The 115343-nt window shown below is 70.5% G+C and carries 92 protein-coding genes and 2 tRNA genes (1 of these 94 cut by a window edge); 51 read left to right on the top strand and 43 right to left on the bottom strand.

Going from position 1 to position 115343, the window contains the following annotated elements:
* The first annotated feature begins 53 nt into the window (after positions 1–53).
* The gene (locus EOE66_RS06030) at positions 54–431 is read left to right on the top strand and encodes an ArsR/SmtB family transcription factor (RefSeq protein WP_128227769.1); all 378 of its coding nucleotides are present in this window, start codon (positions 54–56) and stop codon (positions 429–431) included.
* A 24-nt stretch (positions 432–455) separates the two neighbouring features.
* Here the strand turns inward: EOE66_RS06030 and EOE66_RS06025 are convergent, their stop codons facing one another.
* From EOE66_RS06025 to EOE66_RS06015, 3 genes are read right to left on the bottom strand one after another with little or no spacing between them, the layout of a single operon-like run.
* On the bottom strand, positions 456–2960 hold the full coding sequence (locus EOE66_RS06025) for an ATP-binding protein (RefSeq protein WP_128227768.1): 2505 nt from the start codon (positions 2958–2960) through the stop codon (positions 456–458).
* 44 nt (positions 2961–3004) lie between these two features.
* On the bottom strand, positions 3005–3829 hold the full coding sequence (locus EOE66_RS06020; protein WP_128227767.1) for an ABC transporter substrate-binding protein: 825 nt from the start codon (positions 3827–3829) through the stop codon (positions 3005–3007).
* 56 nt (positions 3830–3885) lie between these two features.
* On the bottom strand, positions 3886–4260 hold the full coding sequence (locus EOE66_RS06015) for a response regulator transcription factor (RefSeq protein ID WP_128227766.1): 375 nt from the start codon (positions 4258–4260) through the stop codon (positions 3886–3888).
* Positions 4261–4422: 162 nt separating this feature from the next.
* On the opposite strand from EOE66_RS06015, the gene EOE66_RS06010 reads away from it, so the two are divergent.
* Together EOE66_RS06010 and EOE66_RS06005 are read left to right on the top strand one after the other, a co-directional pair.
* Positions 4423–5100, top strand: coding sequence for a helix-turn-helix domain-containing protein (locus tag EOE66_RS06010; protein ID WP_128227765.1), 678 nt, complete (start codon positions 4423–4425; stop codon positions 5098–5100).
* Positions 5090–5959: a response regulator gene (locus EOE66_RS06005; RefSeq protein ID WP_128227764.1), complete on the top strand. Its 870-nt coding sequence runs from the start codon at positions 5090–5092 to the stop codon at positions 5957–5959. The genes EOE66_RS06010 and EOE66_RS06005 overlap by 11 nt, the downstream gene beginning before the upstream one ends.
* A 22-nt stretch (positions 5960–5981) precedes the next feature.
* On the opposite strand, the gene EOE66_RS06000 is transcribed toward EOE66_RS06005, so the two are convergent.
* Positions 5982–6494 carry an outer membrane lipoprotein gene (locus EOE66_RS06000; protein WP_128227763.1) on the bottom strand — a complete coding sequence of 171 codons (513 nt, stop codon included), beginning with the start codon at positions 6492–6494 and terminating at the stop codon, positions 5982–5984.
* A 187-nt stretch (positions 6495–6681) separates the two neighbouring features.
* The gene (locus EOE66_RS05995; RefSeq protein ID WP_128227762.1) at positions 6682–7239 is read right to left on the bottom strand and encodes an HNH endonuclease; all 558 of its coding nucleotides are present in this window, start codon (positions 7237–7239) and stop codon (positions 6682–6684) included.
* A 194-nt stretch (positions 7240–7433) separates the two neighbouring features.
* Here EOE66_RS05995 and EOE66_RS05990 point away from each other — a divergent pair, with 194 nt between their 5' ends.
* Genes EOE66_RS05990 through EOE66_RS05960 form a run of 7 tightly spaced genes read left to right on the top strand, consistent with a single transcriptional unit; the run spans position 7434 to position 15680 of the window.
* A complete protein-coding gene (locus EOE66_RS05990) occupies positions 7434–8147 on the top strand; it encodes a TetR/AcrR family transcriptional regulator (RefSeq protein ID WP_128227761.1) in 714 nt (237 codons plus the stop codon).
* A 56-nt stretch (positions 8148–8203) separates the two neighbouring features.
* Positions 8204–10003: an acyl-CoA dehydrogenase C-terminal domain-containing protein gene (locus tag EOE66_RS05985; RefSeq protein WP_128227760.1), complete on the top strand. Its 1800-nt coding sequence runs from the start codon at positions 8204–8206 to the stop codon at positions 10001–10003.
* Between the two features lie 40 nt (positions 10004–10043).
* Positions 10044–10484: a DUF2147 domain-containing protein gene (locus EOE66_RS05980; RefSeq protein WP_128227759.1), complete on the top strand. Its 441-nt coding sequence runs from the start codon at positions 10044–10046 to the stop codon at positions 10482–10484.
* 24 nt (positions 10485–10508) lie between these two features.
* Positions 10509–12893, top strand: coding sequence for a 3-hydroxyacyl-CoA dehydrogenase/enoyl-CoA hydratase family protein (locus EOE66_RS05975; protein WP_128227758.1), 2385 nt, complete (start codon positions 10509–10511; stop codon positions 12891–12893).
* Between the two features lie 17 nt (positions 12894–12910).
* A complete protein-coding gene (locus EOE66_RS05970) occupies positions 12911–14113 on the top strand; it encodes an acetyl-CoA C-acyltransferase (protein ID WP_128227757.1) in 1203 nt (400 codons plus the stop codon).
* Positions 14114–14142: 29 nt separating this feature from the next.
* The gene (locus EOE66_RS05965; RefSeq protein WP_128227756.1) at positions 14143–14925 is read left to right on the top strand and encodes an enoyl-CoA hydratase; all 783 of its coding nucleotides are present in this window, start codon (positions 14143–14145) and stop codon (positions 14923–14925) included.
* 11 nt (positions 14926–14936) lie between these two features.
* Complete coding sequence (locus EOE66_RS05960) at positions 14937–15680, top strand: SGNH/GDSL hydrolase family protein (RefSeq protein WP_128227755.1); 744 nt, start codon at positions 14937–14939, stop codon at positions 15678–15680.
* On the opposite strand, the gene EOE66_RS05955 is transcribed toward EOE66_RS05960, so the two are convergent.
* Entirely contained in the window at positions 15677–16069 is a 393-nt protein-coding gene (locus EOE66_RS05955; RefSeq protein WP_375137467.1) for an acyl-CoA thioesterase, read from the bottom strand. The two genes, EOE66_RS05960 and EOE66_RS05955, sit on opposite strands and share 4 nt — an antisense overlap.
* Positions 16070–16155: 86 nt before the next feature.
* On the opposite strand from EOE66_RS05955, the gene EOE66_RS05950 reads away from it, so the two are divergent.
* From EOE66_RS05950 to EOE66_RS05925, 6 genes are all read left to right on the top strand, one after another.
* Positions 16156–17976: an ABCB family ABC transporter ATP-binding protein/permease gene (locus EOE66_RS05950; protein ID WP_128227753.1), complete on the top strand. Its 1821-nt coding sequence runs from the start codon at positions 16156–16158 to the stop codon at positions 17974–17976.
* Between the two features lie 48 nt (positions 17977–18024).
* Positions 18025–18963 (top strand): LysR family transcriptional regulator, encoded by a 939-nt coding sequence (locus tag EOE66_RS05945; RefSeq protein ID WP_128227752.1) that lies wholly within the window; start codon positions 18025–18027, stop codon positions 18961–18963.
* Positions 18964–19102: 139 nt separating this feature from the next.
* Positions 19103–19999 (top strand): amino acid ABC transporter substrate-binding protein, encoded by an 897-nt coding sequence (locus EOE66_RS05940; RefSeq protein ID WP_128227751.1) that lies wholly within the window; start codon positions 19103–19105, stop codon positions 19997–19999.
* Positions 20000–20053: 54 nt separating this feature from the next.
* Entirely contained in the window at positions 20054–20791 is a 738-nt protein-coding gene (locus EOE66_RS05935) for an amino acid ABC transporter permease (RefSeq protein WP_128228271.1), read from the top strand.
* A 10-nt stretch (positions 20792–20801) separates the two neighbouring features.
* Positions 20802–21467, top strand: coding sequence for an amino acid ABC transporter permease (locus tag EOE66_RS05930; RefSeq protein ID WP_128227750.1), 666 nt, complete (start codon positions 20802–20804; stop codon positions 21465–21467).
* Between the two features lie 14 nt (positions 21468–21481).
* Positions 21482–22216 carry an amino acid ABC transporter ATP-binding protein gene (locus EOE66_RS05925; protein ID WP_128227749.1) on the top strand — a complete coding sequence of 245 codons (735 nt, stop codon included), beginning with the start codon at positions 21482–21484 and terminating at the stop codon, positions 22214–22216.
* Positions 22217–22235: 19 nt separating this feature from the next.
* Here the strand turns inward: EOE66_RS05925 and EOE66_RS05920 are convergent, their stop codons facing one another.
* A complete protein-coding gene (locus EOE66_RS05920; protein ID WP_128227748.1) occupies positions 22236–23126 on the bottom strand; it encodes a DUF4394 domain-containing protein in 891 nt (296 codons plus the stop codon).
* Between the two features lie 106 nt (positions 23127–23232).
* Between EOE66_RS05920 and pyrC the strand changes: the two genes are divergently transcribed.
* The 3 genes from pyrC (at position 23233) to htpX (ending at position 26277) form a co-directional block, all read left to right on the top strand.
* Entirely contained in the window at positions 23233–24264 is a 1032-nt protein-coding gene (gene pyrC, locus EOE66_RS05915; RefSeq protein ID WP_128227747.1) for a dihydroorotase, read from the top strand.
* Positions 24265–24274: 10 nt separating this feature from the next.
* On the top strand, positions 24275–25294 hold the full coding sequence (locus tag EOE66_RS05910; protein ID WP_128227746.1) for an NYN domain-containing protein: 1020 nt from the start codon (positions 24275–24277) through the stop codon (positions 25292–25294).
* Positions 25295–25401: 107 nt separating this feature from the next.
* A complete protein-coding gene (htpX, locus tag EOE66_RS05905) occupies positions 25402–26277 on the top strand; it encodes a protease HtpX (protein WP_128227745.1) in 876 nt (291 codons plus the stop codon).
* Positions 26278–26338: 61 nt separating this feature from the next.
* Here the strand turns inward: htpX and EOE66_RS05900 are convergent, their stop codons facing one another.
* On the bottom strand, positions 26339–26929 hold the full coding sequence (locus EOE66_RS05900) for a peroxidase-related enzyme (protein WP_128227744.1): 591 nt from the start codon (positions 26927–26929) through the stop codon (positions 26339–26341).
* A gap of 15 nt (positions 26930–26944) precedes the next feature.
* Entirely contained in the window at positions 26945–28669 is a 1725-nt protein-coding gene (msbA, locus tag EOE66_RS05895; RefSeq protein WP_245478932.1) for a lipid A export permease/ATP-binding protein MsbA, read from the bottom strand.
* 142 nt (positions 28670–28811) lie between these two features.
* Between msbA and tolB the strand changes: the two genes are divergently transcribed.
* The 6 genes from tolB (at position 28812) to EOE66_RS05865 (ending at position 32629) form a co-directional block, all read left to right on the top strand.
* Positions 28812–30098, top strand: coding sequence for a Tol-Pal system beta propeller repeat protein TolB (gene tolB / locus EOE66_RS05890; RefSeq protein WP_128227743.1), 1287 nt, complete (start codon positions 28812–28814; stop codon positions 30096–30098).
* Between the two features lie 63 nt (positions 30099–30161).
* Positions 30162–30800 (top strand): peptidoglycan-associated lipoprotein Pal, encoded by a 639-nt coding sequence (pal, locus tag EOE66_RS05885; protein WP_128227742.1) that lies wholly within the window; start codon positions 30162–30164, stop codon positions 30798–30800.
* A 1-nt stretch (position 30801) separates the two neighbouring features.
* Positions 30802–31596, top strand: coding sequence for a tol-pal system protein YbgF (gene ybgF / locus EOE66_RS05880; RefSeq protein ID WP_245478931.1), 795 nt, complete (start codon positions 30802–30804; stop codon positions 31594–31596).
* Between the two features lie 29 nt (positions 31597–31625).
* Positions 31626–32396: a tRNA threonylcarbamoyladenosine dehydratase gene (locus tag EOE66_RS05875; protein ID WP_375137457.1), complete on the top strand. Its 771-nt coding sequence runs from the start codon at positions 31626–31628 to the stop codon at positions 32394–32396.
* A 32-nt stretch (positions 32397–32428) separates the two neighbouring features.
* A tRNA-Lys gene (locus EOE66_RS05870) sits at positions 32429–32504 on the top strand.
* A gap of 49 nt (positions 32505–32553) precedes the next feature.
* Positions 32554–32629 (top strand) — tRNA-Lys (locus EOE66_RS05865).
* A gap of 107 nt (positions 32630–32736) precedes the next feature.
* On the opposite strand, the gene EOE66_RS05860 is transcribed toward EOE66_RS05865, so the two are convergent.
* The gene (locus EOE66_RS05860) at positions 32737–36045 is read right to left on the bottom strand and encodes an ATP-binding protein (protein ID WP_164885009.1); all 3309 of its coding nucleotides are present in this window, start codon (positions 36043–36045) and stop codon (positions 32737–32739) included.
* Positions 36046–36228: 183 nt separating this feature from the next.
* On the opposite strand from EOE66_RS05860, the gene EOE66_RS05855 reads away from it, so the two are divergent.
* Together EOE66_RS05855 and EOE66_RS05850 are read left to right on the top strand one after the other, a co-directional pair.
* A complete protein-coding gene (locus EOE66_RS05855; RefSeq protein WP_128227740.1) occupies positions 36229–36807 on the top strand; it encodes an MOSC domain-containing protein in 579 nt (192 codons plus the stop codon).
* A 51-nt stretch (positions 36808–36858) separates the two neighbouring features.
* On the top strand, positions 36859–37839 hold the full coding sequence (locus EOE66_RS05850) for an aldo/keto reductase (protein WP_128227739.1): 981 nt from the start codon (positions 36859–36861) through the stop codon (positions 37837–37839).
* A 25-nt stretch (positions 37840–37864) separates the two neighbouring features.
* On the opposite strand, the gene EOE66_RS05845 is transcribed toward EOE66_RS05850, so the two are convergent.
* The 7 genes from EOE66_RS05845 to EOE66_RS05815 form a co-directional block, all read right to left on the bottom strand.
* Positions 37865–39955, bottom strand: coding sequence for a GAF domain-containing protein (locus tag EOE66_RS05845; protein ID WP_164885008.1), 2091 nt, complete (start codon positions 39953–39955; stop codon positions 37865–37867).
* A 4-nt stretch (positions 39956–39959) separates the two neighbouring features.
* Positions 39960–41369, bottom strand: coding sequence for a PAS domain-containing protein (locus EOE66_RS05840; RefSeq protein ID WP_128227737.1), 1410 nt, complete (start codon positions 41367–41369; stop codon positions 39960–39962).
* 124 nt (positions 41370–41493) lie between these two features.
* A complete protein-coding gene (locus EOE66_RS05835; protein ID WP_128227736.1) occupies positions 41494–42711 on the bottom strand; it encodes a geranylgeranyl diphosphate reductase in 1218 nt (405 codons plus the stop codon).
* Positions 42711–44090 carry a BCD family MFS transporter gene (locus tag EOE66_RS05830; protein ID WP_245478930.1) on the bottom strand — a complete coding sequence of 460 codons (1380 nt, stop codon included), beginning with the start codon at positions 44088–44090 and terminating at the stop codon, positions 42711–42713. Before EOE66_RS05830 ends, EOE66_RS05835 begins: the two co-directional genes overlap by 1 nt.
* Positions 44087–45001: a chlorophyll synthase ChlG gene (gene chlG / locus EOE66_RS05825; RefSeq protein ID WP_128227735.1), complete on the bottom strand. Its 915-nt coding sequence runs from the start codon at positions 44999–45001 to the stop codon at positions 44087–44089. Before chlG ends, EOE66_RS05830 begins: the two co-directional genes overlap by 4 nt.
* Before the next feature lie 112 nt (positions 45002–45113).
* Positions 45114–46580: a transcriptional regulator PpsR gene (gene ppsR / locus EOE66_RS05820; RefSeq protein ID WP_128227734.1), complete on the bottom strand. Its 1467-nt coding sequence runs from the start codon at positions 46578–46580 to the stop codon at positions 45114–45116.
* Positions 46581–46648: 68 nt separating this feature from the next.
* On the bottom strand, positions 46649–47452 hold the full coding sequence (locus tag EOE66_RS05815; protein WP_245478929.1) for a cobalamin B12-binding domain-containing protein: 804 nt from the start codon (positions 47450–47452) through the stop codon (positions 46649–46651).
* A 490-nt stretch (positions 47453–47942) separates the two neighbouring features.
* Between EOE66_RS05815 and bchF the strand changes: the two genes are divergently transcribed.
* From bchF to EOE66_RS05735, 16 genes are all read left to right on the top strand, one after another.
* Positions 47943–48506: a 2-vinyl bacteriochlorophyllide hydratase gene (bchF, locus tag EOE66_RS05810; protein ID WP_128227732.1), complete on the top strand. Its 564-nt coding sequence runs from the start codon at positions 47943–47945 to the stop codon at positions 48504–48506.
* Positions 48503–49804 (top strand): ferredoxin:protochlorophyllide reductase (ATP-dependent) subunit N, encoded by a 1302-nt coding sequence (locus EOE66_RS05805; protein ID WP_128227731.1) that lies wholly within the window; start codon positions 48503–48505, stop codon positions 49802–49804. Before bchF ends, EOE66_RS05805 begins: the two co-directional genes overlap by 4 nt.
* 16 nt (positions 49805–49820) lie before the next feature.
* The gene (gene bchB, locus EOE66_RS05800; protein WP_128227730.1) at positions 49821–51434 is read left to right on the top strand and encodes a ferredoxin:protochlorophyllide reductase (ATP-dependent) subunit B; all 1614 of its coding nucleotides are present in this window, start codon (positions 49821–49823) and stop codon (positions 51432–51434) included.
* A complete protein-coding gene (locus EOE66_RS05795; protein WP_245478928.1) occupies positions 51409–55353 on the top strand; it encodes a magnesium chelatase subunit H in 3945 nt (1314 codons plus the stop codon). Before bchB ends, EOE66_RS05795 begins: the two co-directional genes overlap by 26 nt.
* A gap of 32 nt (positions 55354–55385) precedes the next feature.
* Positions 55386–56267 (top strand): ferredoxin:protochlorophyllide reductase (ATP-dependent) iron-sulfur ATP-binding protein, encoded by an 882-nt coding sequence (gene bchL / locus EOE66_RS05790; RefSeq protein WP_375137466.1) that lies wholly within the window; start codon positions 55386–55388, stop codon positions 56265–56267.
* A gap of 11 nt (positions 56268–56278) precedes the next feature.
* A complete protein-coding gene (bchM, locus tag EOE66_RS05785; RefSeq protein ID WP_128227728.1) occupies positions 56279–56983 on the top strand; it encodes a magnesium protoporphyrin IX methyltransferase in 705 nt (234 codons plus the stop codon).
* A complete protein-coding gene (locus EOE66_RS05780; RefSeq protein ID WP_128227727.1) occupies positions 56983–58437 on the top strand; it encodes a BCD family MFS transporter in 1455 nt (484 codons plus the stop codon). Before bchM ends, EOE66_RS05780 begins: the two co-directional genes overlap by 1 nt.
* Positions 58438–58459: 22 nt before the next feature.
* The gene (gene puhA, locus EOE66_RS05775; RefSeq protein ID WP_128227726.1) at positions 58460–59218 is read left to right on the top strand and encodes a photosynthetic reaction center subunit H; all 759 of its coding nucleotides are present in this window, start codon (positions 58460–58462) and stop codon (positions 59216–59218) included.
* Positions 59215–59937 (top strand): photosynthetic complex putative assembly protein PuhB, encoded by a 723-nt coding sequence (gene puhB, locus EOE66_RS05770; RefSeq protein WP_245478927.1) that lies wholly within the window; start codon positions 59215–59217, stop codon positions 59935–59937. Before puhA ends, puhB begins: the two co-directional genes overlap by 4 nt.
* Before the next feature lie 10 nt (positions 59938–59947).
* On the top strand, positions 59948–60421 hold the full coding sequence (puhC, locus tag EOE66_RS05765) for a photosynthetic complex assembly protein PuhC (RefSeq protein ID WP_128227725.1): 474 nt from the start codon (positions 59948–59950) through the stop codon (positions 60419–60421).
* Positions 60418–61500 carry a magnesium-protoporphyrin IX monomethyl ester (oxidative) cyclase gene (gene acsF / locus EOE66_RS05760; RefSeq protein WP_128227724.1) on the top strand — a complete coding sequence of 361 codons (1083 nt, stop codon included), beginning with the start codon at positions 60418–60420 and terminating at the stop codon, positions 61498–61500. The genes puhC and acsF overlap by 4 nt, the downstream gene beginning before the upstream one ends.
* Before the next feature lie 5 nt (positions 61501–61505).
* Positions 61506–62351 carry a putative photosynthetic complex assembly protein PuhE gene (gene puhE / locus EOE66_RS05755; RefSeq protein ID WP_128227723.1) on the top strand — a complete coding sequence of 282 codons (846 nt, stop codon included), beginning with the start codon at positions 61506–61508 and terminating at the stop codon, positions 62349–62351.
* Entirely contained in the window at positions 62326–63918 is a 1593-nt protein-coding gene (gene crtI / locus EOE66_RS05750; protein WP_128227722.1) for a phytoene desaturase family protein, read from the top strand. Before puhE ends, crtI begins: the two co-directional genes overlap by 26 nt.
* Entirely contained in the window at positions 63899–64945 is a 1047-nt protein-coding gene (locus tag EOE66_RS05745) for a phytoene/squalene synthase family protein (RefSeq protein WP_128227721.1), read from the top strand. The genes crtI and EOE66_RS05745 overlap by 20 nt, the downstream gene beginning before the upstream one ends.
* Positions 64946–65149: 204 nt before the next feature.
* Positions 65150–65305 (top strand): light-harvesting protein, encoded by a 156-nt coding sequence (locus EOE66_RS05740; RefSeq protein ID WP_054138974.1) that lies wholly within the window; start codon positions 65150–65152, stop codon positions 65303–65305.
* Positions 65306–65314: 9 nt separating this feature from the next.
* Positions 65315–65551 carry a light-harvesting protein gene (locus tag EOE66_RS05735; protein ID WP_128227720.1) on the top strand — a complete coding sequence of 79 codons (237 nt, stop codon included), beginning with the start codon at positions 65315–65317 and terminating at the stop codon, positions 65549–65551.
* Positions 65552–65738: 187 nt separating this feature from the next.
* Here EOE66_RS05735 and EOE66_RS05730 read toward each other — a convergent pair whose 3' ends face one another.
* The 17 genes from EOE66_RS05730 to EOE66_RS05650 all read right to left on the bottom strand — a co-directional run bounded on the left by EOE66_RS05730 (position 65739) and on the right by EOE66_RS05650 (position 82046).
* Positions 65739–66266: a hypothetical protein gene (locus tag EOE66_RS05730; RefSeq protein ID WP_128227719.1), complete on the bottom strand. Its 528-nt coding sequence runs from the start codon at positions 66264–66266 to the stop codon at positions 65739–65741.
* Entirely contained in the window at positions 66266–67702 is a 1437-nt protein-coding gene (locus tag EOE66_RS05725; protein ID WP_310733095.1) for a PucC family protein, read from the bottom strand. Before EOE66_RS05725 ends, EOE66_RS05730 begins: the two co-directional genes overlap by 1 nt.
* Positions 67703–67724: 22 nt before the next feature.
* Positions 67725–68573: a carotenoid 1,2-hydratase family protein gene (locus tag EOE66_RS05720; RefSeq protein WP_245478926.1), complete on the bottom strand. Its 849-nt coding sequence runs from the start codon at positions 68571–68573 to the stop codon at positions 67725–67727.
* Entirely contained in the window at positions 68570–70135 is a 1566-nt protein-coding gene (gene crtD, locus EOE66_RS05715; RefSeq protein ID WP_128227718.1) for a 1-hydroxycarotenoid 3,4-desaturase CrtD, read from the bottom strand. The genes EOE66_RS05720 and crtD overlap by 4 nt, the downstream gene beginning before the upstream one ends.
* Positions 70128–70904, bottom strand: a complete 777-nt coding sequence (locus tag EOE66_RS05710) for a spheroidene monooxygenase (RefSeq protein WP_128227717.1) — start codon at positions 70902–70904, stop codon at positions 70128–70130. Before EOE66_RS05710 ends, crtD begins: the two co-directional genes overlap by 8 nt.
* Before the next feature lie 33 nt (positions 70905–70937).
* On the bottom strand, positions 70938–71990 hold the full coding sequence (pufC, locus tag EOE66_RS05705; RefSeq protein ID WP_128227716.1) for a photosynthetic reaction center cytochrome PufC: 1053 nt from the start codon (positions 71988–71990) through the stop codon (positions 70938–70940).
* Complete coding sequence (pufM, locus tag EOE66_RS05700) at positions 71987–72973, bottom strand: photosynthetic reaction center subunit M (protein ID WP_128227715.1); 987 nt, start codon at positions 72971–72973, stop codon at positions 71987–71989. The genes pufC and pufM overlap by 4 nt, the downstream gene beginning before the upstream one ends.
* 13 nt (positions 72974–72986) lie before the next feature.
* Entirely contained in the window at positions 72987–73826 is an 840-nt protein-coding gene (pufL, locus tag EOE66_RS05695) for a photosynthetic reaction center subunit L (protein ID WP_128227714.1), read from the bottom strand.
* A 109-nt stretch (positions 73827–73935) separates the two neighbouring features.
* A complete protein-coding gene (gene pufA, locus EOE66_RS22285; protein ID WP_128227713.1) occupies positions 73936–74148 on the bottom strand; it encodes a light-harvesting antenna LH1, alpha subunit in 213 nt (70 codons plus the stop codon).
* A 17-nt stretch (positions 74149–74165) separates the two neighbouring features.
* Positions 74166–74387 carry a hypothetical protein gene (locus EOE66_RS05685; protein WP_082354319.1) on the bottom strand — a complete coding sequence of 74 codons (222 nt, stop codon included), beginning with the start codon at positions 74385–74387 and terminating at the stop codon, positions 74166–74168.
* A 40-nt stretch (positions 74388–74427) separates the two neighbouring features.
* Positions 74428–74574 (bottom strand): light-harvesting antenna LH1, beta subunit, encoded by a 147-nt coding sequence (pufB, locus tag EOE66_RS05680; protein WP_054138983.1) that lies wholly within the window; start codon positions 74572–74574, stop codon positions 74428–74430.
* Positions 74575–74713: 139 nt separating this feature from the next.
* Entirely contained in the window at positions 74714–76225 is a 1512-nt protein-coding gene (gene bchZ / locus EOE66_RS05675; RefSeq protein WP_128227712.1) for a chlorophyllide a reductase subunit Z, read from the bottom strand.
* Positions 76225–77754, bottom strand: coding sequence for a chlorophyllide a reductase subunit Y (gene bchY / locus EOE66_RS05670; RefSeq protein WP_128227711.1), 1530 nt, complete (start codon positions 77752–77754; stop codon positions 76225–76227). Before bchY ends, bchZ begins: the two co-directional genes overlap by 1 nt.
* Positions 77755–77763: 9 nt before the next feature.
* Complete coding sequence (locus EOE66_RS05665; protein ID WP_128227710.1) at positions 77764–78780, bottom strand: chlorophyllide a reductase iron protein subunit X; 1017 nt, start codon at positions 78778–78780, stop codon at positions 77764–77766.
* Positions 78777–79730 (bottom strand): chlorophyll synthesis pathway protein BchC, encoded by a 954-nt coding sequence (gene bchC / locus EOE66_RS05660; protein WP_128227709.1) that lies wholly within the window; start codon positions 79728–79730, stop codon positions 78777–78779. Before bchC ends, EOE66_RS05665 begins: the two co-directional genes overlap by 4 nt.
* Before the next feature lie 245 nt (positions 79731–79975).
* Positions 79976–81145, bottom strand: coding sequence for a methyltransferase (locus EOE66_RS05655; RefSeq protein ID WP_128227708.1), 1170 nt, complete (start codon positions 81143–81145; stop codon positions 79976–79978).
* 22 nt (positions 81146–81167) lie between these two features.
* Positions 81168–82046, bottom strand: a complete 879-nt coding sequence (locus EOE66_RS05650; RefSeq protein ID WP_128227707.1) for a polyprenyl synthetase family protein — start codon at positions 82044–82046, stop codon at positions 81168–81170.
* A 183-nt stretch (positions 82047–82229) separates the two neighbouring features.
* Between EOE66_RS05650 and hemA the strand changes: the two genes are divergently transcribed.
* On the top strand, positions 82230–83528 hold the full coding sequence (gene hemA, locus EOE66_RS05645) for a glutamyl-tRNA reductase (protein WP_128227706.1): 1299 nt from the start codon (positions 82230–82232) through the stop codon (positions 83526–83528).
* Here hemA and EOE66_RS05640 read toward each other — a convergent pair.
* From EOE66_RS05640 to EOE66_RS05610, 7 genes are all read right to left on the bottom strand, one after another.
* Positions 83525–85414 (bottom strand): putative bifunctional diguanylate cyclase/phosphodiesterase, encoded by a 1890-nt coding sequence (locus EOE66_RS05640; RefSeq protein ID WP_128227705.1) that lies wholly within the window; start codon positions 85412–85414, stop codon positions 83525–83527. The genes hemA and EOE66_RS05640 overlap by 4 nt on opposite strands.
* A 169-nt stretch (positions 85415–85583) precedes the next feature.
* A complete protein-coding gene (gene bchO, locus EOE66_RS05635) occupies positions 85584–86525 on the bottom strand; it encodes an alpha/beta fold hydrolase BchO (RefSeq protein WP_128227704.1) in 942 nt (313 codons plus the stop codon).
* Positions 86526–86551: 26 nt separating this feature from the next.
* Entirely contained in the window at positions 86552–88366 is a 1815-nt protein-coding gene (locus EOE66_RS05630; RefSeq protein ID WP_128228262.1) for a magnesium chelatase subunit D, read from the bottom strand.
* Positions 88367–88368: 2 nt separating this feature from the next.
* A complete protein-coding gene (gene bchI / locus EOE66_RS05625) occupies positions 88369–89397 on the bottom strand; it encodes a magnesium chelatase ATPase subunit I (RefSeq protein WP_128227703.1) in 1029 nt (342 codons plus the stop codon).
* 72 nt (positions 89398–89469) lie between these two features.
* Positions 89470–90768, bottom strand: coding sequence for a DUF3422 family protein (locus EOE66_RS05620; protein ID WP_128227702.1), 1299 nt, complete (start codon positions 90766–90768; stop codon positions 89470–89472).
* 111 nt (positions 90769–90879) lie between these two features.
* Positions 90880–92016 carry a DNA alkylation repair protein gene (locus EOE66_RS05615; RefSeq protein WP_128227701.1) on the bottom strand — a complete coding sequence of 379 codons (1137 nt, stop codon included), beginning with the start codon at positions 92014–92016 and terminating at the stop codon, positions 90880–90882.
* Positions 92017–92018: 2 nt separating this feature from the next.
* Positions 92019–93230 carry a cytochrome P450 gene (locus EOE66_RS05610; protein ID WP_128227700.1) on the bottom strand — a complete coding sequence of 404 codons (1212 nt, stop codon included), beginning with the start codon at positions 93228–93230 and terminating at the stop codon, positions 92019–92021.
* A 39-nt stretch (positions 93231–93269) separates the two neighbouring features.
* Between EOE66_RS05610 and EOE66_RS05605 the strand changes: the two genes are divergently transcribed.
* Positions 93270–93983, top strand: a complete 714-nt coding sequence (locus EOE66_RS05605; protein ID WP_128227699.1) for a riboflavin synthase subunit alpha — start codon at positions 93270–93272, stop codon at positions 93981–93983.
* 2 nt (positions 93984–93985) lie between these two features.
* Positions 93986–95527: an alkaline phosphatase D family protein gene (locus tag EOE66_RS05600; protein WP_128227698.1), complete on the top strand. Its 1542-nt coding sequence runs from the start codon at positions 93986–93988 to the stop codon at positions 95525–95527.
* Between the two features lie 31 nt (positions 95528–95558).
* Here the strand turns inward: EOE66_RS05600 and EOE66_RS05595 are convergent, their stop codons facing one another.
* Positions 95559–97463, bottom strand: coding sequence for a serine hydrolase domain-containing protein (locus EOE66_RS05595; RefSeq protein WP_128227697.1), 1905 nt, complete (start codon positions 97461–97463; stop codon positions 95559–95561).
* A gap of 239 nt (positions 97464–97702) precedes the next feature.
* Here EOE66_RS05595 and EOE66_RS05590 point away from each other — a divergent pair, with 239 nt between their 5' ends.
* The 3 genes from EOE66_RS05590 to EOE66_RS05580 are packed head-to-tail and all read left to right on the top strand — an operon-like array spanning position 97703 to position 111322.
* Positions 97703–106864, top strand: a complete 9162-nt coding sequence (locus tag EOE66_RS05590) for an SdrD B-like domain-containing protein (protein ID WP_128227696.1) — start codon at positions 97703–97705, stop codon at positions 106862–106864.
* Positions 106865–106871: 7 nt separating this feature from the next.
* On the top strand, positions 106872–110207 hold the full coding sequence (locus tag EOE66_RS05585; RefSeq protein WP_128227695.1) for a hypothetical protein: 3336 nt from the start codon (positions 106872–106874) through the stop codon (positions 110205–110207).
* Positions 110204–111322 carry an OmpA family protein gene (locus EOE66_RS05580; RefSeq protein ID WP_128227694.1) on the top strand — a complete coding sequence of 373 codons (1119 nt, stop codon included), beginning with the start codon at positions 110204–110206 and terminating at the stop codon, positions 111320–111322. The genes EOE66_RS05585 and EOE66_RS05580 overlap by 4 nt, the downstream gene beginning before the upstream one ends.
* A gap of 68 nt (positions 111323–111390) precedes the next feature.
* Here the strand turns inward: EOE66_RS05580 and sppA are convergent, their stop codons facing one another.
* A complete protein-coding gene (sppA, locus tag EOE66_RS05575) occupies positions 111391–113307 on the bottom strand; it encodes a signal peptide peptidase SppA (RefSeq protein ID WP_128227693.1) in 1917 nt (638 codons plus the stop codon).
* 156 nt (positions 113308–113463) lie between these two features.
* On the opposite strand from sppA, the gene EOE66_RS05570 reads away from it, so the two are divergent.
* Both EOE66_RS05570 and EOE66_RS05565 read left to right on the top strand, forming a co-directional pair.
* Positions 113464–114456: an AEC family transporter gene (locus EOE66_RS05570; RefSeq protein ID WP_128227692.1), complete on the top strand. Its 993-nt coding sequence runs from the start codon at positions 113464–113466 to the stop codon at positions 114454–114456.
* Between the two features lie 129 nt (positions 114457–114585).
* Positions 114586–115343, top strand: partial view of a TolC family protein gene (locus EOE66_RS05565; protein ID WP_128227691.1) — the 5' portion only. The gene runs 643 nt beyond the window's last position; the window shows 758 of its 1401 coding nt (coding positions 1–758); the start codon lies at positions 114586–114588; its stop codon lies off the right edge, out of view.

Genomic DNA, 115343 nt, shown 5'->3' with positions numbered 1-115343 from the left:
CGCCAGACGGAGGTGCTCAGCCCATCGGCGCGTGCTGATACAGTGATGCGCGGATGTATACCTCAGAGGGCGCCGTGAGCAGTGAACGCGAAGAGGACGTGGTCTTCGAATCGGCCGCAGAGCTGTTCGGCCTGCTGTCGACGCCGGTGCGGCTGAAGATCGTCAGCGCCCTCGGCAACGGCGAGCGCAACGTGTCCGACCTGCTGGCGCAGATCGACACCACGCAGCCCAACATGTCGCAGCACCTCGCCACGCTCTACCGCGCCGGGGTGCTGGGCCGCCGCCGCGAGGGCACGCAGATCTACTACCGGCTGCAGAGCGAGCGCGTGGCCATGCTGTGCCGCGCGGTCTGCACCCAGGTGGCGCTGGAGCTCGACAGCCCGTCCAGCGTGCCCCCCGAAGACCGCCTGCTGCGCGCCGGCCCGCGCTGAGTCGCGGCGCGGCAGGGGCCGCGCTCACAGCTGTGCGGGCTGGGTCTCGTTGCTGCTGCGATTGGGCAGCACGATGATGAAGACCGCGCCACCCTCGGGGCGGTTCTGTGCGCTGATGGTGCCGCCGTGCGCCTCGACGATCTTGCGCGAGATGGCCAGGCCCAGGCCGGTGCCCCCTGAGCCGTCCTTGGTCTTGCTGCTCTGCACGAAGGCCTGGAAGATGACCTCCAGCTCGGCCGGCGGGATGCCCGGGCCCTCGTCGGCCACGCGCAGTTCCAGCTCGCCCATGTCGGTGTGGCCACCCTGCACGAGGATGCGGCTGCCCGGCGGCGAGAACTTGATCGCGTTGGCCACCACGTTGCGCAGCACCTGCTGGAAGCGCAGCGGGTCGACCTTGCCCCGCAAGGGCTGCGTGCCCAACTGCAGCAGCACTTGCAGCTGCTTGCCCTCGAGCAGCGGCGCCAGCTCCTTCAGCACGTGGCCCACCAGCCCGCGCAGGTCGGTGCGTTCCAGGTGGATGGTGCCCACGGTGCTTTCGATCTTGGCCACGTCGAGCAGGTCGTTGACGAGCGCCAGCATGCGTTGCCCGGCGTTGTGGATGTCGTCGAACATGCCGGCGAGCCGGGGATGGTCCTGGCCCCGACGCAGGCCCAGCTCGGAAAAGCCGATGATGGATTGCAGCGGCGTGCGCAGTTCGTGGCTGATGTTGGCGATGAACTCGCTCTTCGCGCGAGAGGCTTCCTCGGCGATGTCGCGGGCCTCGCGCGTGCTGCGTTCGGCGTTGCGGAACTCGGTGACGTCCACCATCACCGCCAGCACGCAGGCGGGCTGCTCCTCGTCGCCGGGCACGAGCAGCTTGTTGACCATGAGGTCGCGCATGCTGCCGTCACGGTGGCGGGCCTGGGCCTCGTAGCGGCGGGGCTGGCCGTCGGCCAGCAGCGCGCGGTCCTGCGCCTCGTGCTGGGCGCGCTCGGATTGCGGCAGCGCACCGCCGACGATCTGGCCCACCGTCTCGGCCCGGGTGCGGCCGGTGAAGTCTTCCCAGGCCTTGTTCACCATCACGTAGCGCCGCTTCATGTCGAACAGCGACATCGGGAACGGGCTCACGTTCATCAGCTGTTCGGTGAAGGCCAGCTGCATCTGGAGGCGGCGTTGCGCCACGATGCGGCCGGTCACGTCTGCCGCGCTGCCGGCAAAGCCGGTGAGCCGGCCGTTTTCGTGCAGCGGCATCACCGAGATGTCGAAGCTGCGCTGCCGGCCCCCCTGTTCGGCCATCACGGCCTGCAGGTGGCGCACGTCGGTGTCGCTGGCCCGTGCGAACAGGGCGCGTGCGGCGTTGCGCTGTTCGCTGGCCACCAGCTCCCACATCGGCCGGCCCGCGCCGGCGGCCATGGCCCAAGACTGGTTGGCATAGGTGAGCAGGCCCTGCGCGTCGGTGCGGAAGATCAGCTCCTGCAGGCTCTGGATGGTGACGCTGAGTTCGCGTTCGCGGCGCAGGGCCTGGGCCTGCGCGGCGTCGCGCTCGACACGCGCGATCTCGCGGGCCCGCACGCTGCGCCAGGCCACGAAGGTGACGCTCACCACCATGGTGAATATGGCCGCACCGGCCAGGGCGAGGTTGCGTACCAGCGCCCACCAGGGCTCCAGCACGGAGGCGCGTTCCACTTCCACCAGCACCGCCAGCGGGCGGGTGGCCGAGACCCTGAACGCGGCCAGCTGCGTGCCCTGGCGCAGGCCTTCGCCGACCCAGGCGCCGTGTTCGCGCGCAGGCAGGAACTGGCTGAAGGGCGGCAGGCTCTTCAGGCTGGCGCCAGCCGGCCGCAGCACGGTGTCGGTGCCGGCGACGAGGCGGCCGTCGTAGGTGGTGAGGGCCGCCGCGGCGCCCGGCCCGTCCAGCAGCAGCTGCTGGAAGTTGACGAAGGCGCTCGGGTTGAGCAGGGCCACCACCAGCAGCGTCTCGCCATTGGAACGCCGCACCGTGCGCAGCAGCGGCAGGAAGCTCACGCCGGCGGGGATGGCGGTGGCCTGGCCGCGCGCCAGATCGGCCAGGCTGCGGCCTGGGGCCTGCTCGGCAAGCCGGTCGACGCCGGGCGGGGGCAGCGGGCCCAGCGCAGCCAGGTCGATCAGGCGGCCGACCTCGCTGGGCTGCGGGCTGGCACGCACGTGGCCGGCGCCGTCCAGCACCGCAATGCTGCGCAGGAAGGGCAGGTTCACCAGCGATTGCTGCATCGCGGCCGCGGTCTGCGCGCTTTCGGGCGCCTGGTCGCGCTGCAGCAGGTCGGCCAGCGTGGCAACGGCCAGGGCCGCAGCTTCGATATTGCGCGTGGTCTGCTCGGTGAGCACCCGCGCCAGCAGCTCGTTGCGCTCGGTCACGATCTCCTGCACCTGCCGGTGTTCGTGCCACGCCATGCCCGACAAGGTCAGCGCCACCAGGCTCACCAGCACCGCGCCGGCACCGAACACCCAGCGTCGCTTGCCGGCCAACTGCGGCGGCGGTACCGCCATGTCGGTACCGCCGAGCGCGGGCACGCCCGCGGCAGGCGGACGAGCCCTGGGGGTGCTCCCGGCCGTGCTCACCGCAAGCGCACGATGGGGCTCAGGCCGTGCTTGCGCGCTGCGGCTTCCAGCCGTCCGTCACGCTGGATGCGCGCGACGAACCCGTCCACCGCTTCGGCCCACGCGCTGTCGCCCTTCTTCATGGCGTAGGCATAGGGCAGCACGCTGAAGGGCGCGGGCGGCGAGATCAGCGTGGCCCAGTCGGCGTTGTCGAGCAGGCGCCGGCTGTAGGGGTAGTCGGTCATGAAGACGTCCACGCGGCCCGCTTCGAGCTCTCGCTCGCGCGTTGCGGGGGGGGCCACGCGCACGAGGCGGGCGTTCTTCAGCGCCGCGGCCATCACAGGCTCCATGAAGGTGCCGGCCTGCACAGCCACGGCGACGCCGGGCTTGTCGATGTCTTCCCAGCCCTTGACGACCTGGTTGCCCTTGGTGGTGACCCCGTAGATGTCGCTCTGCATGTAGGGGCGGGTGAAAGCCAGTTGCTCCATGCGCTGCGGCAGCATGCCCACGGCGAACATGGCCACGTCGCAGCGGTCGCTCTTGAGGTCGGCCACCAGCGTGGCGAACGACGAATCGACGTACTCGACCTTCACCTTCAGGTCGCGCCCCAGTTCGGCCGAGAGGTCGATGTCGATGCCCGTGAGCTGTTGCGTGCGGGGGTTGCGCAAGCTGACGCCGTAGTAGTCAGGCCAGATGCACACCTTGACGGTGCCACTGGCCTTCACCCGCGCCTGCACCTCACCGGCCTGCGCGCTGCCCGCGCCGAAGGTGGCGGCCAGCAAGGCCAGGCCCATCAGCAAGAGCGGGCTGCGGGAGATGCGGGGGGCAGGCAGGCGGTTCATGGTGTGCTTACTTCTGGCAGAGGGCTGTTGAGAAGAAGGGATGGCAGGGCTCTGCTTCATGCAGAGATCACGTTCAACTGCACCAGCAGTTCCAGCAGCTGCATGGGGCTGAAGGGTTTGACGATGTAGGCGTCGGCACCGGCCAGCAGGCCGGCTTCGCGGTCGGCGCTGCCGCCGCGGGCCGTGAGCATCAGCACCGGCACCTTGCGCAGGCGGGCATCGGCCTTGATGGCGCGGCACAGGTCCAGGCCATTCAGCGCGCCGGGCATCATCACGTCGAGCAGCACGGCGTCGGGCTGCAGTTCACGCGCCATGTCCCAGCCCGTCGGGGCGTCAGGCGCTTCGTGGATCTCGCAGTGCTCGAACTCCAGCGTCATGCGGATCAGACGGCGGATGTCGGCATGGTCCTCGACGATCAGGATCTTCTTCATTCGGGCTGGCGTGGGTGCGGTTCGGTGGGCGGCAGCGGAGCTTGGCGGGTGTTTCAGCAGCTCGGCTTCCGGACGTGATTGTGCGCAATTCGGCATTTATCATTTTTTGCAAATATCACGGGCGCTGGCTTTTTACGGTCTCAAACCGGCAAAATCGCGGGAATGGACATTCCAAGCTTTCCGGCCACCACTCCCGATCTGACCGACGAATGCAGCACCCGCGACGTGGCGCAGATGCTCGGCATGGCCGTGCGGTCGGTGCAGCTGATGGTCGACCGTGGCGAACTGCAGGCCTGGAAGACGCCGGGCGGCCATCGGCGCATCTCTCGCCGCTCGGTCGAGGCCTGGCTGGCGCAGCGGCAGGGCAGCCCGCGACCGCAGGGCGTGCGCGGGCCTGGCCGTGCCAAGCCCGGGGCGGGCCCTTCGGGCTGGGCCGCTGCGGCGCGGCCTGGCGTGCTCTTGATCGAAGACTCGCGCCATTTCCAGAACCTGGTGTCCTTGCTCGTGCGCCAGCATTTCCCCGAGGTCGAACTGCACCTGGCCGATGACGGTATCACCGGGCTGGCCATGGCGGGGCGCCTGCAACCCCGTGTGCTGCTCGTGGACATCCTGCTGCCCGGCATCGACGGCGCCACGCTGATTAACGGGCTGCGATCCAGCCCGGCTTTCGAAGGCAGCCGGCTGATCGTGGTCACCTCGCTCAGCGGCGACGAGTTGCAGCCCTACGCCTTTGCGCTCGAAGGCCTGCCGGTGATCCACAAGCCCCGGCTCGCCCTGGAGCTGCCGGGCCTGCTCGGCGCGGCCCTGGGCCTGGCGGTCGAGGCGGCCGATGCCGCCTGAACTCCAGCCCGCTGCGGCCGCTGCAGTGCCGCGCGCGCTGCCGCGTGTGCTGTTGGTGGAAGACGACCCCTCGGTGCGGCGGCTGGTGGCGCTGGCCCTCGATGGTCAGCCCATTGAACTGCTCAGCTGCGCCGATGGCGAGGAGGCCCTGGCCTTGCTGCGGGCCGGCCCCGTGCAGGTGCTGGTGACCGACCTGATGATGCCCGGCATCTCCGGGCTCGACTTGCTCCGCCGCCTTGCCCGCGAGCCGGCCCTGCGACAGGGCGCCGAACTCGTGGCCTTCAGCGCCGGCATCGACGCCGGCATGCGCCAGCAGCTGCAGGCGCTGGGGGTGCGGCGCATGCTGTCCAAACCGGTGTCGCTGCAATCGCTGGAAGACGTGGTGATGGAGGCGGTGGCCAGCTTCGCCGGCCACGCACCTGCCGGCGTCGAAGTGGCCGACTCGAGAGCTGCTGCAGCGCCAGCCCTGCTGTTGGCACCAGGGGGCGAACCGGACATCGAGCCGGGGCCCGAGCCCGAGCCCGGCCATGCCGCGCCGGCCGATGAAGCCCGGGCCATCGCCACCCACTTTGGCGGCGACGCCGCGCTGTTCCACGATTTCCGCCGCAGCTGCCTGCCGCAGTTCGTGGTCGACCTGGCCGATGGCGAGGCGGCTTTCGCACGGGCCGATGCCGCGGCTGTGCGGCGCCTCGGGCACAGCCTGAAGAGCGTGCTGGCCACGCTCGGCCATGCCGAGGCCTCGGCCTTGGCGCGGGCGATGGAAACGGCGGCCGCTGGCGGACACCTGGCCGCCGCGCGGGCGCCATGGGGCGCGCTGCGCGCCCGGCTGCAGGGGCTGGCCGCCGCGGCGATGGACTGAGCCGCCGCGGGCTGTGCAGCGCTCAGCGCTGCGGTTCGGTGGCCTTGGCGGGCTCGGCCACTGGCGGCGCTATCGCGGGTGCACGCGTCACGCGCACACGGCCGCCAGTGCTCACCAGGATGACAGGGTCGCCCGGATTGAAGGTCTCGGCCGCCTTGGCCTGCACCACCGAGCGACGGTCGCCGTTCTTGAGCTGCACGAGGATCTCGACAGCTTCTTCGCGTGTGGTGCTGCGTTCCACCGCATTGCCGATCACGCCGCCCACCACCGCGCCGATCACGCCCACCACCATGGCTTCACGGCGGCCGCCCACACCCGAGCCGGCCACGCCGCCCGCCACGCTGCCTGCAGCTGCGCCGATGCCGCTCTGCTGGCCTTCCACCACCACCGGGCGTGAGTTCAGCACCACGGCATCCACGACGGTGGACAGGCGCTGCGCTTCGCTGCGGCTGACGACGTCGGGGCTGGTGGTCGAGCAGGCTCCCAGCGCCACCGCAGCGACGATCAAGGTGGAGCGGATGACGAGGTGCTTCATGAGGGGTCTCCTGGGGGCGCGCAGGGCGGGTGCCGGCGGCGTGATGCGAGCATCTTGCCGGTGTGGACGGGGCGCGGGCAAGTGAAGTTCCGCGTCACGGCGTAAAGAAGCGACGGAACGCGACCGGCCGCGACGAAGTGCCACCGCCGGCCCAAGACCCGCCGCGCCGGCGGGGATTCAAGCGGGGTCAGCCGTGCAGCCGTGAACTGCGCGGCACGCTGGCCAGCAGGAACTCCATCTGGTCGGCCACGATGCGCCGGCCGCGCAGGATCATGTCTTCGTGCAGGCTGGGCACGTAGGGCAGATAGAGCAGCGTCATGCGCGCCTCTTCCGGCAGGCGGCTGCCCTTGTGGCCGTTGCAGGCGCGGCAGGCGGTGATGCAGTTCATCCAGGTGTCGCCGCCGCCGCGCGACACCGGCACGATGTGCTCGCGCGTGAGCTCGTCGAAGTGGAAGTGCCCGCCGCAGTAGGCGCAGATGCCGCGGTCGCGCACGAAGAGCTTCTGGTTCGTGAGCGCCGGCGTGTGGCGCCAGGCCCGGCTGGGGATGGCGCCGCGCACGGCCACGATGGGGTGCACTTCGATGCGGCTTTGCAGGCCCGTGGCCCGCTGCGTGCCGCCCCGCAGCACCTGGAAGGCATCGCCCAGCGTCCACGCGACGGCGTCGCTGGCGTACAGCACCGCCGCTTCGCGGGATGTGATCCACGCTTGGGGGCGGCCCGAGATATCGAGCTGCAGCACGTCCATGGGGCCTGAGCGTAAACCAATTGCGTGTCAGCCCGCAGGCCCCGGGCCACGGGGCCGGCAGCTGCGGCTGGCTTGCGGGCTGCCCCAGGCGCCTGGGTTCTAGGAGAGCGCCCCTAAAAAAGTCACGGCATCGTGTCCGCACGGTCACACGAAGTCTGCAAAATAGAACGGTCGTTCGATTTCTTGCCGATGACGTGAACCCACCTGCCGACACTGCTGCCAGCGCCACCGCGGAAGCCCCCCGCAGCGCCCCGCGCGCCCTGCACAAGGGGCAGCAGACGCGCGCCGCGATTCTCGACGCCGCGCTCGGCCTGGCCTCGCACATGGGACTGGAGGGGCTGTCCATCGGCGCGCTGGCCGAGGTCACGCAGATGAGCAAGAGCGGCGTCTTCGCGCACTTCGGTTCGCGCGAAGAGCTGCAGATCAGCGTCATCCGCGAGTACCACGCACGCTTCGAAGACGAAGTCTTCTTCCCCGCCATCAAGGAAGAGCGCGGCCTGCCGCGCCTGCGCGCCCTGTTCGAGCGCTGGATCCGCCGCGTGTCGGTGGAACTGGACTCGGGCTGCATCTACATCAGCGGTGCGGTCGAGTTCGACGACCGGCCCGGCCCCGTGCGCGACGCGCTGGCCAGCATGGTGCGCGCCTGGCACGCGGCGCTGGCGCGGGCCATCCGCCTGGCCGTGCAGGCCGGGCAACTGCGCGCCGACACCGACCCCGAGCAGATGCTCTTCGAGCTGCACGGCCTGATCCTGGCCCTGCACCACGACGCGCGCTTCCTGCGGAGCCCCGGCGCCCTGGACCGCGCCCGCGCCGGCTTCGAGCGCACGCTGGGCCACTACGCCATGCCCGTCCTGGATGCGGGCACAACCACCGCCCCCCCACCGGCCCGGCCGCGCAGCAAGCGCTGAGCACCGGCACGCCGCCCCTGTCACCGTTTTCCTTTCCCTTCTTCAGGAGTTCTGCCATGGCCGTCTACACCCCGCCGCTGCGCGACATGCAATTCGTGCTGCACGAGCTGCTGAACGTCACCGACGAACTGAAGATGCTGCCGGCGCATGCCGAGATCGACGCCGACACCATCAACGCGGTGCTGGAAGAAGGTGGCAAGTTCGCCGCCGAGGTGATCTTTCCGCTGAACCAGAGCGGCGACCGCGAAGGCTGCACCTACGACAAGGCCACCAAGAGCGTCACCGCGCCCACGGGCTTCAAAGAGGCCTACGCCAAGTACGTGGAAGGCGGCTGGCCCGCGCTGGCCATCGAGCCGGCCTACGGCGGCCAGGGCCTGCCCATCGTGGTGAACCAGTGCTTCTACGAGATGCTCAACAGCGCCAACCAGGCCTGGACCATGTACCCCGGCCTGAGCCACGGCGCGCTGGAATGCCTGCACGCGCACGGCACCGAAGCGCAGAAGCAGCTCTACCTGCCCAAGCTGACCAGCGGCGAGTGGACCGGCACCATGTGCCTGACCGAGCCCCATTGCGGCACCGACCTCGGCCTGCTGCGCACCAAGGCCGAGCCCGTGGCCGGCGCGCCCGAGGGCACCTACAAGCTGACCGGCCAGAAGATCTTCATCAGCGCCGGTGAACACGACCTCGCCCCGAACATCGTGCACCTGGTGCTGGCCCGCCTGCCTGATGCGCCGGCCGGCAGCAAGGGCATCAGCCTCTTCGTGGTGCCCAAGTTCAAGATCAATGCCGATGGCAGCCTGGGCGAGCGCAACCCCATCTTCTGCAGCGCCATCGAGCACAAGATGGGCATCAACGGAAGTGCCACCTGCCAGATGATGCTGGACGGTGCCGAAGGCACGCTGGTGGGCGCGCCGCACAAGGGCCTGGCCGCGATGTTCGTGATGATGAACGCCGCCCGCCTGGGCGTGGGCAACCAGGGCCTGGGCCTGACCGAGGTGGCCTACCAGAATGCCGTGGCCTACGCCAAAGACCGCCGCCAGATGCGTTCGCTCAGCGGCCCCAAGCAGCCCGACCAGCCGGCCGACACCATCATCGTGCATCCCGACGTGCGCAAGATGCTGCTGACGGCGCGCGCCTATGCCGAAGGCGGCCGCGCGCTGGCGATCTACATCGCGCTCTTGATCGACCGCGAACTCAACACCGACGACGAAGACGAGCGCAAGGACTGCGCCGACCAGGTGGCCCTGCTCACGCCCATCGTCAAGGCCTTCCTCACCGACAACGCCTGGCTGGCCACCAGCCACTGCATGCAGGTGTATGGCGGCCACGGCTACATCAAGGAATGGGGCATGGAGCAGTACGTGCGCGATGCCCGCATCAACATGATCTACGAGGGCACCAACACCATCCAGAGCCTGGACCTGCTGGGCCGAAAGGTGCTGGGCGACAACGGCGCCAAGCTGAAGAAGTTCGGCAAGCTGATCGCCGAGTTCGTGGAAGAGGAAGGCACCAACGAGGCGCTGCAGGAGTTCGTGAACCCGCTGGCCGAGCTGGGCGACAAGGTCACCAAGCTCACCACCGAGCTGGGCATGAAGGCCTTCGGCAACGCCGACGAAGTGGGCGCCGCCGCGGTGGACTACCTGCGCGTGGTGGGCCACCTGGTGTTCGCCTACTTCTTCGCGCGCAGTGCCAAGATCGCGCTGGCCAAGCAAGGCAGTGGCGACCCCTTTTACACCGCCAAGCTGCACACGGCGCGCTTCTACTTCGCCAAGCTGCTGCCCGAGACGGCCGGCCTGATGCGCAGCGCCCGCACGGGCGTGGCGCCGCTGATGGCCATGGACGAAGCGCTGTTCTGACCGTTCCCGTTCACCACCCCCTCAAACCGGAGACAAGACGATGAAGAAGCTGCTGAGCACCGCCCTGCTGACCGCCGCCTGCGCCCTGGCCGGCAGCGCCTTCGCCCAGGCCACGCCCGTGGGCCTGTGGAAGACCATCGACGACGACACCAAGCAGGAGAAATCGCTGGTGCGCATCACCGAAAGCGGTGGCGTGGTCACCGGCAAGATCGAGAAGCTGCTGGATCCGTCCAAGGCCGACGCCAAGTGCGACAAGTGCACCGACGCGCGCAAGGACCAGCCCGTGGTGGGCATGACCATCATCAACGGCGTGAAGAAGCACAGCGACGAGGCCTACTGGGAAGGCGGCCAGATCCTCGACCCCAACAACGGCAAGACCTACAAGGTGCGCCTGACGCCCAAGGACGGCGGCAAGACGCTGGAGGTGCGCGGCTTCATCGGCTTTCTCTACCGCAACCAGACCTGGCAACGGGTCGAGTGAACCCCATTCAGTGAAGGAAACAACGTGAACCGATTCCAAGTCCGCAAGGTCGCCGTGCTCGGCGCCGGCGTGATGGGCGCGCAGATCGCCGCCCATCTGGTGAACTGCAAGGTGCCTGTCGTCCTGTTCGACCTGCCGGCGAAAGAGGGGCCCAAGAACGGCATCGTCACCAAGGCCATCGAAGGCCTGAAGAAGCTCAAGCCCGCGCCGCTGGGCGTGCCTGAAGATGCCGCGCGCATCCAGGCTGCCAACTACGAAGAGCACCTGGCGCTGTTGGGCGAGTGCGACCTCGTCATCGAGGCCATCGCCGAGCGCATGGACTGGAAGCTGGACCTGTACCAGAAGATCGCCGGCAGCCTGGCCCCGCACGCCATCGTGGCCAGCAACACCTCGGGCCTGAGCATCACCAAGCTCAGCGAGGTGCTGCCCGAGAGCATCCAGCCGCGTTTCTGCGGCATCCACTTCTTCAACCCTCCGCGCTACATGGCGCTGGTGGAGCTGATCAACACCCCGGCCACGATGCCCGAGGTGCTGGACCAGCTGGAAGCCTTCGTCACCAGCGCTCTGGGCAAGAGCGTGGTGCGCGCGAAGGACACGCCGAACTTCATCGCCAACCGCGTGGGCATCGCCGGCATGCTGGCGACGATCAAGGAAGCCGAGAACTACGGCCTCTCGTACGACGTGGTCGACGACCTCACCGGCAAGAAGCTGGGCCGCGCCAGCAGCGGCACCTTCCGCACCGCTGACGTGGTGGGCCTGGACACCATGGCCCACGTCATCAAGACGCTGCAGGACAACCTGGCTGACGACCCGTTCTTCCCCAGCTACAGCACGCCCGCCGTGCTGAAGGCGCTCATCGAGAAGGGCGCGCTGGGCCAGAAGGCCGGCGCCGGTTTCTACAAGAAGGTGGGCAAGGACATCCTGCGCCTGGACCCGGCCAAGGCCGATTACGTCCCCGCCGGCGGCAAGGCCGAGCCCATCGTCGAGCGCATGCTGAAGAAGCCCGCGGCCGAACGCCTGAAGCTGCTGCGCGAAAGCAGCAACCCGCAGGCGCAGTTCCTGTGGGCCATCCACCGCAACGCCTTCCACTACGCCGCCGTGCACCTGGGCAGCATCGCCGACACCGCGCGCGACGTGGATTTCGCGATGCGCTGGGGCTTCGGCATGAAGCAGGGCCCCTTCGAGCTGTGGCAAGACGCCGGCTGGCAGCAGGTGGCCGGCTGGGTGAAGGAAGACATCGAAGCCGGCAAGGCGCTGAGCAGCGCGCCGCTGCCGGCCTGGGTGTTCGATGGCCGCACGGGCGTGCACACGCCGGAAGGCAGTTGGAGCCCGACGAAGGGCGCCTACGTGCCTGGCAGCAGCCTGCCCGTCTACCAGCGCCAGCACTTCCCCGAGACCGTGCTGGGCGCCGGCGCTGCCGCGCCCTTGAGCAGCGGCACCGAAGTCTTCAAGAACGACGAAGTGCGCGTGTGGACGCTGGACGGCGAGGTGCTCATCCTCAGCATCACCAGCAAGCTGCACCTCATCGGCACCGGCGTGGTGGAAGGTCTGCACAAGGCCGTGGAGCTGGCCGAAGCGGGCTACAAGGGCCTGGTGATCTGGTCGCCCGATGACGTGTTCAGTGCCGGCGCGAACCTGGAGCAGACGCTGCCCGTCTTCATGAAGGAAGGCGCCAAGGGCATCGCCCCGGTCATCCTGCAGCTGCAGACGGCGCTGCTGCGCATGCGTTACGCGCAGGTGCCGGTGGTGGCCGCGATGCGTGGCATCGCCCTGGGCGGTGGTTGCGAGATCGCGCTGCACTGCGCGCGCCGCGTGGCCGCGATGGAAACCTACGTGGGCCTGGTGGAAGTGGGCGTGGGCCTGATCCCGGGCGGTGGTGGCCTGACCTACATCGCGCGCCGCGCGGCCGAAATGGCTGCCGCGGGTAACGCGAATGCCGACATCATGAAGTTCGCCACCGACGGCTTCACCAACGCCGCGATGGCCAAGGTGGGCACGAGCGCCATCGAATCGCGCAAGCTGGGCTACCTGCTGGACACCGACATCGTCGTGCCGCACAAGGACGAGCTGCTGTTCGTGGCCAGCACGCAGGCCAAGGCCATGTTCGACAGCGGTTACCGCCCGCCGCACAAGGCGCTGTTCCCGGTGGCGGGCCGCAGCGCCATCGCCACCATCATGGGCCAGCTGGCCAACATGCGCGACGGCGGCTTCATCAGCGCGCACGACTTCCACATCAGCACGCTGATCGCCCAGGTGGTGTGCGGCGGCGATGTCGACGCCGGCAGCCTGGTGAGCGAGGAGTACCTGATGGCCATGGAGCGCAGCCGCTTCTGCAGCCTGCTGGAACACCCCAAGTCGCAAGAGCGGATCATGGGCATGCTGCAAACGGGCAAGCCCGTGCGCAACTGAGCGAAGGACTTCACATCATGAGCAGCAAACAAGTTCAAGACGCCTACATCGTCGCCGCCACGCGCACGCCCATCGGCAAGAGCGGCCGCGGCTACTTCCGCAACACGCGGCCCGACGACCTGCTGGTGGCCGCCGTGCGCAGCGCGCTGGCCCAGGTGCCGACGCTGGACCCGAAGGCCATCGAAGACGCCATCATCGGCTGCAGCTTCCCCGAGGGCGAGCAGGGCATGAACATGGCGCGTGCCGCGATGGTGCTGGCCGGCCTGCCGCACAGCGTGGGCGGTGTCACCGTCAACCGCTTCTGCGCCAGCGGCCTGACCGCATTGCAGATGGCAGCCGATCGCATCCGCGTCGGCGAAGCCGACGTGATGATCGCCGGCGGCGCCGAGAGCATGAGCATGGTGCCCATGGGCGGCAACAAGCCCAGCTTCAACCCCGAGGTGTTTGCCCGCGACGAAAACGTCGGCATCGCCTACGGCATGGGCCTGACGGCCGAGAAGGTGGCGGCGCAGTGGAAGGTCTCGCGCGAAGACCAGGACGCGTTCGCGCTGGCCTCGCACCAGAAGGCGCTGAAGGCGCAGGCCGCCGGCGAGTTCACGGCCGAGATGACGCCCATCGACATCGTCGAGCGTTTCCCGAACCTGGCCACCGGCGAAGTGGGCACCAAGACGCGCACCGTGAACCTGGACGAAGGCGCGCGCCCCGACACCAGCCTGGAAGGCCTGGCCAAGCTCAAGCCCGTGTTCGCCGCCAAAGGCAGCGTGACGGCCGGCAACAGCAGCCAGACCAGCGACGGCGCGGGCGCGCTGATCCTGGCCAGTGAAGCGGCTTGTCGGCGCTACGACCTCAAGCCCCTGGCGCGCTTCGTCAGCTATGCCGCGCGCGGCGTGGCGCCCGAGATCATGGGCATCGGCCCCATCGAGGCCATCCCTGCCGCGCTGAAGTACGCCGGCCTGAGCCTGTCGGACATCGGCTGGATCGAACTGAACGAAGCTTTCGCCGCGCAGGCCCTGGCCGTCATCAACACCGTGGGCCTGGACCCGTCCAAGGTCAACCCGATGGGCGGTGCCATTGCACTCGGCCACCCGCTGGGCGCCACCGGCGCCATCCGCGCCGCCACCGTGGTGCACGCGCTGCGCCGCCACCAGCTGAAGTACGGCATGGTGACGATGTGCGTGGGCATGGGGCAGGGCGCCGCCGGTATTCTGGAAGCCGTCTGACCCCGAAGCGGTCACAGGAGACAAACACGATGAGCATCAAGACCGCGACGCTGAACGGCGTCACCACCATCGAGATCGCGCGCCCCGAGAAGAAGAACGCGCTCACGGTGGCCATGTACCAGGCGATGAGCGACGCGCTGAACGCGGCCCGGGCCGATGGCACCGTTCGCGCGGTGCTGATCACCGGGCAGCCGGGCATCTTCACCAGCGGCAACGACATCGAAGACTTCATGTCGCGCGGCACCGGCGGCGGTGGCGCAGGCAGCGAAGACAACGAGTCGCCGGTGTTCAAGTTCATGCGCGCGCTGCTCGATTGCGACAAGCCCGTGGTGGCCGCCGTCACGGGTGCTGCCATCGGCATCGGCACCACGCTGCTGCTGCACTGCGACTTCGTCTACGTCAGCGACGAAGCGCGCCTGGCCATGCCCTTCGTGAGCCTGGGTCTGGTGCCCGAGTTCGCCAGCAGCCTGGTGGTGCCGCAGCTGATGGGCAACCGCCGCGCTGCCGAGAAACTGCTGCTGGGTGAACCCTTCACGCCCGAGCAGGCCGTGGAGTGCGGCATCGCCAACGCCGTGTTGCCTGCCACCGAGGTGGTGAACCACGCGCGCCGCGTGGCCGAGCGCTTCAACGCGCTGCCGCCCGGCGCCGTGCGCGAGGCCAAGCAGCTGATGCGCGCGCCGCAGCGTGAACTGGTGCTGCAGACCATCCGCACCGAAGGCGAGCTCTTCGCCAAGCGCCTGCGCAGCCCCGAGGCCATGGAAGCCTTCCAGGCCTTCTTCCAGAAGCGGCAGCCCGACTTCTCGAAGTTCTGACCCTCCGCACGATGTCCCTGGCCCTCAAGCTCGCGCTGAGCCCGCTGCTGGTGGCGCAGGCGGTGCTGGCACGCCGGCGCCTGCCGGTGCTGCCAGAGCCGGCCGGGGCGCGGCAGGGTGTGGCTGGGGCGGCGAGCGCCGCGCCGCTGCGTTTGCTGATCACGGGCGATTCGTCGGCCGCCGGCGTGGGTGTGGTGCACCAGCGCCAGGCGCTGGCCGTGCAACTGGCCCAACAGGCGGCACGCCTGTGCGCGGCGCGCGTGAGCTGGCAGTTGCTGGCGAAATCAGGGCTGAACACGGCGCAGACGCGGCTGCTGCTGCAGCGCGAGGGCGCCGGGCTGCAGGCCGACGTGGCCGTGGTGGTGACGGGCGTGAACGACGTGGTGGAACAGGTGCCTTCCCACCACGCAGTCAGCGCCCGCGAGGCGCTGGCCAACGCGCTGCGCAATGCGCACGGCGTGCAGCATGTGGTGTTCGCGCCGCTGCCGCCCATCCACCACTTCCCGGGCCTGCCGCAGCCGCTGCGCTGGGTGGCCGGCAGCGATGCGCGCCGCCACAACAAGGCCTTGCAGCAGTGGGTGCAGCAGCGTGGTGGTGACGTCAGCCTGGTGGACATGGAAACGCCGCTGAACGCCGGCGTGATGGCGGCCGATGGCTTCCACCCGGGCGAGCCGGTGTACCGCTACTGCGCGGCGGCGATCGCCGAGCACATCGCGGCCGAAGTGTGGCCGCGGCTGAGCGTTCAGGCTTCCTAGCGCGGCACCGGCCGCGGCTGGCCTTGCAGGTCGATGGCCACGTAGGTGAGGTCGGCCTCCGTCACCTTCACCACCTGCAGGTTGGCCGGGTTGCGCTCGGCATAGACCTCCACGTGCACGCTGACGCTGGTGTTGCCGATGCGCGTGACGCGCGCATAGAAACTCAGCAGGTCGCCGATGGAGACCGGCTGCTTGAAGACGAACTGGTTCACCGCCACCGTGGCGATGCGCCCCTTGGCGATGCGCGCCGGCAGCACGGCGCCGGCCAGGTCGACCTGGGCCATGATCCAGCCGCCGAAGACATCGCCGTTGGCGTTGGCATCGGCCGGCATGGGCATCACGCGCAGCACCAGTTCGGCGCCGTTGGGCAGGCTGTGCGGCGCCATCATGGGTGCGGCAGGGGCGGGGGTGGTGCTGGGCTCGGTCATGGCGGGCGGGCAAGCGGCTGAACGGGGGCGCGGTGACAATCCACCGCATGCGTCCCACTGTAGCCGCTGGCGCGCCTGAAGCCAGCACGGGCACCCCGCCCGCCGCCCCGCGTTCCGATTGGTCCACCCTGGGCAAGCTGCTGCCCTACCTGTGGCAGTACCGCTGGCGCGTGGGCATCGCGCTGGCGTTCATCGTGGCGGCCAAGGTGGCCAACGTCAGCGTGCCGCTGCTGCTGAAGAACCTGGTCGATGCGCTCTCCTACAAGCCCACCGACCCGGCCGCGGTGCTGGTGGTGCCCATCGGCCTGCTGGTGGCCTACGGCGCGCTGCGCCTGAGCACCAGCCTCTTCACCGAGCTGCGCGAGCTCATCTTCGCCAAGGCCACCGAAGGCGCGGCGCGCAGCATCAGCCTGAAGGTCTTCCGCCACCTGCACGCCCTGAGCCTGCGCTTCCACCTGGAGCGCCAGACCGGCGGCATGACGCGCGACATCGAACGCGGCACGCGTGCCGTGCACTCGCTGATCTCGTACTCGCTCTACAGCATCGGCCCCACGCTCATCGAGGTGGCGATGGTGCTCACGCTGCTGGCGGTGAAGTTCGACGCCTGGTTCGCGTGGATCACCATCGCCGCGCTGGTGGTCTACGTGGTCTTCACCATCACGGTGACGGAGTGGCGCACGCAGTTCCGCAAGCAGATGAACGAGCTCGACAGCTCGGCGCACAGCCGCGCCATCGATGCGCTGCTGAACTACGAGACGGTGAAGTACTTCAACAACGAAGACTTCGAGGCCAGGCGCTACGACGAGAACCTGGAACGCCTGCGCCAGGCCAGCCTGAAGAGCCAGAGCACGCTGAGCCTGCTCAACACCGGGCAGCAGCTCATCATCGCCACCGCGCTGGTGGCCATGCTCTGGCGCGCCACGCAGGGCGTGGTGGATGGGCGCATGACGCTGGGCGATCTGGTGATGGTCAACGCCTTCATGATCCAGCTCTACATCCCGCTGAACTTCCTGGGCGTGATGTACCGCGAGATCAAGCAGAGCCTGACCGATCTCGACAAGATGTTCACGCTGCTGGAGAAGAACCGCGAGGTGGACGACGCGCCCGGAGCGCCCGCGCTTCAGGTGCGCGAAGGCCACGTGCGCTTCGAGAACGTGAGCTTCGCCTACGACCCGAGCCGGCCCATCCTGCACGGCGTGAGCTTCGAGATCCCGCCGGGCAAGACGGTGGCCGTGGTGGGCCCCAGCGGTGCGGGCAAGAGCACGCTGGCGCGGCTGCTCTACCGCTTCTACGACATCGACAGCGGGCACATCAGCATCGACGGGCAGGAGCTGCGCTCGGTCACGCAGGCCAGCCTGCGCAGCGCCATCGGCATCGTGCCGCAGGACACCGTGCTCTTCAACGACACCGTGGAATACAACATCGCCTACGGTCGCCCCGGCGCCACGCGTGCCGAGGTGGAAGCCGCGGCCCAGGCCGCGCACATCCACGGTTTCATCAGCGCCACGCCCAAGGGCTACGACACCATGGTGGGCGAGCGGGGCCTGAAGCTCAGCGGTGGCGAGAAGCAGCGCGTGGCCATCGCGCGCACGCTGCTGAAAAACCCGCCCATCCTCATCTTCGACGAGGCCACTTCGGCGCTGGACAGCGCCAACGAGCGCGCCATCCAGGCCGAACTGCGCGCGGTGTCACAGGGCAAGACGGCGCTCGTGATTGCGCACCGCCTGAGCACGGTGGTGGACGCGCACGAGATCGTGGTGATGGAGGCCGGCCGCGTGGTGGAACGCGGCCCGCATGCCGAACTGCTGGCGCGCGGCGGGCGCTACGCGCAGATGTGGCGCCTGCAGCAGAGCGGGCAGGAGGCCTGAACCCACGGCGGCAGCGCCTGCGATGGCGCGCTCGATACACTCGCCGGCGTGGAAACCAAGTGGCTCGAAGACTTCGTGAGCCTGGCCGAGACGCGCAGCTTCTCGCGCTCGGCGCAATTGCGGCACGTCACCCAGCCGGCCTTCAGCCGCCGCATCCAGGCCCTGGAGGCCTGGGCCGGTGTCGATCTCGTGGACCGCTCTTCCTTCCCTACGCGGCTCACGCCGGCTGGTGAAACCTTCCATGCCCAGGCGCTGGAGGTGCTGGACGCGCTGCAGGCCACGCGCAACCTCATGCGCAGCCACCAGGCCGCCGGGCAGGACATGGTGGAGTTCGCGGTGCCGCACACACTGGCCTTCACCTTCTTCCCGCACTGGCTCACGCAGATCAACAGCGACCTGAAGCTCGAATCGGGGACGCTGAAGACACGCCTGACGGCCCTGAACGTGCACGACGCCGTGCTGCGCCTGACCGAAGGCGGCTGCGACCTGCTCATCGCCTACCACCACGCCAGCCAGCCGCTGCAGCTGAGCGCCGAGCGCTACGAGATGCTGAGCCTGGGCCACGAGACCCTGGCGCCCTACGCCAAGGCCGGCCCCGACGGCGCGCCGCTCTTCAGCCTGCCCGGCCGGGCGGGCGCGCCCGTGCCCTTTCTGGGTTATGCCTCGGGCGCCTACATGGCGCGGCTGGTGGACGTGATCCTCAAGCAGGCCGGGCAGGCGCTGCACCTCGATCCGATCTACGAAACCGACATGGCCGAAGGCCTGAAGGCCATGGCCCTGGAAGGCCACGGCCTGGCCTTCCTGCCGCACAGCAGCGTGCGCAAGGAACTGCGCGCGCGGCGCCTGGTGCCCGCAGCGCCCGACGGCGAGCTGAATGTGACGATGGAGGTGCGCATCTACCGCGAGCGCCCGGCCACTGTCCGCCACGCCAAGCCGGCGGTGCAGGCGCTGTGGAGCTTTCTCGGCGCCCAGGTGCAGGCGCGGTGAAGCGCCGCCGCACCCGCGCCAAGCTCGAGCTTGGCCCGCGGCTTGCATGCACACCCGGCCTTGGGGCCGGGCTTCCACCCGTTGGGCCTGTTGGCAGGCTTCCTAGAATGCCCCACCCTGTTTCTGAAGGAGAGTACCGATGAACAAATTGTCTTTTGCCCTCGCCGCGCTGGCCCTGGCTGCCGCTGGCGCTGCGCAGGCCGACACGCTGGCCAAGATCAAGGGCAGTGCTGCGGTCACCATGGGTGTGCGCGAGTCTTCGGGCGCGCTGAGCTACACGCTCGGCAACGGTGCCTATGCCGGCTTCCATGTCGAGATCTGCCAGCGCGTGCTCGCCGATGTGCAGAAGCAGCTGGGCCTGCCCAAGCTCGACATCAAGTACCAGCTGGTCACCTCGCAGAACCGCATTCCCCTGGTCCAGAACGGCACCGTGGACATCGAGTGCGGCAGCACCACCAACAACGCCACGCGCCAGAAGGACGTGGCCTTCGCCGTCACCACCTATGTCGAGGAGGTGCGCATCGCCGTCAAGGCCAACAGCGGCATCACCAGCATCGCGCAGCTCTCGGGCAAGAACGTGGCCACGACCACTGGCACCACCAGCGTGCAGCTGCTGCGCAAGCACGAGCGTGCCAACGGCGTTGATTTCAAGGAAGTCTTCGGCAAGGACCACGCGGACAGCTTCCTGCTGCTGGAAAGCGGCCGGGCCGATGCCTTCGTGATGGACGGTCAGATCCTGGCTGGCAACATCGCCAAGGCCAAGAACCCGGCCGATTTCCGCATCGTCGGCGAAGTGCTGGCGGTGGAGCCCATCGCCATCATGCTGCGCAAGGACGACCCGGCCTTCAAGAAGGCCGTGGACACCAGCATCGGCGCGCTGATGAAGAGCGGCGAGATCGCCAAGCTCTACGACAAGTGGTTCATGCAGCCTATCCCGCCGAGCAACACGCGCGTGGGCCTGGCCGCCAGCGAGGCCACCAAGGCCGCCTGGGCGAGCCCGAACGACAAGCCCGTGGAAGAGTACGCCAAGAAGTAAGGCGCCCCTTCCCGCAACCGCGAGAGCGTCAGAGCAAGGGCCTGCATGAGTGGCGTGAACTGGGATTGGCAGGTCTTCTGCAAGGAAACCACCACTGGCGAGGTGGTGACCAGCTGCTTCGGCCAGGGCGGCGACATCACCTACCTCGACTGGCTGCTCTCGGCCTGGGGCTGGACGCTGAGCGTGGCGCTGCTGGCCCTGCTGGTGGCGCTGCTCGTGGGCGCCTTGATGGGCATCTTGCGCACGGTGCCCGACAAGCGCCTGGTCTTCATCGGCAACGCGTGGACGGAGCTCTTCCGCAACATCCCGCTGCTGGTGCAGATCTTCCTCTGGTACCACGTGCTGCCCTCGCTGTTCAAGCCGCTGCAGGGCGTGCCGAGTTTCCTGCTGGTGGTGTTTGCTTTGGGTTTCTTCACCAGCGCGCGCGTGAGCGAGCAGGTCAAGGCCGGCATCCAGACGCTGCCGCGCGGCCAGCGCTACGCGGGCCTGGCGATGGGCCTGACGCTGCCGCAGACCTACCGCTACGTGCTGCTGCCGATGGCCTTCCGCATCGTCATCCCGCCGCTCACGAGCGAGGCGATGAACATCGTCAAGAACTCGTCGGTGGCCTTCGCCGTCAGCATTGCCGAACTGACGATGTTCGCGCTGCAGGCGGGCGAGGAAACCTCGCGCAACATCGAGATGTACCTCGCAGTCACCGCGCTCTACTTCGTTTCGGCCTTCACCATCAACCGCCTCGCGCTGGTGCTGGAGAACCGCGTGCGGGTGCCCGGCCTGCTGGGCGCGAAGTGAGGGCGGCGCGATGAACCTCGACTTCAGTTTCCTCAGCTTCGACGTGCTCTCGGGCTTCGTGCTCAAGGGCCTGATCTTCAGCTTCCAGCTCACCCTCATCGCGATGGTGGGCGGCATCCTCCTGGGCACGGCGCTGGCGCTGATGCGCCTGTCGGGCAAGCCCTGGCTGGCGGTGCCTGCGGCGGCCTACGTGAACACCATGCGCAGCATCCCGCTGGTGATGGTGATCCTGTGGTTCTTCCTGCTCATTCCGCTGATGCTGGGCAAGCCGCTGGGCGCCGAGATCTCGGCCATGGTGACCTTCACGCTCTTCGAGGCCGCCTACTACAGCGAGATCATGCGCGCCGGCATCCAGAGCGTGCCCAAGGGCCAGGTCAACGCCGGCTACGCCGTGGGCATGACCTACCCGCAGACCATGCAGTACATCGTGCTGCCGCAGGCCTTTCGCAACATGCTGCCGGTGCTGCTGACGCAGACCATCATCCTGTTCCAGGACACGAGCCTGGTCTACGCCATCGGCGCCTACGATCTGCTCAAGGGTTTCGAGGTCGCCGGCAAGAACTTCAACCGGCCGGTGGAGACCTACCTCGTCGCCGCCGTCGTGTACTTCGTCATCTGCTTCTCGCTGAGCATGCTCGTGCGCAGGCTGCAGCAGAAGATCGCCATCATTCGCTAGAAGGCCCAGCCGCCATGATCGAAATCAAGAACGTCAGCAAGTGGTACGGCAGCTTCCAGGTGCTCACCGACTGCAGCACCACCGTGAACAAGGGCGAGGTGGTGGTGGTATGCGGGCCTTCCGGCTCGGGCAAGAGCACGCTGATCAAGACCGTCAACGCGCTGGAGCCCTTCCAGAAGGGTGACATCACGGTCGACGGCATCAGCATCAGCGACCCCAAGACCGACCTGCCCAAGCTGCGCAGCCGCGTGGGCATGGTGTTCCAGCACTTCGAGCTTTTCCCACACCTGAGCGTGACCGAGAACCTCACGCTGGCGCAGATCAAGGTGCTGGGCCGCAGCGTGGACGAAGCCAAGGCCCGTGGCCTGAAGATGCTCGACCGTGTGGGCCTGATGGCGCACAAGGACAAGTTCCCGGGCCAGCTCAGCGGCGGTCAGCAGCAGCGCGTGGCGATCGCACGCGCGCTGAGCATGGACCCCATCGTGATGCTCTTCGACGAGCCCACCAGCGCGCTCGACCCCGAGATGGTGGGCGAGGTGCTCGACGTGATGGTGCTGCTGGCCAAGGAAGGCATGACGATGATGGTCGTCACGCACGAGATGGGCTTCGCCCGCAAGGTGAGCCACCGCGTCATCTTCATGGACGCCGGCAAGATCGTCGAAGACTGCAAGAAGGAAGCCTTCTTCGGCGACACCGCCTCACGCTCGCCTCGCGCGCAGGAGTTTCTCTCGAAGATCCTGCAGCACTAGGCCCCCCGGGCTCAGGGCATCAGGGCTCTATGGCGGCCCCAACGAGCGGCTCGCCGCCACCCACCGTGCCGATGAAGGTGGCCTTGCCGGTGGCCAGGTCTACCCGGTGCCAGCGCGTGGCCTTGCTGTCCTTGTTGTGCACGCCTGCGTAGGCCGTGGGCGAAACGTCGCTGATGTCGAAGGTGGCATGGGCAAAGGAGCCGATGCCCAGCTTGCCTACCGTGTACAGGCGCCCGGTGTTGGGCGAAACCACGGGCGTCACACCTTCCTTGCTGCCCTGGTGCACCAGAGTGCCGAGTTCACCGTCCAGCGCGTAGTTGGTGGTGATCTTGTCGTTGGTCTTGTTGTAGGTGTAGGCCGCGCCCACGATGCGGGGCTTCTCGTCGTCGTTCGTGTCCTTGGGGTCGTAGGCCAGGCGGCCGTCGAACTGCACGCCGGGCTGGTTCGGGTCGGCATCGACGGCGGCCCCGGTGTCGGGGTGCAGGCGCAGGTTGAAGCCGGCGTTGTTGGCCACGCGGATGCGGTCCACCGTGGGGTTGAAGTCGAAGGCCCATTCGGTGGCGCCGGCGCTCGGCAGCACGGTCGGGCTGCCCACGGGCGTGGCCCGCGCCTGCGCGACATCGATCTTGTAGAGCTGACCCGAGGAGCCCAGTGCGTAGAGCTCGCCGCGTGCCACGCGGAAGTCGATGCCCAGCACGCGTTCGTTGGGGCGCAGGCCCTGCAGCGGCTTGCGATCGCGCACCTGCTGTGGCTGCCCAGCGTTGAAGCGCAGCAGGTGGTTGCTTGCCGATACGGCCACGATCTCCTCCTTCGCCGCGGGCCCCATGGGTTCTGTCTTCGGTGTCGAACCACACGCGGCCAGGGCCAGGGCGATGGCGGTCAGCAAGGGGGCGGCGTAACGGGGCTTCATGCGGGGTCTTCCTCCAGAAAGTGATGTGCGCGGCTGGGGGGCGCTGCAGCCTGCAGTATCCGCAAGTGCGCGCTGCGGGTGAATTGCTGAATGCGAGAATGAAGCCATGCTTGATGCCCTGACCCTCACGCGCCCTGACGACTGGCACCTGCACCTTCGCGACGGTGCCGCACTGGCTGCTGTGCTGCCGGCCACTGCCCGTCAGTTTGCCCGAGCCATCGTCATGCCGAACCTGCGGCCGCCGGTCACCACCGCCGCGGCGGCCGTGGCCTACCGCGAACGCATCATGGCCGCGTTGCCTACCGGTGCGAGCTTCACGCCCTTGATGACGCTCTATCTCACCGACAACACGCCCCCGGAAGAGATCGCCCGCGCCAAGGCGGCCGGCGTGGTGGCGCTCAAGCTCTACCCCGCCGGTGCCACCACCAACAGCGACGCTGGCGTCACCGACCTGCGCAAGTGCCACGCCACGCTGGAAGCGATGCAGCGCGAAGGCCTGCTGCTGCTGGTGCACGGCGAAGTCACCGACGCCGAGATCGACATCTTCGATCGCGAAGCCGTCTTCATCGACCGCGTGATGCAACCGCTGCGCCGCGACTTCCCCGAGCTGAAGGTGGTGTTCGAGCACATCACCACCACCGAGGCCGCGCAGTACGTGGCCGAAGCCGGCCCGCGCACCGCGGCCACGCTGACCGCGCACCACTTGCTCTACAACCGCAACGCGCTCTTCACCGGCGGCCTGCGCCCGCACTACTACTGCCTGCCGGTGCTCAAGAAGGAAAAGCACCGCCAGGCGCTGGTGAAGGCCGCCACCTCCGGCAGCCCGCGCTTCTTCCTGGGCACCGACAGCGCCCCGCACGCGGCCGTGATGAAGGAGCAGAGCGTGTGCGGCGCCGGCTGCTACACCGCCCCGGCGGCGCTGGAGCTTTACGCCGAGGCCTTCGAGGCCGCCGGTGCGCTGGACAAGCTGGAAGGCTTCGCCAGCCACTTCGGGGCCGATTTCTACGGCCTGCCGCGCAACACCGACCGCGTGACGCTCAAGCGCGAAGCCTGGGCGCTGCCCGAGACCCTGCCTTTCGGCGACGCCACCATCAAGCCGCTGCGCGCCGGCGAAACGCTGAACTGGAAACTGCAATGAAGGCCTGCCCATGACGACGGACCGCGTGATGCTCCTCATCGACGCCGACAACGTGTCGGTCGACGTGATGGAGCAGGCCGTGCGCCTGCTGCTGAACCAGCACGGCGCGCTGCACGTGCGCCGCGCCTACTGCACGGCCGAAAGCGCCGTGGCCAACCAGAACGCCTTCAAGCGCCTGGGCATCAAGCCCATGGTGAACCTGGCCGCCGGCAAGAACAGCACCGACATCGCGATGGCGGTCGACGCCATCGACCTTGTGCTGGCCGAGCGGCCCGACGTGGTGGTGATCGCTTCTTCCGACAGCGACTTCGCGCCCCTGGTGCAGCGCCTGCGAGAGAAGGGCTGTGTCGTGCGCGGCATCGGCCAGCTGGGCAAGACGGGCGACGAGACGCAGGAGGTCTACGACGACTTCACCGTGCTCGAACACCGCAAGTCGGCCGCCAGCGCCGCCGCCGCGGCCGAGCGGCCCAAGCGCACACCACGCAAGACGGCAGCCGCCAAGACCCCGGCCACCAAGACCGCTGCTGCTAAGAAGGCGCCAGCCGCCCGCAAACGCGCCGCCACCCCGGCGCCTGCCGAGGCGCCTGAGCCGGCCCTGGCACCGGCGGCGGCCGAGGCCGAGGTCAAGCCGGCAGCGCGCAAGACCCCTGCGCGCAAGAAGGCCGCTGCGGCCGTGCCTGCACCCGCGCTCGATGAGTCGGCCGATGACGACCTGCCCAGCGCCGTGGTGGCCATGCTGGAAGCGGGCGTGCCGGCGGCCACGTCCGCGCCCATCGCACCGGCTTCGGCCGGCCGTGCGGCTGACGAATCCCGTGCGCCACGTGCGCCCTCCAGCCTGGCAGCCGTGTTGGCCTGCCTGCCCGAGCTGGAAGCAGGCCAGAGCCTGGCGCTGAACGTGGCGGTGCAGCGCCTGCGCGCCGCGCAGCTGCTGGGCAAGAGCAGCTCTTCGCTCAAGCTGTTCTCGCAGCTGGGCGACCGCTTCGAACTGCTGCCGCCCGACAAGCCGGCCCAGGTGCGCCTGCGCCGTTGAACCGGGGGCCTTGCCCCCACAGCCGCCGGGTCTGCTTGAATCCGCCGGTCGCGCCCTAACATCCTGCCTGTCCTGGGCATTTCTGCGGCATGGAGGCCGCTTCTGCCATGAAACGCATCCTGCTTTTCGTCGTCACCAACCTGGCCGTCATGCTGGTGCTGGGCCTTGCCGCCAGCCTGCTGGGGGTCAACCGCTTCCTCACGGCCAACGGGCTGAACCTCGGCGCGCTGCTGGGCTTCGCGGCGTTGATGGGCTTCGGCGGCGCCATCATCTCGCTGCTGATGAGCAAGCCCATGGCCAAGTGGACCACGGGCGCGAAGATCATCAACGACTCCACCGACCCCACGCACCGCTGGATCGTCAGCACGGTGCAGAACTTCTCGCAGAAGGCCGGCATCGGCATGCCCGAGGTGGCCATCTACGACGGTGAGCCCAACGCCTTTGCCACGGGTGCGTTCAAGAACTCGGCCCTGGTGGCCGTGAGCACGGGCCTGCTGCACAGCATGAACCGCGACGAGGTCGAGGCCGTCATCGGCCACGAGGTGGCCCACGTGGCCAACGGCGACATGGTGACGATGACGCTGATCCAGGGCGTGATGAACACCTTCGTCGTGTTCCTTTCGCGTGTGGTCGGCTACTTCGTCGACAAGGTCGTGCTGCGCAACACCAACGACGGCCCGGGCATCGGCTACTACGTCACCACCATCGTGCTCGACATCGTGCTGGGCGTGCTGGCCGCCGTGATCGTGGCCTGGTTCTCGCGCCAGCGTGAGTACCGCGCCGACGCCGGTGCCGCCGCGCTGATGGGCCGCAAGCAGCCGATGATCAACGCCCTGGCGCGCCTGGGCGGGCTGGAGCCGGGTGAACTGCCCAAGAGCGTGGCCAACATGGGCATCAGCAGCAAGCCCAGCGGCCTGATGGCGCTGTTCAGCAGCCACCCGCCCATCGAAGACCGCATCCGCATGCTGCAGCAGTCGCAGTGAGCGGTGTGAAATGAACAAGGGCCCGGTTTGCACCGGGCCCTTTTCTTTGGCTTGAAGCCGTTCAGGCCTTGGGCGCGCGGGGCACGCGGCCCATCAGAAAGAACTCGTCGTTGGGCCGCATGCCCGTCAGGTTGGCCATGCGGTTGCTCAGGCCGAAGAAGGCGGTGATGGCGCCGATGTCCCAGATGTCCTCGTCGTCGAAGCCGTGGCCACGCAGCGTCTCGAAGTCGGCTTCGTCCACCGTGTGCGAGGCGGTGCAGACCTTCATCGCGAAATCGAGCATGGCCTTCTGGCGCGGCGTGATGTCGGCCTTGCGGTGGTTCACAGCCACCTGGTCGGCCACCAGCGGCGCCTTCTCGTACACGCGCAGGATGGCGCCGTGCGCCACCACGCAATAGAGGCACTGGTTGGCCGCTGACGTGGCCACGATGATCATCTCGCGCTCGCCCTTGCTGAGGCTGCCGGTGTCCTTGAGCAGCAGCGCATCGTGGTAGGCCATGAAGGCGCGCCACTCGGCCGGCCGGTGCGCCAGCGCGAGAAAGACGTTGGGCACGAAGCCGGCCTTGGCCTGCACTTCCAGGATGCGCGTGCGCAGGTCTTCCGGCAGATCCTGCAGTTCGGGCACCGGGTAGCGTGAGATCGGGTGAGGCATGGCGCGGTGTCCCCATCAGTTTCTGAACTGCATGGCGTGCAGCCGCGCGTAAAGCCCGCCGGCGGCCAGCAGTTCGGTGTGCGTGCCTTGCTCGACCACGCGGCCGGCTTCCATGGCCACCACGCGGTCGGCCTTCTCGATGGTGGACAGGCGGTGCGCGATGACGAGCGTGGTGCGGCCCTCCATCAGCCCTTCCAGCGCGGCCTGCACGGCGCGTTCGCTTTCGCTGTCCAGCGCCGAGGTGGCTTCGTCGAGGATGAGCACCGGCGCGTCTTTCACAATGGCACGCGCGATGGCCAGGCGCTGGCGCTGGCCGCCCGAGAGCTGGCTGCCGTTGTGGCCGATGACGGTGTCCAGGCCCTGCGGCAGGCCCTCGACGAAATCGAGCAGGTGCGCGGCCTGCAGCGCGGCACGCACCTGCTCGCGGCTCAGCGTGGCGCCCAGGGCGACGTTGGCGGCCACGGTGTCGTTGAAGAGGATCACGTCCTGGCTCACCAGCGCGAACTGCCGGCGCAGCGCCTGCACGTCCCAATCGGCCAGCGGCACGCCGTCCAGCGTGATGCGGCCGGCGGTGGGCTCGATGAAACGCGGCAGCAGGTTGGCCAGCGTCGTCTTGCCCGCGCCCGAGGGGCCGACCAGGGCCACCGTTTCGCCGGCGCGCACCCGCAGGTCCATCGCGTCCACGGCGGGCGGGCTGCCTTCGCGGTAGCGCAGGCTCACGCCCTCGATGGCGAGGTCACCGCGCGCGCGGCCCGCGTCGAAGCCGCCACCTTGCTCCACCGGGCTGTGCTCGATGAGGTCGAGCCCGCGTTCCACCGCGGCCAGGCCGCGGGTGAGTGGCGCCATCACGTCCGACAGGTGCTTGGCCGGCGCCACCAGCTGCAGCATCGCGGTGACGAAGGACACGAACTCGCCCACCGAGGTGCCACCGCTGCGGCTTTGCCACAGCGCCACGGTGATGACGGCCGAGATGGCCACCGAGGCCAGCATCTGCGTGATGGGCGTCATGGTGCCGCCCGCCACCACCGCCTTCATCATCAGCCGCCGCACGCTGTCGGCGCTGAAGCGGAAACGTTCCTGCTGCTGCGCCTGCGCCCCGTGCAGGCGCACGATGCGCCAGGCCAGCACGTTCTCTTCCACCACGTAGGCCAGGCTGTCGGTGGCCTTCTGGCCTTCCACCGTCACGCGGTGCAGGCGTTTGCCCAGCGCCCGCATCACCAGCGCCACGGCCGGGAACAGCAGGCCCACCACCAGCGTGAGCTGCCAGTTCAGCCACAGCAGGTAGGCCAGCAGGCCGACGAGGATGAGCGTGTCGCGCACCAGCGTCAGCACCGAGGCCGAGAGGATGGTGACGCCGGCCTGCGCCTCGTAGACCAGCGTGTTGGTCATGCCGCTGGCCGTCTGCTGCGTGTAGAGCTCGGGCGTGTGCGAGAGCAGCCGCGCGAACATGCCTTCGCGCAGCTTGAGCACCGCGCGGTTGCTCACCCAGGCCAGCCCGTACTGCGCCAGGAAGCCCGAGAGGCTGCGCACCGCGAACAGGCCGATGATGGCCACCGGCACGATCCACAAGGGCAGGCCGCCGCCGGCAAAACCCTGGTCGAGCAACTGGCCCAGCAGCAGCGGGATGGCGGGTTCGGTGGCGGCCGTGACCGCCGCGGCCAGCGCGGCGGCCACCAGGCCCGCACGGCTGTGGCGAACGTAGGGCCAGAGCCGCTTCAGGCGCTGCATCAAGGTGGGCATGGGCGGGGTTCTGGCAGGGCCTGAAAAGGGCGACGGCGCGGCCGACATCAGCGGCGGATTATCGCGGTGACCGTTTGTTGCCCAGGGGCGGGCAGGGCGCTGCCTACAATGAAACCATGTTCAGCCCCCGCCACCGACCGTCTTGAACCCCCTTGTCGACCGCGGGCGCCGTGCGCTCATCGCCAGCGGTCTGCTGGCCACCGCAGGGCCGGCGCTGGCCCAGTTCCGTGTCGAGATCTCGGGCGTGGGCGCCACCCAGGTGCCGCTGGCCAGCGCGGTGTTCCGTGGCGAGGTGGACGCCGGCGTGCCGGTCTCGCGCATCGTGCGCGCAGACCTGGAGCGCAGCGGCCTCATCCGCACGGTCGACATCACCGAAGCGCTGGACGAGCGCAGCACCATCGACCTGCCCGCCTGGCGTGCCAAGGGTGTGGACGCGGTGCTCGCGGGCTCGGTCACGCGGCTGGTCGACGGCCGCTTCGACGTGCGCTACAAGCTCTGGGACGCCGTGCGCAATGAAGAGCTGCTGGGGCAGAGCAAGGTGGTGCTGGCGGCCGATCTGCGCCTGGCGGCCCACCGCGTGGCCGACGAGATCCACCAGAAGCTCACCGGCGAGCGCGGTGTCAATGCCACGCGCATCGCCTACGTGGTGCGCTCGGGCCGCCGCTACACGCTGCATGTCACCGATGCCGACGGCGAAGGCGGCCAGATCGCGCTGGCCAGCCCCGAGCCCATCATCTCGCCGGCCTGGAGCCCCGAGGGCAAGCGCCTGGCCTATGTGTCTTTCGAGACGCAGAAGGCCGTGGTCTGGGTGCAAGACCTCACCACCGGCCAGCGCAGCATGCTGGCCAGCTTCCGCGGCAGCAACAGCGCGCCGGCCTGGAGCCCCGACGGCCGCCAGCTGGCCGTGGCCTTGTCGCAGGACGGGCTCACGCAGCTCTATCTGATGCCCTCGACCGGCGGCACGCCGCAGCGGCTGACGCGCAGCAACGGCATCGACACCGAGCCCGTGTTCGCGCCCGATGGCCGCAGCGTGTTTTTCGTCAGCGACCGCGGCGGCGGCCCGCAGGTCTACCGCGTGGGGCTGGATGGCGCCAGCCCGCAGCGCGTGACCTTCTCCGGTGCCTACAACATCAGCCCCGCCGTCAGCCCCGACGGCACGCACCTGGCCTACATCACGCGCCAGGGCAACGGCTACCGGCTGATGCTGCAAGACCTCAACGACGGAACTGTGCTGCCGCTTTCCGACACACAGGACGACGAGAGCCCGAGCTTCGCGCCCAACGGCCGCCTGATCGTGTACGCCTCGCGCGTGCAGGGAACCGACGTGTTGATGACCACCACGCTTGATGGCAAGATCAAAACACGCCTCCTCAGCATCAGCAGCGGTGCCGACATGCGCGAACCGGCCTGGGGCCCTTACGGGCGCTAGCACCGGGCTGCACGAATTCCGCACATCGCCGCTTCTACCGTTCAACCCTGCAAGGAGACGTCCATGAAGACCCGTCTGTCCACCTTCCGACCCGCTGCCGCGCTGATCGCCACCGCGGCCCTGCTGGCCGCTTGCGGCACCACGCGCCTGCCGGCCGACACCGCATCGCCGGCGGTGCAGACCGCCACGCCGGTGGCCACTGCAGCCCCGGTGACCACGGCCACGCCGCGTTCGGCCACACCCACGGCCACGCCGCAATCCAGCGTGGCCACCGTGAGCTTGCCGGGCGCTGGCGCGCCGGGTGCCACGCCCACCACCGGCGCTGCTGCCGGTGGCACGGCCGCTGCGGGTGCCGCCGCGCTGCTGGCCCTGCCCAGCCAGAAGGTCGTCTACTTCGACTTCGACAGCTTCGCCATCAAGGACGACTTCAAGCCGGTGCTCGACGGCTACGCACGCGTGCTGTCGGCCAATGCCGGCAAGCGCCTGACCATCGAAGGCCACACCGACGAGCGGGGTGGCCGCGAGTACAACCTGGCCCTGGGCCAGAAGCGCGCAGCAGCCGTGATGAACTCGCTGAAGCTGCTGGGTGTGAAGGAAGGCCAGATGGAAGCCGTGAGCTTCGGCGAAGAGCGCCCCGCCGCCCAGGGCACCGATGAATCGGCCTGGTCCAAGAACCGCCGTGCCGAACTGAAGGACCGTTGAGATGCACAGACTTGCGCAGGTGAGCCGCGCCGCAGTCCTGGCCTTGAGCCTGGGCGGCACGGTGGGGGCGGCACACGCCATCTTCAGCGACGACGAGGCCCGCAAGGCCATCGTCGACCTGCGCAACCGTGTCACCGCGGTGGAAGACGCCGGCAAGGCGCGCAGCGCCGAGCTGGCCGCGGCCAACGCGCAACTGCTCGAGCAGCTGACGGCCCTGCGCCGCAGCATGCTCGACCTCAACAACCAGCTCGAAGCCATGCGCGGCGAACTGGCCAAGCTGCGCGGCAACGACGAGCAGATGATGCGCGACGTGGCCGAGATGCAGGCGCGCCAGAAAGACGTCAGCCAGAGCCTGGACGACCGCCTGCGCAAGATCGAGCCCGTGAAGGTCAGCATCGATGGCCGCGAGGCCATCGTCGAGCAGGACGAGAAGCGCGCTTATGAAGAAGCCATCGCCGCCATCCGCGGCGGTGACTTCGACAAGTCGGTGGCGCTGCTCACCACCTTCCAGCGCCGCTTCATTGGCAGCGCCTACACCGACTCCGCGCGCTTCTGGCTTGGCAACGCGCTCTACGGCAAGCGCGACTACAAGGAGGCGATCACCGCCTTCCGTGCCTTCGTCGCCGGTGCAGCCGAGCACCCGCGCGCGCCCGAGGCGCTGCTTGCGCTGGCCAACAGCCAAGCCGAGATGAAAGACCCGCGCGGCGCACGTCGCACCATCGAAGAGCTGATGAAGACCTACCCCGATTCCGAGGCCGCGCAGGCTGGCAAGGAACGGCTGGCCTCGATCAAGTGACGGCGGCGGCCGCGCCTGCGGCCCCATCGGTGCTGCCCGAAGACGCCGATCTAGAGCGCCGTTTCGGCGGTCTGCGGCGGCTGTACGGCGACGCGGGCTACCAGCAGGTTCGCGGTGCTGCAGTGGCCGTGGTGGGATTGGGCGGCGTGGGTTCCTGGGCCGCCGAAGCCCTGGCCCGCAGCGGCGTGGCGCGCCTGGTGCTGATCGACCTGGACCACGTGGCCGAGTCCAACATCAACCGCCAGGTGCAGGCCTTGGGTGCCACGGTCGGCCAGCACAAGGGCGAGGCCCTGCGCTCGCGTGTGGCCGACATCCACCCTGGTTGCGAGGTGCGCGTGGTCGATGCCTTCGTCGACATGGACAACTGGCCGGCGCTGCTGCCCGTGCCGGTGCAGGCCGTGATCGATGCTTGCGACCAGGTGCGCGCCAAGCAGGCCCTGGCCGCCTGGGCCCGTGTGGCCGGGATACCGCTGGTGTGCGTGGGTGCGGCCGGCGGCAAACGCGAAGCGCAGCGCGTGGAGGTGGCCGATCTGGCGGACGCCACACACGACCCCTTGCTTGCCAGCCTCCGGCAGCGCCTGCGCAAGGACGCTGGGGCGCCCCGGCAGGGACGCATCGGCGTGCGTTGCGTGTTCTCGCGCGAGGCCGTTGCAGCCCCGGCTGACAGCTGCGCCACCGACGGCAGCCTAAATTGCCACGGCTATGGATCGAGCGTCACCGTGACTGCAACGTTTGGCATGGTGGCAGCCGGTGAGGCTCTTGCACAACTGATGGCGCGCGGCCACGCGGCGCAGACCTGATTTTTCTGTCTATAATGTGAGGCTCACCGGAGGGGTCGTTAGCTCAGTCGGTAGAGCAGCGGACTTTTAATCCGTTGGTCGCGTGTTCGAGTCACGCACGACCCACCACGCGACGGCGCAGGGCCTCACGCCCAGTCAACGTGTGAACCGGTACCCCGGGCTCCTAGCTCAGTTGGTAGAGCAGCGGACTCTTAATCCGTTGGTCGACAGTTCGAATCTGTCGGGGCCCACCAAAAAACGAGAACGGCTCAGGCGCGACGCCTGAGCCGTTTTTCTTTGCGCATCGTGCGCCCAGCGCGGCCGCCTGCCAGCAAGGCCTGCCGTGGCCGATGCAGACTTCTCAGGTCGGCAATGCAGGTCCTTGGAGCTTCAGGGACAGCAGTTCCCGGTTCACCGGGTTGCGCGTGAGAAAGGACTCGCGGAAGGGCGCATCGACCTGTGTCGACGCGGTCTCCTGCACCCAGGCCCTGCCGGCCGCGAGCACCGCGCGTGCGCGCGGCGGGTCCAGCGGCGCCAGGCCCGAGGCTGCGGCCAGCCACACCTCGGCGCGGTAGGCGCCGTAGGGTTCATGGGTCTCGAAGAGCCGCAACGCGGCACAGGCATGTTCTGCGGCGGCTTCTGCGTCGCTCGCACGTCTGGCGGCATCGATCGCGCGCATCTCGGCCAGCAATGTGAGCGCGCCATGCCCCATGCCCTGGGCCTCGTCGCGCAGCGCACGCACGGCAGCCAGGCCACCGGCCCCGGGCACATGGCGCGCGCGTCCCAGGCGCAGTGCGAAATCGATCCGCTGCGTTGCATGGCCGTAGCGCTGCCGGATCTCGTCGTACACGGCCAGCGGCGTCGGCGCGCCGCGCGGCGCCACTCCGACTTCGGACGCCAGTTCGAGGGCGCGTGCCGCGTACACGGGTGCCGCTTCGTCGCTGAGCGCCAGCGCGGCCTGCGCACTTTGGCGCGCCCGTGCCCATTGCCCCAGACGCATCCAGAGCCGGGTGAGCTGGTTGTGCACCGCGATGACCTGGCTGGGCTGGTCGGCCCGGTAGCGCTCGAGCGCGACCTCCAGCAGAGGCAGCGCTTCGCGAAACCGGCCGAGGTCCAAGGCCAGGCGCGCCCGGTGGCCGTCGAAGATCGGCCAGCCTTGCGACAGCTCCAGTTCGTGCTGCAGCGCCAGCCGATCTGCCAGCGCGAGATGCTCGGCGGCCTCTCGGTGCCGCCCCACCTCCAGCCGGTTGCCGGTACAGCCGAGCAGTGAGGTGAGCATGCCGGTCGGGCGCGCGCCTGCTTCGTGCAGGCGCAGGCCGCGCAACTGATGGGGGTAGGCTTCGTTGAGCCGCCCCACCCACATCAGCACATTGCCCAGCGTGCCCACGGTCTCGGCCAGGCGGCGGTCGTTGCCGGCCACCTCTGCCAGCGCAAGCGCACGGAACAGCGTGCCCAGCGCCGCGTCGGCGTGGCCCTGGTGCAGTTCGCCGACGGCCACCTGCAGCATCAGCCCGCTGGCCAGCTCTGGCGCCTCATGCGGCTCGAACAAGGACAAGGCATGGGCCGCGGTGTCGCCGCTCGAGCCCCACTCCCCCGCGCGCTCCAGCACTGCCGCTCGGTGACCCGCAGCCGTGGCGCGTTGCAGCGGGCTGTCGGCCCAGGCCGAGAGTTGATCGAGCAGGCGCAGCGTGTCGGGTTCCCGGCGCGGCGCCGCCTGCGTGAACCAGCGGTCGAGCGCCTCGAAGGCGGCGTGTCGATCGCCCTGGGCTTCGAGCAGCCGCGCGGCCTGCTCGAAGGCCATGCAGGCCTCGCGCGGGCGCAGCGCGGCCAAGGCTCGCTCGCCTGCGGCCAGCAGGTGCGGCACTGCGGCGGCAGGGGTGTCACTGGCGGACCAATGCGCGGCAATGCGCTCTGGCGCCGCCTGGCGCTGCTGCAGCAGCGCGGCGATGGCGCCGTGCATCTGGCGCGCCAGCGGCGCGGGCACCGACGCGAGGGCCGCGTCGTGGATCAGATCGTGCGCGAAGGCCTGCTCGCGCAGCAACTGCGCCGCCTCGAGTTCGGCCCAGGCGTCGGCCAGGTCGAGGGTGCCGACACCCAGCAACTCGATCGCCAGCGCAGTGCTGAAGTCGGGGCCTGCAAGGGCCACGCAGCGGGCCAGCCGAAGTGCCGCCGGCGAGCAGCGGGCCAGCCGGTGCCCGATGAGCTGCGCGATGCCGTCCAGCGGCGGCAGCGTGTCGCCCTGGGCGCCGGCCGGGCGCAGCAGCAGCGCCTTCAGGGTCTCCAGCAGGAACAGCGGGTTGCCGCCAGCGTGGCGGTACAGGCGCGGCGCCAACGCGGCCGCATCGAGGCCCGGCAAGGCCAGCGAGGCAACGAACTCCTGCACCCCCGCTGCCGAGAGCGCACCCAGCGCGATGGCGCGCAGCCGCACGCGCTCCAGAAGCGCCGCATGCAGTTGGCGCAGCGCAGGGCCGCCATCGGCCGAGCGGCTGGCGAAAACCCATGCGGGCTGATCGGCCGTGGCTTCCGTGGTCAGCGCGAGCAGCATCTCCAGGCTGGCTTCATCGGCGTGGTGCAGGTCGTCCAGCACCAGCACATCGAGCCCGAGGGTCCGTGCCTGCGCCAGCACCTGGTGCAGATCGCGCTCGGGCGTGGCGGCGGGCACCAGGGCGGCCGTGACCTGGCCCAGCACGCGCGCGCACTGACCCTGCTCCATCACGGGCCGCAGCCCCGGTCGCGCTGCGAGCACGGCCTGCAGCAGGCGGCCCAGCGAGGCATAGGGCACAGGCCCGTCGCCGGGCCGCGCCTGCGCCACCACCCACCCAGGGTTCTCGGCCGCGGCCTCCTGCAGCAGCCGCGTCTTGCCGAAGCCGGCTTCGCCGAAGAGCCAAGGCAGCTGCTGCGCGGCAAGCGCCTCGCGCAGTGCCCTGCGTTCGGCATCGCGCCCGATCAGGCGCGGCGGGCGCAGCACGCTCACGGGCAGGCCGCGCGTGCGGGGCGCGGGCGGCGCAGTGCGCTGCACGGTGTCCAGCAGGGCCAGCATCTCGGGCGAAGGCCGCGCGCCAACCTCGTCTTTCAGCATGCGCTCGCAGGCGTCGAAAGCCAACAGCGCGGCGGCACGGTCACCGGCCAGGTAATGCAGGCGCATCAGGCGCAGGTGCGCAGGTTCCGAGAGCGGATCCAGTGCGAGGGCTTCCCGCGCCTGGGCGATGGCTTCTGGCCATTCGCGGGCGGCCTCGGCCTGCTCGCTCCGCTCGACGAGCGCATGCACGGCGCGCGCGCGGCGGCGCTGGCGCTGCTGTTCGAGCCAGGTGGCGGCCGCGGTGCCGAGCGGGAACTCCACGCCTTCGAGCACGCTGCCCGCATCGGCCAGGTCGTGCGTGACGCCGGCGCCCAAGGCGAGCACCGTCGTCCCTTCGGTCAGGTCGGCGCCGCAGAGCCTGCGCAGCTGGAAGAGGCGTTGGCGCAGCGCGTTGCGGGCCGCGTCGGGCGCCTTGTCCGGCCACAGCAGGGCGATGAGGCGCGCGCGGGGGCTGGCGCCTTCCAGGGCCAGCCAGGCCAGCAGCAGGCCGTCCTGCGGCGGCAGGTCGCGCGAAGTGCCGCTGCCATCGAGCCACCGGGGCGTGGCGCGCAGTTGCAACTGCAAGCGTGGCGTGCAAGGGGGTTCGGACATCGGGGGCCGGCTCAGGGTGGGGCGTCCAGTGCGCATGCAGCCCGCTTTATAGGCGCGCCGACGTTAGGGCGCCGTTACCGGGGCGTCGCGCCGCCGCCCTGCTGCGTGTCGCTGTGTGCCTGCCACCGTTGCAGGCGGCACGCAGGAGAATGCAGGCTTTGCCACCTTGCGCTGAGCCGGTCCATGCCCTTCGACGCTGCCCCGCCCACCGACTTGCGCGCGCTCACGCGGCAGTGGCCCCTGACCGGGCAGTTGCAGACCATCGTGCTGCGGCCGGGCCGCGGCCTGCCCGCAGTGGAGGCAGACACCGCCTTTGCGGTGGCCGGCCGTGGCCTGCAGGGTGACCGCACGGGCGACAAGGCCCGCAGTTCGCCGCTGGGCGGCAAGCGGCAGGTCACCCTGCTGCAGGCCGAGCACCTGCCCCTGATCGCTGCTTTCGCCGGCCGGGCGCTGGCGCCGGCGACGCTGCTGCGCCGCAACCTCGTGGTCTCGGGCCTGAACCTGCTCGCGGCACGCTCGCCGTTTGCCGACCAGCCCGTGCATCTGCACCTGGGCGACGAAGTCGTGCTCGAGCTCACCGGCCCCTGCGACCCGTGTTCGAAGATGGAAGTGCTGCTCGGTCCTGGCGGCTACAACGCCATGCGCGGTCACGGCGGGCTCACGGCCCGCGTGCTGCGCGGCGGACACCTGCGCGTGGGCGACGCCGTCTGGGCGGCCGTTGCGGTGGATGCGCCCTCATCCACAGCGCTCGCGGCGGACTGAGCCCGTGCGCGCCACCGGGCCTGCCTTGTTTCTCCACACCCCTTCGATGCCATGTCCAAAGACACCACCACCCTCTCGCCCCACACCCGCCGGCCCCTGGGGCGCTCGGGTCTTGCGGTGTCCCCGCTGTGTTTCGGCGGCAACGTCTTCGGCTGGACGGTGGACGAAGCCACGGCCTTCCAGCTGCTCGACGCCTGGTTCGACGCGGGCTTCAACTTCATCGACACCGCCGATGTCTATTCGATCTGGGCACCCGGTCATGTGGGGGGTGAAAGCGAAACGCTGATCGGCCGCTGGCTGGCCCGCAGCGGCCGCCGTTCGCAGGTGGTGCTGGCCACGAAAGTGGGCAAGCCCATGGGGCCGGGGCTGGAAGGCCTGAAGCCGGCCTACATCCGCAGCGCGGTCGAGGCCTCGCTGCGCCGCTTGCAGACCGACCACATCGATCTCTACCAGACCCATGCAGACGACGAAAGCACGCCGCTGGCCGACACGCTGGGCGCCTTCGATGACCTCATCCGCGCCGGCAAGGTGCGGGCCATCGGCGCCTCGAACTACAGCGCGCCGCGCTTGGCCGAGGCGCTGCGCGTCAGCAGCGCGGTCGGCCTGCCGCGCTTCGAGAGCCTGCAGCCGCTCTACAACCCCGTCGATCGCGCCGGCTTCGAAGCAGCGCTGCAGCCGCTGTGTGTCGCCGAAGGCGTGGGGGTCATCAATTTCTACGGCCTCGCCGCCGGCTTCCTCACCGGCAAGTACCGCGTACCGGCCGATGCCGCGCGCAGCGTGCGCGGCGAGAACGTGGTGAAGCGCTACCTGAACGAGCGCGGCCTGCGCGTGCTGGCAGCGCTGGACGACGTGGCCGCACGGCACGGCGCCACCCCCGGCCAGGTGGCGCTGGCCTGGCAACTGCTGCAGCCGGGCATCACGGCGCCGATCGCGAGTGCCACGTCCTTGGCGCAGCTGTCCGAGTTGACCGCGGCTGCAAGCCTGCGCTTGAGCGACGAGGACCGTCAACGCATCGACACGGCCAGCGCCTGACGCCACCGCGGCCGCGCCGCTGCCCTCAGGGGGGGGGCGCGATATCGCGGATCTGCTGCAGCAGGGCCGTTGCCCGCGCGGTGCGGGCCTCCACCTCGGCCAGCAGGGGTGCGGCGGCGAGGCCGTTGTCGCCATCGGCGATGTCCATCGCGGCCAGGCTGGCGTTGGCGATGATGGCGCCCACCAGCTCGTGGCCCTCGGTCGGCTGGGCCGCGCGCGTGGTGCGGGTGAGGGCCGCTTCCAGGCGGTGGCGCAAGGTGTTCGCCTCGTGCGCCTGGCTGACGTCTTCGAAGGTGAAGATGCAGCCCAGCAGCGGCGTGTCGCTGCCCTGCACGGGCTCGGCGCGCACGGCCACCGGCACGCAGCGGCCATCGGGGCGGCGCAGTTCGAGTTCACCATGCCAGGGCCGGTGCTCGGCACGCACCTGCCCGATGGCCCTGTGGGCCATCGCGGGCTGCGTGAACAGCGCAGCCAGCGCCTCCAGGCTGCCCACCTCGTCGCGACGTCGGCCGCTGAGCGCCAGGAAGGCGGCGTTGGGGTAGAAGCTGCGCTGCGCCGCGTCGGTGACGACCGCGGCCTCCTGCGAGCCGGCCACGGCCGTGCGCAGCTGCGATAGCTGGTGCTCGGCGATGAGCAGGCGCACGGCATTGACCTGCAGGATCATGTCCACCAGCGCCGTGCCGTAGGCCTGCGCCAGCGACAGGTCGCTGCGCGTCCAGGGCAGGCAGTGCCCGGTGTCCGCCTGCACAGGGCGCAGCCAGACCAGGGCATCGGGCTGTGTCCGCGACAGGCGCACCGCCAGCACACCCAACCGGGCCGGTGGCACCGCAGGGGCGAGGCGGTCCGGCACGGCCTCTTCATCGCGCAGATCCAGCGCCGGGTGTTGCCAGGGCAGGGGGCTGTCGGGCTGCGCCTGCAGCCATTGGGCCAGGCGCTGCAGCGCCGGGCCTGAGGGGGCGTCGCCACAGCGCAGCAGTTCGCCTTCGTGCCACAGCAGCGCCGCGCTGGCCTCCAGCGGCAGCAGCAAGGCCGCCTGGTTGCGGAAGAGCGCGGCGCGCCAATCGCCTTCGACGGACGTGGCCTCGAGCAGGCGCTGCTCGAGCCGGCGCACCTCGGCGCGTACCTGGGCTCGGGCGTAGTTCTCCAGCGCCACCACCCGGGTCATGAAGACCTCCGCCAGCAGTTCCAGGGCCGCCCGCAACGCCTGCCCTGCACGGCGGGGTTCGGGGTGATGGCAGGTGATCAGGCCCCAGAGCTGCCCTTCGCGCACCAGGGCCGCCACCACGCTGGCCGCGACACCGTGCTCGCGCAGACGCTCGGCGTGCGCGGCCGACGTGCTGCGCAGGTCGCCCATCGTGAGATCGTGGCCGCCGTCGCTGCCCGGGGGAAGGGCCGGCAGCAGTTCCGAGGGGCTGGCCTTGGCGTCCACCAGCACCCTCACGCGCTTGTGCAGGTAGACCTGGCGCGAGCGGGCCGATGGATCGGGCCAGGCTTCGTCGAGCAGCCGGTTCTGGCCCAGCCAGGGCGGCAGGCGCAGCGCGCGGTCTTCCGCGATCACGCAACCCCGGCCGTCCGGTCCGAACTCGGTGACGAAGACACGGTCGTGGCCCAGCAGGCGCCGCACCGCCTGGGCGGCAGCAACGGCCAGGGCAGCCACGGACGGGGCCGCGCTGAAGCGTTGCACCGCCGCACTCAACTGCGCCAGCAGGGCGGCATGGGGCGCGTCGTTGCCCGGGGCTTGCGCGGCGGTTTCGGCCGGTTCGAGTTCCAGCACCACCGTGTCGGTGGTGACGCGGTGCACACAGCCCTCGAAAGCGCCGCCAGGACCCGGTGCGCCCAAGGTGCAGCGCAGGGCCTGGGGCTGGCCGGCGCGCAGACCGCCGAGCATGGCCCCCAAGCGGGCGGCGGCGTCGCCGCCCAGGTCGAACAGGCTGGCCAGCAGCAGCGTGGGCAGTGGCCGGTTCAGCCAGTGCGCGGCGCTCACGCTGGCCTGCACGATGCGCAACTGGGGCTCTCTGAGCACCAGCAGCAGCCCATGGGGCTGGATGCTGCCCACCAGGCCGGGCGGGACGGTTGCAAGGCTGTCGGTGTGACCGTATGCCGTACTGCGCGACACGGAACTACCTCGTTGGCGGCGGGGCGGTGAAGCCCGGTTGTCGGCGCAACTGCGCCAGTTCATCGATCGTGATGCCCAAGAGCCTGGCGGCTGCAGGTGCATCCCCGGGATGGCGGTCGAGCGCCGTGTGCACGAAGTGCTGTTGCGCCAGGGCCTGGGCTTCGCGCAGCAGATCGGGCAGCGGCGAACCTCCCAATTCTGCCGCCAGCGCGTGGATCGCGCGCAGAAGTTCTGCAGCCCGGGCGTCGGCGGTCAGCACGTGAGGACCGGAAGGGCGCAAGGTGAAACCCGCATCGCCACCGGCCACGTCGTCCAGCAGGGCGCCGGCCAGGTCGACCGCGAGGTCTTGCTCGTCTCCGCGAACGAGCACCACACGCTGCGTCGGGGCCAGCCCGTGGCTGTGCAGGCTGCGCAGGTTGGCCATGGCGGTGCCCGGCAGCCAGCGTTCCAGGGGCTGGCCGATGACGGCTTCCAGGTCGGGCGCCTGCACCAGTTGCACGAAGGCGAGGTTGGCTTCCCGCACCAGCGCCAGGCGGTCGACGACGACGATGCCCTCGGGCGTGCCGTCGACATGGCGTGCCAGTGCCGAGCCCAGGGCCAGCGGATCGTCCAGCACCGGGTCTGCCTGGCGCAGGCGCAGCAGCACGGTGGGCTGGCGTGCCTCGGGCAGGCGCGTGGCGGTCAGGCTGATCGACAAGTGCGTGCCGGCCAGCCGAACCTGCGTGGCCACCGCCTCGGGGCTGGCACAGGCGCGCGCCAGCAGCGCCACCACCGCGGGGCGCGAGCGCGCATCGAAGTGCGCCGCGAGCAGCCGGCCCTGGGCCGAGGCGCCTTCCACCTGCAGCAGCCGCGCGGCCGCGGCATTGACGGCCACGAGGCTCTCGCGCCGCACGTCCACGCTGGCCACGGCGTCGGTGGCCACCTGGTAGAGCAGGCGGCAGCGCATCTCGCCGTGGCGCGCGCGCCAATAGCTGCGCTCCAGCGCCTGCTGGGTGTCGAGAAAACGTTGCTGGATGGCCGCCAGGCTGCGCAGGTCGCGCCCGACGGCGAGCACCGGGCCCTTCTCGCCCAGGCGCAGGGCGGTGTAGGCCACCGGCAGCTCATGGCCCTGGGCGCCCTGGTGGTTGACTTCGCGGCGGCGCCCCAGGCCTGCCGTGCACGCATCGGCCAGCAGGCTCTCGATCTTGCCGCGGGTGTCGCCGGTGACGGTCTGGCTCCAGGGGCGGCCTATCCAGGCCTGCGCGGAGGCGTCCATGGGCGCCTGCTCGTTCTGCACCACGTCGGTGACGATGCCGTGCTCGTCGATCACCAGCGCGATGTCGGAGGACAGGGAAACGAAGGCGCGCGCCAGCCCCGCGGCACAGCCGGACAGGGCGTCCAGGTCGTTCGACAGGCGGTTCGGGGGCGGGCTCAAGAGGATGTCCTTCCATGCGCTGGGTGACCTGAGCAGAAAGGGAGACGAATGCGGGCCCCTTCAGGCGCGCAGACAGCCACGGCAGCCGCAGGCGCGGCCGCCGCCAACCCACCGGGGCGGCGTCTCAGACGCGCGCCAGCCCGAGCAGGTGAGCCATGTCCTTGAAGAAGATGCGCACGTGGGCCATGGGCTTCTTGCGCACCAGTTCCTTGTTCATGTACGACTCGAAAGTGAGCTGCTGGACGTCCTTGTCCATGCAGATCTTGACGAAGCTCTCGCGGCGCTTGTCGTTGCGGTACCAGAAGCGTTGCATGATGCCCAGCACCCAGAACACGCGGCCGTGGGCCTTCATGAAGCGCTTGCGCGCGCCGGCCAGCGCCGCGGCCTGGCCGGTGCGCAGGAACTCCTGGGCCGCGTCGGCTGCGAGGCGGCCGCCATACATGGCGTAGTAGATGCCTTCGCCGGACGAGGGCGCCACCACGCCGGCGGCGTCACCGGCCAGCACCACGTTGCGGCCATCGTCCCAGCGCTTGAGCGGCTTCATCGGCAGGGGCGCGCCTTCGCGGCGCACGGTCTCGAAGTGCGCCATGCCGGCGGCCTGGCGCAGCGTGGCGGTGGCCGTGCGCAGCGAGAAGCCCTTGTCGGCGCTGCCGGTGCCGATGCTCAGTGTCTCGCCGTGGGGGAAGACCCATCCGTAGAAGTCAGGGCTGAGTTCGCCGCGGTAGTAGACATCGCAGCGTGTGTCGTCGTAGCCCGCGGGCTTCTCGGCCGGGGCACGCACGATCTCGTGGTACGCGAAGACGTACTCGGTGTCGTGCGAGCCGGGCACGCACTGCTGGGCCACGGCCGAGCGGGCACCATCGGCACCGATGACGCAGCGGGCGCGCACCGTGGCAGCGTGGCCGCTGGCCGGGCCATCGTCGTTGCGGGCGCGGAAATGCACGACGGCCAGGCCGTCGTCGCTGTGCTCGATCTTCTCGAAGGTGCCGGTGGCGCGCACGGCACCGCTGCTCGCGGCGCGCTGGCGCAGCCACTCGTCGAAGTGCTCGCGGTCGACCATGCCGACGTAGCCGTTCTCGATGGGGATGTCGACCTTGCGGTCGGCCGGCGAGATCATGCGCGCCGAGCGTGCCTTCGCCACCAGCAGGTGGTCGGGAATCTGGAAGTCCTTGATGGCGCGCGGCGGGATGGCACCGCCGCAGGGCTTGATGCGTCCGGCGCGGTCGAGCAGCAGCACGCTGCGGCCCTGGCTGGCCAGGTCATGGGCGGCGGTGGCGCCGGCCGGGCCGCCGCCGATGACGACGACGTCGTAAGCCTTGGCAGTGTCGGGGGTGGTGGACATCAGGAACCTCCAGCCCGCAGGGCTTGGGTGTCGGCGGTGCCGACGAGGGGCGCGGCCAGGGGCTCGCTCGAGGGGGCGGCAGGCGCGCTGAGCAGCGGCCCACCGATGCGGGCGGCGAGCATTGCCGCCGCGACGAACATGCCGGCTTCCAAGGCGAACACCGCGGCGTAGGCGGTGCCCATGTCGCCGATGAGCCAGCGTGCCACGTCGCTGGCGGCGGCGCCGAAGAGCCCGCCGACCGCAAAGCCGATGGCCTGTGCCGCACCCCACAGGCCCATGCGCGTGCCTTCACGCGCTTCACCGGTGGCGGTAGCCCCGCCGGCCAGGCTCATCATCGAGCCGATGGCTGCGATGGAGAAGGCGCCGTTGGCCACGCCCAGGACGAAGACGTTGGCGCGCAGCGGCCAGTTCGGGGCCATCGAGCCGGCCACCACCAGGCCCAGCAGCGCCAGCCCCGAGGCGATGCAACCGCCCACCGTCCAGGCGCGCAGCGAACCCAGGCGCGCACCGGCCACGCGCCGGCCCGCCAGGGCGGCCAGCAGCATGCCCATCAGCGTGCCGCCGTGCTGCACGCCCGACAACTGGGTGGAGGCACCTGGCGTGAAGCCGAAGACCGCGCCTGCGAAGGGCTCGAGGATCAGGTCTTGTGTGCTGTAGGCCAGCATCGAGACGAAGACGAAGATGGTGAAGCGGCGGGCATCGGGTTCACGCCAGACTTCGCGCAGCGCAGCGGCGAAGTCGGGCCGGGCCTTCTGTGCAGGGGGCACAGAGCGGCCATGGCCTTCCAGGCCCCACAGCGCCAGCGCCGCCACCACCACCGCCACCAGCGACACCGTGCCCGACACCGCCATCAGGCGCACGGGCGTGTAGGGGTCGAGAAAACGTCCGGCCAAGCCGGCCGTGACGGCGAAGCCGACGATCATCATCACCCACACCAGCGCGGCGGCCGAAGCGCGTCGCGGCGCATCCACGCGTTTGGCCAGCAGCACCAGCAGCGAGGTGCCGCCGGCGCTGACGCCCACGCCCACGAGTGCAAAGCTGAACACGGCCAGTGCGATGCCGGGGCCGCGCGCGGTGTTCATCCAGGTGGTGGCCACTGCCGCGCCGAAACCGCCCAGTGCCAACACGCCGATGCCCCCCAGGATCCACGGCGTGCGGCGGCCGCCGACATCGCTGCCATAGCCCATGCGCGGGCGGCTCAACTGCACGGCGTAGTGCAGCGCCACCAGCAGGCCGGGCAGCAGGGCCGGCAGGGCCAGTTCCACCACCATCACGCGGTTGAGTGTGGAAGTGGTCAGCACCACCACCGCGCCCAGCATGGCTTGCACCAGGCCGAGGCGGAGAATGCCCAGCCAGCCCAGGCACGGTTGCGTGCTCAAGCCGGGGCCCCAGCCAGACCGCGAAGGGCGAAGGCACTGACCATCATGCCGCTGACGAACAGCGGCACACCGAAGCCGCTGTACCACAGCGCCTGGCGCACCGGGTCGCGCAGGAAGCGCCGCATCATCAGGCCCTGGCCCACCAGCAGCGCGGCCACCGCGGCCGCGTGCAGCGGCTGGCCCCAGTGCAGCAACAGGCCGATGACGACCCCCTGCGGCAGCGCCATGAAGAGGCAGGCCACACGCGCCGCGCCTTGCACGCCCAGGCGCACCGGCAGCGAGCCGATGCCCATCTGGCGGTCGCCTTCGATGGCCTTGAAGTCGTTGAGCGTCATGATGCCGTGGGCACCGCCGCTGTACAGCGCGGCCAGCAGCAGCGAGGCGGCCGCAGGCGCAGCGCCACCGGCCATCACCACACCGCCGGTCACCCAGGCCAGGCCCTCATAGCAGATGCCGCAGGCCAGGCAACCCCACCAGCCGTTGCGTTTCAGGCGCAGCGGCGGGGCGCTGTAGGCCCAGGCCAGCAGCAGCCCGACCACGGCCGCGCCAAAACCCCAGGGCCCGAGCAGCGTGGCCACCGCCAGGGACAGCAGCGTCCAGATGACGGCGACGTACAGGCCCCAGCGCCCGGGCATGCGGCCACTCGGGATGGGGCGGTGTGGCTCGTTGATGGCGTCGACATGCCGGTCGAACCAGTCGTTCACGGCCTGGCTGGTGGCACAAACGAGCGGCCCGCTGAGAAGCACGCCCACCACGATCAGCATCCAGTGCCCGGCCAGCGGGACGCCCGAGGCGATGACACCGCAGCTGAAGGCCCACATCGGCGGGAACCACGTTACCGGCTTGAGCAGCTCGGTGATGGCCGAAGGGGCCGGGAATTGCGCAGGGGCGGCGTGGGCCGTGGAGCTCATGAGCGCATCTTGCGCTTGACACTCCGCTGCGTCAATCTATGTTTACACCTGAATCTGACCCGGGTGTCAGCGGCGCTGGACGGCACTGCGGCCTGGGCCAGAACCCTGTTCGCTACTCTTCGCCGCCCAGGCTGCCCAACCCGTAGCGGCGGAGCTTGACATACAGGCTCTGGCGCGAAAGCCCCAGCAGCAGCGCCGCCGAGGCACGGTTGTCGTGCGACATCTGCAGCGCAGTCTCGATGCAAAGCTGCTCGATGAGGTCGGTGGTCTCGCTGACGATGTCCTTCAGCGGCGTGCGGCCCACCAGCTCGGTGAGTTCGCTGACCGAGCGCGTCATGGCGCGGCCGCTTTCGGGCTCGGGCTTGATGCGGCGTTCGATGTCGCGGATGGCGAAGGCCAGCACCGTCTCGCTGTCGGGCGCCAGTTGTGCCGCCGAGATCTCGACCTCGACTTCGGTGCCGTACTCGCCGCGCAGCGCGGTGACGAAGCGCCCCACGCTGCCGCGCTGACGCAGGTTGGTGATGAGCACGCCGAGCTCGACGCCCGTGCGGCCGAGCCAGCGGTCGAGGGCCTGCCCGCGGGCCTGGTCTTCGGTGCTGAGTTCGGCCAGGGTCAGGAAGGCGCGGTTGGCGCTGAGCACACGGCCTCCTTCGTCGCAGAACACCAAACCGTCGGGCGAGTTCTGCACGAAGGCCACCAGCATGGCTTCCCAGCTCGGAGCCCCGGCCGGGGCGGTGCGCCGCTGCGCAGCCTTGCCGGTGGCCACCGGCACCACCACGGGGGCCAGGCGCACCAGCACGAGCACGGCATCTTCCTGGCGGAACACCGAGGCAGACACCGCGACCTCGCTCTGGCCCTCCAGCAGGCGTGCGCGCACCGCGTCCTTCTTGCCCACGGAACGCGCGGCTGCCAACAGGTCTTGCAGCCGCTCGCCGTGGGCGGCCTCGAAGAGCGCCGGCAGGGGCGAGCCGACGAGCTTGGCGCGGGTGCTGCCACACAGGGTGCGTGCCGCCGGGTTGGCTTCGAGCACCTTCTGCGTGCTGCCGTCGACGATCAGCACCGCTTCCGACGACGTCTCCAGCAGGTGGCGGTAGCGGGTTTCGGCCTCGCGGGAGCGCCAATAGTCGCGCTCCATGGCCTGCTGGGTGTCGATGAGGCGGCGCTGCAGCGCCACGGTGGCGCGCAGGTCGCGAGCGAAGGCCACGATGCGACCCTTGCCGCCGCGCTCGCCGTCGCCCAGGCGCACGGCCGAGTACAGCAGCGGGAGTTCGTCGCCGTCGGCGATGGGGTGGTTCACCTGGCGCCAGCGGCCGATGTCGGCATCGGCGGCGGCCTGCGCGTCGCGCAACATGGCCTCCACCTTCTGGCGGCTGTCTGGCGAGACGGTCTGCACCCAGGGCTTGCCGCGCCACGCGCGCAACTGCTGGGTGGCGACATCGTCGACCTGCGTCACCACATCGAGGATGGTGCCCTCGTGGTCGAGCACCAGGGCCACGTCGCTCGATGCCTGCACGAGCCTGGCCGCACTCTGGGCGTCAAGAGCGCCGAGCGCGTGCTGCTCGCCGGTGTTTCGGGGCATGGGCTGGGGCCGCTGGTGATGTGGTTGACGGTCGGTATTGTCAGTCAGTGCTTACAGCACGGGCTGCATCAACCATTATTTTTTCGCAACCGGCCCCTGCTGAGCAGGCGCTCGGCGACCAGCGGCGCTTCCTTGCCGTTGCTGGCTGTGCCGTCGGCGCCCACGGCCACGGCCACTTCAGGCCGTGCCACGAAGGGCGGGCCCCCCACCAGCACCGCCAGCGCGGCATTGCGCGAGGCTGCGCGCACGGCGACGATGGTCTCCTGCAGCCAGGGCAGGCGGCTGTCGCTGCCTACCGAGAAGCCGATGATGTCGATCCACTCGTCGCGCACCATGGCCACCGGACTGGTGACCGCGCCGCCGATGCCGCCGATGACGTCCCATCCGTCGCGGCGGAAGAATTCGGCCACCATCGAGAGGCCGAAGCTGTGCTGCTCGTCGCGCGGTTGCACGAAGAGGGCGCGCCTGCCGTTGGCCGGGTGCTCGATCTCGGTGCCGAAGGCCGGGCTCAACTCGCGCAGCAGGCGCTGCAGCCTGCCCAGTGCCACCGTGACGGTGCTGAAGTCGCAACTGTCGTTTTCCCACATCTCACCGAGCCGCCGCGCCACCGGGCCGAAGACGTCGAGGTACAGCGACTCGACCGACACACCACGTTCACGCAGCCCGTCGATGAGCGACAAGGTCTCGGCTTCGCTGCCCCGCAGGATCTGCTGCAGCAGCGTTTCGATGTCGGACGGGTAGGGCAGGACAGACCCCGGCTGGGGGTTGGCAGCGCCTGGGCGGTGGGCCTGAACGAGGCGGGGGATGACATCCGCCTCGATGGTGCGTGCCAGCCGCGCCAGCCGGTGCTTGGCCGCGTCGGTATCGGGCACGTCGGGCCAGGAGGACGGGCGTTCCTCGTTGGCCCATTGGCGTTCATGGCCTTCGCCGTCCGGCGAAGCCTGTCCTCGTGTGGGATCACCTTGCATCACAACCTCCAGGCGCGGGGGCCCATTCAGGGCGGGGCGGCCGGTACAGGCAAGGCAGCACGGCTCCTGCAAGCGAACCACGCCCCCGGCACAGGGCCGGCGGTGGCGAGGGAGGCAGGCGCACGTCCAACTTCAACGGCTCGTGGGAATCTTGTTCTTGGCTCACGTCGCTGGGGGTTGTAAACCGCGACCGGCTGGTCGTCAAAGCATTCTTTCCTCTCGGTGTTTCCACCGAGACCGCTGCGCCGGGACCCCTGGGCGGGTGCCGGTGTGACCGCCGCGCACAGACGCAGGCGGTGTGCTGGAAATCATGCGGGGCGGTGTTTTGAGTGTCAACTGTGATTTACGTCTATCTGAATTGACAGTTGCCGAACCAGCCCCTAGGCTCCGCTTCATGAATCGATCACAGCGGCCTGCAAGGGCCCCCGGCGCCGCGGTACAGCGCCCCCCGCTGTACACGGCTGAGCAGCGTGTGCGGCGCAACCAGAGCCGCTGGACCCTGGTGCAGGGCCTGCTGGCTCCGGTGCAGTTCGTCGTCTTCCTGGTGAGCGCTGCGCTCGTGCTGCGCTATCTCGCCACGGGTGAAGGCCTCTGGGCGGCCACGATCTCGGTGGTGGTGAAGACGCTGGTGCTCTACACCATCATGGTCACCGGCGCGATCTGGGAAAAGGTGGTCTTCGGCCAGTACCTCTTTGCTCCGGCCTTCTATTGGGAGGACGTGTTCAGCATGCTGGTGCTGGCGTTGCACACGGCCTACCTCGTGGCGCTGGCCACCGGCGTCCTGGGCGCGAGGGGTCAGATGCTGCTGGCCCTGGCGGCCTACGCCGCCTACGTGGTGAACGCAGCCCAGTTCGTCTGGAAACTGCGCCTGGCGCGGCTGGACGAAGCCGCCCGCGCGGCCGGTTCGGGCTCGACCGAGGGCAAGCCCCGCCCCGCGAGCCAGGGGGTGGCCGCATGAACGCCGTGATCCCACTGCACGTGGAAGCGGCCGGCGGCTGCAGCACCGCCCCGGTGCTGAAAGAGCGCGGCCAACGCGAAGTGTTCTGCGGCCTGACGGGCATCGTGTGGCTGCACCGCAAGATCCAGGACGCGTTTTTCCTCGTCGTCGGCTCGCGCACCTGCGCCCACCTGGTGCAAAGCGCCGCCGGCGTGATGATCTTCGCCGAGCCGCGTTTCGCCACCGCCATCATCGACGAGCGCGACCTCGCCGGCCTGGCCGACGCGCAGGACGAACTCGACCGTGTCGTCACCCGCCTGCTCGAGCGCCGCAGCGACATCCGCACGCTCTTCCTGGTGGGCAGCTGCCCCTCGGAAGTCATCAAGCTCGACCTTTCGCGCGCCGCGCAGCGCCTGAGCACACGCTTCGCGCCGCAGGTGCGGGTGCTGAACTACTCGGGCAGCGGCATCGAAACCACCTTCACCCAGGGTGAAGACGCCTGCCTGGCCTCGCTGGTGCCCGGCCTGCCGGTGCCCGCCGCCACGGCCCCGGCGCAACTCGTGGTGGTGGGCGCGCTGGCCGATGTGGTGGAAGACCAGTTCACGCGCCTGTTCGCGCAGATCGGCCTACCGGCGGTGCAGTTCCTGCCCGCGCGCCGCAGCGATGCGATGCCGGCAGTGGGCCCGAACACGCGCTACCTGCTGGCCCAGCCCTTCCTCGCCGACACCGCCCGCGCGCTGGAAAACCGCGGCGCGCGCCGCATCGCCGCCCCCTTCCCGCTGGGCGTGGAAGGCACGCTGGGCTGGCTGACCGCCGCCGCCGCCGCCTTCGGCATCGGCGCCGAAGCGGTGCAGGCCGCCACCGCCGCGCCGCGGGCCCGCGCCGAGGCCGCGCTGACGCGCCACCGCGCCGCGCTCTCGGGCCAGCGCATCTTCTTCTTCCCGGACTCGCAACTCGAGATCCCGCTGGCGCGTTTCCTGGCGCGTGAGCTGGGCATGCAGCTCACCGAGGTGGGCACGCCCTACCTGCACCGCGAACATCTCTCCGAAGAGCTGGCGCTGCTGCCCAGCGGCACCGTGCTGAGCGAGGGGCAAGACCTCGAAAAGCAGCTCGACCGCTGCCGCGCCCAGCAGCCCGACATCGTGGTCTGCGGCCTCGGCCTTGCCAACCCGCTGGAGGCCGAGGGCCTGACGACCAAGTGGGCCATCGAGCTGGTGTTCAGCCCCATCCACGGCTTCGAGCAGGCGGCCGACCTGGCCGAGCTCTTCGCCCGCCCGCTGCGCCGCCGCGCGCTGCTGCAAGCCGGCCTGGCCGCCTGAAGGGACGACGAGCACCATGCAGTTGACGCTCTGGACCTACGAAGGCCCGCCGCACATCGGCGCGATGCGCATCGCCACCGCGATGAAGGGCCTGCACTACGTGCTGCACGCGCCCCAGGGCGACACCTACGCCGACCTGCTGTTCACGATGATCGAGCGGCGCGACGCGCGCCCGCCCGTCACCTACACCACCTTCCAGGCGCGCGACCTGGGCGGTGACACGGCCGAGCTCTTCAAGAGCGCGGCGCGCAGCGCCTACGAGCGCTTCCAGCCGCAGGCCATGATCGTCGGCGCCTCGTGCACGGCCGAGCTGATCCAGGACGACCCGGGCGGCCTGGCCGCTGCGCTGAACTTGCCCTGCCCGGTGGTGCCGCTGGAACTGCCGGCCTACCAGCGCAAGGAGAACTGGGGCGCTTCCGAAACCTTCTACCAGCTGGTGCGCGCGCTGTGCACGCCGCACGTGGCCGTGCCCGCCGTGCCGCGCGAACGCGCCGCCGGGCAGAAGGCCCGCTGCAACGTGCTGGGGCCCACGGCCCTGGGCTTTCGCCACAAGGACGACCTGCGCGAGGTGCTGGAACTGCTGCGCCGGCTGGACGTCGAGATCAACGTCGTCGCGCCGCTGGACGCCACGCCGCACGACCTGACCCGCCTGGGCGAAGCCGACTTCAACGTCGTGATGTACCCGGAAGTGGCCATGCAGGCCGCGCAGTGGCTGCTGCGCAACTTCCGCCAGCCCGTGGTGAAGACCGTGCCCATCGGCGTGGGGGCCACGCGCGAGTTCATCAAGGAAGTGGCCGCGCTCAGCGGTGCCGACCCGGCCCCGCTGCTGAACGACCCGCGCGCGCGTTCGCCCTGGTACTCGAAGTCGGTGGATTCGACCTACCTCACCGGCAAGCGCGTCTTCATCTTCGGCGACGCCACGCACGCCATCGCGGCGGCGCGCATCGCCGCCAAGGAACTGGGTTTCGAGGTGGTGGGCCTGGGCACCTACAGCCGCGAGTTCGCCCGCGACGTGCGCGACGCCGCCAAGCTCTACGGCATCGAGGCCCTGATCACCGACGACTACCTCGAGGTGGAAGACAAGGTGGCCGAGCTTCACCCCGAGCTGGTGCTGGGCACGCAGATGGAACGCCACATCGCCAAGCGCCTGGGCGTGCCCTGCGCCGTGATCAGCGCGCCCATGCACGTGCAGGACTTCCCGGCGCGCCACGCCCCGCAGATGGGCTTCGAAGGCGCGAACGTGATGTTCGATGCCTGGGTGCACCCGCTGATGATGGGCCTGGAAGAGCACCTGCTGCACATGTTCCGCGGCGACTTCGAGTTCCACGATGGCGCCGCCCCGTCGCACCTGGGCTCGGCCGCCAGCCGGCCCGAGCCCGCCGCCGCACCGCTGCAGGCCGAGGTGGCGCTGCTCGAACCCGAAACCACCGCGCCCGCCGCCGGGCTGCCGACACCCCTCACCGGCCTGCCGCTGGCCTGGACCGCCGACGCCGAGAAAGAGCTCAAGAAGATCCCCTTCTTCGTGCGCGGCAAGGCCAAGCGCAACACCGAGGCCTATGCCGGCCAGCGGGGCGTGTCGTCCATCACCGTCGAGACCCTCTACGATGCCAAAGCCCACTTCAGCCGCTGAGAGCGCGGGGGCGCAGCTCGCCAGCAGCAGCGGCACGCTGCCGGCCGAGACGGGCATGGGCGGGCTCTTCGGGCGCAGCGCGCGCCCGGCCCAGGCCCAGACCCGTGCGGCCGATGGCCCGGCGCCCATGCGCGTGGTGCTGGTCACGATGGACAGCCACCTGGCCAGCGCCGCGCAGCGCGCCGCGCGCAGCCTGGCGCGCCAGTTGCCCGGCCTGCAGCTCAGCGTGCACGCCGCCGACGAGTGGGGCAACGACGAACACGCGCTGTCGCGCTGCAAGGCCGCCATCGAGCAGGGCCACATCGTCATCGTGACGATGCTCTTCCTCGAAGACCACTTCATGCCCCTGCTGCCCGCGCTGCAGGCGCGCCGCGAGCATTGCGACGCCATGGTCTGTGCGATGAGCGCGGCCGAGGTGACCAAGCTCACGCGCATGGGCAAGTTCGACATGTCGGCGCCGGCCAGCGGCTTCGTCAGCCTGCTCAAGCGCCTGCGTGGCAAGGCCAAGCAGACCGCCGACAACAAGGCGGACAACAGCACCAAGACGACGGCCGGCGCCGAGCAGATGAAGATGCTGCGCCGGCTGCCGAAGATCCTGCGCTTCATCCCGGGCACGGCGCAGGACGTGCGCGCCTATTTCCTGACGCTGCAGTACTGGCTGGCGGGCAGCGAGGCCAACGTCGGCCACATGGTGCACTTCCTGGTGGACCGCTACGCCGACGGCGCCCGCCGCGGCCTGCGCGGCGCGCTGAAGACCCATGAGCCGGTGGACTACCCCGAGCTCGGCGCCTACCACCCGCAACTCACGCAGCGCCTGGTGCACGAAGCCGCCGATCTGCCGCAGGCGGCCCGCGCCGGCGAACGCGGCACGGTGGGCATCCTGCTGCTGCGCTCCTACCTGCTGGCCGGCAACGCCGGGCACTACGACGGCGTCATCACCGCGCTGCAGGCCCGCGGCCTGCGCGTGCTGCCGGTCTTCGCCACCGGGCTCGATTCACGACCGGCCATCGAGAAATTCTTCTTCGACGGCGAGCGCTGCACGGTCGACGCGGTGGTCTCGCTCACCGGCTTCTCGCTGGTGGGCGGCCCGGCCTACAACGATGCCAAGGCGGCCGAAGAGATCCTGGCGCGCCTGGATGTGCCTTACCTGGCGGTCACGCCGGTGGAGTTCCAGACGCTGGAGCAGTGGGGCGGCAGCGAACGCGGCCTGCTGCCGGTAGAAGCCACGATGATGGTGGCCATCCCCGAGCTGGACGGCGCCACCGGCTCCATGGTCTACGGCGGCCGCGGCAACGCGGCGCACACCGCCTGCACGGGCTGCGACCGCGCCTGCACCTTCGAATCGCTGCACTCCGACGCCGCCGCGCAGGACAGCGGCCACGACATGTTCACCTGCAGCGAACGCGCCGAGATGCTGGCCGCACGCGTGGGCCGCCTGGTCGACCTGCGCCGTTCTCAGCGTGCGCAGCGCAAGGTGGCGCTGGTGATCTTCAACTTCCCGCCCAACGCGGGCGCCACGGGCACGGCGGCCTTCCTCTCGGTGTTCGAGAGCCTCTACAACACGCTGGCCGCGATGCAGCGCGAGGGCTACACCGTCACGCTGCCCGCCAGCGTGGACGCGCTGCGCGACAGCGTGATCAACGGCAACGCCGCGCAGTGGGGCGCCCTGGCCAACGTGCATGCGCGCATCCCGGCCAACGACCATGTGCGCCGCGAGCGCTGGCTCAGGCAGATCGAAGCGGCCTGGGGCCCCGCGCCAGGCAAGCTGCAAAGCGACGGCAGCTGCATCCAGGTGCTGGGCGAACGTTTCGGCAACGTCTTCGTCGGCATCCAGCCCGGCATGGGCTACGAAGGCGACCCGATGCGCCTGCTGTTCGAGAAGGGCTTCGCCCCCACGCACGCCTTCTCGGCCTTCTACCGCTGGCTGCGCGAAGACTTTGGCGCCCACGCGGTGCTGCACTTCGGCACCCACGGCTCGCTCGAGTTCATGCCCGGCAAGCAGAACGGCATGACGGCCAATTGCTGGCCCGACCGCATGATCGGCGACCTGCCGAACTTCTACCTCTACGCCAGCAACAACCCCAGCGAAGGCACCATCGCCAAGCGCCGCGCCGCCGCCACGCTGGTGAGCTACCTCACGCCGCCCACGGCGCAGGCCGGGCTCTACAAGGGGCTGGTCGACCTCAAGGCAGCGATCGAACGCTTCCGCAGCCTGGAGCCCGAGGCCCAGCGCGAACGCGAAGAGCTGGCCGAGATGATCCAGGCCCAGGCCGTGCCGCTGGAACTGGCGCAGGCCGAGCCGGCCTGGGGTGCGTCTGCTGGCGAACACATTGCACGCCTGGCCGACACGGTGCTGGAGCTCGAGTACACGCTCATCCCGCACGGCCTGCACGTGGTGGGCCAGGCGCCCACCGCCGAGCAGCGCGTGGACCTGCTGATGTCGCTGGCCGAAGCCAGCCACGGGCAGCGGCTCGAACGCGCCACCCTGCAGGCCCTGGTGGCCGGCAGCGCCCCGCGCGCCCTGGCGGCGGGCGATGCCGAGCGCGAAACCCTGCTGGCCGCGCTGGCCGAGAGCAACCGCCTGATGGCCGACGACCACGAAGTGGCCGGCCTGCTGCGTGCGCTGGACGGCCGCTTCGTACGCCCGGCGCCGGGCGGTGACCTGCTGCGCACGCCGGCCATCCTGCCCACGGGCCGCAACCTGCACGGCTTCGACCCCTTCCGCATCCCCAGCGCCTACGCGGTGAAGGACGGCGCACGCCAGGCCGAGCGTCTGCTGGCCCGCCACATGAGTGACGGCAACGCACTGCCCGAGAGCATCGCGCTGGTGCTCTGGGGCACCGACAACCTGAAGAGCGAAGGCGGCCCCATCGCCCAGGCCCTGGCCCTCTTCGGTGCCAAGCCGCGTTTCGACAGCTACGGCCGCCTGGCCGGTGCCGAACTGCTGCCGCTGGCCGAACTGGGCCGGCCGCGCGTGGACGTGGTGATCACGCTGTCGGGCATCTTCCGCGACCTGCTGCCGCTGCAGGTGAAGCTGCTGGCCGAAGCTGCCTTCCTCGCCGCCAGCGCCGACGAGCCGCCGGAACAGAACTTCGTGCGCAAGCATGCGCTGGCCTACATGGCCGAACACGGTGGCGACATCGAGACGGCGGCGCTGCGGGTCTTCGGCAACGCCGAAGGGGCCTATGGCGCCAACGTCGGCCTGCTGGTGGACAACGCGCGCTGGGACAGCGAAGACGAGCTGGCCGAGACCTATTCGCGCCGCAAGGGCTTCGCCTACGGTCGCAGCGGGCGCCCGGTGCAGAACGCGCAGTTGCTGCAGGCCGTGCTGGCCAAGGTGGAGCTGGCCTACCAGAACCTCGATTCGGTGGAACTCGGCGTCACCACCATCGACACCTACTTCGACACCTTGGGCGGCATCAGCCGCGCCGTGAAGCGCGCCAAGTCGGTGGCGCAAGGGTCCGAGGCCAAGGTGGCCCCGGTCTACATCGGCGACCAGACGAACGACGCCATCGGCGGCGGCACCGTGCGCACGCTGGGCGAGCAGGTGGCGCTGGAAACACGCACCCGCATGCTCAATCCCAAGTGGTACGAAGGCATGCTGGAGCACGGCTATGAAGGCGTGCGCCAGATCGAAGTGCACCTCACCAACACGCTGGGCTGGAGCGCCACCACCGGCCAGGTGCAGCCTTGGGTCTACCAGCAGCTGAGCGAGACCTTCGTGCTCGACCCGGCCATGCGCGAGCGCCTGGCCAAGCTCAACCCCACCGCGTCCGCCAAGGTCGCGCACCGACTTCTTGAAGCACACCGGCGCCAGTACTGGACGCCGGACGCACAAACGCTCGAGGCCCTGCAACGTGCAGGCGAAGAGCTGGAAGACCGCCTCGAAGGCGTGTACGACGAAAAGGCAGCAGCATGACCGAAACCGTGACTCTCCCCTTCCCGAGCCTGATGAAGAAGGCAGCCCGCGGCGAAGACGGCGAAGGCAGCCTGCAGGTGCAGCTGGACCCGAGCGTGAAGATCGGTACCGCCAAGGTCTTCGCCATCTACGGCAAGGGCGGCATCGGCAAGAGCACGACCAGCAGCAACCTGAGCGCCGCCTTCAGCATGATGGGCAAGCGGGTGCTGCAGATCGGCTGCGACCCCAAGCACGACAGCACCTTCACGCTGACGAAGAAGATGCTGCCCACCGTGATCGACGTGCTGGAGACGGTGGACTTCCACGCCGAGGAACTGCGTGTCGAAGACTTCGTCTTCCCCGGCTACAACGGCGTGATGTGCGTGGAAGCCGGCGGCCCGCCCGCGGGCACGGGCTGCGGCGGCTACGTGGTCGGTCAGACCGTGAAGCTGCTCAAGGAGCACCACCTGCTGGAAGACACCGACGTGGTGATCTTCGACGTGCTGGGCGACGTGGTGTGCGGCGGTTTCGCCGCCCCGCTGCAGCACGCCGACCGGGCCATGATCGTCACGGCCAACGACTTCGACTCGATCTTCGCGATGAACCGCATCGTGCAGGCCATTGGCGCGAAGGCGAAGAACTACAACGTGCGCCTGGGCGGTGTCATTGCCAACCGCAGCGCGGCCACCGACCAGATCGACAAGTACACGGCCAAGATCGGCCTGGAACTGGCCGCCCACTTCCCCGATCTCGACGTCATCCGCCGCAGCCGCCTCAAGAAGAGCGTGCTCTTCGAGATGGAGACCAGCCCCGAACTCGAGGCCGTCAAGCGCGAGTACATGCGCCTGGCTGCCAACCTCTGGCTGGGCGGCAAGGAATACAGCGCGGTGCCGATGAAGGACCGCGACATCTTCGACCTGCTCGGGTTCGATTGAGGCCCACCGCCATGGACGCCCGCTACGAAACCCGCCGCAGTGAGATCGAAGACTACTTCGACCGCACCGCGCTGAAGGCCTGGGAGCAGCTCACCAGCACGGCGCCGGTGGGCCGCATCCGCGCCACCGTGCGGGCCGGCCGTGACCGCATGCGCGCCACGCTGATGGGCTGCCTGCCGCAAGACCTGCGGGGCGCACGCGTGCTCGATGCCGGCTGCGGCACCGGCGCGCTGGCGCTGGAGGCGGCGGCGCGGGGTGCCGAGGTGGTGGCGATCGACCTCTCGCCGGCGCTGGTGAACGTGGCCCGCGAGCGCATGAACGCGCTGCTGGCCGCGCACCCGGTGGCCGGCCGCATCGAGTTCCGCAGCGGCGACATGCTCGACCCGCAGCTCGGCGGTTTCGACCACGTGGTGGCGATGGACTCGCTCATCCACTACGACGAAGCCGACATGGTGCGCGTGATCGAAAGCTGGTCGCAGCGCACGCGCCATTCGATGCTCTTCACCTTCGCGCCGCGCAACCCGGCCCTGGCCGCGATGCGTGCGGTGGGCCGGCTCTTCCCGCGCGGCAACCGCGCGCCATGGATCGAGCCCGTGGCCGAGAAGTCGCTGCGCACGCGGCTGCACCGCGGCGTGCCGCAGTTCCGCCCCGCGCGCACGCAGCGCATCAGCAGCGGTTTCTACACCTCGCAGGCCCTGGAACTGGTGCGCGGCTGATGAACACCCGGCGTGGCGGCAAGGCCCCCTCGAACCTGGCGCTCAAGTGGAAGCGCCTGGGGCCGCGCTTCCTGCCTTTCGCCGACGCCGCCACGGCCGACCTGCCCTTGCCGCGCCTGCTGCGCCTGGGCCTGTTCCAGGTGAGCGTGGGCATGGCCACCGCGCTGATGGTGGGCACGCTCAACCGCGTGATGATCGTCGAGCTGGGCGTGGCCGCCTGGCTGGTGGCGCTGATGGTGGCACTGCCCATCATCGCGGCGCCGCTGCGCGCCTTCATCGGCCACAAGAGTGATGTCTACGCCTCGGCCATCGGCTGGCGCCGCGTGCCCTACATCGGGCTGGGCGCCTTCCTGCAGTTCGCCGGGCTGGCGCTGCTGCCGTTTGCGCTGCTGCTGCTCACGGGGCAGGGCCGTTTCGGCCTGGCCTGGGTGGGGCAACTGGTCAGCGGCCTGTCCTTCCTGCTGGTGGGCGCCGGCCTGCAGACCACGCAGACCGCCGGTCTGGCGCTGGCCTCCGACCTCTCCACCGACGCCACGCGCCCACGCGTGGTGGCGCTGATGTACGTGATGCTGCTCGTGGGCCTGGTGGGCGGGGGCACGGTCTTTGGCCTGCTGCTGGCCGACTTCTCGCCCACGCGCCTGGTGCAGGTGGTGCAGGGCGCGGGCGTGGCCACGGCGGCTCTGTGCGTCGTCGCAGTATGGAAACAAGAGGCGCGCAACTCGAACTGCCGCCGCTCGCCCGCCGAGCCGGCGCCGGCCTTCGGCCCGCGCTGGCAGAGCTTCATCGGCCAGCCCAAGGCGCGCCGTTTCCTCGTCACCGTGGGCCTGGGCACGATGGCCTTCGCGATGCAGGACGTGGTGCTCGAGCCCTACGGTGGCGAGATCCTCAAGCTCAGCGTCGGCGCCACGAGCTCTCTCACCGCGGTGATGGCGCTCGGCGCGCTCGGAGCCTTCGGGCTGGCCGCGCGCTGGCTGGCGCGTGGCGGCGACCCCTACCGCGTGGCCGCCTGCGGCCTGGTGCTGGGCCTGCCGGCCTTTGCCGCCGTCATCTTCTCGGCCCCGGCCGAGGCGCCTTGGCTCTTCCGCTGCGGCACGGCGCTCATCGGCTTCGGCGGCGGACTGTTCTCGGTCGGCATGCTCACGGCGGCCATGTCGCTGGAGCACCGCGACCACGTCGGCCTGGCGCTGGGCGCCTGGGGCGCGGTGCAGGCGACGGCCGGCGGCCTCGGCATCGCGCTGGGCGGTGCACTGCGCGACCTCGTGTCCACGCTGGCCACGCACGGGGCATTCGGCGAAGTGCTGGTGACGCCGGTCACCGGCTACAGCTTCGTCTACCACCTCGAGCTGTACCTCTTGTTCGCGGCGCTGATTGCCATCGGCCCGCTCGTTCGCTCGCTGGGGCCCTCCGTCCGGAGCCCCGGCACCAAGTTCGGCCTGGCCGACCTGCCCGGCTGAATCACGACTGAAGGAGACCCCCATGGGAACCGGAGCCATCACGCAGTACATCGATATCGCCCAGCTGGTGCTCTACGCCTTCTGGATCTTCTTCGCCTTCCTCATCTACTACCTGGTGCTGGAGAACCACCGCGAGGGCTACCCCATGGTCACCGACAACGGTGTCTCGGTGCGGGGCTTTCCCATCCCCGAGCCCAAGACCTACCTGCTTCAGGATGGCCGCACCTTCTCGGCGCCCAACGACATCGTCTCGCCGCAAGTGCTGATGGCCGAGCCGTCGCACCGCTGGGCGGGCGCGCCGCTGGTGCCCACGGGCGCCAACCCGCTGCTGGACGGCGTGGGCCCGGGCGCCTGGGCCGACCGGCACGACCACCCCGACGTGAACTTCGAAGGCCACATCAAGCTGATGCCGCTGCGCGTGGCCACCGAGTTCGACGTGACACGCGGCGACACCGATCCACGCGGCCTGCCGGTGATGGGCGCCGATGACAAGGTGGGCGGCACGGTGGTCGACCTCTGGGTGGACGAGGCCGAGAGCCTGTTCCGCTACATCGAGCTGGAAGCCAGTGCCAACGGCCGGCGTGTGCTGCTGCCGATGAACTTCGCGCGCGTCAAGCGCGACAAGGTCAAGGTCGGCGCCATCCTCAGCCACCAGTTCGCCGACGTGCCCGGCACGCGCAACCCTGACGTGGTGACGCTGCTGGAAGAAGAGAAGATCATGGGCTACTACGGTGCCGGCACGCTCTACGCCGAGCCCTCGCGCGCGGAGCCGCTGCTGTGAAGGCGTTGCGTCGCGCTCCGGCTGCCACCTCGCCGGTGAACGCCAGCGCGCCGCTGGCGCAAGAGCACGAGTTCGAGGCCGCCCGCGGCCTGCCCGAGATGCTGCCGGCCGGTGAGCGTGTGCTCTGGCAAGGCAGCCCGCAGTGGCAGACCCTGGCGCGACAGGCCTTCCACCTGCGCAAGCTGGTGGTGTACTTCGCGGCCTTGATGGTGCTGCGGCTGGCGCTGCTGGCCACCGAGAACGCGAGCTTCGGCACGATGGTTGTGTCGGCGTTGTGGATGCTGCTGCTGGCCGGCTCGGCCCTGGGCATGCTGGCCTTCATTGCCTGGCTGTCGGCCCGCTCGGCCATCTACACGGTGACCAACCGCCGCGTCGTCATGCGCATCGGGGTTGTGCTGACGCTCACCTTCAACATTCCCTTCAAGCGCATCGCCGCCGCCGGCCTGCATGTGAATGCCGATGGCAGCGGCGACCTGCCCCTGCAACTGGCTGGCGACGACCGCATCGCCTACCTGCACCTGTGGCCGCACGCCCGCCCCTGGCGCGTGGGTCAGCCCGAGCCGATGCTGCGCTGCGTGCCTGAAGCCGCCGCGGTGGCCCGCACGCTCGCGCAGGCCTGGGCGCAGGACACCGGCGTCGAACTGCCGGCGCCCGCTGCAGCCTCGGCAGCCCCCGAAGCCCAGGGCCGCGGTGCCACGCCCGCGATGGCCGGCCGCTGAAAGCCACCCCATGAGCAACGCCCACACCCACCCCGACCCGCTGCCCCGTGGCCTGCTGATGGCCATGGCTGCGCTGGTGCTGGTGGCGCTGGCCGGCGTGTCGGCCGTGCGCCTCTCGGGCGTGGCGGTGCGTGCGCCCGATGCCGGCACCGTGCTTTCGCGCAGCCTGAAGTTCAGCGACGCCAGCGATGGCGGCGTGCTCGTCATCGACGCCCGCAGCGGCCAGCAGGTGGCGCACGTGCAGGGCGAGGGCGGCTTCCTGCGCGGCGCGCTTCGCGTGATGGCGCGCGAGCGCCGCATGCGCGGCCTGGGCGGCGAGGCGCCGTTTGAGCTGCTGGGCCGCGCCGACGGCCGGCTCACGCTGCTGGACCCGGCCACCGGCCAGCGCATCGACCTCGAGGCCTTCGGGCCCACGAACGCCGGCGCCTTCGCGGACCTGCTGCGCAGCGCATCACCGTCTGATCCGATCAGGAGTACCCCATGAGCGCCACCCACGCCGTCAGCATCGACAGCCCCGAAGAAGCCGCCCGCAAGGCCAAGCAGGAGACCCTGCTCACGCCCCGCTTCTACACGACCGACTTCAAGGCCATGGACCGCCTGGACGTGAACCCCATCCGCCAGGAGTGGGACACGATGATGGCCGAGTACGAAGGCGACAACAACCACGACCACTTCCAGCGCACGCCCGAGTTCGCCGACGAGGCGCGCGCGCAGATGGCGCAGATGTCGCCCGAGCTGCGCCAGGAGTTCCTGGACTTTCTCATCAGCAGCGTGACCAGCGAGTTCAGCGGCTGCATCCTCTACAACGAGATCCAGAAGAACATCAGCAACCCCGACATCAAGGCGCTGATGCGCTACATGGCGCGCGACGAATCGCGCCATGCGGGTTTCATCAACCAGAGCCTGAAGGACTTCGGCCTCGGCCTCGACCTGGGCGACCTCAAGCGCACCAAGGCCTACACCTACTTCAAGCCCAAGTACATCTTCTACGCCACCTACCTGAGCGAGAAGATCGGCTACGCGCGCTACATCACCATCTTCCGCCAGCTCGAGCGCTGCCCCGAGAAGCGCTTCCACCCCATCTTCAAGTGGTTCGAGCGCTGGTGCAACGACGAATTCCGCCACGGCGAGAGCTTCGCGCTGCTGATGCGCGCGCAGCCGCACCTGCTGCGCGGCGCCAACACGCTGTGGATCCGCTTCTTCCTGCTGGCCGTCTACGCCACCATGTACGTGCGCGACCACACGCGCCCCATGCTGAAGAACGCCATGGGCCTGGACGCCACGGCCTACGACTACGAGGTCTTCCGCATCACGACGGAAATCAGCAAGCAGGTCTTCCCGATCTCGCTCGACCACGACCTGCCGGCCTTCCGCGCCGGCATGACGCGGCTGTATGAGCTGTCGATGCGCATGGATGCCGCCAAGGCGCAGGGCGGTGTCATCGGCAAGCTGAAGCAGGCCGGTCTGGCCGTGCAGGGCTTCGCCACCTTCGCACGCCTGTACTTCCTGCCGGTGAAGCACCACGAACTGCCCGCGCAGGTGCGCGTCGCGCCGGCCTGGTGACATCGATGTCCGAAGCGCTCTGGCCCATCCTGTTTGCGGTGTTCGTCTGGTGGTTCTCCACCGGACTGGTGCTGCTGCTGGATGGCCTGCCGCGCACCACCTTCCGCTGGAGCCACCTGATCAGCAGCGCGCTGGCGGTGATGGCGCTGGTGGGCCTGCAGAGAACGGCGTCGCAGTCCGACGTGGGCTCCGCCTACTGCGCCTTCACCTGCGCGCTGCTGGTCTGGGGCTGGCATGAACTCAGTTTCCTCACCGGCTGGGTCACCGGCCCGCGCCAGCAGGCCTTGGACACCGGCCTGCGCGGCTGGCCGCGTTTCGTGCAGGCCACAGCCACGCTGTTGTGGCACGAACTGGCCATCCTGGCCACGGGGCTGCTGATTGCCGCGCTCACCTGGGGTGGCAGCAACCAGGTTGGCGTGGCCACCTTCGGCGTGCTCTGGGCCATGCGCATCAGCGCCAAGCTCAATGTCTTTCTCGGTGTGCGCAATCTCAGCGTCCAGCTGCTGCCGGTGCACCTTCGCTACCTGGGCAGCTACTTCCGCCACCGGGCGATGAACCTGCTCTTTCCTGTCGTCGTCACGGCCGCCACGGTGGTGGCGGTGTGGCTGGTGGCCTATGCCCTGGCCCAGGCGCCGGGCAGTGCCCGGGCCGTTGGCGCCTGGCTGGTGACGGCGTTGCTGGTGCTGGCCATCGTCGAACACTGGTTGCTGGTGCTGCCGCTGGAGGCCACGGCGCTGTGGCGCTGGGCCTTGCACGACCCTTCAAGCCGAGCTGCTCCTGTCGTGGAGCCGGTGGCCCATCTGCCTGAAATGGTCCTGGACAACGATGACAAGCTTCTTCACGCCCGCTGACAGCGCCACGGGCTCTGCCCTGCGCGCCGTCACGCCCACGCCGCCGGCCGCTGTGCCTGCGCGCGGCCGCTCCGGGGGCGCGCCGGCGCCCAAGGCCATCGTCATCGGCAGTGGCTTTGGCGGCCTGGCCGCCGCGGTGCGCCTGAGCTGCAAGGGCTACGACGTCGAGGTCTACGAAAAGCTCGACGCGCCCGGCGGTCGCGCCTATGTCTGGCGCGAGGGTGGCTACACCTGGGACGCCGGCCCCACCATCATCACCGCCCCCTTCATGCTGGAGGAGCTGTGGGCGCTGTGCGGCAAGCGGCTGGAAGACGACGTCACGCTGAAGGCGCTGGACCCGTTCTACCGCATCCGTTTCGACGACGGCACGCACTTCGATTACAGCGGTGATGCCGACAAGATGCGCGCCGAGGTGGCCCGCATCTGCCCTGAAGACTTGCCCGGCTACGAACGTTTCCTGCTGGAAGCCGCCAGCTGCTACCGCCAGGGTTTCGAAGAGCTCGGCCCGCAGGCCTTCGACGGCATCGGCAGCCTGCTCAAGGCCGTGCCGGCGCTGGCGCGCATGCGCGGCTGGCGGAGCCTGCACCACATGGTGGCCGGGCACATCAAGCATCCGAAGCTGCGTGTGGTGATGACCATCCACCCGCTGCTGATCGGCGGCAACCCGTTCTCGGTCACCTGCATCTACAGCCTCATCAACACGCTCGAACGCCGCTACGGCGTGCACTGGGCGATGGGCGGCACCGGCGTGCTGGTGCAGGGCCTGGTGAAGCTGCTGGCCGACCGGGGTGCACCGGTGCACCTGAATGCCGAGGTCCAGCGCATCACGGTCGAAAACGGCCAGGCCACGGGCATCGAACTCGCTGACGGCACGCGCCGTCGCGCCGACATCGTGGTCAGCAACGCCGACACCGCCTGGACGTACCGCAACCTGGTGGAGCCGCAGCACCGCCGCCACTGGACCAACGCCAAGATCGAGCGCGGCGACTACTCGATGAGCCTTTTCGTCTGGTACTTCGGCACCACGAAGCAGTTTCCCGACGTGCCGCACCACATGATGGTGCTGGGCCCGCGCTACGAAGGCCTGCTGAAGGACATCTTCAAGAAGCACAAGCTCGCGCCCGACTTCAGCCTCTACCTGCACCGCCCCACGGCCACCGACCCGAGCATGGCGCCCGCCGGGCGTGATTGCTTCTACGTGCTGGCCCCGGTACCCCACCTCGACAGCGGCACCGACTGGCCGGCCTTTGCCGAGACCTTCCGCCAGGCCGTGGAGAAGCGCCTGGACGAGACCGTGATGCCAGGCTTCGGCGCGTTCGTGGAGCACTCGCGCGTGACCACGCCGCAAGACTTCCACGACCGCCTGCTGTCCTTCAAGGGCGCGGCCTTCGGCCTGGAGCCGCTGCTGCTGCAAAGCGCCTGGTTCCGCCCGCACAACCGCAGCGAAGACGTGAAGAACCTCTTCATGGTGGGTGCCAGCACCCACCCTGGCGCCGGCGTGCCCGGCGTGTTGATGTCCGCCAAAGCCCTGGAAACGGTGGTGCCGCATGCCCATAGCTTCAACTGAACTTCACGCGTCCGACAGCGCCAGCTGCCGCGAACTGATGCGCGGCGGGTCCAAGACCTTCTTCGCCGCATCGCTGCTGCTGCCGGCGCGCGTGCGCGAGCCGGCGCGGGCGCTCTACGCCTTCTGCCGCCTGGCCGATGACGAGATCGACGACGGCGACAACCCGCAGGCCGCGGTGCTGCGCCTGCAGCGCCGGCTGGACGCCGTGTACGACGGCCGCCCGCTGAACATCGGTGTCGATGCGGCATTGGCCCAGGTGGTGCACCGCTTCGACATGCCGCGCGAACTGCTCGACGCGCTGATCGACGGCTTCTACTGGGACACCACCGCCCGCACCTACGAAACCCTGCAGGACGTGCAGGACTACGGTGCACGCGTGGCGGGCACCGTCGGCGCGATGATGGCCGTGATCATGGGCGTGCGGGGCGAAGCGGCCATGGCCCGCGCCTGCGACCTGGGCGTGGCGATGCAGCTCACCAACATCGCGCGCGACGTCGGTGAAGACGCCCGCCGCGGGCGCCTGTACCTGCCGCGGCAGTGGCTGCGCGAGGCCGGCATCGATGTCGAGGCCTGGCTGCAGCAGCCGGTTTTCGACGCCCGCATCGCGGGTGTGGTGCAACGCCTGCTGCACACCGCTGATGCGCTGTATGCGAAGGCCGACCACGGCATCGCGGCACTGCCGCGCGATTGCCGCGCCGCCATCCACGCCGCGCGCCTGGTCTATGCCGAGATCGGCCGCGAGATCGAACACAACGGACTCGACTCCATCACACGCCGCGCTGTGGTGAGCAAGCAGCGCAAGCTGGCCTTGATCGCACGCGCCAGTGCCGCCGTGGTGCGCACGCCCGCGGTGGTGCGCATGCCGCTGCCGGTGCTGCCCGCGGTGCAGTTCCTGGTGGACGCGGCCGTGACGGCAGCGCCCACCCCCCTGTCGGCCGGCCCGGCTTCGCGCAGCTTCGACGACCGCATGGGCTGGGTGATTGCGCTGTCGGAGCGTCAGGCGCTGCATCAGAGCGTTGCCCGATGAACGCTGCACCCGCGAAAGCGGCTCGCTTTTTTTTCTCGAAAGTGTCACGGGTACGTGACAGCCTGGGTTGTAAACGGCAATTGACCAATTACATCCCGGGGCGTAGAGTTCCTCTGAAGTCTGGGGGAATTGCGTGGCCAACGCAGCCACAAGAAGCCCTCGTGCGGGTTCAGCACGGTATGTCTGACTATTGGAGAGAACAACATGGCAGATGATCCGAACAGAGTTTGGCCGTCGGGGCTTACCACCCCAGAAGCTGAAGAATTGCAACAGGGCTTGGTCGAGGGCACCCGAATCTTCGGCCTCATCGCTCTGCTGGCGCACTTCTTCGCCTACGTCTATTCCCCGTGGCTTAAGTAAGGAGACCTCATGAACCAAGGCAAAGTTTGGCGTGTGGTCAACCCCACCATCGGCGTTCCTCTCTTCCTGGGCGCAGTGGCACTGACCTCGCTGTTCGTGCACTACCAGCTCCTGAAGACGACGCAGTGGCTGCCGGCCTACTACCAGGGCGGCCCCAAGGCGGCCCCGAAGGCGGCTGATGCCACGATGGCGGCACCCACCGTCACGGCGCAGAGCGCGACACCGGCCGCACCGGCCAAGCAGTAAGGCTCGCTCGATCCGTCGAGCACCCCTGCAGAAGCGGGGCACCGGCATCCCTGGATGCCAGTGCCCCGATTTCTTTTGGGCGGCACGTTTCGAATCCATCGTGAATTCGCGCGCAATGAAAAAGGCGATGCACCTGGCACCGCCTTTTGCGAGTTGAAAGCGCGCCGAATGGCGCGCGGTGGCTAACTCAAGCCAATTGCGTCAGTGATACCAGCGTCATCACGGCAGCGGCGAAGCTGAAGACCAGGGCGAAGGTGTAGCGGGCGGCCCGCACCTTGTGCACACTCATGGCCAGCAGGTAGGCCTCGCGCGGCTGGCGCGTGTGCACCGCGGCGTCGGCGCCCCAGAGCAGGGCGAGGTTGGGGATCATCAGCACGCAGCTGAAGAGCGCCAGCACGAAGCCCCACCGGTTGAGTTGCGCAAAGCTCTCGGCGGCGCCGCTGCCGGCCTGGTAGGCCATCAACACCATCACCAAGGCCAGCAAGGCGTCGAACTGCATCAGGCCCACCGATCGGCGCGTGATGCCGTCCAGGGCCTTTTCCACGGCGTGCACCGCGGCGAACTTGCCGACCGCCTCATCAGCGGCGCGTTCGACCATCGCCGCCTCGAAGTTGTTGACGTCGGTCTCGGTGTGGGGCGTACCCCAGAACAGGCGCTTCTTCATCGTCATGGCCCAGGTGCTGGGGGCGTGGCGGGGGGCGGAGGTGAGTTTCATCAGGGTGTCTCGCTGGCGGGGTGGTGAGGGGTGGGTCCGGGCACCGCGATGGCAGAGCGGCGCAGCAGGGGTGCCATGGCCACCACGGTGGCCAGCAGCAGGACGATCTCGAGGCTGTAGACCGCGGTGTAGGGCGTGGCTCGCGCGTCTGCGTGCAACGCGCCTCCCAGGCTGGCGAGCACGTCTCGCATCACACCGCCCAGGGCGACGGCCACACCCGCGGCGGTGGCCTGCACGGCGCCCCAGGCGCCCAGCGCCAGGCCCACTTGCTGCGGCGGCGCTGTCTGCATGGTGGCGGTGAGCGTGCCGTGGGCGAAGAGCCCGCCACCGAAGCCGATCAACCAGACGCCCAGGCCGAAGAGCGCGGGCGTCTGCAAGGGCGCCGCTGCGATCACGGTCATGAACGCGGGAATGCCCACGAGCGCGCCTGCGCTGGCCATGCGGAAGGGATCGGCGCCGCGGCCGAGCACGCGCGAGGCCAGTGCAAAGCCGATCAAGCCGCCGATGGCCAGCGTGGCGGTGAGCTGGGTGGTGGCGCCCACCGTCATGCCCAGCACCTGGCCGCCATAGGGTTCAAGCAGCACGTCCTGCATGCCAAAGGCCATGGTGCCCAGGCCCACCGCGACGAGGCGGCGCCGCGCCTGCGCGCCCTGCAGGAAGTGCCCCCACGCCTGCTGGAACGAAGGCTCCTCGCGGCGCGGCCGCTGCAGCATGCCGCGCTGCCGCGTCTCTTGTTTCCACAGCGCCAGGATGTTGAGCGCGATCGTGACCACCGCCGAACCCTGGATGACCTGGATCAGCCTGGCCGGGCTGAACTCTTCCAGCAAGGCGCCGAAGACCAGCGCGCTGACGATCATGCCCAGCAGCTGCGAGACGTACATCAGCCCCACCACCTTGGGCTGGGTCTCGATCGGGGCGAGGTCGGTGGCCAGCGCCAGGCCGGCGGTCTGCGTGATGTGCAGGCCCGCGCCCACCAGCAGGAAGGCCAGGCCGGCGCCGAGGTGACCGATCCACGCCGGCCACTGCTGCGCGTTGCCGCCGCCCGAAAGCACCAGTAACGCGAAGGGCATGATGGCCAGCCCGCCGAACTGCACCATGGTGCCCTTCCAGATGTAGGGCACGCGCCGCCATCCCAAGGCGCTGCGGTGGTTGTCGCTCTTGTAGCCCACCAGCGCGCGCATCGGCGCGAAGAGCACCGGCAGCGAGATCATGATCGCCACCAGCGCCGCCGGCACGCCCAGCTCGACGATCATCACGCGGTTGAGCGTGCCCACCAGCAGCACGAGGGCCATGCCGACGCTGACCTGGAACAGGCTCAGGCGCAGCAGGCGCAGCAGCGGCAACTCGGCGCTGGCCGCGTCGGCAAACGGCAGGAAACGTGGGCCCAGGCGGGCCCAGCCCTTCATGGTGCCGGTGATGAGGTCGGGGATCTTCACGGAGGGGCCGGGAGTGTCGGGATCAGCGCACCCTGGGCATGCGCCAGGGCAGCATCAGGCGTGTGCTGCGAGCCACCACGCGCGGTACGTTGAGGGTTTCGTGCACCGAGGTCACGCGCTCGCCGAGCAGGCCCGACTGCAGCACGCTGCGCACGTAGAAGGGCGTGTCTTCCAGCGTCTGCTCCACGAGCGCGGGCTCGTAGGGGTCGGTGCGCATGGTGCGGTTGATGCGCCACGCGGTGCGGGGCAGGGGCTGGCGCGGTGGGGGTGAAAAGGCCTCCGAGCTGCCATCGGGCATGAAGCGGCGCGAGACCACGCGGTCGCGGCCGTTCTTCTGGCGCACGTCGTAGATCACGGCGGTGCTGCCGTCCTTCATGCCTGCGCGCGACCAGTCCCACTCGGTGAAGGGGCGGTCGATGGGTTCGTCGCCTTCGTTGCTGTCGAGGTAGGCCTCGCCGGCCCAGCTTGCGCCGGGTTTGTCGAGCTCCACCTCCACGCGTGCGCAGGGCGCGATCGGCCCCCAGCGGTGGCGGCCGCCGTCGTCCAGTGCGGTGACGAAGTTCGCCAGCCCACGCGGCCACACGCGCACGCGGCCGCGCACGCGCTGCGGCAGGGGCACGCTGATCTCGTCGAGTTCGATGAGCAGCGACTGCCCGTCCCAGTGCAGCCGGCTCGGGCCGATGGCGAGCTCGGTGGCGCTGCGGCGCAGGCTGGCCTTGCTGCGCTCGGTCATGGTCCAGCGACGGCCTTGTGCGCCGTAGAGCGCCACGTTGATGGCGACATGGTTCTCGGCCTCGGTGGCCGGGTTGCGGGCCAGGGCCCAGGCGTAGTAGGGGGAGAAGACACTGCCGACAAATGCGATGAGGCTCAACGCATGGCGACCGTCGTCGCTGATCGCGTCGACGTACCACCAGAGGTAGCCACCGGGTGCCACCGGCTGGTCGAAACGAGGTGCGCCATCGAGGCCGCGGCCGCCAGTTGCCCTGACAGGGCTGCCATCGGCACGCCCGGACCCGGGTGCACCCCACCCCCCGCCAGAAACAGGCCCGGCACCCGGCAGCTCGCGCCAGGCCGGCGGAACAGCGCCATCCAGCCGTGCGTCGCCGGGCCATACAGCGCCCCCCCACTGGCCGGGAAGAGACGGTGGAAGTCCGCCGGCGTGGTGCGCTGGGTGCTCGTGTTCATCTCGAGCTGCAGGCCGCAGCGATGCAGCAGGGACAGGCTCCGTTGTTCGCATGGGTCTGTCTCCAGGGCATCGAAGGAACGCCGGTCGCCGTCGGGCGGGGCGTTCATCAGGCACAGCAGCCGCTCGGGCGTGCCGGCGGGCAAGGGTTGTGGGCCTTCGCGGTCTTGCGCGCACACATAGACGGTGCCCGCCTGCGGCAGGCGGCGGCGTTGGAAGATGTCTTGGAACTCGCTGCGGTAGTCGTCTTCGAAGAAGACGTTGTGGTGCGCGAGTTCAAAGCCGGCCGTGGGGGTCTTCACTGCCCAGGTCACGGCCGAGAGCGAGCGGCGTGCGCGCGGCAGCGGCGGCACGGCCTGGCGCAAGGCGTCTCCCAGCAGGCCCTGCACCAGCGCCTGGGGGTCGCCGTTGAAGACCACGGCATCGGCGTGCAGCTCTTCGCCCCCGGCCAGTTGCACCCCGCGCGCCACGCCGTCTTTCAGCAAGATGCGCGTGCAGGGCGTGCCGTACCGCAGCGTGGCGCCATGCCGCTCGGCCAGCTGTGCGAAGCGCTGGGCCACGGCATGCATGCCGCCCTCCACGGCCCAGACGCCGTCCATCTCCACCTGCGCCACCAGCATCAGCGTGGCCGGCGCCTGCCAGGGCGAGCCGCCGCAGTAGGTGGCGTAGCGGCCGAAGAGCTGGCGCAGGCGCGCGTCGTGGAAATGCCGGCCGAGATAGCGCCACAGCGTGTTGAAGGGCCCCAGACCCGTGAGCGTGGCCAGGCCGCGTGGGCCGAGGCTGGCGATCATCGAGGCCACGCTGGGCTTGGCGCCGCGCATGTACGGGCCTTCCAGCGTGCGGTAGACCTTGCGGGCCTCGTCGCAAAAGGCGAGGAAACGCTGCGCTTCGGCGGCGCCGGCGAAGGTGCCGATGGCCTCGGCCGAGCGGCGGCGGTCGGCGTGCAGATCGAGCGTGGCGCCGTGGCCGCGCCAGGCATGGCGGGCCAGCACGTCCAGCGCTCGCAGCGCGGGCAGGTCAGACAGGCTGTGGCCGGCCTGTTCCAGGATCTGTTCGAACACCCAGCGCAGCGTGAACACGGTGGGCCCGGCGTCCATGGCGCTGCCATCCACCACCTGCTGGCGCATCTTGCCGCCGGGGCCGGCCGCCGCGTCCACCAGCGTCACCTGCACGCCCTGGCGCGCCAGCAGCAGCGCGGCCACGAGGCCGCCCATGCCGGCACCGACCACGACGACGCGGCGCTCAGCCATGGGCCTGCCCCTGCCAGCAGCCCTGCAGCTGCAGCGGCACGAAACGCACGAACATCGATTCGCTGAAGTGCCCGCCGCCGTAGGCCGCGCGGATGGCCTGCTGGTGCGCGCCGCTGCGCGCGTAGGCGTCCATCGCGGCGGTGCTTCGCCACAGGCTGAAGGTGCACTGGCGCAGCACGGGCGCTTCGCCCAGGCCAGCGGCGAGCAGGCAGCCCTCGGCGCGGGCCAGCGAGGCCTCGGCCGGCGGCGACAGGCGCCAGAAGGCCAGCGCGCGCTGCGGCTTGATGGAGGCCCGTGTCAGCGCGGCGATGGGACCTTTGCCGGCGTCTGGCGCGTCGGCGGTGACGTCCATCGCTGCGCCCGACCAACTGCCTTTGCTGCTGGTGGCGCGCAGCAGCGTCACCAGGCATTCGCGCGCATGGGCGCGCCAGGCAGCGAGTTGCGGGTCTTGTTCGATGAACAGGCGGGCCGCTTCTTCGGTGTCGAAACCGAGGAACAGGCCGCGGTGCGTGCCGCTGGGCTTCAGGCCGAAGCCGCCGCCCTGGCCGCTGCCCATCACCTTGATGAACTGCAGCCCCGGCACGCCGCGAAACGGCCGCGCGCCCAGCACCAGCCGGCCCCAGGCCCACAGGCGTGCAGCGGGCGCCATGTCGGCCAGCACCAGCACCGCCACGCTGCCGGCGCTGCGCGTGCCCGTTCGGCTGCTGCCGCCGGTGCCTGCCGCCGAACGCGCCGTCGGCACGGGGCCCTGGAGCGCGTCCGGTTGCATGGTGGTGCCGGTTGCGGTGGCTTCAGCCCACCCTCATTGCGGTGCGCTGGCCGCGGCCGCGGCCGCAGGCGCTGCGCCGCTCAGGGCCTGCAGGCCCGGCCAGTTCTTGGCCATGGCGGCGCCGTACAGGGGCTTGTTCACGCCCTGGTGGCAGGTGGCGCAGGCCACCAGCGGCGTGTCGCCGTTGGGCCCGAGCTTGTTCTTGGGCAGCACCTTGCCCAGCGGCAGCGTGTAGCCCACGTTCAGGTCGCGCACCATGTTGATGCCGTGCCAGGCTTGCGTGCGTTGCGGTGGGCTCTCGGCCCAGTTGCCGAAACTGCGGCTGTTGTGGCAATGCGTGCAGTTCACACCCAGCGAGCCCGAGAAGTGGAACATCAGCGCGTAGGTGCCTTCGGTGGCCTGGATGCTCACATCGTTGCCGGTGGGCAGTGCCGTGGTGCCGCCCACGCGGATCTGCTTCACATCGGTGAGGTACATCGTCACCGGATCGGCGGGCAGCGAAGACAGGCCTACCGTCGGAGAACCGAGGTTCTGGCCGTTGCGGTTGCCGATGAAATCGGCTCGCTTGTCCTGCGCCTTGGGCTGGAACCAGGTCTGCGCGGGCACGTTGTTGCCGCGGTGGCAGGTGTAGCAGGTGACACCGGTGTTCGCGACGTGCTGTTTCCAGTTCGCGTTCACGTTCTGCGTCATCTGGATCATCTTGCGCGCCACGATCTTGGTGTAGACCGAGTCGTCGGCGAAGTTGCCCGGCACATGGCAGTAGTTGCAGCCCTGCTCGGGGGCCACCCAGGCCGTGATGGCCGCCATCTGCGCCGTGAACTGCGCCAGGCTCAGGTCGCCCAGCACCTGCACGTTCTGCAGCACGTCCTTGGCCTTGGGGCCTTCGGGGCTGCCGGCGTCGAGCTGCGGCGGTGCCACGTTGGCCGCCACCTTCTTGGCCTCGGTGCGCGGGTTGATGTTCTGCTCCATCGCGGTGCCGCGATAGCCGATCTGCTTGGAGTCGATGGGCGGGCGTTCGCAACCGGCCAGCAGCGCGGCCGCGGCCAGGCTGGTGATCAGCACGCTCGGGCGTGTCAGCAGGTTCATGGCTTGGCTCCTTGCAGGGTGGCCGGGTCGACCATGTTGCCGAACACGGGCGGGTAGGGCGGCGCAACACCGTGCTGCACGGCCCAGAGGTACCAGTTGTCGACCACGGTGCCGGTGAGCAGGATGCCGATGCCGCCGGTCAGCGGGCACAGCACCGCGAACCACCAGGCCCAGCGGTGGATGGACTCCATCGTCGCGTTCCAGCCCATGGTCCAGCGCCAGAAGAGCGCAGCGCGTTCGCTGGCACTGCCGCGGTCGACGATCTGCTCCAGCTCGCGTTCACCGCCGAAGCGGCTGACGGCGAGGATGGTGCCGCCGTGCATCGCGAAGAGCAGCGCACTGCCGTAGAGGAAGGCGATGCTCAGCGCGTGGAAGGGGTTGTAGAACAGGTTGCCGTAGCGGATGCTGAAGGCGGCCGTCCAGTCGAGGTGGCTGAAGATGCCGAAGGGCACCGCCTCGGACCAGCTGCCCATCAGCACCGGGCGGATGAAGCCCAGCACCAGGAAGAGCCAGATCGCCGCGGCAAAGGCCCACGCGATGTGCGTGCCCAGGCCGAGGGCGCGGGCCCGGGTGTACATGCGCGTCCACCACAGCAGGATGCTGGTGGTGAGGAAGCCGCCGGCCATGAGCCACCAGCCGCCCTGGTTCAGCGGCGGCAGGCGCAGGCCGTACTCGGGCGCTGGCGGGTCCAGCGACAACCAGAACAGCTGGCGGATGAACTCCACCGGGTTCCAGTTCACCGAGGCCAGCATGTTGAAGCCGATGATCACGAAGGCCAGCGTGCCGAAGAAGATCGACGCGATGCCCAGGCGGCCGAGGTAGATGCGTCCCATCTGGGCCATGCCGAGCTTGCCCAGGATGGGCACCGAGATCGGCGAGCCGTCGCGGGCGATGCTGGTGCCTTCGACGTGCGGCACGCCGTTGTGCAGCGGGCCCGCGGCGCGGACCGTGGTGAAGAGGTTTTGGTATTCGACGTGGATCATGTTCGCTCCTGCTTCACTTCAGAGGCCATTGCGACCAGATCGGCATGTTCAGCCACCAGCCCCACCACTCGGGCCAGCCGCGGGTCCAGAAGGGCCCGCTGATGACGATGCACACGGCACTGAAGAAGACCGCTGCCATCGCCAGGAACAGGCCCAGGCGGTGGATGCCCAGCGAGCCGATCGAGTAGCCGATGGCGTCGCGGAAAAAGGTGTCCTCGTGGTCGGTGGTCTTCACCACCTGGCCCTTCTTCGGGTTGCTGGCCGAGAGGATCAGGCCGCCGTGCATCGACAGGGCCAGGCAGCACGTGAAGAAGAACGTGATGGCCAGCATGTGCGCCGGGTTGTAGTGGAAGTGCAGGTACTGGTAGCCCACGTTGGACACCCAGTCGAGGTGGCTGAAGATGCCGTAGGGGAAGCCGTGCCCCCAGGCGCCCAGCAGCACGGGGCGGATCACCACCAGCGTGACGTAGGCGAAGATGGCCATCGCAAACGCGATGGGCACGTGGTACTGCATGCCGAGCTTGCGGCAGATCTCCACCTCGCGCAGCGCCCACGAGACAAAGGCACCGATGGCGCAGACCGTGATCACCTGCCACAGCCCGCCTTCCATCATCGGCGCCAGGCCCAGGCCGTATTTCAGGTCGGGCGGTGCGATGTTGATCTGCCAGAGATTCCAGGTCGGCCCCTGCGAGGCGCCCCAGAGGATCATGGCCGTGCCCACGAAGCTGAAGAACAGCGTCGTGACACCGAAGAAGCCGACGTAGAACGGCCCGACCCAGAAGTCGAAGAGATCACCCCCGACGAGGGTGCCGCCGCGCACGCGGTACTTCCGCTCGAAACTCAACATGGCCATATTCAGTCCTCCGACCGCTGCGCTGGCACGCGCACGCGGCGAGTGTTTGGTGGCAGCGGAACGGAACCGGCCGGAGCCGGCCCGTCCGCTGCTGCTGACGCGACGAGAGTTACTTCGACAACGACAGTTGGGCCACCGCCGTGGTGGCGGTTGCCGCCGGCACGGTGGCCGCGGCCTTCTTGGCTGGCGGCGCACCGTCCAGCCAGTTGTACTTGTTGGTGCTGAGCAGGATGAGGTGAATCATCACTGCGATGCCGAACAAGAAGACAGCTTGCGCCACGAGGACCCGAAGGGGGTCGATCAAACGCCAGATTCTCCACATGGTTCCGAGCTCCTAATTCAAATTACGTAGGACATGAACGTGTAGACGGCGGCTTTCACGCCCCCGAACAACCCACTCACGCCTTCTGCACCGGGCAGCCACGTCCGCCACGGCCGGCCCAGCAATGCGCCCGTGAGGGCGATCACCAGAAACACGACAAAACTCAGTCCGAAAAGCAGGAGTTCCTTGCGGTTCGCCAGCGTCGGTGCCGAATGAAGTGCACTGTTGGTTTGAGCCATGGTTTTCGCTTCCTGTCAGGTGTGTCTGATCAGACGTCGATCAGAGCCACGGGCGCCAGATCCACACCAGCATGTGTGCGGCCAGGGCCACGGCGGTGAAGCCGATGAAACCTTGGACGTAGTAGCGGTGGAATTCCTGCGCTTCGTCGTCGGAGAGGCCCGAGATCGAGCCCTTGTTTTCAGCCATCAGAAATCTCCTTAGGCTTGGCTTTGCAGCCAGCCGCGCGCCAAGCCCGCGCGACAAGGGCAGTCGCGGCCGGGTGCCGCAACGTCAGGGGCACTGGGTGCAGGGCACCCGATGCGTGTGAGGGGCGTGCGGGCGGCGTTCATGCCGGCACACCATGTTTCTGGGGTGCCGCGGCACCGGTGCAGGCCTGGGCTGCGCGGTCGAGCGTGACGCGTTCTTCGCCGTGGCGGCGCGCTTCGGCCTCGGCCTGGTCGCGCCAGCGCTTGGCCGCCGAGATGCGCACCAGCACGGGCTGCGCTTCCACCGCTTCGTCGAGCAGCGCGTTGGCCTCGTCGTCCCAGGGGAGGGCACCCAGGTAACGGGCCGGCGTGGCTTCGACCTTGTCGAGTTCGGTGCCCAGCGGCAGGATGTTGAACAACGCATCGAACAGCGCGTTGCAGAACTCCTGCACGATGTAGGTGGCGCCTGCGTAGCCCATGAAGGGCGTGCCGGTCGCGCGCCGGATGATGGCGCCCGGGAAGCTCGCCGGGATGTAGGCCGGCCGCGGGCCGTGACCGCCGCCGGTCTCGGCCAGGTACATGCGTTCGTTGTAGCTGCCGAACATCACCAGGGGCGTCTTCTCGTGCACGAGGCGGCGGACGGTGGCGTTGTCGGTCTTGCTGCCCGCGGTGCGCGAGACGGCGAAATTGCAGGGCAGGCCCAGCTCGTCTTCCAGGAAGTGGCGGATGCCGCGTGCGTAGGTTTCGCCGGCCACCACCGCGAAGTTCGCGGTGCCGAAGAAGTCTTGCGTGACGCTGCGCCACAGGTCCCACACCGGCTTGATGGTGGTGTGCTTCTCGCGCTGGATGAAGGGCTCGGGGTCGAGGTTCAGCAGCTTGCCCAGTTCACGCAGGAAGGCGGTGGTGCTGTGCAGGCCGATGGGGGCCTGCAGGTAGGGCCGCTCCAGCGCCTCGCACAGCATGCGGCCGTACTCGCGGTACATGCAGATGTTGACGTCCGCCCCCACCAGGCGCGAAACATCGGCCAGATGGCTGCCCAGCGGAAAGACCATGTTCACTTCGGCGCCGATGCCCTGCACCAGGCGGCGGATCTCGGCCAGGTCGCTGGGCATGTTGAAGGTGCCGTAGCAGGGGCCGATGAGGTTCACGCGCGGCTTCTCGCCGGCGGGGCGCTCGGCGAAGGGCATGCGTTGCGGCACCTTGCGCAGGCCGTACTGCGTCCACAGCCAGTACATCGCGCGGTTGGCGCATTGCCACTGGTCTTCGTCGATGGTTCGCGGCAGGAAGCGCTGGATCGTCGTGCCCTCGGGCGTGACGCCGCCGCCGATCATCTCGGCGATGCTGCCCGTCACCACCACGCTGGGCAGGTCGGGGTCGAGCGCGGCGTGGGCGCGTTTCATCGCGCCTTCGGTGCCTTCGCGGCCGAGCTGTTCTTCGGCCAGGCCCGTCACGACGATGGGCAGTTCGTGCGGCGGCAGCGCGTCGGTGTAATGCAGCACGCTGGTGACCGGCAGGTTCTCGCAGCCCACCGGGCCGTCGATGATGACCTGCAGGCCCTTGATGGCCGTGAAGACGTAGACGGCACCCCAGTAACCGCCCGCGCGGTCGTGGTCGATGACGTAGTTCAGCTTCGGAGTCTGCGGCGTGGCCATCAGATCATCTCCTCGGCCTTGCGCTTCTTCATCAGCTTGATGACCTGGCGCTTGGTTTCGGCGCGGAACTCGGGCCGCTCGACGGGCACGCCTTCCCAGACGCCGGATTTGTCGCCACCGCCCACGTCATCGAAGAACTCGCGCATCTGGTTGAAGCGCGCCTTGTTCTGGATGGCGGCGTTGATCACCTGCGCCAGGCTGCCGGCGCCGGCCGGGCCCATCAGCGGGCGTGCCGAGATCAGGTTGGTGAAGTACAGCGCCGGGATGGCGGCCTGCTTGGCTGCCTGCACCACGGGCGTGGTGCCGATGGCCAGGTCGGGCCTGAACTCGCGCACGGCGCCGATGTCCTGCTCCAGCGTGGCGCGGTACTGCACGTGCACACCGCGGGCCTGCAGCCACTGCAGGTCGGGCTCGCTCCAGGGCGTGCGCGGGCAGGCGGTGCCGACGTAGGGCACCTGGGCGCCGCTCTCGACGAGCAGGCGCGCCACCAGCAGTTCACTGCCCTCGTAACCGCTGACGGTGATGCGGCCGTGGATGGGCGTCTTGGCCAGCACGGCCTTGATGACGGGCAGGAAGCGGTTCTTCGCGGCGTCGATCTGCGCCTGGCCCACGTTGCAGGCCTGTCCGATGGCCTGCAGCCAGGCTTCGGTGCCGTCGTGCCCCACGGGCGCCGACGCAACAATGGGCCGGCCGGCGGTGGCGAACTCGCGCACGCTGGCGGTGTAGAAGGGGTGGATGGCCGCCACGGCCGCGCAGTCGAGCGCGGCGTAGAGCTCGCGCCACTCACGCGTGGGCACCACGGGGCCGGCGGCCAGGCCCAGCGGCTCGAGCATGGCGCCGATGATCACGGGGTCGGCCGGGAACATCTCGCCCAGCAACGTGACGGTGGGCTTCTCGCTCACGCCGGTGCGCGGGGCCGTCACGGGGCCGGCCTCGGCTTCGGTGCGGGCGTACTTCAGCATGGCACCGGCCAGAACGTCCTTGGCTTCTGCGTGCGTGGGCACGCCGAAGCCGGGCACGTCGATGCCGATGATGCGCACGCCATTGATGGCCTTGGGCAGCAGCTGCAGCGGCACACCGCTGGCTGTCGGCACGCAGAGGTTGATGATGACGATGCTGTCGTACTTGGCCGGGTCGGCCTCGGCATGCACGGTGTCGCGGATGTCCTCGAACAGCTTGCCCGTCACCAGGCTCTCGCTGTTGAAGGGCACGTAGCCCACGCTGCGGCGAGCGCCGTAGAAGTGGCTCGTGAAGGTGAGGCCGTAGACACAGCAGGCGCTGCCGCTCAGGATGGTGTGCGTGCGGCGCATGCGCAAACCCACACGCAGGCTGCCGAAGGCCGGGCACATGCTCTGCGGCTGTTCGTGCGGGCCGGCGTCGTCGGGCAGCGGGTAGTCTTTCGCGTACTGCGCGAGCACCTCGCTCTTGCCGGCCGATTTGGCGGCGTCGAGCATGGCTTCCTTGCCGGAATGACAGCCGTGGCCGTCACCCTCGAGGGCTGCGGGAACAGGCAGGTCGTTGGCGCCCATGGTGCTGGCTCAGGCGGCGTCGTAGACGACTTCGAGGGTCGGCTTGACGATGTCGTGCTTGCCGACCATGTCGAAGACCGTTGCCGGTTCCATCACGAAATCGCGGCCCGTGACCTCGGCGCTGAACAGGCCCAGCAGCTGGTCCTGCGTCTGCGGTTTCGGCCGCACGGGCGGCGCGATGGCGACGTTGGTGGCCAGCTCCTCGAACAGCGGCGCCCACTGCGTGCCGGGCCGGCCGATGATTTCGTAGCTGGCGCTCTTGCGGCGGATGTCGTCGTTGGCCGGGATGGTGGCCAGCACCGGGATGCCGGCTGCGCTGGCGAACTGCTTGGCCTCGCCGGTGCCGTCGTCGCGGTTGATCACCATGCCCGCCACGCCCACGTTGCCGCCGAGCTTGCGGAAGTACTCCACCGCGCTGCAGACGTTGTTGGCCACGTAGAGCGACTGCAGGTCGTTGCTGGCTACGACGATGACCTTCTGGCACATGTCGCGCGCAATGGGCAGGCCGAAGCCGCCGCAGACCACGTCGCCCAGGAAATCGAGCAGCACGTAGTCGAAGCCCCAGTCGTGGAAGCCGAGCTTCTCCAGCGTCTCGAAGCCGTGGATGATCCCGCGCCCGCCGCAGCCGCGGCCGACCTCGGGCCCGCCGAGTTCCATCGCGTAGACGCCGTCGCGCTTGAAGCACACGTCGCCGATGGCCACCGCCTCGCCGGCCAGCTTCTTCTTGCTGCTGGTCTCGATGATGGTGGGGCAGGCCTTGCCGCCGAAGAGCAGGCTGGTGGTGTCGCTCTTGGGGTCGCAGCCGATGAGCAGCACCTTCTTGCCCTGCTGCGCCATCATGTAGCTCAGGTTGGCCAGCGTGAAGCTCTTGCCGATGCCGCCCTTGCCGTAGATCGCGATGATCTGCGTCTCTTTCGTCACCGGGCCGGTGGCGACCGGATCGGGTTCGATGTTCGCTTCGGCGAGCAGCTGCTCGCGCGCCATGAACTTGATGGTGGCCGTGGCCGGGATCGTGCTACTGCTCATTGCATCTGTCTCCAGTCGAGAACCATCTTCAAACACGCGGCATCGCCGAAGGCGGTGCGGTAGGCGTTCGCGGCGTGGACCGCTTCGTCGTGGTGCGTGATCAGGCCGTCGAGTGACAGCCGGCCGCTTTCGGCCAATTCCTTGACGGCCAGCATGTCGGCGCGCTGCCATTCGGCGGCGGTGCGGATGCTGGCTTCGCGCATGAAGGCCGGCGCGAAGTTGAAGCTCAGCGGCTCGCTGTAGAAGCCCGCGAGCACGACCTCGCCGCCGTGCGTCAGGCGGGCGATGGCCTTGTCGAGGATGGCGCAGTCGCCGCTGACGTCGTAGATGGCGCGGTAGTTGCGCCGCGTGTCGTCGGCCGGTGACATGACGGTGTAGCCCTCGGCGCCGTGGGCCCGGTCGGGGTTGAGTTCCCACACCGTGGGCGCCTCGAAGCCGGCGGCCACCACCATGCGCGCCAGCAGGCGGCCGAGCACGCCATGGCCGACGATGAGGTCGGGCGGGGCGCAGGGGGCGTGTTTGCCGCCGCAGGCCACCGTGTGGTACGCCGTGGCGGCCAGGGCCAGCAGCACGGCTTCGCGGCCCAGCGTCTCGCTGATGGGGATGACCTTGTCGTCGCCCACGACCACCTTGGAAGCCGCGCCGCCGAAGAGGCCGCGCACCTCGCCGTAACAGCGGGCGCCGGGCACGAAGACACGTTCACCCACCCGGTGCTGAGCCAGCGGACCGGCCGCGACGATGCGGCCCACCGATTCATAGCCCGGCACCAGCGGGTAGCCCATGCCAGGGAACATGGGCATGCGGCCGTTCCAGAGCAGGCGTTCGGTGCCGGTGGAGATGCCGCTGAAGTCGATGTCCACCACCACGTCGCCGTCGCCGGGTGCGGTGAGCGGCAAGGTGCTGAGCCTGAGGTGTTCGGGCTGTTCCAGAACGACGGCGGTGGTTTTCATGCGGAGCCTCCTGGGCGGGCAAAGCGCAGCAGCAGGGGGGTGTGAACAGCGCGCAAGGGCATGGGGGCGTTGGCGGGCAGGGCGGGCGAGTGGGTGGCGAGGGGCGTGAGGGACGTTGGGCAGATCAAGAGCGACACCCGCGCACAGGTTTGGGGCTGGTGTCTGAATGTCATCTTAGGCTGACGTTGAGGAGTGTCAAGCAGGATTTACGCTTTTCGTGTTCGGGCGGGTTTTCACTGCCCGCCTCAGCCACGCGGTTTGCGCGCCACCAGCACACTCACCTGCAGCGGGATGGGGGTGGCCAGTTCGCGCACCGCTTCGAAACCCGCGGCCTCCACCAGGCGCGCCAGGTCGGCGGCGCTGCGCGAACGCCCACCGTGCATGGCCAGCAGGTAGAAGTTGAAGTAGGCGTCGCCCATGCGCGGCGCCCCGCGTGCGCCGGCCATGGGCTCGGCCAGCAGCAGCGTGCCCCCGGGGGGCAGGGCTTCGAAGACGGCGCGCAGGATGGTGGCGGCGCGTTCGTCGGGGTGGTCGTAGATGACGCGGATGAGCGAGGCGATGTCGGCGCCGCGCGGCAGCGCGTCGCGTGTGAAGTCGCCACCGTGCACCTGGGTGCGGCTGGTCAGTCCGGCCGCAGCGAACTGGCGCTGCGCCGCCGGCACCACGCCCGGCAGGTCGAAAAGCTGCAGTTGCAGCGTCGGCGAGCGGCGCGCCGCGGCCAGCAGGAAACGGCCCTGGCCGCCGCCCACGTCGAGCAGGCAGCGGTGGCCGTGCACGTTGTAGGCGTCGAGCACCTCGTCGGCCACCAGGGGCTGCGAGGCGCTCATCAGCGCCGAGTACTCGTCGACGGCTTCCGGCGGCAGTTCACCCGGCCGCGCCGCGCTGGCATAGGCCCAGTAGCGGCTGAGCGCCGGGGCCGTGCCCCCACGCAGCAAGGCCACGGGGTCGCTGAGGTCGGCGTAGAGCACCGCGTGGTGCTCCACCATCGCGGCCACGGCCTCGTTGGCCACCATGGGCGCGCCCAGCTTGCCCAGGCCGTAGCGCAGCGTGCCGCCGCTCTCGCGCCGCTCCAGCAGTTCCAGCGCCACCGCGGCGGCCAGCAGGCGCTCGGTGCCTTCGGCGGGCAGGTCGAGCACGCGCTGCAGCTCGGCCGCGCTCAGCGGGCCGGCGGCCAGGTGGTCGAAGACCTTCAGCCGCACGCAGGCCAGCAGCACCTGCGAATAGACGAAACCGGCCACCAGGTCGAAGAGCCCGCGCGCGCGTTGCCGGGCGATGGGCCGCATCCACCAGCTGCGCGCGGCGCGGCGCTGGAAGTCGGGGCTGGTCAGCACGCCGTCGCGCCAGGCTTGCCAGCGTTCGCGCCAGGTGCTGGGCTTGGGCGCCGGGCTGGGGTGGGGCAGTTGGGCTTGCAGCATGAAGGCGTGTGTCTGTTCGGATTCAGGCGGCCAAGGCCGGCGCGCGCACGGTGGCCTCGGGCACGAGGCGCTCGGACTCGGCACGCACCAGCGCGCGCAGCGCGGGCGCGCCTTTGCACGGCGGAATGGCCCCGACGGCGCGGGCCAGCAGCGCGTCGAAGTGGGCGATGGCGCCCGCCAGGCCCATCTCGGTGGCGCAGCTCGGGCGGCACAGCGCGATGTCCTGCCCGGCGGGTTTGCCGAGCATCTCGGTGGCCAGCGCGACGTCGCGGATGTCATCGGCCACCTGGTAGGCCTCGCCGAGGAAAAGACCGAAGGACTGCCAGCGCTCGGGGTTGGCGCCCGCGGCCAGGGCGCCGGCTTCGGTGCAGGCCGAGAACAGCGAACCGGTCTTGGCCCGGTGGTAGGCGGCCAGGCCGACATAGGGCTCGCACTCCCAGGCCTGCCCCGCCACGATGCCGGTGGGCGCGCCCACACGCTGCGCCACGATGGACAGCAGCCCCGGCAGCCGGGCCGGGCTGTGGCGGCCCGCATGGGCCAGGGCCTGGAAGGCCAGCACGATGAGCCCGTCGCCCGCCAGCACCGCGATGCGCTCGCCGTAGGCGGTGTGCACCGTGGGGCGGCCGCGGCGCGTGGTGGCGTCGTCGAAGCAAGGCAGGTCGTCGTGCACGAGCGATGCGCAGTGCAGCAGTTCGATGGCGACGGCGGCGCCGTCGGCCAGTTCGGGATCGGGGTCGCCGCAGGCCTTGGCCACGGCCAGGCACAGCTGCGGCCGTATGCGCGCGCCGCCGGGAAACACCGCGTGGCGCAGGGCAGCAGCCAGTTTGGGTGGGCCGCCGGTGCCTTCGGCCAGGGCCAGGGCGTTCTGCAGCGCCTGTTCGATGCGGGTGAGGGTGTCCATGCGCGTCCTTCCTGGGTGCGGGCCGTTGAAGGGCGCTCCCGGCGCCCTGCGTCAAGCTAAGTTGTCACCCTAAGTTGTCAACTAGGCGAGACAGACCTAGCATAGGGACATGCACCAGCGTCGTCAACGAGACCTTGCCCACCCCGCCCAGCACGCGCGTGCCCCACACGCAGGGGGCCTTCGGTGAGCGTGCTGGCCCTCGGGCTGAACCACCAGAGCGCGCCGTTGGACCTGCGCGCGCGCTTCGCCTTTCCGGCCCCGCAGCTGCCCCACGCGCTGCGCGGCCTGCGCGAGCACCTGGCCCGTGGCGCCGCGGTGGCGCCCGAGGCCACGCTGCTGTCCACCTGCAACCGCACCGAGCTCTACGTGGCCGCCAACGACGCGCACGCCGCGGCCGCCCTGGCCCAGCCCGCGCTGGAATGGCTGGCGCTGCAGGGTGGCACCAGCGGCGCGCAACTGGCCGAACACGCCTACGTGGTGGAAGACAGCGCTGCGGCGCGCCACGCCTTCCGCGTGGCTTCGGGCCTGGACAGCATGGTGCTGGGCGAGCCGCAGATCCTGGGCCAGATCAAGCAGGCCGTGCGGGAGGCCGGCCTGGCCGGCACGCTGGGCAGCACGCTGCACCAGCTCTTCCAGCGCAGCTTCAGTGTTGCCAAGGAAGTGCGCACCGCCACCGAGATCGGCGCGCACAGCGTGAGCATGTCCGCTGCCACCGTGCGCCTGGCTGGCCAGCTCTTCGAAGACCTGCGCCAGGTGCGCGTGCTGCTGGTGGGTGCGGGCGAGATGATCGAGCTCGTGGCGGCGCACTTCGCCAGCCAGAAGCCCCTGGCCATGGCCGTGGCCAACCGCACGCAGGAGCGCGGCGAGAGCGTGGCCGCGCGCTTCGGCGCCACCGCCATGCGCCTGGCCGACCTGCCCGATCGCCTGCACGAGTTCGACGTCGTGGTGTCGTGCACCGCCAGCACGCTGCCGCTGATCGGGCTGGGCGCGGTGGAGCGCGCGCTGAAGAAGCGCCGCCAGCGCCCGATGTTCATGGTCGATCTCGCGGTGCCGCGCGACATCGAACCCGAGGTCTCACGCCTGAACGATGTCTACCTCTACACGGTGGACGACCTCTCGGCCCTGGTGCAGACCGCCGGCGAGAAGCGCCATGCCGCGGTGGCCCGGGCCGAAGAGATCGTCGAGCAGGGGGTGCGGGGCTTCGAGCACTGGATCGGCCAGCGCGCCAGCGTGCCGCTGATCCGCGCCGTGCAGCAGCAGGCCGAAGACTGGCGCAGCGCCGAGCTGCGGCGCGCGCGCCAGCAACTGGCGCGCGGGGCGGATGTCGACGCCGTGCTGGAGACGCTGACCCGCGGCCTCACCGCGAAGCTGCTGCACGGCCCCCTGGCCGAGCTGCGCGCAGCCGATGCCGAGCACCGGGCCCAGATGAGCAGCACCGTGCAGCAGCTTTTCCTGCGGCCCGGCGCGCGCGGGCACGCCTAAGCCAGGTCTGGACGCGCGGCGCGCTGCCGCGCGATGTATCGCTCCAGTTCGGGCGCGGGCATGGGGCGGGCGTAGAGGTAGCCCTGGCCGTAGTCGCAGCCCAGCTCGCGCAGCACGGCCTCTTGTTCCTTCGTCTCCACGCCTTCGGCGATGACTTGCAGGCCCAGCGAACGTGCCATGCCGACGATGGCTTCCACCAGCGCGTGGTCGCGCCCGGGCTGTCCCAGGCGGCGCGTGAAGCTCTGGTCCACCTTCAGGAAGCTCAGGTCCATCTGGCTGAGGTTGTTGAGGTTCGAGTAGCCGGTACCGAAGTCGTCGATGGCCAGTTGCACGCCGGCCTCGCGCAGCGCGTGCAGGCGCGCGGCGATGCCGGCCTCGGGCTGCACCATCAGGCTCTCGGTGATCTCCACCACCATGCTCTTGCCGGCCACGCCGGCGGTGCGCAGCGCGCGCACCCAGTCGCCAACGTCTTGCGCGCCAGGCGCCAACTGCAGGGGCGAGACGTTCAGGCTGACCTGGAAGTCGGGGCCGAAGCGCGCCTGCCAGAGTTGCAGCTGGCGGGTGACTTCGTGGAAGACCCAGTCGCCGATGTCGCGGATGGCGCCCGTGCTCTCGGCCAGCGGGATGAACTGCGCCGGGCTCACCAGGCCGCGCTCGGGGTGGTGCCAGCGGATGAGGGCTTCGCACTTGTGCACCTGGCCCGTGCGCAGGCACACCACCGGCTGGTAGACCAGCTTCAGCTCGTGCTGGGCCACCGCCGTGCGCAGGGCGGCGCCCAGCTTCAGTTGCTCTTGGGCCGACACCTCCAGCGGCTGCGCAAAGAAACGCAGGCGGTTGCGGCCCGCGGTCTTGGCGTCGAACATGGCCAGGTCGGCGTGCCGTACCAGTTCCTCGGCGTCGGCCCCGTGCTGCGGGTACATCGAGCAGCCGATGCTGCACGAGATGTAGACCGTCTCCGTCTCGATCTGGATGGGCTCGCGCAGCTGCTCCATCACGTGCTTGGCCACGCGTTCGATCTCGTCTCCGCTCGCCGTCGGCGACAGCAGCACGACGAACTCGTCGCCGCCCAGGCGCGCCACGCTGTCGGTGTCGCGCAGACCGTCACGGATGCGGCCCGCGGCCGCGGCAATCACCTGGTCGCCTGCGATGCGGCCCAGGCCGTCGTTGACCTGCTTGAAGTGATCGAGGTCGATGTACAGCACCGCCAGGCGTGCGCCTTGGGCCGGCGCCTCGGCAATGAGCTGGTCCAGGCGTTCCTCGAAAAGTGCCCGCTTGGGCATGCCGGTGAGGCTGTCGTAGTTCGACTGCAGCCACATCACATGCTGGTTGCGGAAGCGCTCGGTGATGTCGCGCGCGATCTTCGAGGCGCCGACGATGCGGCCGCTGTCGTCGAAGATGGGCGAGATGCTCACCGAGACGTTGATCTGGCGGCCCGACTTGCTGCGCCGCACGGTCTCGAAGTGCAGCACGCGTTCACCCTGGCGCAGGTGCTCCAGGATGTAGGCCTCTTCGGCCAGGCGCTCGGGCGGAAAGATGCAGGTCATCGGCTGGCCGATCATCTCGGCCGCGCTGTAGCCGAACAGACGTTCGGCGGCCGGGTTCCAGCTCTCGACGATGCCGTCCAGCGACTTGCTGATGATCGCGTCGTCCGACGATTCGACGATGGCGGCGCAGTGGCGTTGGTAGGCCACGGCGCGTTCGGGGTCGGCCGGCACGCTCGAGACCGCGTTCATGTCGGCCGGCACGAAGGCGATGACTTCCGCGGGCCCGGGCGGTACGGCGTCGCTCAAGGCGGGCGGCTCGCCGGGCGAAAGCGACAGCCGCCGCTCACCCTGCGCCATGGCGGGCTGGCGGCTTTGTGGTGCGTCAGGGCTTTGATCGGGCATGTCGGGCGTGCACGGCACGGGGGCTGGGTCAGGATCTCTTGACGCGCAGCCCCGGCGATGTGCCTGACCACTGTAGCGGTTCGTGAGCGTAGCGGAAGGCTTCAGGCCCTGAAGTCACGAAGAGCCGTGCATCCTGGCCCCTATTGACCCTGATCGACCGGGTTGACACTCAAGGGCCGCCTGGTGCGGGGTGGGGGGATGCAGCACCGGGCGCCTGCAAGCCGCCCAGACGCAGCAGCAGCGCCGCAAGCCGGGCCGGCGCCTCTTCGTGCGCGAGGTGGCCCAGGCCCGGCAGGCGGTGCACCTGGGCCGAGGGTTGCAGGCGCTGCACCCGCGCAGCGTCGCCGGGCGGGATGGTGCCGTCGGCTTCCCCCACCACCATGTGCAGCATCGTGCGCAGGGCGGGCAGGTCGCGTGCCAGAGCTGGCAGGTCCCACTGCGCCATCATGGCCAGCGCGCCAGCCACATGGGCCGGGCTCTCGATCAGGCGCCGGTACAGCGCCGCGCCTTCGGCGTCCAGGGTCGAGCCGGTGCTCCCCAGCAGGCGTGCCAGCATGCGGCCCTGGGTGGCGTGCCAGCTGAAGAAGTGCGGCGCCAGCGGGTTCAGCGCCAGCAGCTTGGCCGCGGGCGAGAACAGCGTGCCGGCCAGGCCCTGCAGCGGCAGCAGTGCGGCATTCAGTCCGAACAGGGTGTGGGCTGGCGCGGGGCTGCTGCCCGCGTCTTCGCGCAGTCGCCAGCGCACGGCGATGGCGGCGCCTGCGGAGTGGCCCACGGTGGCCGCCGGCGCCTGGCCCAGTTCGCGCAACAGCATGCGCACGGCCTGGGCCATGCCTTCCATGCCGGCCCGGCCGATGGGCGCCGGCCCGCTGAAGCCATGGCCAGGCAGATCGGGCGCCACCAGGCCCACGTGCGGGGCCAGCAGCGGCGCCAGGCCGCGCCACGAGTGGGTGGAGGCGCCGGTGCCGTGCAGCAGCAGCCAGGTGGGGGCCCCCGGCCGCGGCGGCGGCCAAGACTGCACGTGCCAGTGTTGCCCGCTGACCTGCAGGAACTGGCTGTGCGTGCGGTGCGGCCAGTGCGCACCGTCATCGCCCCAGAGCAACGCGCCGGGCATGGTGTCGCCGCGGGCAGGTGCAGGCGTCAGCCCGCGCGCGGGCGCGGCAGCGCCTGCACCGCGGCCGAAAGCGCTGCCGCACCGGCATGCGGCAGCGCGCGGTAGCTGCCGCCCATCTCGGCGGCCAGGCGCTGCGCGGCCACGGCCGGCTGCGGCGAGGTGTCCACCACCAGCGCAGTCAGCCGCGCGGTGCGGAACTGACGCGCCATCTGCAGCGCATCGGTCTCGGCCTGGGCGCGGCCGTTTTCGCCGCTGCGCGTGACGTTGGCCCGGCCATCCGTCAGCAGCACCACCACGGGCGTGGCGCCGCTGCGCTGCACCACGGATGCCAGGCGCAGCGCGGCCTCCAGCCCCAGCGCCAGCGGGGTGCCGCCACCGCCGGGCAGCGCGGCCAGGCAGCGCTTGGCGCGCACCAGCGAGCGTGTGGGCGGCAGCAGCAACTCGGCCTTGCGGCCGCGAAAGGCGATGACGCCCACCTCGTCGCGCCGCACGTAGCAATCGGCCAGCAGCAGCTGGATGGCGCCCTTGGCTTCGCCCAGGCGGTGCAGGGCCGAGGAGCCCGAGGCGTCGAGCACGAACAGCGTGGCGGTGGCCGCGCGTTGCTGCAGTCGGCTGATGCGCAGGTCGTCGGCGTGCACGTGGATGGGTTGGTGGCGGCCCTGGGCCGCAGCGGCGCGGCGGCGCAAGGCCTGCCAAGGCGCGGCGGCACGCAAGGTCTCCACCAGGTTCAGCCGGGCGCCACCGCGCGGCGTGCCGGCACGCGTGCCGACGGGGCGGCCGCCACGCGGCGAGGCGCTGAGCTTGCCGATGCGCCCGGCCTGGCTGGCCGCGAACTGGCCCTGCAGCGCGGCCAGCAGGCCGGCGGGCAGGCTGGCCACGGCGGCCTCGACGATGCGGTCTTCCAGCGCCTGGGGTTCGGGCTGCGCGTCGGTGGTGGCTTCGGGCGGCGGCTCGGGCGGCTCTTCGGGCGCGGCGTTCTCGGGAGGCTCTGGCGGGGCTTCGGGCTCGGCCTCGTCTTCGGGCGCCGGCGGCAAGCGCGTGGCCAGCGGGGCCAGCACCAGGCGGGCGGCCTGCATCGCGTCGTCTTCGGTGGCGGTTTCGTGGCCGGCCAGCGCCGCGGCGGCACGCGTGGCGCGCAGCGCGTGCTGGCTGGCGCGAAGGGGACTCACGCCCAGTTGCAGCGCGGTGCCGCACAGGGCCTGCAGCACGCGATCAGGCACCTGCACGCGCGGCAGCAGTGCGCGTGCGTCGCGCACTTGGGCCGCGCTGGTGGCCAGCGGGGCGATGTCACGCAGGCCGCAGCCGCACAGGTCGGCGTGCAGCGCCAGGCGGTCGCGCAGCGCGGGGGGCAGGGCGGCGTCGTCGGGGCCGCCTTCGTCCATCGCCACCACGCCCAGGCGCGCCGGCCAGCGCTGGCTGAGGCCGTCGCGTTCGAAGCCGATCTCGGCGCTGTCGAGCACGGCGGCCAGGCGCGCGGCGTGGCCGCTGCTGAGGCGCTCGGCCATGGGCACCAGCACCACGCCGCCGTGGGCTTCGGCCAGCAGGCCGCGTTGCGCCACGGGCTTGCCATGGGCCAGCGTGGCGGGCAGGTCCAGGCCACCGAGCAGGCGCTCGTCGGCGATGTGCCCGGGCAGGCGGCGCAGCGGTTCGTCAGCCGGTAGCAGGGCCTTCAAGTCGGCGAGCCAGCGGTCGCGCACGCCGCCGGCGCCGGCGCGCAGGTGCAGGCCGCCGAGGCCGTGCGGGTCCACCGCGAAGAGCGCCAGCGCATCGGCCGCGTTGAGCCAGGCGGCTTCACCGGGGGGTACCGCCGTGCTGCCTGGCCCTGCCGGCGCGGCCGCCATGTTCAAGCGCCGAACACCTCGGCGCAGACGCGCTCGACACGCACGCTGGCATCGGTGTCGTCCAGCGGGTCGCGGCGCAGGCGGTGGCGCAGCGCGGGCTGGGCCATGCGGCGGATCTGGCTGTCGCCCACGGCCTCGGCGCCGTCCAGCGCGGCCAGCGCGCGTGCGGCGCGGATGACGGTGAGTTCGCCGCGCAGGCCGTCGGTGCCCAGCGCCATGCACAGCTGCGCGGCACGTTCCAGCGCGCTGTCGGGCACCTGGACATCGGGCAGGCGCTTGCGGGCGGCGACGATGCGCGCACGCACCTTGTCGTCTTCCTTCTGCCAGCGCGCGATGAAGCCTTCGGCGCCGCGTTCGAAATCATCACGCCGGCGCACCACCTCCACGCGCGAGGCGATGTCCTGCGGGGTGCGCACCTCCACGGCCAGGCCGAAGCGGTCGAGCAGCTGCGGGCGCAACTCGCCTTCTTCGGGGTTGCCGCTGCCCACCAGCACGAAGCGCGCGGGGTGGCGCACGCTCAGGCCTTCACGCTCCACCACGTTCTCGCCCGAGGCGGCCACGTCGATCAGCAGGTCGACCAGGTGGTCTTCGAGCAGGTTGACTTCGTCGATGTAGAGAAAGCCGCGATGCGCGCGCGCCAGCAGCCCGGGCTCGAAGGCCTTGACGCCGGCGGTGAGGGCCTTCTCCAGATCGAGCGCACCGACCACGCGGTCTTCGGTGGCGCCCAGCGGCAGGTCGACCACCGGCACCGGGATCAGGTGCGTCTTGGGTTTGCCGCCGGCCTTCAGCGCGCTGCACTGCTCGCAGGTGGCGGCCTTGTCGGCCGGGTCGCAGCCGTAGCGGCAGCCCACCACGGCCTTCATCTTGGGCAGCAGCGCGGCCAGCGCGCGCACCGCGGTGCTCTTGCCGGTGCCGCGGTCGCCGAAGACCAGGACGCCGCCGATGCGCGCGTCGACCGCGGCGCAGAGGATGGCGAGCTTCATCTCGTCCTGGCCGACGATGGCGGAGAAGGGGAAATACGCTGTGCTCATGCCGTTCACTTCAACTTCAAGGTGCGGTGAGTACCGCGGTGCAGGCCACCCTGCCGCCGGGTTGCGGGCCCTTCAATGCGCGGCCTCGTCGGCGGCGACGCGGCGGCGTGCGCGGCGCACGGCCAGCACCACGGCCACGGCCACCAGCGGGATGCTCAGGCCCGTCAGCAGGTCGGCGTTGACCGGCAGTCCACCGGCCTTCAGGCCTTTGGCGCCATACCCCACCAGCCCGGCCACGTAGTAGCAGATGGCGGCCACCGAGAGGCCTTCCACCGTCTGCTGCAGGCGCAACTGCAGCTTGGCGCGGCGGTCCATGCTGGCCAGCAGCGCCTGGTTCTGGCGTTCGCGCGTGATGTCCACCCGCGTGCTGAGCAGCGCGCTGGCCTGCGCCACGCGTTCCGAGAGGTCGTGCAGCCGCTGCGACACGGTGGCGCAGGTGGCCACGGCGGGCCGGAAGCGCCGTGCCATGAACTCCTCGATGGGCGGCACACCCGACAGGCGCTGCTCGCGCAGCTCGGCGATGCGGCGCATCACCAGGTCTTCGTAGGCGCGGCAGGCGCCGAAGCGGAACTGGCTGGCGGCCAGGCCGCTTTCCACCTCGGCGGCCAGGCGCGTGAGCTCGTGCAGCAGCACTTCGTCGTCGCCCTCGCCGCGGGCGATGCCGTCGGTCAGCTGTGCCAGCGCAGCCTCGATCTGCACGATGCGCGGGCCCTGGCGCCGGGCGATGGGCAGCGCCAGCAGCGCCAGCGTGCGGTAGGCCTCGATCTCGAACAGGCGCTGCAGCGTGCGGCCGGCCTGCCGTTCGGTGAGGTGGTTGTCCACCAGCACGAAGCGCGTGCAGCCCTCGTGCAGACGGAAATCGGTGTAGACGCGGGCCGCGCCGTCGGCCACCACGGCACCGGCCACGGTCTGGCCTGCGAAGGCCTGCTCCAGCAGGCCGGCCAGGCGCGTCTCTTCGGGCGCGACCAGCAGCGTGGCGTGGGCAGCGGCGATGGTGGCGCCGGGCAGCGCGGCCAGCCAGCCTTCGGGCAGCAGGCTGGCGGCCACGGCCTGGAAAGGGCGCTCGTTCACATCGGCGGCGATGACGGTGTAGCCCGAGAACTCCCCGTGCCGCTCCCACTTCAGCCGGCAATGGCCCCGCTCGGTGTTGAACTCGGCGCGGAAGTGAGAGGCGCCGGGCAGGGGCGGTTCGACGCCCAGGCTGTCGCACAGGCTGCAGAGGTGCCCGAACTCGCGAGTGCGCTGGTCGGCCTCGACCAGCACGGCCACGTAGCTGGCGCGCGCCGGCGCTTCCACGGCTTCGGGCGGGCGGGCGTGGATTTCGTCGGCCAGCGTCGTCCGCAGTGCGTGGTCGGGGGGGAACATCGACATCGTGGGGCGTGCGTGTGCAGGACGGGCGGCGGCGCGGTGCCTCAGTATGTCACTCAAAGTGGACACTTCAAGTGTCACGAACCCTTGTCAGTAGCTTGTTGCCGGCAACCATCAGCCGCCGGGCAGCTGCAGGTGGAAGTGCGCCGAGGCCACGGCCTGCCCGTTCACCTGCACGGCCAGCCCGTGCCGGCCGGCGTGGTATCGGCGGGTTGTCACGGGTTTCAGGGCGTGCTGTTTCTCCAGCGTGGCGGTCTCGCCTGGCGCCAGCACGAGCTTCCAGCCCTTGAAGACCTTGGGGCTGAGGCTGCCGTCGGCCTTGACGTGGTGCACGGCGTAGTCCACCACCAGCGTTTGTGGCTGCGGGGCCTTGGACTGCAGCGTCAAGCGGATGGTCACCGCGCCACCCAGCACCACGTGGGCCGGGCTCACGCGCAGGCGCGCCTGGCCGTCGAAGCCCGGTGCCAGGCCCCAGGCCTGCAACGTGGGCGCGTGACCCTGCTTCACCAGCGTGCGGCTGGCATGGCGCAGCAGCGCCCGGCGCGGGGCGGGCGCACCGGGCAGGTGGGCTTCCAGCCAGGCGGCCACCAGCCCGGGGTGGTCTTTGGCGATGTCGTTGAGGTGGTTGGCCACGCTGCGCCGCACATAGGCGCTGGGGTCGTCTTGCAAGGTGCGCAGCAGCGGCAGCGAGGGGCTGGGGTCGGCCACCAGCGCGTGCAGGCGCTGGCCCCAGGGCAGGCGTGGGCGGCTGCCTTCGCTGACCAGGCGCCGCACGTGCTCGCTGGGGTCGGCCACCCAGCGCTGCAGCGTGGCAAAGGCCAGCGCCGGGTGCTGCACGATGAAGGGCCGGATGGCGAACTCGGCCGTGAAGCGCTGCGTGAGCGCGTGCAGCGCGGCCATCGCACGCTCGGGCTGCCGCTGGCCGCGCCGTGCGATGTACTCGCCCACGGGCCACAGGATCCAGCCGCGCAGGCCTTCGTGCAGCCCGGGGGCGGCCGAGATCTCGCCAGGCGCGGTGGGGGGCGCCAGGCTTTGCTCGAGGAGGCCGGCCGCCGCGTCGAAATCCGCCGGCAGCGTGGCTTCCAGCGCGGCGCAGATCTGCAGCGCGCGGGCCTTCATCTCCAGCGCTTCCAGGCCGGCGCAGGCCTGTGCGGTGAAAGCCTCGGCATCGAAGCGGGGCGCATGGCGCCGCAGCCGTGCCCCGGCCTCGGCCACCAGGGCCGGGTTGAGCAGGTTCTTGAAGGGTTCCATGCTCAGCCCAGACGCACCGGCAGGTGGCGGAAGCCGCGGAAACGCAGGCGCAGGTCGCGTTCGGGCGGGCCGGCGGGTTCGAGCCGCGGGTAGCGCTGGATCAGCTTCAGGATCGCGATGCGGCCTTCCAGCCGCGCCACGTTCATGCCCGAACAGGCATGGGCGCCCTGGCCGAAGGCGAGGTGGTTGTTCGGCTTGCGCAGCAGGTCGAGCCGGTCGGGTTCGGCGAACACGGCCGGGTCGCGATTGGCCGCGCCGATGCCCAGCGTGAGGAAGCTGCCCGGCGGCAGCAACTCGCCGCCCAACTCCAGCGGCGCGGTCACGAGACGGTTGTTGAGCTGCAAGGGGCTCTCGAAGCGCAGCAGTTCCTCGACGGCGCCCTGGATGAGGCCGGGCTCGGCGTGCAGTTGCTCGAAGGCGTGGCGGTGCGTCATCAGCGCGTGCAGGCCGTTGCCGATGAGGTTGGTGGTGGTCTCGTGGCCCGCATTGAGCAGAAAGATGCAGTTGTGCAGCAACTCGGCCTCGCTCAGCCGGCCTTCTGCATCACCCTGCAGCAGGCGTGTCAGCACGTCGCTGTCGGGGTCGCCGGGGTGGGCCTGGCGGTCGGCCACCAGCCCGCGCAGGTAGGCCAGGAAATCGGTGACGGCCGCGTGCCCGCGCGCCAGCACCTCGGCGCCGGGTGCGGGCTCCAGGGCCGAGAGGATGGCCAGGCTCCAGGCGCGCAGCGGGCCGCGGTCTTCGTGCGGCACGGCCAGCAGGTTGCCGATCACCTCCACCGGGATCTGCGCTGCGTAGTCTTCGATGAGGTCGGGCGCCGGCCTGTCGGCCAGGCGGTCGAGCAGGCCGTCCACCAATGCGTGCAGGCCGCTTTCCATGCGCTGGATGGCGCGCTGGTTCAAGGCCCCCATCAGGATGCGGCGAACGCGGGTGTGCAGTGGCGGATCGTTGAACACCAGGCTGGTGGTGTGGTGCTCGAACAGCGGCGAGCCCGGGCCGAACTTGGGCGCGAACTCGCGATGCTTGTCGCTGCTGAGCTGCGTGCTGCGGTAGGCCGCCAGGACGTCGGCGTGCCGTGTCAGCAGCCAGCTGTCGGGGCCCAGGCGGTGCACGGGGCGTGTGCGGCGCAGTGCGGCATAGGTGGGGTAGGGATCGGCCGCGAACCCCGGTGGCGGGGCCAGCAGACTGAAGTGCGCCAGCGCGCCGTTGTCGTCCATGGCCACCGAGTGTAGGCAGCGCTGCTAAGCTGCCCATCCATGTTTACCGGCATCGTTCAAGGCATCGCCTCCGTCCGCAGCATCACCGACCGCCCCGGGCTGCGCAGCTTCATCCTGGAACTGCCGCCCGGCTTCACCGAGGGGCTGGCCATCGGCGCCAGCGTCTCGGTGGACGGGGTTTGCCTCACCGTCACTGAACGCGTGGGCGACGACGCCGCCAGCTTCGACGTGATGCAGCAGAGCCTGGCGCTCACCACGCTGGGCACCCTGCAGGCGGGCAGCCGCATCAACGTGGAACGCGCCGCGAAAGACGGCGCCGAGATCGGCGGCCACCCGCTCAGCGGCCACATCGACTTCCTCGCCACGGTGGTGCAGGTGCGGCGGCCCGAGAACAACTGCGTGCTGCGCATTGGCGTGCCCGCGCCGTGGATGCGCTACGTCTTCGCCAAGGGCTACATCGCCGTGAACGGCGCCAGCCTCACCGTGGCCGAGGCCCACCGCGCGGCCGATGGCAGCGGCTGGTTCGAGGTGTGGCTGATCCCCGAGACGCTGCGCATGACCACCTTCGCCGAGAAGGCCGAGGGCGCGGGGCTGAACATCGAGATCGAGCGCCAGACGCAGGTCTTCGTGGATACCGTGCGCGCTGCCATCGACGAACGTCTGGGCCCGCTGCTGCCGGCGCTGGAGGCGCTGCTGCGCCAGCAGGGCGCCTCGCTCGAAGACCTGGCGCGCCCGGCGGCGCTGCCGCGTTGACGATGGCAGCCCGCCGCCATTGGCTGCAGCAGGTCCTGGCCGGCACGGCCGCTGCGGTGGCCGCGCCACTGTTCGTGCGCCACGCGCGCGCCGCCGACACGGCGCGCTTTGCGCTGGGCGTGGCCTCGGGCCAACCGCAGCCGCGGGGCCTGGTGCTGTGGACGATGCTGACCGGCCCCGACCTGCCCGCGCAGGCCGAGGTGCGCTGGGAGATCGCCGAAGACGAGGCCTTCACGCGCATCGCCGCGCGCGGCACCGAAACCGCCGTGCCCGAGGACGCCCACAGCGTGCACGCCGAGCCCACCGGCTTGCAGCCCGAGCGCTGGTACTTCTACCGCTTCGAAGCCCTGGGCCAGCGCAGCCCGGTGGGCCGCACGCGCACCGCGCCGGCGCCCGATGCGCGCGTGCAGCGCCTGCACTTCGTCACCGCCAGCTGCCAGCGTTTCGATGTCGGCCACTACGCCGCCTGGCGCCATGCCGCGGCCGAGGCGCCCGAGCTCGTGGTCTTTCTTGGCGACTACATCTACGAATACGGCCGCGACAGCAGCCCCGCCGACGCGCCGCGCCGCCACGAGGGCGGCAAGGTGCGCACGCTGGCCGGCTACCGCGCGCGGTATGCGCAGTACAAGAGCGACCCCGCGCTGCAGGCTGCGCACGCCGCCGCACCGTGGTTCTTGATCTGGGACGACCACGAGGTCGACAACGACTACGCCGGCCTGCAGGGCCAGGACCTGCAACCCGATTTCGCGGCCCAGCGCGCCGCGGCCTACCAGGCCTACTGGGAGTTCCTGCCCTGGCCCAAGGCCGCGCGCCCGGTGGGCGGCGCCATGCGCATCACCGGCCGGCTCGACTGGGGACGCCTGGCGCGCCTGCATTTGTTGGACACCCGCCAGCACCGCGACCCGCAGGCCTGCCCGCGCCCCGGCCGCGGCGGCAGCAACACGGTGGACGTCGCCGAATGCCCGGCGCTGCTGGCGCGCGACCGCAGCCTGCTGGGCGCAGCGCAAGAGCAGTGGCTCGCCGAGGGCTGGGCGCTGGACCGGCCCTGGAACCTGCTGTTGCAGCAGACGCTGATGGCGCGCTGCAGCTGGACCGACCCCGCCGGCCCCACCCGCGGTCGCTACTGGACCGAGGGCTGGGACGGCTACGCTGCCACGCGCGCCCGCCTGCTGGGCACCGCGGCCGAGCGCCGCGTGCCGGGGCTGGTGTCATTGGGCGGTGATGTGCACGCGCACTATGTGGCCGAACTCAAGGCCGACTACGACGACCCCAAGGCCCCGGTCATCGGCAGCGAGTTCGTCGGCACCTCCATCAGCAGCCTGGGCCTGCCGCAGGCCCGGCTGGACACGCTGCGCCCAGTGAACCCGCACCTGCTGCACGTGCGTGGCGACCAGCGCGGCTACCAGAGCTTCGTGCTGGAGCCCGGGCGCCTGCAAGTGCGGCTGCACGCGGTGGCCGATGCCCGGCTGCCCGACAGTGCTTTGCACACCCAGGCGCGCTACGTCGTCGAGGCCGGCAAGCCTGGCCCTCAGCTTGAAGGCTGAAGTGGGGCTGCCCCGGGCCTGGCCGGAGGCGTCAGTGCCAGATGCGCATGCCGAGCCAGCCGTGACTGGCCAGCCAGCCCAGCAGCAGGGCCGCCAGCAGCAAGTGCAGGCCACCCAACACGCGCGGCCATCGCGGTAGCGCCGACCGCCACCAAACCCAGGCGCCCAGCAGCCACACCAGCGGCGCCAGGGCGCCGATGCCGGCCAGCGCCCAGCCCGCCAAGGTGGGGCGTCCCAGCCACTGCAGGTCGGCCGTGCCGAGGAGTGCCAGCACGCCCGCCGGCACCGCCACCGCCGTCCACAGCGCTAGCAGCGGCAGACCGCGCGCCGCCCAGGCGGCACCTCGGCGGCCCGTGGGGCCCAGGCGCCCGCGCCACGCGGCCCATGCCCACCACAGGGCCAGCGGCAGGCTCAGCGGCAGCACCACCGCCGCCACCGCCAGGCTGCCTTGCTTGAGCGCCGCTTCCCAGGCCGGCACGCGGCGGCGCGACCCGTCGCGGGTGTGGGCCTGCACCTCGGCACGTTCGGGGCCTGGCGCCGTGAACACCAGGCCGGGCGCGGCTGCGGATTCGGCGCGGAAGACGCCGCCGCCCTGGTGCAGCCAGCGCCGGCCCCCGTAGCGCAGCACGTCGCCGTCGAAAGCGGCGCCTTCCCACTGGGTCAGGCCTATCAGGCCGCGCAACAGTTCCTGGCGCGGCGTCAGGCTCTGGTACTGGCCTGCCCAGGCCGCGCGCTCCGCGGCACTCACGGGCTGCCCGGTGGCGGCCGGAGGCGGCAGCTTCCGCTCCAGGTAGGCACGGATCTGCGCAGCCACGGCCAGGGGTGCGTCGGACAGCGAATTGGCCATCACCACGTAACCCGCCCCCAGCGTCGGGGCGTAGGCGAAGCGTGCGACGAAGCCGTCGATGCTGCCGTCGTGGCCGTAGAACACCGCGCGGCCCTCGGCATCGGCCTGCAGGCCCGGGCCCCAGCCCAGGACCAGGCCCGGTTGTGCGGCCGTCGCGCCGGTGGCGGGCTGCTCCAGGCGTGCCACCGACGCCGGCGTGAGCACCCGCACCCCGTCGAGTTCGCCGCGGCCCAGCAGCACCTGCGGCAGCCTTGCGAGATCGCGTGCGCTGATGTTCAGCGAGCCGCTGGGCCGCGCGGGGGTCTCGACAAAGGGCTCAGGCGTGCGGCCGTCGCTGCCGTAGCTTCGCGCCAGTCGCACCTCGATGTCGTCGCTGCGGGTCCAGCGCGCGCTGGCCATGCCCAGCGGCGCCGTGAACCGCTGCGTGACGAAGGCGGCGAAGTCGGTGCCCGCCACGCGTTCGATCGCGCGGCCTGCCACCACGGGGCCGGCGTTGCTGTAGGCCGTGCCGCTGCCCGGGCGCCAACGAACCGCGTAGGGCCCGAAAGCCGGCAGCGCCTGGGCCAGGGGCAGGGTGGCACTGTCGAGGAGGTAGTGCCGGTAGCGCACGTCGTCCAGGCCCGCCGTGTGCTCGAGCAAGTGCACCAGGCGCACCGGATCGGTGGCAGCCCAGCGGTTGTCGTGCGCCCACTCGGGCAACAAGGTCGCCACCGGTGCCTGCAGCGAGAGGCGCCCTTCCTCCGCCAGGGCCAGCGCCGCCATCGCGGTGAAGGTCTTGCTGATGGAACCGGCGCGGAACACCGTGTTCGGGGTGGCGGCGCGACCGCTCGCGAGATCGGCCACGCCATGCCCGGTCGCCAGCACCACGCGCCCGCCTTCGATGACCACCACCGCAGCGCCGGGCACGCCGGCGGCCTGCCAGGTGCGTGAGATCGCCGCTTCCAGCGCGGGCAGGCCGGGCGGCGGCGCGGGACCCTGGGCGGCCGCGACCTGCAGTGCCGCGGTGGCGCACAGCGCAGCCAGGCCCGCGAGAAGCAGCCTCGAAAGGGCGGTGGGGCTGGGCGGCGGCGGGGTGGTGGGTGAGGGCATGGCTGATTTTGCGAACCGAGGCCCACTGCGCGCCTGCGCTGTGCGACACGCTGCAGCGTCCAGGGGATGCGCTGCCTGCGGCGCGGAAGCGCCGGTGCCGGAACTTCGCCCTGGCCAGGATCCCGGTCATGCCTGACTGGTCGGCTAACATCTGATCAGCAGGGGCATCGGCAGCACCCTGACGCATCAATGGGGTTGGAGCCAGTTTGCGCATCTCTGCGAACCGTTTGAGTCGTGGCTTGCGCATCGGAGCGCGCGGGCTCTGCCAGTGGGCCCGTGTTGCGCTGGCGCTGATGTTGCTGCCAGCGGCTGCCTGGGCCTCCGACCCCCAGATCGCGTCACTCGTCGACGACCCCGATCCGGTGCCCGCCGGCGGCCTGTACACCTACAGCCTGCGCATCGACAACAACGCGGCGGCCTCGGCGCTGAACACGCGGCTGACCTTCACGGTGCCCTCGGGGGCCACCTTCTTCAGCGCCTCGCCGGCGGCCGCCAATTGCGCGCCCTTGTCGGCAACCGTGGTTCGCTGCGAACTCGGCACGCTGGGCGGCAACGGTGCCGACCTGCGCGACATCGTGCTGACCTGGCGTGCGCTCGGCCCTGGCCCCACGACGATCAGCGCCACGGCCGTGCTGACCGCCGACGACGACACCAACCCCGCGAACAACACCCAGAACGCCACCACGTCCGTCATCAGCGGTGCGAACCTCGCCATCGCCAAGGTCGGCACGCCCGACCCGGTGGTGGGCGGCGCCAACCTGAGCTACACCCTGACCGTCAGCAATGCCGGGCCGAACGCCTCGGGCAACATCGTCGTCACCGACACCCTGCCGCCTTCGGTGAGCTTCGTGTCCGCAGCAGGCTCGGGCTGGACCTGCAGCCACAGCGCTGGCACCGTCAGCTGCACCCGGCCCGGCCCGCACGCCGCGGGCGCGGCCATCCCGGCCATCACGCTGGTGGGCCGCGTGAACGCGGCCGGAGGCACCGTGACCAACAGCGTTTCGGTGGCCCCGGCCACGGGCGGCACCGCCGACCCCGACACCGCCAACAACACCGCCACCGCCAGCACCACGGTGCTGCCGGGGGCCGACATCCGCATTGCGCAGAAATCGGTGATCTCCGCCGTGCCGGCGGTGGCCGGCAGCAACGTCAGCTTCCGCATCCAGCCGCGCAACGGCGGCCCGGCCACGGCCACGAACGTGGTCGTCACCGACACCCTGCCCGCCGGCTGGACCTTCGTCTCGGCCGCCGGCACCAACTGGGCCTGCAGCAACGCCGCCAACGTGGTGAGCTGCACCCGCGCGAGCATGCCCACCAGCGCGGCTGACGACATCACCGTCGTGGCCCAGGCGCCGGGCAATGCGGCGGTGGGGCCCACGGGCACCAGCTACACCAACACCGCGTCCATCGCTGCCAGCTCCAACGACCCCGACGCCGGCAACAACAGCGGCTCGGTGAACGTCAACGTGCTGCCCGACGGGGCCGACCTGCGGCTGTCGAAATCGAAGACACCCAACCCGGTGGCGCAGGGGGCGAACATGAGCTCCAGCATCACCGTCAGCAACAACGGCCCGCGCACGGCCACCGGGCCGCTGCGCGTGGTGGAGCAGCTCAGCGGCGAGAGCTTCGTCAGCGCCAGCGGCACGGGCTGGAGCTGCGACGCCAGCGGTGCGCCCACCATCGTGTGCAGCCACCCCAACACCGGCGGCCTGGCGGTGAACGCCTCGTTGCCGACGCTGACGATCGTCACGCGTGCCGATGCAGCCGGCAGTGTGGGCAACACCGCCTGCACGGGCGGCTCGGTGCCCGCGGGCGCCGGAGCGGGCCTGGCCTCGCCCCCGGCCGAGACCGACCCCAACCCCACCAACGACTGCGCCACCGCCACCAACACCAGCACCACGGTGCAGCCCGACCTGGCCATCACCAAAGTGACCAGCACGCCCACGGGCGGCGACAAGACGGTGAGCACCAGCGAGGGCTCGGTGACCTACACGCTGGTGGTGAGCAACGTCTCGGCCACGCCCCAGGCCGCCACGGGCGTGGTCATCAGCGACAGCCTGCCGGCCTTCGTGTCCAACACCAGCGTGGCCTCGCTGACGGCCACGCCCTCGGCCGGCAGCACGGCCACCTTCAACTGCAGCAGCGTTCGCAACGAGGTGGTGTGCAGCCAGAACGGCGGGCAGCTGCTGCAGGGCCAGAGCGTGACGGTGGTGATCGTCGTCAACCGCCCGATGAGCGAAGGCAGCTTCACCAACACCGCCACGGTGCGCAACGTCAACGAAGGCGACCCCAACCCGAACAACAACAGCGCCAGCGACACCGTGGTCATCGAGCCCATCGCCGATGTCGAGATGACCGGCAAGTCGGTCACACCCGGCACGGTGCGGGCGGGCGAGGTGGCCACCTACGTGCTCTCGTTCCGCAACAACGGGCCCAGCCCGGCGCTGGGCGTGACGGTGAGCGACCAGTTCACCTTCCCCGGCGGCGACAGCGGCGTGACGGTGACGCAGATCACCTCGTCGAAATCGGGCTCCACCTGCAGCATCGCGGCCGGCGCCGTGCTCACGCCGGGCAGCTCGAACTTCAGCTGCACCATCGGCACCCTCGCCAGCGGCGAGACGCAGACCATCACGCTGCTGGTGCGCCCCAACTTCCAGGCCGGCAACCCGGCGCGCAGCTTCGGCAACCTGGCGCGCGTGAACACCACCAGCGTCGAGAACCCCGCCGGTGGTGACAACGGCAACAACGAACGCAGCGCCACGCTGGCCGTCACCGCCGCGGCGGTGGACCTGCTGGTGAACAAGACCGACCGCGTCGGCGCCGTCAACTTCGACCCCGTGGCCTACACGGCGGGCAGCACCTTCCTGGCCTACCAGGTCAGCGTCAACAACAGCGGCCCCTCCTACGCCACCGGCGCGCAGGTGACGGAGACCATGACGCCCCCGGCCGGCAAGCGCGTGCGCTTCGTCTGCGACGTCACCACCTTCGGCGGCAGCACCTGCAACCCGGCGCCGCTGTGCAGCAACCCCAACGTGACTTCGGCGCCCGGCACGGCCATTCCGCCCTTCACTTGCAGCGTGCCGGCGGGCACGGCCAGCACCGGTGCCGGCGTCGGCGAACTGGCGGTGGGCGCTACCAAGAACATCTTCCTGCGCTTCGAGGTGCTGGACCAACCGGCGCCCACCGGCGACATCTTCAACAACGTGGCCACGGTGTCTTCCAACGAGCCCGACACCCAGGCCGGCAACAACACCGAGAACGAGCAGACCACCACGCGCCAGCGCGTGGACCTGCGCGTGAGCAAGGCCGCCACCGTGGCCAGCCCCACGCTGATGCAGCCCTTCGACTGGGTCATCACGGTCGTCAACAACGGCCCGGGCAATGCGCTGCAGACCGACCTCACCGACACCTTGCCGGCGCAGGCCGAAGTGACGGGCCCCATCACCTGGACACGCAGCCTGCAGCCGGCCAACGGCAACTGCACGCGCAGCGGCGTCACGGTGAGCTGCGCGCTCGGCCAGCTGGACAGCGGCGGCACCGCCACCATCACCGTGCCGGTGCGCATCACCAGCTACCCTGGCAGCGGCAGCGTGACCAACAGCGCCACGGTGGACACCGACCCCATCAAGATCGGCGGCATCGACACCCCCGGCGGCAACAACACCGGCACCAGCACGGTGACGGTGCAGCGCTCGTCGCTGGCGGGCACGGTGTTCGAAGACCGCGTGCGCAGCGGCGCCAACGGCGGCACGCCCCAGGCCGCGGGGCAAGAGCCGCGCGTGGCGAACGTGACCGTCACGCTCACCGGCACCGATGCCTACGGCAACGTGGTGAACCGCAGCACCACCACCGACGCCAGCGGCAACTACCTCTTCAACAACCTGGCGCCCTCCAACGGCGCGGGCTACACGCTCACGCAGACGCAGCCCGCGGGCTACGACAACGGCCCGGTGGCTGCGCCTGCCGGCAGCGCTGGCGGCACCTACGCGGCCGGCGGCGGCAATGGCAACAGCAGCCACAGCGGCGTGGTGCTGGGTGCCAGCGTCAGCGGCACGAACTACAACTTCCCCGAACTGCGGCGCGTGAGCCTGTCGGGTTTTGTGTACCTCGACGCCAACGCCAACAACCTGCGCGATGCCGCCACCGACCCCGCCATCTCTGGCGCCACGGTGCGCCTGCTCAACGCCGCTGACGGCAGCGTGCTGGCCACCGCCACCACCGCGGGCGACGGCAGCTACAGCTTCACGGGCCTGGACCCGCTGGTGCCCTACACGCTGGAGCAGCCGCTGCCCGCCAGCCCGGCCGGCCTGCGCAACGGCCCGGTGAACCCGGGGCTGGTCGGCGGCAGCGCCTGTGCCGCCGGCTGCACGGCGCAGCCCGACACGCCCGCCGCCGGTACCGACCGCATCGCCGCCATCGACCTCTCCAGCGGCGCCGACGGCACGGCCTTCAACTTCGGCGAGGTGCAGCTCAGCAGCGTCAGCGGCCTGGTGTGGATCGACCGCGACCGCGACGGCACGCTCGGCGGCACAGAAATCGGCCGCCTGCCCGGCGTGACGCTGCGCCTGGTGCAGGGCGCCGACTGCAGCACCGGCACCACGGTGCAGACCACCACCACCGCGGCCGACGGCACTTACCGCTTCGACAACGTGCGGGCCTTCCAGAACTACCTGGTCTGCCAGACGCAGCCCGGCGGCTACGGCACCGGCACGGCCAATGGCAGCGCCGGCAACGTGGCCACCGTCACCAACCTGGCCGCGGCCGGTTCGCCGAACAACAACTTCGGCGAAACCGTGGCCAGCCTGGCCGGTGCGGTGTACGCCGACTACTCGCCCGCCACGCCCGCCAACACCGACAACGGCGTGCGTGATGCCGGCGAGACCGGCATCCCCGGCGTGCCCGTCACGCTCACCGGCACCGACATCAACGGCGCGGCCGTGAGCCTGAGCACGGTGACGGACGCCAGCGGCAACTACAGCTTCGACGGCCTGCTGCAAAGCGATGCCAGCGGCTACACCGTCACCGAAGGCGCCATCCCGCCAGCGGCCGGTGTCTTCAACGACGGCCGCGACACTGCGGGCAGCACCGGCGGCAGCACCGCCACCAACGACCGCATCTCGGGCGTGGTGCTGGGCGCCGCGGTGCAGGCCACCGGCTACCTCTTCGGCGAACTGCCCATCGCGCCCATCACCGGCAGCGTCTACATCGACCGCGACGGCAGCGGCACCCTGGGCGCGGGCGACGGCACCATCCCTGGTGTGACCATCCGCCTCGTGCTGGGCCCCAACTGCAGCGGCGCCGTGGTGGCCACCACCACCACCGACGCCAGCGGCAACTACAGCTTCAGCGGTGTGTCCGCCGGCCTGACCTACACGCTGTGCGAAGTGCAGCCCGCCGGTTATGGCGAAGGCGCCACCAACCCGGGCGGCAGCGGCAGCAGCGGTGTGGGCAACGCCATCACGATCAGCAACCTGCCTACCACGGGCTCGGCCGGCAACCACTTCGGCGAACGTGCGGCCACGCTCTCGGGCTCGGTCTACCTCGACACCAACAACGACGGCATCCGCCAGGGCGGCGAAAGCGGCATCGCGGGCGTGGTGGTCACGCTCACCGGCACCGACGCGGCGGGCAACAACGTCACGCGCACCGCCACCACCGACGCCGCCGGCAACTACAGCTTCACCGACCTGCTGGCCGCCGGCCCCGGCGGCTACACCGTCACCGAGCAGGCAGCGCAGCCGGTGGTCAATACCGCAGCCGGCCCCGTCACCACCGTCGACGGCCGCAGCAGCGCCGGCAGCACCGGCGGCAGCGCCACAGCCGTGGGCAGCACGCCCAGCACCCTGAGCGGCATCACGCTGGTCGCAGGCGGCACCAGCACCGACAACCGTTTCGGCGAACTGCTGCCGGTCTCGATCAGCGGCACCGTCTTCCTCGACCTCGACAACAACGGCCTGCAAGACACCGCTGGCGATGCCGGCCTGGGCGGCGTGCCGCTCGTCATCACCGGCACCGACGACACCGGCGCGGCCGTCACGCGCAACCTCGTCACCGGCGCTGATGGCCGCTACAGCGTGGCCGACTTGCGCCCCGGCACCTACACCGTGACCGAGCCCACGCAGCCGGCCGGCACCAGCAACGGCATCACCACGGCGGGCAGCGCCGGTGGCAGCGCCACGCCCGTGGCCACGCTGCCCAGCGCGGTGGCGGGCATCGTGCTCGCGACCTCGGGCGCTACGTCCAGCGGCAACAACTTCGCCGAGATCCCGAACAACAGTGCCATCGAAGGTCGCGTCTGGCTGGATGCCAACAACAACGGCCTCATCGACGGCACCGAAGGCGGCATCGCTGGTGTGACCATCGAACTCACCGGCACCGACACCGCAGGCCGCAGCATCAGCCGCAGCACCACCACCGCGGCCGATGGCAGCTACAGCTTCGGCAGCCTGGCCCCGGGCAACTACGCGTTGCGCCAGCCCACGCAGCCGCCGGCCACGGTGAACGGCCGCACGGTGGCTGGCAGCACCGGCGGCACGGCCACGGCCGTGGCCACCGCACCCAGCGCCATCACGGCCGTGAGCCTGGGCGTGGGCGCGGCTTCGGTGGCCAACAACTTCGGCGAAGTGCCGGCGGCTGGCCTGAGCGGCATCGTCTACGCCGACAACAACAACGACGGCATCGTCGGCCCCAGCGAAGGCGGCCTGCCCGGCGTGACCCTGGTGCTCACCGGCACCGACGACCTTGGCAACGCGGTGAGCCTCACCACGGTGACAGGTGCTGACGGCCGCTACAGCTTCGACGGTCTGCGCCCGGGCACCTACACCGTCACGCAGCCCACGCAGCCGGCCGGCACCGTCAACGGCAGAACCACCGCCGGCACGCTGGGCGGCACGGCCACCGGGCCGGGCACCGTGCCTTCGGCCATCGCGGCCGTGGTGCTGGGCCCCGGCGCGCAGGCGCTGAACAACAACTTCGGCGAGATCGGCAACTCGCCCGACCTGCGCGTGAGCAAGAGCGCGGTGGGCGCGCCCTTCACCGTGGGCTACAGCGGCGGCTACCACTTGAGCGTGCGCAACGTGGGTGAGATCGCCAGCAGCGGTGCCTACACCGTGAGCGACCGCCTGCCCGCCGGCCTGACGCTGGCCGCCACGCCCGCCGGCAACGGCTGGGTGTGCAGCGGCGCCGCGGGCGCCAGCAGCTTCAGCTGCAGCAGCAGCACCGTCATCGCCGCGGGCGCAGTGGCGGCCGATGCCATCACCGCCAGCGTGGCGGTGGGGGCCGCGGCGGCCACGGCCTCGCCGGTGAACAACGTGGTGATGGTCGAAGGCGGCGGTGAACTGCCGGCGCGCGGCCCCAGCGCGGCCGAGCGCGACGCCTTCAACAACAACCCCGCCGCGCTGCCGGTGTGCACGCCGGCCATCGAGCACAACGCCTGCCGCACGCCGACGCCGGTGCAGCGGGCCGCTTCGGTGTCGGGCACGGTCTGGTACGACATCGGCAGCGGCTCGCGTGTGCTCGACGCGGGTGACCGCCGGTTGGCCGGCTGGCTGGTGGAAGTGGTCGACCCCGCCACGGGCGCCATCGTCGGCCGCGCCACGACGGATGCCAGCGGCGCCTACAGCGTGCCCAACCTGCTGCCAGGCGTGCCGCTGGCGGTGCGTTTCCGCGAGCCCGGCTCGGGCGTGGTCTACGGCTACCCGGTCAACGGCAACACCGCGCCGGGCAGCAGCGGCGCCAGCTGCAACGCCACACCGCCGGCCGGCACCGCCAGTTCTTGCGTGGGCACCGGCAACACACCAGCGCTGACGGTGGTGCTGGCGCCGGGCCAGGACCTGCCGCAGCAAAGCCTGCCGGTGGACCCCAGCGGCGTGGTCTACGACTCGGGCCTGCGCACGCCGGTGCCGGGCTCGGTGGTGCGCCTGGCGCCGGTGGGCGCCTGCACGGGCTGGAACCCGGCCACCGCGCTGGTGGGCGCCACGCTGGGCGGCTACACGCTCAGCGGCGATGCGGCTTCGATGACGGTGGGCAGCGACGGCTTCTACCAGTTCCTCTTCGGGCCGGGCGCGCCGGCCAGCTGCACCTTCGGTCTGACGGTCACGCCGCCGGCGGGCTACAGCTTCGTCTCCAGCGCCATCCCGCCGGCCGCCGGGCCGCTGGTGCCGGGCGGTGGGCCGGGCTCGGTGTTCCCGGTGCAGCCGCAGGCCACCGCGCCCACGGGCGCCATCGGCACGGCCACCACCTACTTCCTCAGCCTCACTTCGGGCTCGGGCGGCGCCAACATCATCCACAACCACATCCCGCTCGACCCTGCTTTGCCCGGCGCCGTGGGCTTAAGCAAGACGGGCGACAAGGCGCAGGCCGAGGTGGGCGACAGCGTGCGCTACACCATCACCGTCAGCGTGCCCAGCGGCGCGCTGCCGCGGCAGACGACGGTGGTGGACCGCCTGCCGGCGGGCTTCACCTACATCCGCGGCACGGCGATGGTGGGTGACGTGCCGATTGCGGACCCGCAAGGGGGTGTGGGCCCGACCCTGGCCTTCAACCTCGGCCCCATGCCGGCCAGCCGCCAGCTCGTGCTGCGCTACCGCCTGCGTGTGGGCGTGGGGGCGCAGCAGGGCGACGGCATCAACCGGGCGCGCGGCCATGCCTGCGGCCAGCCGGCGGGCTGCGTGGACGCGAGCTTCAACCCGCTGCCGGGCAGCGTGGCCACCAACGACGCCGCCTTCCGCGTGCGGGTGAGCGGCGGCGTCTTCACCACCGACGCCTGCGTGCTGGGCAAGGTCTTCGTCGATTGCAATGGCAACCACGTGCAAGACGCCGAAGAGCTGGGCATCCCGGGGGTGCGCCTGGTGATGCAGGACGGCACCACGCTCATCAGCGACAGCGAAGGCAAGTACAGCGTCTGCGGCGTGCCGCCGCGCAGCGCGGTGCTGAAGGCCGACCCGCTGACGCTGCCGCGTGGCTCGCGCCTCACCACGTCCAGCAACCGCAACCTGGGCGATGCCGGCAGCTTGTGGCTGGACCTGAAAAACGGCGAGCTGCACCGCGCCGACTTCATCGAGGGCAGCTGCAGCAACACCGTGCTGGAACAGGTGAAAGCCCGCCGCGCCCAGGGTGAGGTGCGCGCCCCCGAGCCCGAGAAGAAGGGCGGCCCGGCGCTGCGCTTCGACAGCAAGGCGCACGGCCTCACGCCTTTGAACTCGCCGCAGCAGGGCACCGACGGCGCCAACCAGCAGGCGCCCAAGGCGCGCGACACGAAACCCAGACCGCCCCAGCCCGCGGCCGACGAAACCCACGTGCCCACCTCCCAGCTGCCGATGAACCAACCCGCCCCGGCCGGCCGCGACAGCGGCACCGCGCCCGGTGCGCGCCGCGAAGGAGGCAGCGATGGCGCGCGCTGAGCCTTTCATGGCCGACAGCCTGACCCGGCTGCTGACCTTGGGCGCCGTGGCCCTGGCCGCGCAGGCCCCGGTGCAGGCGCAGACCCAGCCGCCCGCCGGCACACCGGCCGATGTGCGCTACACGCCCAGCACCGCGGGCGATGCCACGCTCTACCCGCGCCAGCCTGGGCAGGACGCGCAGGCGCCGCTGCGCTTCCGCGGTGAGCAGGGCGGGGTGGACTACGCGCCCAACGGCGCCGTGGGCCGCATCGTGGTGGAGGTGGACCAGAACGCCGTGCCCGCCGATGGCCAGGCGCCGGTGCGCCTGACGCTGCGCCTCTTCGGCCGCGACGGCCAGCCGCTGAAGCAGGCCGTGTTCGCCACCATCGAACACTCCGGCGGCCGCGTGCTGCTGCCGGGTGCGCGCACCGACGAGTTCGGCCCGCGCCGGCTCGATGCCGACCGCGCCACGCCCGGCGTGCAGCTGAAGGTGGAGGGCGGCCTTGCCGAGTTCACATTGCTGGCCCCGGCCGAAGCGCAGGACGTGCGCGTGCGCATCAGCGCCGGCGCCGAAGAGGCGGCCGGTGTCATCAGCTTCGTGCCCGACCAGCGGCCGATGGTGGCGGCCGGCCTGGTGGAAGGCATCCTGAGCTTCCGCAACAAGGTGCAGCTCTCGCAGCCGCGCCGGCAAGACGGCTTCGAGCAGGAGATCGAGTCGTGGAGCCGCCAGTTCAACGGGGGCAAGGCCAACGCCGCGGCGCGCGCGGCCTTCTACCTGAAGGGCACGATCCGCGGCGACCTGCTGCTGACGGCGGCCTACGACAGCGACAAGGCCACGCGCGCGCGCCTGCTGCGCGACGTGCGGCCCGACGAGCTCTACCCCGTGTACGGCGACGCCTCGCTGCGCAGCTTCGACGCGCGCAGCGGCGACCGCCTCTACGTGCGCATCGACAAGGACAAGAGCTACGCGCTCTACGGCGATTTCGTCACTGGCGACGGCTTCACGCAGGCCATCGGCCAGGGCGCCGTGGCGTCCTTGAAGCAACGAAGCCTGGGCAACTACAACCGCACCGCCACCGGCCTGCGCCTGCACCACGAGGCCGGCGCTTTCACGGGCAACGTGTTCGCCACGCGCGACACGCTGCGCCAGGTGGTGGAAGAGATCGCCAGCCAGGGCTCGGGCCCCTACGGCCTGCGCAACAACGGCGTGCTGGAGGGCAGCGAGAAGGTGGAGGTCGTGGTGCGCGACCGCCTGCAGCCTTCCCGCATCGTCAGCGTGCGTGCGCTGGTGCGGCTGGTGGACTACAGCTTCGAGCCTTTCTCGGGCCGCATCCTGCTCACCAGCTTCCTGCCGGCGGTGGACGAGCAGCTCAACCCGGTGAGCCTGCGCATCACCTACGAGGTCGATCAGGGCGGCGAGGCCTTCTGGGTGCTGGGCGCCGACGGCCAGTGGCGCCTGAGCTCCGCCGTGGAAGTGGGTGGCTCGGTGGTCACCGACCGCAACGTGCTGGCACCCTATGAACTGGTGAGCGCCAACGCCACGCTGCGCCTGGCCCCACGCACCGCGCTGGTGGTGGAAGCGGCGCAGAGCACCAGCACCGTCAACACCAACCCGACCAATCGCAGCACCTCCGCCGCTTTGGCCGGCCGCACCGGCGAGGTGGATGGCAAGGCCGCGCGCGTGGAACTCGCGCACGAGGGCGAGAGCACCGAAGCGCGTGTGTTCTGGGGCCGCTCGTCGCCGCTCTTCAACAACCCGGCGGCGCCGCTGAACGGGGGCCGTGGCGAGCTCTTCGCCAAGGGCGCCGTGCGCGTGGCCGATGGATTCAAGCTCTACGCCGAAGGCCTGCGCAGTGAAGACCGCAACACCGCTGGCGGCACGCGCAGCGGCGCCGGCCTGGGCCTGCGCTGGGACGCGACCGAGAGCCTCACGCTCGATGCCAGTCTGCGCCGCGCACGTGAGACCGTGGGCACGCTGCCCGGCGGCACGCTGAGCTGGCCTTTCGACAACACGCTGGGCCTGAGCAGCGGCATCGGCAGCGGTTCGGGCGGCGGTGTTCTCGGCTTCGGCAACCAGGCGGTCGACCCCGCCACCGGCCTGCCCGTCATCAGCCAGAGCGGCGGCCTGCCGCCCGCGGCCAGCAGCCTGCCCGCAGGCACGGCGCTGGCCAGCGACAGCCTGCGCCTGGGCCTGGGCTGGCGCGCCACCGAGCGTTTGTCACTCGGCGCCGAAGCCGAGAACGACATCTCCGGCGACGCCCGCCGCCGCGTGGCGCTGGGCGGCGACTACCTGCTGGCCGAACGCACGCGCCTCTATGGCCGCTACGAGCGCCAAAGCGGCTGGGTGCAGCTGGGCGGTGTGTCCGACACCGGCCGCAGTGCCGAGACGGTGGCGCTCGGCATCGACAGCAGCTACCTGCGCGACACGCAGGCCTTCAGCGAGTACCGCCTGCGCGACGCCATCTCCGGCCGCGACCTCGTGCAGGCCAGCGGCGTGCGCAACGTGCACGACCTCGCCGAAGGCTGGCGCGTCAGCAGCGCCTACGAGCACCTGCGTGTGGTCAGTGGCAACACGGCGCCCGTCAACGCGGCGATCCTCGGCCTGGACTGGACGGCCCACCCGCTGTGGCGCGGCAGCACACGCGTGGAGCTGCGGCGTTCGGGCGACGTGGCCGGCACGGCCGACAACGAACGCTTCCAGACCCTGCTCTGGCAGGGCCTGCTGGCGCGCAAGCTCAGCCGCGACTGGACGCTGCTGCTGCGCAACCACCTGCTGCAGACCGACTACGCCGCGCGCGGCGACGTGCTGCAAGACCGCGCCCAGCTCGGCGTGGCCTACCGCGACACCGACACCAACCGCGTCAACGCGCTGGCCAAGCTGGAATACAAGACCGAGCGCGACGCCAGCAACGCGCTGGTGGGCGAGCTGCGCACCCGCGCCTGGATCGCCTCGGCCCACGGCGACTACCACCCCAGCCGCCCCTGGTGGCTGACCGGCCGCGTGGCCGCCAAGTGGCAGCGTGATGTGTTCGAAGGCGGCGTGCCCAACAGCTTCGGCGCTCGGCTCGTCGCCGGCCGGCTGGTCTACGACCTCACCGAGAACTGGGATGTGGGCGTGCTCGCCGCCGCGCAGTTCGGCGGCAGCGGCGCGCGCCAGACGGCCTACGGCGTGGAAGCCGGCTACCTGCTGCGCCAGAACCTGTGGCTCTCGGCGGGCTTCAACGCCAGCGGCTTTGCCGGCGATGCCGATCTCACCGGCTACGAGTACACCCGCCGCGGCGTCTACCTGCGCCTGCGCTTCAAGTTCGACGAGAACCTCTTCAAGGGCCGCGACCGCGAGGTCAACCGGAGCCTGCCGCGATGAACAGACACCTCCCCCGGGCCACCGCGTTCATGGCCGCATTCGCGGCCGCACTGGCCGCCTTGATGGCGGGCATGGCTGCCGCCCCCGCCTTCGCGCAAGGCGCCCAGCTCAAGCCGCCGGCCGAACGCATCAGCGACGAAGCCATCAGCGCCGACCAGCGCACCTACGAAGCGATGCAGGCGCGCATCAAGGGCCTGAACGACCGCGGCCGGCCCGTGCGCGACTACTTCCTCAGCAAGGCGCAGTGCTGGCTGGACGTGAGCTTCCACGAGTACACGCGCAACGACCGCAGCGCCTTCCCGCAAGAGGCCCTGGCCGAGGCCGAGAAGCTGGTGGTCGGCATGGAGCAGGGCCGCAACCCGCTGCCCACCGACACCCCGTTGGTCAACGGCGCCGACCGCCTGCGCCCCGACCTCTGGGAGCGCGCCGCCGCCCTGCGCGGCCACAGCGGCTGGGCCTGCGCACAGCAGAAGGCCGCCTGTGCCGAGGTGGAGCTGGTGCACGCCGGCAACGAACACAAGCAGCAGCAGTGGCGCCACGCCAAGCCCTACGTGCAGATCGCCGAAGACCTGCTGGGCGAAGCGCAGGCGCTGGCGGCCAGCTGCACGCCCCCGGCACCGCCGCCCCCACCCGCACCGCCGCCGCTGCCGGCCCCGCCCCCGGTGCCCGCACCCGTGGTGTTGCCGGTGCCCGTGCCGGTGCCGCCCGTCACCGAGCGGCTGCTGCAACTGTCTGCCGAGGTGGTGTTCAACTTCGACAAACACGAGATCGGCCAGGCCCGGCCCTACTCGCGCGTGCGGCTGGAGCAGCTGGCGAAGCGCATCCTGCGCGAGAAGCTGGTGGTGCAGTCCATCACCCTCACCGGCCATGCCGACCGCCTGAACAGCACCGGCCATAGCGACTACAACCAGCGCCTCTCCGAGCGGCGCGTGGCCACCGTGAAGGCCGAGCTGGTCCGCCTGGGCCTGGACGCCGCGCTCATCAACACCGCCGCTCGCGGCGACGCGCAGCAGATCGAAGGCTGCGAGCAGCGTTTCACCAAGCCGGCCGAGTTGCAGGAGTGCCTGCTGCCGAACCGGCGTGTGGACGTGCTGATCCAGGCCCGCCTGCCTTGACGCGGTGCCGCTGAGGCGGCCCCGCTGCTCGCGCCCGGTGCGGGCGCGAGTGACGGTTCAAGCCCGCTTCAGGGCACCTCGCACAGGCAGTGCAGCACCGCGCTGTAGGGCCGCTTGCCGGCCGCCATGGCGCCCGGCTGCACGCCCAGCGCCTCCAGTTCCTGCAGCACCGGCAGCGCCGCGGCGGCGGGCAAGGGCGCCAGCGCGGCGGTGGCTGCAGCCGTTTCCGCCGCGCCTTGCCAGGCCTGCAGGCTGCTGAGCAGGGGGCCCAGGGTCTCGCTGAGGCCGAAGCGCTGCAGCCACCGGTCCAGCCGACCCGGCGGTGCCTCGACGTACACCACGCGGTGGCCTTCGTTCAGCTTGGCGCGCGCGGCCGCCACGCGCACGGCATCGTTCAGGCCGCCCAGGCGGTCGACCAGGCCGTGGCCGAGGGCCTGGCTGCCGGCCCACACACGGCCCTGCGCCACGGCGTCGATCTTCTCGGGCGTCGTCTTGCGCGCCTGCGCCACGCGGGTGATGAAGTCCTTGTAGATGTGGTCGACACCGCTCTGGATCAGCGTGCGAAGCCGCGGGTCGAGCCCGGTGCGCAGGTCGTAGGCGGTGCCCAGCCAGGTGGTGCTGGCGCCGGCGGCGCGGATGCCCAGCTTGCTGAAGGCGCCCTCGGCCGTGGGCAGCATGGCCACCACGCCGATGCTGCCGGTGATGGTGGCCGGGTCGGCCAACAGCTCGTCGGCGGCCAGGCTGATCCAGTAGCCGCCCGAGGCGGCCACGTCGCCCATGCTCACCACCACGGGCTTGCCGGCCGCGCGCGTGAGCTCGAGCTCGCGCCGCACCAGTTCGCTGCCGAAGGCGCTGCCGCCGGGGCTGTTCACACGCAGCACCACGGCCTTGATCTGCTTGTCTTCGCGCGCCTGGCGGATCAGCTCGGCCGTGCTCAGCCCGCCGATGCGCCCGGGCCCGGCGCGGCCGTCGCTGATGCCGCCTTCGGCCACCACGATGCCCAGGGCATCACCGCTGGTCTCGGGCTTCTGGCGGGCCAGGTAGGCACGCCAGTTCACCTGCCGGAAGGTGGGCGGGGCTGCGCTGTCGGGCGTGGCCTCGGCCTTCTCGCCCAGCTCGATGAGGCGGGCGCGCATCTCGTCGCGGGTCTTCAGCGCCGTCACCAGCTTGCGCTGCACGGCCCAGCGGGCCAGGTCGCCGCCGGCGGCCGCCAGGCTGTCGGGCAGCGAATCGATGGCCTGCATCACGCTGCCGGCGGGCAACTGCCGGGCCTTCTCCACGCCGCCGGTCCAGGTGGACCACAGCGCGTTGTACAGCGCGGCATCGGCTTCCTTGGTCTGTTCGGAGGGGCCGCTGGCCGAGAAGGTCTCGGCCGCGTTCTTGAACTGACCGGCGCGGATGACGTGGGCCGTGACGCCGACCTTCTCGAACAGGTCCTTGTAGTAGCTGCGCGTGCGGCCGTAGCCCACGATCTCGATGCCGCCCATGGGGTGCAGCCACAACTCGGTGGCGTGGGCGGCCAGGTAGTAGCTGGGCTGGTCGTAGTTCGAGCCCCAGGCGTAGACGGGCTTGCCGGCGGCCTTCACGGCCTGCATCGCGGCGGCCACCTCGCGCAGCGTGGCCAGGCCGGCGCCCTGCAGGCCGTCGGTGAGCAGCAGCACGTGGGCGATGGCGGGGTCCCGCTCGGCGGCCTTCAGCGCGGCCAGCACGTCACGCAGGCGGGTCTGCTCGTCGCGTTCGCCTTCCAGGCGGCGCAGCGCGCTGCCGCGGCCCGATTCGGGGCGTTGTTCGCTGATGCGGCCTTGCAGGTCGAGCACCAGGGCCGTCTTGGGCTGCAGCGGTTCGGGGCCGTCGCGCAGCCACAACCACAGCAGCGTGGCCAGCACGGCCAGCAACAGCAGGTTCAGCAGCGCCCGGCGGGTGAAGTCCAGCGCCCACCACGCGCCGCGCAGGCCGCGACCCAGGGCCGAGAAGAAAGAAGACATGGGGGCTGAGTTCCTGTGCCTGCGGTCGAAGGCCGCGACAGCCCGAGCTTACGCAGCCTGCGCCGCGCCTGCCCGACCTTGCGACGAATCCCCACCGGCGGCCGATAAAGCACGGGGTGCCGCTGCCGGCGTGTGGGGTTGCGATACTCCGCGCCCGTGCCTTCCATCTTCGCCGTCACGCTGCCCTTCTTCGCGCTGGTGCTGTGCGGCTACCTGGCCGCGCGCCGCGGCGTGCTGCCCGAAAGCGCCATCCCAGGGCTCAACGGCTACGTGCTGTATTTCGCGCTGCCCTGCATGCTGTTCCGCTTCGGCGCCGAAACGCCCCTGTTCGACCTGCTGAACCCGGTGGTGCTGGCGGTCTACGTGGCCGCGGCGCTGCTCATCGTGTTCTTCACCATCGCGGTGACCATGAACGAACGCGTGGGCCTGAAGGACGCGGCCTTCGGTGCGCTGGTGGCGGCCTTCCCGAACACCGGCTTCATGGGCGTGCCGCTGCTGGTGGCGCTGCTGGGCAGCGCCGCAGCCGGGCCGGTGATCAGCTCCATCCTGGCCGATTTCTTCATCACCAGCACGCTGTGTCTGGCGCTGGCGCAGGCCGCAGGCGCGGCCGCCGCTGGGGGAACGGCCGATGCCGCGGGCGCCAGCGCCCGCCAGGCGGCGCTGCGCGCGCTGCGTGCGGCCCTGGGCAACCCGCTGCCCTGGTCCATCGCGCTGGGCGCGGTGTTCTCGGTCACCGGGCTCACCTTGCCCGGCCCGGTGGCCAAGGTGGTGGAGATGCTGGCCGCCTCGGCCTCGCCGGTGGCGCTGTTCACCATCGGCGTGGTGCTGTGGCGTTCCAGCCAGCACGCGCACACCCGCACGCCGGTGGCCGACTACCTGCCCGTGGCCTTGATCAAGCTCTTCGTGCACCCGCTGCTGGTCTTCCTGCTGGGCGGCGCGGCGCTGTCGCTGGGTGCGCCGCTGACGAAGTTCCAGCTCGTCGTGCTGACGCTGGCCGCCGCCCTTCCCAGCGCCAGCAACGTGAGCCTGCTGACGGAGCGTTACGGCGCCGACAGCGGGCGCGTGGCGCGCATCATCATGAGCAGCACGGTGCTGGCCTTCGGCAGCTTCTCGGGCCTGGCCTGGCTGTTCGGCGTGAACCCGGGCTGACACGCCCGCCCGGGCCTGCCCTGGCGGCTGCGCCGCCCCGCGTCGGCACGGGCACAGCGCGCGAACAGCGCCCGAAACCCGCCTGAACTCCGGCGATCGGCGCCCTCCAGCGCGGCCGACACTGTGACGATGTCGCCCCGTCCGCCTTTCGCCCTGCTGCCCGTGGTGCTCTTGTGCGCGGCGCTGGCCGGCCCTGCCGCTGGCCGCTGCGTGGATGAAGACGCGCCCGAACCGCCCAGCCCTGCAAACGCCCAGGGGGCCCCGATGGCGCCTGTCGAGCCGCGCAGCGCGCTGGCCGGGCTGGTGAAGGACACCCTGGAGCGCAGCCACGCGGTGGGCGCCGCGCGCCTGCTGGCCGAGGCCGCCATCCAGGACATCGACGAAGCCCGTGCCGCGCGCGGCCTGCAGGCCAGCGTGGGCGCCGGGCTCGGGCCCGGGGGCTCGCGCGACCGCGGCATCACCGAAAGTGCCGCGCTGCAACTGCGCGCCAACATCAACATCAGCCAGCTGCTGTGGGACGGCGGACGCAGCGAGCGCCTGGTCGACTGGCGCACGCAGCTGGCCGACTCCGCCCGCTGGGGCCACCTCACGCAGCAGGAGCAGCTCGCGCTCACCGCCGTGGCGCTGCAGCTGGAGCGCAGCCGCAACCGCATGACGGCGCAGGTGTGGCGCCAGCACGTGCGCAAGACCGCCTGCCTGGTGGAAGCGCTGGAGACCATCGTGCGCGCCGACCGCGGACGCGCCAGCGAACTGGTGCAGGCGCAGAAGACGCTGCAGCAGGCCGAGCTGCAGCTGGTGCAGACGCAGTCGGCCGTGCGCCAGATCGAGGTGCGGCTGCGCCGCCTGGTGGGCGACGGCCTGCCCGGCACCGAAGGCCTGAGCACCGT

The organism is Rubrivivax rivuli (assembly GCF_004016505.1).
Lineage (GTDB): Bacteria > Pseudomonadota > Gammaproteobacteria > Burkholderiales > Burkholderiaceae_C > Rubrivivax > Rubrivivax rivuli.
This window is presented reverse-complemented; position numbering and strand designations above follow the sequence as displayed.

Excerpts from the sequence above, each read along its gene's own strand:
- EOE66_RS06030 (WP_128227769.1), top strand. The coding sequence starts at position 54 with ATGTATACCTCAGAGGGCGCCGTGAGCAGTGAACGCGAAGAGGACGTG.
- EOE66_RS06020 (WP_128227767.1), bottom strand. The coding sequence starts at position 3,829 with ATGAACCGCCTGCCTGCCCCCCGCATCTCCCGCAGCCCGCTCTTGCTG.
- EOE66_RS06015 (WP_128227766.1), bottom strand. The coding sequence starts at position 4,260 with ATGAAGAAGATCCTGATCGTCGAGGACCATGCCGACATCCGCCGTCTG.
- EOE66_RS06010 (WP_128227765.1), top strand. The coding sequence starts at position 4,423 with ATGGACATTCCAAGCTTTCCGGCCACCACTCCCGATCTGACCGACGAA.
- EOE66_RS06005 (WP_128227764.1), top strand. The coding sequence starts at position 5,090 with ATGCCGCCTGAACTCCAGCCCGCTGCGGCCGCTGCAGTGCCGCGCGCG.
- EOE66_RS06000 (WP_128227763.1), bottom strand. The coding sequence starts at position 6,494 with ATGAAGCACCTCGTCATCCGCTCCACCTTGATCGTCGCTGCGGTGGCG.
- EOE66_RS05995 (WP_128227762.1), bottom strand. The coding sequence starts at position 7,239 with ATGGACGTGCTGCAGCTCGATATCTCGGGCCGCCCCCAAGCGTGGATC.
- EOE66_RS05985 (WP_128227760.1), top strand. The coding sequence starts at position 8,204 with ATGGCCGTCTACACCCCGCCGCTGCGCGACATGCAATTCGTGCTGCAC.
- EOE66_RS05980 (WP_128227759.1), top strand. The coding sequence starts at position 10,044 with ATGAAGAAGCTGCTGAGCACCGCCCTGCTGACCGCCGCCTGCGCCCTG.
- EOE66_RS05970 (WP_128227757.1), top strand. The coding sequence starts at position 12,911 with ATGAGCAGCAAACAAGTTCAAGACGCCTACATCGTCGCCGCCACGCGC.
- EOE66_RS05965 (WP_128227756.1), top strand. The coding sequence starts at position 14,143 with ATGAGCATCAAGACCGCGACGCTGAACGGCGTCACCACCATCGAGATC.
- EOE66_RS05960 (WP_128227755.1), top strand. The coding sequence starts at position 14,937 with ATGTCCCTGGCCCTCAAGCTCGCGCTGAGCCCGCTGCTGGTGGCGCAG.
- EOE66_RS05955 (WP_375137467.1), bottom strand. The coding sequence starts at position 16,069 with ATGATGGCGCCGCACAGCCTGCCCAACGGCGCCGAACTGGTGCTGCGC.
- EOE66_RS05950 (WP_128227753.1), top strand. The coding sequence starts at position 16,156 with ATGCGTCCCACTGTAGCCGCTGGCGCGCCTGAAGCCAGCACGGGCACC.
- EOE66_RS05940 (WP_128227751.1), top strand. The coding sequence starts at position 19,103 with ATGAACAAATTGTCTTTTGCCCTCGCCGCGCTGGCCCTGGCTGCCGCT.
- EOE66_RS05930 (WP_128227750.1), top strand. The coding sequence starts at position 20,802 with ATGAACCTCGACTTCAGTTTCCTCAGCTTCGACGTGCTCTCGGGCTTC.
- EOE66_RS05925 (WP_128227749.1), top strand. The coding sequence starts at position 21,482 with ATGATCGAAATCAAGAACGTCAGCAAGTGGTACGGCAGCTTCCAGGTG.
- EOE66_RS05920 (WP_128227748.1), bottom strand. The coding sequence starts at position 23,126 with ATGAAGCCCCGTTACGCCGCCCCCTTGCTGACCGCCATCGCCCTGGCC.
- pyrC (WP_128227747.1), top strand. The coding sequence starts at position 23,233 with ATGCTTGATGCCCTGACCCTCACGCGCCCTGACGACTGGCACCTGCAC.
- EOE66_RS05910 (WP_128227746.1), top strand. The coding sequence starts at position 24,275 with ATGACGACGGACCGCGTGATGCTCCTCATCGACGCCGACAACGTGTCG.
- htpX (WP_128227745.1), top strand. The coding sequence starts at position 25,402 with ATGAAACGCATCCTGCTTTTCGTCGTCACCAACCTGGCCGTCATGCTG.
- EOE66_RS05900 (WP_128227744.1), bottom strand. The coding sequence starts at position 26,929 with ATGCCTCACCCGATCTCACGCTACCCGGTGCCCGAACTGCAGGATCTG.
- msbA (WP_245478932.1), bottom strand. The coding sequence starts at position 28,669 with ATGCCCACCTTGATGCAGCGCCTGAAGCGGCTCTGGCCCTACGTTCGC.
- pal (WP_128227742.1), top strand. The coding sequence starts at position 30,162 with ATGAAGACCCGTCTGTCCACCTTCCGACCCGCTGCCGCGCTGATCGCC.
- ybgF (WP_245478931.1), top strand. The coding sequence starts at position 30,802 with ATGCACAGACTTGCGCAGGTGAGCCGCGCCGCAGTCCTGGCCTTGAGC.
- EOE66_RS05860 (WP_164885009.1), bottom strand. The coding sequence starts at position 36,045 with ATGTCCGAACCCCCTTGCACGCCACGCTTGCAGTTGCAACTGCGCGCC.
- EOE66_RS05855 (WP_128227740.1), top strand. The coding sequence starts at position 36,229 with ATGCCCTTCGACGCTGCCCCGCCCACCGACTTGCGCGCGCTCACGCGG.
- EOE66_RS05850 (WP_128227739.1), top strand. The coding sequence starts at position 36,859 with ATGTCCAAAGACACCACCACCCTCTCGCCCCACACCCGCCGGCCCCTG.
- EOE66_RS05835 (WP_128227736.1), bottom strand. The coding sequence starts at position 42,711 with ATGTCCACCACCCCCGACACTGCCAAGGCTTACGACGTCGTCGTCATC.
- chlG (WP_128227735.1), bottom strand. The coding sequence starts at position 45,001 with ATGAGCTCCACGGCCCACGCCGCCCCTGCGCAATTCCCGGCCCCTTCG.
- ppsR (WP_128227734.1), bottom strand. The coding sequence starts at position 46,580 with ATGCCCCGAAACACCGGCGAGCAGCACGCGCTCGGCGCTCTTGACGCC.
- bchF (WP_128227732.1), top strand. The coding sequence starts at position 47,943 with ATGAATCGATCACAGCGGCCTGCAAGGGCCCCCGGCGCCGCGGTACAG.
- EOE66_RS05805 (WP_128227731.1), top strand. The coding sequence starts at position 48,503 with ATGAACGCCGTGATCCCACTGCACGTGGAAGCGGCCGGCGGCTGCAGC.
- bchB (WP_128227730.1), top strand. The coding sequence starts at position 49,821 with ATGCAGTTGACGCTCTGGACCTACGAAGGCCCGCCGCACATCGGCGCG.
- EOE66_RS05795 (WP_245478928.1), top strand. The coding sequence starts at position 51,409 with ATGCCAAAGCCCACTTCAGCCGCTGAGAGCGCGGGGGCGCAGCTCGCC.
- bchL (WP_375137466.1), top strand. The coding sequence starts at position 55,386 with ATGAAGAAGGCAGCCCGCGGCGAAGACGGCGAAGGCAGCCTGCAGGTG.
- bchM (WP_128227728.1), top strand. The coding sequence starts at position 56,279 with ATGGACGCCCGCTACGAAACCCGCCGCAGTGAGATCGAAGACTACTTC.
- EOE66_RS05780 (WP_128227727.1), top strand. The coding sequence starts at position 56,983 with ATGAACACCCGGCGTGGCGGCAAGGCCCCCTCGAACCTGGCGCTCAAG.
- puhA (WP_128227726.1), top strand. The coding sequence starts at position 58,460 with ATGGGAACCGGAGCCATCACGCAGTACATCGATATCGCCCAGCTGGTG.
- puhC (WP_128227725.1), top strand. The coding sequence starts at position 59,948 with ATGAGCAACGCCCACACCCACCCCGACCCGCTGCCCCGTGGCCTGCTG.
- acsF (WP_128227724.1), top strand. The coding sequence starts at position 60,418 with ATGAGCGCCACCCACGCCGTCAGCATCGACAGCCCCGAAGAAGCCGCC.
- puhE (WP_128227723.1), top strand. The coding sequence starts at position 61,506 with ATGTCCGAAGCGCTCTGGCCCATCCTGTTTGCGGTGTTCGTCTGGTGG.
- crtI (WP_128227722.1), top strand. The coding sequence starts at position 62,326 with ATGACAAGCTTCTTCACGCCCGCTGACAGCGCCACGGGCTCTGCCCTG.
- EOE66_RS05745 (WP_128227721.1), top strand. The coding sequence starts at position 63,899 with ATGCCCATAGCTTCAACTGAACTTCACGCGTCCGACAGCGCCAGCTGC.
- EOE66_RS05740 (WP_054138974.1), top strand. The coding sequence starts at position 65,150 with ATGGCAGATGATCCGAACAGAGTTTGGCCGTCGGGGCTTACCACCCCA.
- EOE66_RS05735 (WP_128227720.1), top strand. The coding sequence starts at position 65,315 with ATGAACCAAGGCAAAGTTTGGCGTGTGGTCAACCCCACCATCGGCGTT.
- EOE66_RS05730 (WP_128227719.1), bottom strand. The coding sequence starts at position 66,266 with ATGAAACTCACCTCCGCCCCCCGCCACGCCCCCAGCACCTGGGCCATG.
- crtD (WP_128227718.1), bottom strand. The coding sequence starts at position 70,135 with ATGGCTGAGCGCCGCGTCGTCGTGGTCGGTGCCGGCATGGGCGGCCTC.
- EOE66_RS05710 (WP_128227717.1), bottom strand. The coding sequence starts at position 70,904 with ATGCAACCGGACGCGCTCCAGGGCCCCGTGCCGACGGCGCGTTCGGCG.
- pufC (WP_128227716.1), bottom strand. The coding sequence starts at position 71,990 with ATGAACCTGCTGACACGCCCGAGCGTGCTGATCACCAGCCTGGCCGCG.
- pufM (WP_128227715.1), bottom strand. The coding sequence starts at position 72,973 with ATGATCCACGTCGAATACCAAAACCTCTTCACCACGGTCCGCGCCGCG.
- pufL (WP_128227714.1), bottom strand. The coding sequence starts at position 73,826 with ATGGCCATGTTGAGTTTCGAGCGGAAGTACCGCGTGCGCGGCGGCACC.
- pufA (WP_128227713.1), bottom strand. The coding sequence starts at position 74,148 with ATGTGGAGAATCTGGCGTTTGATCGACCCCCTTCGGGTCCTCGTGGCG.
- EOE66_RS05685 (WP_082354319.1), bottom strand. The coding sequence starts at position 74,387 with ATGGCTCAAACCAACAGTGCACTTCATTCGGCACCGACGCTGGCGAAC.
- pufB (WP_054138983.1), bottom strand. The coding sequence starts at position 74,574 with ATGGCTGAAAACAAGGGCTCGATCTCGGGCCTCTCCGACGACGAAGCG.
- bchZ (WP_128227712.1), bottom strand. The coding sequence starts at position 76,225 with ATGGCCACGCCGCAGACTCCGAAGCTGAACTACGTCATCGACCACGAC.
- bchY (WP_128227711.1), bottom strand. The coding sequence starts at position 77,754 with ATGGGCGCCAACGACCTGCCTGTTCCCGCAGCCCTCGAGGGTGACGGC.
- EOE66_RS05665 (WP_128227710.1), bottom strand. The coding sequence starts at position 78,780 with ATGAGCAGTAGCACGATCCCGGCCACGGCCACCATCAAGTTCATGGCG.
- bchC (WP_128227709.1), bottom strand. The coding sequence starts at position 79,730 with ATGAAAACCACCGCCGTCGTTCTGGAACAGCCCGAACACCTCAGGCTC.
- EOE66_RS05655 (WP_128227708.1), bottom strand. The coding sequence starts at position 81,145 with ATGCTGCAAGCCCAACTGCCCCACCCCAGCCCGGCGCCCAAGCCCAGC.
- EOE66_RS05650 (WP_128227707.1), bottom strand. The coding sequence starts at position 82,046 with ATGGACACCCTCACCCGCATCGAACAGGCGCTGCAGAACGCCCTGGCC.
- EOE66_RS05640 (WP_128227705.1), bottom strand. The coding sequence starts at position 85,414 with ATGCCCGATCAAAGCCCTGACGCACCACAAAGCCGCCAGCCCGCCATG.
- bchO (WP_128227704.1), bottom strand. The coding sequence starts at position 86,525 with ATGCCCGGCGCGTTGCTCTGGGGCGATGACGGTGCGCACTGGCCGCAC.
- EOE66_RS05630 (WP_128228262.1), bottom strand. The coding sequence starts at position 88,366 with ATGGCGGCCGCGCCGGCAGGGCCAGGCAGCACGGCGGTACCCCCCGGT.
- bchI (WP_128227703.1), bottom strand. The coding sequence starts at position 89,397 with ATGAGCACAGCGTATTTCCCCTTCTCCGCCATCGTCGGCCAGGACGAG.
- EOE66_RS05620 (WP_128227702.1), bottom strand. The coding sequence starts at position 90,768 with ATGTCGATGTTCCCCCCCGACCACGCACTGCGGACGACGCTGGCCGAC.
- EOE66_RS05615 (WP_128227701.1), bottom strand. The coding sequence starts at position 92,016 with ATGGAACCCTTCAAGAACCTGCTCAACCCGGCCCTGGTGGCCGAGGCC.
- EOE66_RS05610 (WP_128227700.1), bottom strand. The coding sequence starts at position 93,230 with ATGGACGACAACGGCGCGCTGGCGCACTTCAGTCTGCTGGCCCCGCCA.
- EOE66_RS05605 (WP_128227699.1), top strand. The coding sequence starts at position 93,270 with ATGTTTACCGGCATCGTTCAAGGCATCGCCTCCGTCCGCAGCATCACC.
- EOE66_RS05600 (WP_128227698.1), top strand. The coding sequence starts at position 93,986 with ATGGCAGCCCGCCGCCATTGGCTGCAGCAGGTCCTGGCCGGCACGGCC.
- EOE66_RS05595 (WP_128227697.1), bottom strand. The coding sequence starts at position 97,463 with ATGCCCTCACCCACCACCCCGCCGCCGCCCAGCCCCACCGCCCTTTCG.
- EOE66_RS05585 (WP_128227695.1), top strand. The coding sequence starts at position 106,872 with ATGGCCGACAGCCTGACCCGGCTGCTGACCTTGGGCGCCGTGGCCCTG.
- EOE66_RS05580 (WP_128227694.1), top strand. The coding sequence starts at position 110,204 with ATGAACAGACACCTCCCCCGGGCCACCGCGTTCATGGCCGCATTCGCG.
- sppA (WP_128227693.1), bottom strand. The coding sequence starts at position 113,307 with ATGTCTTCTTTCTTCTCGGCCCTGGGTCGCGGCCTGCGCGGCGCGTGG.